95 protein-coding genes, 1 tRNA gene and 1 pseudogene (1 of these 97 only partly in view) are annotated in these 115,343 nt (G+C 41.3%); 39 read left to right on the forward strand and 58 right to left on the reverse strand.

Annotated elements, in window-relative coordinates; genetic code table 11:
* Positions 1 to 131: 131 nt before the first annotated feature.
* Complete coding sequence (gene fdxA / locus C1A47_RS03230) at positions 132 to 455, reverse strand: ferredoxin FdxA (RefSeq protein WP_004938070.1); 324 nt, start codon at positions 453 to 455, stop codon at positions 132 to 134.
* Positions 456 to 623: 168 nt separating this feature from the next.
* On the reverse strand, positions 624 to 3,221 hold the full coding sequence (gene mutS / locus C1A47_RS03235) for a DNA mismatch repair protein MutS (RefSeq protein WP_111893067.1): 2,598 nt from the start codon (positions 3,219 to 3,221) through the stop codon (positions 624 to 626).
* Positions 3,222 to 3,723: 502 nt separating this feature from the next.
* Between mutS and C1A47_RS03240 the strand changes: the two genes are divergently transcribed.
* Positions 3,724 to 4,401 carry a TorF family putative porin gene (locus tag C1A47_RS03240; protein ID WP_111892383.1) on the forward strand — a complete coding sequence of 226 codons (678 nt, stop codon included), beginning with the start codon at positions 3,724 to 3,726 and terminating at the stop codon, positions 4,399 to 4,401.
* Between the two features lie 281 nt (positions 4,402 to 4,682).
* Positions 4,683 to 5,828, forward strand: a complete 1,146-nt coding sequence (locus C1A47_RS03245) for a hypothetical protein (RefSeq protein ID WP_162625916.1) — start codon at positions 4,683 to 4,685, stop codon at positions 5,826 to 5,828.
* Between the two features lie 44 nt (positions 5,829 to 5,872).
* Here C1A47_RS03245 and C1A47_RS03250 read toward each other — a convergent pair whose 3' ends face one another.
* The 3 genes from C1A47_RS03250 to C1A47_RS03260 form a co-directional block, all read right to left on the reverse strand.
* Complete coding sequence (locus C1A47_RS03250) at positions 5,873 to 6,535, reverse strand: response regulator transcription factor (protein ID WP_111892387.1); 663 nt, start codon at positions 6,533 to 6,535, stop codon at positions 5,873 to 5,875.
* Positions 6,536 to 6,601: 66 nt separating this feature from the next.
* Positions 6,602 to 8,011, reverse strand: a complete 1,410-nt coding sequence (locus tag C1A47_RS03255; RefSeq protein ID WP_111892389.1) for an aldehyde dehydrogenase family protein — start codon at positions 8,009 to 8,011, stop codon at positions 6,602 to 6,604.
* A gap of 289 nt (positions 8,012 to 8,300) precedes the next feature.
* Positions 8,301 to 9,650, reverse strand: a complete 1,350-nt coding sequence (locus C1A47_RS03260) for an APC family permease (protein WP_111892391.1) — start codon at positions 9,648 to 9,650, stop codon at positions 8,301 to 8,303.
* Positions 9,651 to 10,220: 570 nt separating this feature from the next.
* On the opposite strand from C1A47_RS03260, the gene C1A47_RS03270 reads away from it, so the two are divergent.
* The 3 genes from C1A47_RS03270 (at position 10,221) to C1A47_RS03280 (ending at position 12,857) form a co-directional block, all read left to right on the forward strand.
* A complete protein-coding gene (locus C1A47_RS03270; RefSeq protein ID WP_111892395.1) occupies positions 10,221 to 11,036 on the forward strand; it encodes a helix-turn-helix domain-containing protein in 816 nt (271 codons plus the stop codon).
* A gap of 205 nt (positions 11,037 to 11,241) precedes the next feature.
* Positions 11,242 to 12,408, forward strand: a complete 1,167-nt coding sequence (locus tag C1A47_RS03275) for a multidrug effflux MFS transporter (protein ID WP_111892397.1) — start codon at positions 11,242 to 11,244, stop codon at positions 12,406 to 12,408.
* Entirely contained in the window at positions 12,405 to 12,857 is a 453-nt protein-coding gene (locus C1A47_RS03280) for a GlcG/HbpS family heme-binding protein (protein ID WP_111892399.1), read from the forward strand. Before C1A47_RS03275 ends, C1A47_RS03280 begins: the two co-directional genes overlap by 4 nt.
* A gap of 347 nt (positions 12,858 to 13,204) precedes the next feature.
* Here the strand turns inward: C1A47_RS03280 and C1A47_RS03285 are convergent, their stop codons facing one another.
* Positions 13,205 to 13,576 carry a cupin domain-containing protein gene (locus C1A47_RS03285; RefSeq protein ID WP_111892401.1) on the reverse strand — a complete coding sequence of 124 codons (372 nt, stop codon included), beginning with the start codon at positions 13,574 to 13,576 and terminating at the stop codon, positions 13,205 to 13,207.
* Between the two features lie 29 nt (positions 13,577 to 13,605).
* Entirely contained in the window at positions 13,606 to 14,907 is a 1,302-nt protein-coding gene (locus C1A47_RS03290) for an NAD(P)/FAD-dependent oxidoreductase (protein WP_111892403.1), read from the reverse strand.
* Positions 14,908 to 15,347: 440 nt separating this feature from the next.
* Between C1A47_RS03290 and C1A47_RS03295 the strand changes: the two genes are divergently transcribed.
* The 3 genes from C1A47_RS03295 to C1A47_RS03305 all read left to right on the forward strand — a co-directional run bounded on the left by C1A47_RS03295 (position 15,348) and on the right by C1A47_RS03305 (position 19,041).
* On the forward strand, positions 15,348 to 16,106 hold the full coding sequence (locus C1A47_RS03295; protein ID WP_111892405.1) for a TorF family putative porin: 759 nt from the start codon (positions 15,348 to 15,350) through the stop codon (positions 16,104 to 16,106).
* Positions 16,107 to 16,322: 216 nt separating this feature from the next.
* A complete protein-coding gene (locus C1A47_RS03300) occupies positions 16,323 to 17,681 on the forward strand; it encodes an MFS transporter (protein WP_111892407.1) in 1,359 nt (452 codons plus the stop codon).
* A 178-nt stretch (positions 17,682 to 17,859) separates the two neighbouring features.
* Positions 17,860 to 19,041 carry an OprD family outer membrane porin gene (locus tag C1A47_RS03305; RefSeq protein ID WP_227539733.1) on the forward strand — a complete coding sequence of 394 codons (1,182 nt, stop codon included), beginning with the start codon at positions 17,860 to 17,862 and terminating at the stop codon, positions 19,039 to 19,041.
* A 507-nt stretch (positions 19,042 to 19,548) separates the two neighbouring features.
* On the opposite strand, the gene C1A47_RS03310 is transcribed toward C1A47_RS03305, so the two are convergent.
* On the reverse strand, positions 19,549 to 21,003 hold the full coding sequence (locus C1A47_RS03310; protein ID WP_111892411.1) for an APC family permease: 1,455 nt from the start codon (positions 21,001 to 21,003) through the stop codon (positions 19,549 to 19,551).
* Between the two features lie 364 nt (positions 21,004 to 21,367).
* Between C1A47_RS03310 and C1A47_RS03315 the strand changes: the two genes are divergently transcribed.
* On the forward strand, positions 21,368 to 22,639 hold the full coding sequence (locus C1A47_RS03315) for a p-hydroxyphenylacetate 3-hydroxylase oxygenase component (RefSeq protein WP_227539725.1): 1,272 nt from the start codon (positions 21,368 to 21,370) through the stop codon (positions 22,637 to 22,639).
* A 19-nt stretch (positions 22,640 to 22,658) separates the two neighbouring features.
* Positions 22,659 to 23,606 carry a p-hydroxyphenylacetate 3-hydroxylase reductase component gene (locus C1A47_RS03320; protein ID WP_111892413.1) on the forward strand — a complete coding sequence of 316 codons (948 nt, stop codon included), beginning with the start codon at positions 22,659 to 22,661 and terminating at the stop codon, positions 23,604 to 23,606.
* A gap of 80 nt (positions 23,607 to 23,686) precedes the next feature.
* Here C1A47_RS03320 and hpaR read toward each other — a convergent pair whose 3' ends face one another.
* Positions 23,687 to 24,121: a homoprotocatechuate degradation operon regulator HpaR gene (hpaR, locus tag C1A47_RS03325; protein ID WP_111892415.1), complete on the reverse strand. Its 435-nt coding sequence runs from the start codon at positions 24,119 to 24,121 to the stop codon at positions 23,687 to 23,689.
* A 160-nt stretch (positions 24,122 to 24,281) separates the two neighbouring features.
* Here hpaR and C1A47_RS03330 point away from each other — a divergent pair, with 160 nt between their 5' ends.
* On the forward strand, positions 24,282 to 25,490 hold the full coding sequence (locus C1A47_RS03330) for an MFS transporter (protein WP_111892417.1): 1,209 nt from the start codon (positions 24,282 to 24,284) through the stop codon (positions 25,488 to 25,490).
* Between the two features lie 26 nt (positions 25,491 to 25,516).
* Here C1A47_RS03330 and C1A47_RS03335 read toward each other — a convergent pair whose 3' ends face one another.
* From C1A47_RS03335 to C1A47_RS03370, 8 genes are read right to left on the reverse strand one after another with little or no spacing between them, the layout of a single operon-like run.
* On the reverse strand, positions 25,517 to 26,962 hold the full coding sequence (locus C1A47_RS03335; protein WP_111892419.1) for an NAD-dependent succinate-semialdehyde dehydrogenase: 1,446 nt from the start codon (positions 26,960 to 26,962) through the stop codon (positions 25,517 to 25,519).
* A gap of 12 nt (positions 26,963 to 26,974) precedes the next feature.
* On the reverse strand, positions 26,975 to 27,775 hold the full coding sequence (hpaI, locus tag C1A47_RS03340; protein ID WP_111892421.1) for a 4-hydroxy-2-oxoheptanedioate aldolase: 801 nt from the start codon (positions 27,773 to 27,775) through the stop codon (positions 26,975 to 26,977).
* Positions 27,776 to 27,787: 12 nt separating this feature from the next.
* On the reverse strand, positions 27,788 to 28,591 hold the full coding sequence (hpaH, locus tag C1A47_RS03345; RefSeq protein WP_111892423.1) for a 2-oxo-hept-4-ene-1,7-dioate hydratase: 804 nt from the start codon (positions 28,589 to 28,591) through the stop codon (positions 27,788 to 27,790).
* Between the two features lie 14 nt (positions 28,592 to 28,605).
* Entirely contained in the window at positions 28,606 to 28,995 is a 390-nt protein-coding gene (locus C1A47_RS03350) for a 5-carboxymethyl-2-hydroxymuconate Delta-isomerase (RefSeq protein WP_111892425.1), read from the reverse strand.
* Positions 28,996 to 29,004: 9 nt separating this feature from the next.
* Positions 29,005 to 29,865 carry a 3,4-dihydroxyphenylacetate 2,3-dioxygenase gene (gene hpaD, locus C1A47_RS03355; RefSeq protein ID WP_111892427.1) on the reverse strand — a complete coding sequence of 287 codons (861 nt, stop codon included), beginning with the start codon at positions 29,863 to 29,865 and terminating at the stop codon, positions 29,005 to 29,007.
* A 29-nt stretch (positions 29,866 to 29,894) separates the two neighbouring features.
* Complete coding sequence (hpaE, locus tag C1A47_RS03360; protein ID WP_111892429.1) at positions 29,895 to 31,355, reverse strand: 5-carboxymethyl-2-hydroxymuconate semialdehyde dehydrogenase; 1,461 nt, start codon at positions 31,353 to 31,355, stop codon at positions 29,895 to 29,897.
* Positions 31,356 to 31,372: 17 nt separating this feature from the next.
* Complete coding sequence (locus tag C1A47_RS03365) at positions 31,373 to 32,134, reverse strand: fumarylacetoacetate hydrolase family protein (RefSeq protein ID WP_111892431.1); 762 nt, start codon at positions 32,132 to 32,134, stop codon at positions 31,373 to 31,375.
* Positions 32,131 to 32,796, reverse strand: a complete 666-nt coding sequence (locus C1A47_RS03370) for a fumarylacetoacetate hydrolase family protein (RefSeq protein WP_111892433.1) — start codon at positions 32,794 to 32,796, stop codon at positions 32,131 to 32,133. Before C1A47_RS03370 ends, C1A47_RS03365 begins: the two co-directional genes overlap by 4 nt.
* A 152-nt stretch (positions 32,797 to 32,948) precedes the next feature.
* On the opposite strand from C1A47_RS03370, the gene hpaA reads away from it, so the two are divergent.
* Positions 32,949 to 33,836 (forward strand): 4-hydroxyphenylacetate catabolism regulatory protein HpaA, encoded by an 888-nt coding sequence (gene hpaA, locus C1A47_RS03375; protein WP_111892435.1) that lies wholly within the window; start codon positions 32,949 to 32,951, stop codon positions 33,834 to 33,836.
* Positions 33,837 to 33,938: 102 nt separating this feature from the next.
* Here hpaA and C1A47_RS03380 read toward each other — a convergent pair whose 3' ends face one another.
* From C1A47_RS03380 to C1A47_RS03390, 4 genes and pseudogenes are all read right to left on the reverse strand, one after another.
* Positions 33,939 to 36,575, reverse strand: a complete 2,637-nt coding sequence (locus tag C1A47_RS03380; protein ID WP_111892437.1) for a PepSY domain-containing protein — start codon at positions 36,573 to 36,575, stop codon at positions 33,939 to 33,941.
* A 219-nt stretch (positions 36,576 to 36,794) separates the two neighbouring features.
* The gene (locus tag C1A47_RS17925; protein ID WP_264756255.1) at positions 36,795 to 36,935 is read right to left on the reverse strand and encodes a hypothetical protein; all 141 of its coding nucleotides are present in this window, start codon (positions 36,933 to 36,935) and stop codon (positions 36,795 to 36,797) included.
* A 62-nt stretch (positions 36,936 to 36,997) separates the two neighbouring features.
* A pseudogene (locus C1A47_RS18010) lies at positions 36,998 to 37,261 on the reverse strand (hypothetical protein); the annotation flags it as partial.
* Positions 37,262 to 37,441: 180 nt separating this feature from the next.
* Complete coding sequence (locus C1A47_RS03390) at positions 37,442 to 38,335, reverse strand: hypothetical protein (protein ID WP_111892439.1); 894 nt, start codon at positions 38,333 to 38,335, stop codon at positions 37,442 to 37,444.
* 217 nt (positions 38,336 to 38,552) lie between these two features.
* Here C1A47_RS03390 and C1A47_RS03395 point away from each other — a divergent pair, with 217 nt between their 5' ends.
* Positions 38,553 to 39,860, forward strand: a complete 1,308-nt coding sequence (locus tag C1A47_RS03395) for an SIP domain-containing protein (RefSeq protein ID WP_111892441.1) — start codon at positions 38,553 to 38,555, stop codon at positions 39,858 to 39,860.
* An 81-nt stretch (positions 39,861 to 39,941) separates the two neighbouring features.
* Positions 39,942 to 41,141 carry a multidrug effflux MFS transporter gene (locus C1A47_RS03400; RefSeq protein WP_111892443.1) on the forward strand — a complete coding sequence of 400 codons (1,200 nt, stop codon included), beginning with the start codon at positions 39,942 to 39,944 and terminating at the stop codon, positions 41,139 to 41,141.
* A 53-nt stretch (positions 41,142 to 41,194) separates the two neighbouring features.
* Here the strand turns inward: C1A47_RS03400 and C1A47_RS03405 are convergent, their stop codons facing one another.
* The 4 genes from C1A47_RS03405 to C1A47_RS03420 are packed head-to-tail and all read right to left on the reverse strand — an operon-like array spanning position 41,195 to position 50,065.
* Positions 41,195 to 42,598 carry an efflux transporter outer membrane subunit gene (locus C1A47_RS03405; RefSeq protein ID WP_111893071.1) on the reverse strand — a complete coding sequence of 468 codons (1,404 nt, stop codon included), beginning with the start codon at positions 42,596 to 42,598 and terminating at the stop codon, positions 41,195 to 41,197.
* A 1-nt stretch (position 42,599) separates the two neighbouring features.
* Positions 42,600 to 45,716: an efflux RND transporter permease subunit gene (locus C1A47_RS03410; RefSeq protein ID WP_111892445.1), complete on the reverse strand. Its 3,117-nt coding sequence runs from the start codon at positions 45,714 to 45,716 to the stop codon at positions 42,600 to 42,602.
* A complete protein-coding gene (locus tag C1A47_RS03415; protein ID WP_111892447.1) occupies positions 45,713 to 48,877 on the reverse strand; it encodes an efflux RND transporter permease subunit in 3,165 nt (1,054 codons plus the stop codon). Before C1A47_RS03415 ends, C1A47_RS03410 begins: the two co-directional genes overlap by 4 nt.
* Positions 48,878 to 48,880: 3 nt before the next feature.
* Positions 48,881 to 50,065, reverse strand: coding sequence for an efflux RND transporter periplasmic adaptor subunit (locus C1A47_RS03420; RefSeq protein WP_111892449.1), 1,185 nt, complete (start codon positions 50,063 to 50,065; stop codon positions 48,881 to 48,883).
* A gap of 669 nt (positions 50,066 to 50,734) precedes the next feature.
* On the opposite strand from C1A47_RS03420, the gene gabP reads away from it, so the two are divergent.
* Positions 50,735 to 52,132, forward strand: coding sequence for a GABA permease (gene gabP, locus C1A47_RS03425; RefSeq protein ID WP_111892451.1), 1,398 nt, complete (start codon positions 50,735 to 50,737; stop codon positions 52,130 to 52,132).
* A 100-nt stretch (positions 52,133 to 52,232) separates the two neighbouring features.
* Here gabP and C1A47_RS03430 read toward each other — a convergent pair whose 3' ends face one another.
* Positions 52,233 to 53,162 carry a LysR family transcriptional regulator gene (locus C1A47_RS03430; protein WP_111892453.1) on the reverse strand — a complete coding sequence of 310 codons (930 nt, stop codon included), beginning with the start codon at positions 53,160 to 53,162 and terminating at the stop codon, positions 52,233 to 52,235.
* 207 nt (positions 53,163 to 53,369) lie between these two features.
* Here C1A47_RS03430 and C1A47_RS03435 point away from each other — a divergent pair, with 207 nt between their 5' ends.
* The 6 genes from C1A47_RS03435 to C1A47_RS03460 all read left to right on the forward strand — a co-directional run bounded on the left by C1A47_RS03435 (position 53,370) and on the right by C1A47_RS03460 (position 59,510).
* Positions 53,370 to 54,674 carry an MFS transporter gene (locus tag C1A47_RS03435; protein WP_111892455.1) on the forward strand — a complete coding sequence of 435 codons (1,305 nt, stop codon included), beginning with the start codon at positions 53,370 to 53,372 and terminating at the stop codon, positions 54,672 to 54,674.
* 34 nt (positions 54,675 to 54,708) lie between these two features.
* A complete protein-coding gene (ttdA, locus tag C1A47_RS03440) occupies positions 54,709 to 55,608 on the forward strand; it encodes a L(+)-tartrate dehydratase subunit alpha (RefSeq protein ID WP_111892457.1) in 900 nt (299 codons plus the stop codon).
* Entirely contained in the window at positions 55,605 to 56,213 is a 609-nt protein-coding gene (gene ttdB / locus C1A47_RS03445) for a L(+)-tartrate dehydratase subunit beta (protein WP_111892459.1), read from the forward strand. Before ttdA ends, ttdB begins: the two co-directional genes overlap by 4 nt.
* Before the next feature lie 271 nt (positions 56,214 to 56,484).
* Positions 56,485 to 57,624 (forward strand): tyramine oxidase subunit B, encoded by a 1,140-nt coding sequence (locus C1A47_RS03450; protein WP_111892461.1) that lies wholly within the window; start codon positions 56,485 to 56,487, stop codon positions 57,622 to 57,624.
* 82 nt (positions 57,625 to 57,706) lie between these two features.
* Entirely contained in the window at positions 57,707 to 58,129 is a 423-nt protein-coding gene (locus C1A47_RS03455) for a RidA family protein (RefSeq protein ID WP_111892463.1), read from the forward strand.
* A gap of 85 nt (positions 58,130 to 58,214) precedes the next feature.
* Positions 58,215 to 59,510: an NAD(P)/FAD-dependent oxidoreductase gene (locus C1A47_RS03460; protein ID WP_111892465.1), complete on the forward strand. Its 1,296-nt coding sequence runs from the start codon at positions 58,215 to 58,217 to the stop codon at positions 59,508 to 59,510.
* Between the two features lie 7 nt (positions 59,511 to 59,517).
* Here the strand turns inward: C1A47_RS03460 and C1A47_RS03465 are convergent, their stop codons facing one another.
* Together C1A47_RS03465 and C1A47_RS03470 are read right to left on the reverse strand one after the other, a co-directional pair.
* Complete coding sequence (locus tag C1A47_RS03465) at positions 59,518 to 59,811, reverse strand: hypothetical protein (RefSeq protein WP_111892467.1); 294 nt, start codon at positions 59,809 to 59,811, stop codon at positions 59,518 to 59,520.
* Between the two features lie 113 nt (positions 59,812 to 59,924).
* Positions 59,925 to 60,878, reverse strand: a complete 954-nt coding sequence (locus C1A47_RS03470; RefSeq protein WP_111892469.1) for a LysR family transcriptional regulator — start codon at positions 60,876 to 60,878, stop codon at positions 59,925 to 59,927.
* An 87-nt stretch (positions 60,879 to 60,965) separates the two neighbouring features.
* On the opposite strand from C1A47_RS03470, the gene C1A47_RS03475 reads away from it, so the two are divergent.
* The 4 genes from C1A47_RS03475 (at position 60,966) to C1A47_RS03490 (ending at position 63,330) form a co-directional block, all read left to right on the forward strand.
* Positions 60,966 to 61,610, forward strand: coding sequence for an alanyl-tRNA editing protein (locus tag C1A47_RS03475; protein ID WP_111892471.1), 645 nt, complete (start codon positions 60,966 to 60,968; stop codon positions 61,608 to 61,610).
* A gap of 186 nt (positions 61,611 to 61,796) precedes the next feature.
* A complete protein-coding gene (locus C1A47_RS03480; RefSeq protein ID WP_111892473.1) occupies positions 61,797 to 62,249 on the forward strand; it encodes a hypothetical protein in 453 nt (150 codons plus the stop codon).
* A gap of 44 nt (positions 62,250 to 62,293) precedes the next feature.
* Positions 62,294 to 62,740 (forward strand): hypothetical protein, encoded by a 447-nt coding sequence (locus C1A47_RS03485; RefSeq protein ID WP_111892475.1) that lies wholly within the window; start codon positions 62,294 to 62,296, stop codon positions 62,738 to 62,740.
* A 131-nt stretch (positions 62,741 to 62,871) separates the two neighbouring features.
* The gene (locus tag C1A47_RS03490) at positions 62,872 to 63,330 is read left to right on the forward strand and encodes a hypothetical protein (RefSeq protein WP_111892477.1); all 459 of its coding nucleotides are present in this window, start codon (positions 62,872 to 62,874) and stop codon (positions 63,328 to 63,330) included.
* A gap of 427 nt (positions 63,331 to 63,757) precedes the next feature.
* Here the strand turns inward: C1A47_RS03490 and C1A47_RS03500 are convergent, their stop codons facing one another.
* The 7 genes from C1A47_RS03500 to C1A47_RS03530 form a co-directional block, all read right to left on the reverse strand.
* Positions 63,758 to 66,700, reverse strand: a complete 2,943-nt coding sequence (locus C1A47_RS03500) for an FAD-binding and (Fe-S)-binding domain-containing protein (protein ID WP_111892481.1) — start codon at positions 66,698 to 66,700, stop codon at positions 63,758 to 63,760.
* Between the two features lie 737 nt (positions 66,701 to 67,437).
* Entirely contained in the window at positions 67,438 to 68,925 is a 1,488-nt protein-coding gene (locus tag C1A47_RS03505) for an aldehyde dehydrogenase family protein (RefSeq protein ID WP_111892483.1), read from the reverse strand.
* Positions 68,926 to 68,967: 42 nt separating this feature from the next.
* Positions 68,968 to 70,617 (reverse strand): GMC family oxidoreductase, encoded by a 1,650-nt coding sequence (locus C1A47_RS03510; protein WP_111892485.1) that lies wholly within the window; start codon positions 70,615 to 70,617, stop codon positions 68,968 to 68,970.
* 171 nt (positions 70,618 to 70,788) lie between these two features.
* Complete coding sequence (feaR, locus tag C1A47_RS03515) at positions 70,789 to 71,700, reverse strand: transcriptional regulator FeaR (protein ID WP_111892487.1); 912 nt, start codon at positions 71,698 to 71,700, stop codon at positions 70,789 to 70,791.
* 663 nt (positions 71,701 to 72,363) lie between these two features.
* Positions 72,364 to 72,846 carry a hypothetical protein gene (locus tag C1A47_RS03520; protein ID WP_227539727.1) on the reverse strand — a complete coding sequence of 161 codons (483 nt, stop codon included), beginning with the start codon at positions 72,844 to 72,846 and terminating at the stop codon, positions 72,364 to 72,366.
* A gap of 219 nt (positions 72,847 to 73,065) precedes the next feature.
* The gene (locus C1A47_RS03525; RefSeq protein ID WP_227539728.1) at positions 73,066 to 73,503 is read right to left on the reverse strand and encodes a hypothetical protein; all 438 of its coding nucleotides are present in this window, start codon (positions 73,501 to 73,503) and stop codon (positions 73,066 to 73,068) included.
* Positions 73,504 to 74,019: 516 nt separating this feature from the next.
* Entirely contained in the window at positions 74,020 to 74,232 is a 213-nt protein-coding gene (locus C1A47_RS03530) for a hypothetical protein (RefSeq protein WP_111892493.1), read from the reverse strand.
* 451 nt (positions 74,233 to 74,683) lie between these two features.
* Here C1A47_RS03530 and C1A47_RS03535 point away from each other — a divergent pair, with 451 nt between their 5' ends.
* The 3 genes from C1A47_RS03535 to C1A47_RS03540 all read left to right on the forward strand — a co-directional run bounded on the left by C1A47_RS03535 (position 74,684) and on the right by C1A47_RS03540 (position 75,773).
* The gene (locus C1A47_RS03535) at positions 74,684 to 75,067 is read left to right on the forward strand and encodes a hypothetical protein (protein ID WP_111893073.1); all 384 of its coding nucleotides are present in this window, start codon (positions 74,684 to 74,686) and stop codon (positions 75,065 to 75,067) included.
* Positions 75,068 to 75,314: 247 nt separating this feature from the next.
* On the forward strand, positions 75,315 to 75,452 hold the full coding sequence (locus C1A47_RS17640) for a hypothetical protein (RefSeq protein WP_162625917.1): 138 nt from the start codon (positions 75,315 to 75,317) through the stop codon (positions 75,450 to 75,452).
* A 72-nt stretch (positions 75,453 to 75,524) separates the two neighbouring features.
* Positions 75,525 to 75,773 (forward strand): hypothetical protein, encoded by a 249-nt coding sequence (locus C1A47_RS03540; RefSeq protein ID WP_111892495.1) that lies wholly within the window; start codon positions 75,525 to 75,527, stop codon positions 75,771 to 75,773.
* A 678-nt stretch (positions 75,774 to 76,451) separates the two neighbouring features.
* Here C1A47_RS03540 and C1A47_RS03550 read toward each other — a convergent pair.
* The 7 genes from C1A47_RS03550 to efp form a co-directional block, all read right to left on the reverse strand.
* Positions 76,452 to 76,528, reverse strand: a tRNA-Val gene (locus C1A47_RS03550).
* A gap of 25 nt (positions 76,529 to 76,553) precedes the next feature.
* Positions 76,554 to 78,566: a transglutaminaseTgpA domain-containing protein gene (locus tag C1A47_RS03555; RefSeq protein ID WP_111892499.1), complete on the reverse strand. Its 2,013-nt coding sequence runs from the start codon at positions 78,564 to 78,566 to the stop codon at positions 76,554 to 76,556.
* Between the two features lie 3 nt (positions 78,567 to 78,569).
* Positions 78,570 to 79,478: a DUF58 domain-containing protein gene (locus C1A47_RS03560; RefSeq protein WP_111892501.1), complete on the reverse strand. Its 909-nt coding sequence runs from the start codon at positions 79,476 to 79,478 to the stop codon at positions 78,570 to 78,572.
* A gap of 25 nt (positions 79,479 to 79,503) precedes the next feature.
* Positions 79,504 to 80,457 (reverse strand): AAA family ATPase, encoded by a 954-nt coding sequence (locus C1A47_RS03565; RefSeq protein WP_111892503.1) that lies wholly within the window; start codon positions 80,455 to 80,457, stop codon positions 79,504 to 79,506.
* Between the two features lie 82 nt (positions 80,458 to 80,539).
* A complete protein-coding gene (locus C1A47_RS03570; protein WP_111892505.1) occupies positions 80,540 to 80,842 on the reverse strand; it encodes a YbdD/YjiX family protein in 303 nt (100 codons plus the stop codon).
* Positions 80,839 to 82,959, reverse strand: a complete 2,121-nt coding sequence (locus C1A47_RS03575) for a carbon starvation CstA family protein (protein ID WP_111892507.1) — start codon at positions 82,957 to 82,959, stop codon at positions 80,839 to 80,841. The genes C1A47_RS03570 and C1A47_RS03575 overlap by 4 nt, the downstream gene beginning before the upstream one ends.
* Before the next feature lie 299 nt (positions 82,960 to 83,258).
* A complete protein-coding gene (gene efp / locus C1A47_RS03580; protein WP_111892509.1) occupies positions 83,259 to 83,828 on the reverse strand; it encodes an elongation factor P in 570 nt (189 codons plus the stop codon).
* A gap of 70 nt (positions 83,829 to 83,898) precedes the next feature.
* Here efp and epmB point away from each other — a divergent pair, with 70 nt between their 5' ends.
* Genes epmB through C1A47_RS03595 form a run of 3 tightly spaced genes read left to right on the forward strand, consistent with a single transcriptional unit; the run spans position 83,899 to position 88,784 of the window.
* Positions 83,899 to 84,915, forward strand: a complete 1,017-nt coding sequence (gene epmB, locus C1A47_RS03585) for an EF-P beta-lysylation protein EpmB (protein WP_111892511.1) — start codon at positions 83,899 to 83,901, stop codon at positions 84,913 to 84,915.
* A gap of 9 nt (positions 84,916 to 84,924) precedes the next feature.
* Positions 84,925 to 86,682 (forward strand): GTPase, encoded by a 1,758-nt coding sequence (locus C1A47_RS03590; RefSeq protein ID WP_111892513.1) that lies wholly within the window; start codon positions 84,925 to 84,927, stop codon positions 86,680 to 86,682.
* The gene (locus C1A47_RS03595) at positions 86,679 to 88,784 is read left to right on the forward strand and encodes an EAL domain-containing protein (RefSeq protein WP_111892515.1); all 2,106 of its coding nucleotides are present in this window, start codon (positions 86,679 to 86,681) and stop codon (positions 88,782 to 88,784) included. Before C1A47_RS03590 ends, C1A47_RS03595 begins: the two co-directional genes overlap by 4 nt.
* Before the next feature lie 70 nt (positions 88,785 to 88,854).
* Here C1A47_RS03595 and rpmE read toward each other — a convergent pair whose 3' ends face one another.
* The 3 genes from rpmE to C1A47_RS03610 all read right to left on the reverse strand — a co-directional run bounded on the left by rpmE (position 88,855) and on the right by C1A47_RS03610 (position 91,864).
* On the reverse strand, positions 88,855 to 89,082 hold the full coding sequence (gene rpmE, locus C1A47_RS03600; RefSeq protein WP_004752972.1) for a 50S ribosomal protein L31: 228 nt from the start codon (positions 89,080 to 89,082) through the stop codon (positions 88,855 to 88,857).
* Between the two features lie 216 nt (positions 89,083 to 89,298).
* Positions 89,299 to 89,700, reverse strand: coding sequence for a lactoylglutathione lyase (gene gloA / locus C1A47_RS03605; protein ID WP_111892517.1), 402 nt, complete (start codon positions 89,698 to 89,700; stop codon positions 89,299 to 89,301).
* 4 nt (positions 89,701 to 89,704) lie between these two features.
* The gene (locus tag C1A47_RS03610) at positions 89,705 to 91,864 is read right to left on the reverse strand and encodes an AmpG family muropeptide MFS transporter (RefSeq protein ID WP_111892519.1); all 2,160 of its coding nucleotides are present in this window, start codon (positions 91,862 to 91,864) and stop codon (positions 89,705 to 89,707) included.
* Positions 91,865 to 92,045: 181 nt separating this feature from the next.
* On the opposite strand from C1A47_RS03610, the gene C1A47_RS03615 reads away from it, so the two are divergent.
* A complete protein-coding gene (locus C1A47_RS03615; protein ID WP_111892521.1) occupies positions 92,046 to 94,676 on the forward strand; it encodes a Lon protease family protein in 2,631 nt (876 codons plus the stop codon).
* A 73-nt stretch (positions 94,677 to 94,749) separates the two neighbouring features.
* On the opposite strand, the gene C1A47_RS03620 is transcribed toward C1A47_RS03615, so the two are convergent.
* Both C1A47_RS03620 and C1A47_RS03625 read right to left on the reverse strand, forming a co-directional pair.
* Positions 94,750 to 95,988, reverse strand: a complete 1,239-nt coding sequence (locus tag C1A47_RS03620; protein ID WP_111892523.1) for a dihydroorotase — start codon at positions 95,986 to 95,988, stop codon at positions 94,750 to 94,752.
* Positions 95,989 to 95,999: 11 nt separating this feature from the next.
* Positions 96,000 to 97,016 carry an aspartate carbamoyltransferase catalytic subunit gene (locus C1A47_RS03625; protein WP_111892525.1) on the reverse strand — a complete coding sequence of 339 codons (1,017 nt, stop codon included), beginning with the start codon at positions 97,014 to 97,016 and terminating at the stop codon, positions 96,000 to 96,002.
* A gap of 317 nt (positions 97,017 to 97,333) precedes the next feature.
* Here C1A47_RS03625 and rlmKL point away from each other — a divergent pair, with 317 nt between their 5' ends.
* Positions 97,334 to 99,535: a bifunctional 23S rRNA (guanine(2069)-N(7))-methyltransferase RlmK/23S rRNA (guanine(2445)-N(2))-methyltransferase RlmL gene (gene rlmKL / locus C1A47_RS03630; protein ID WP_111892527.1), complete on the forward strand. Its 2,202-nt coding sequence runs from the start codon at positions 97,334 to 97,336 to the stop codon at positions 99,533 to 99,535.
* Positions 99,536 to 99,595: 60 nt separating this feature from the next.
* Here the strand turns inward: rlmKL and C1A47_RS03635 are convergent, their stop codons facing one another.
* The 3 genes from C1A47_RS03635 to C1A47_RS03645 form a co-directional block, all read right to left on the reverse strand.
* Positions 99,596 to 100,894: a DUF945 family protein gene (locus C1A47_RS03635; RefSeq protein WP_111892529.1), complete on the reverse strand. Its 1,299-nt coding sequence runs from the start codon at positions 100,892 to 100,894 to the stop codon at positions 99,596 to 99,598.
* A gap of 194 nt (positions 100,895 to 101,088) precedes the next feature.
* Positions 101,089 to 103,671, reverse strand: coding sequence for an ATP-dependent chaperone ClpB (gene clpB / locus C1A47_RS03640; protein WP_111892531.1), 2,583 nt, complete (start codon positions 103,669 to 103,671; stop codon positions 101,089 to 101,091).
* Positions 103,672 to 103,901: 230 nt separating this feature from the next.
* Positions 103,902 to 104,324: an OsmC family protein gene (locus C1A47_RS03645; protein ID WP_111892533.1), complete on the reverse strand. Its 423-nt coding sequence runs from the start codon at positions 104,322 to 104,324 to the stop codon at positions 103,902 to 103,904.
* Between the two features lie 138 nt (positions 104,325 to 104,462).
* On the opposite strand from C1A47_RS03645, the gene crp reads away from it, so the two are divergent.
* Together crp and C1A47_RS03655 are read left to right on the forward strand one after the other, a co-directional pair.
* Entirely contained in the window at positions 104,463 to 105,158 is a 696-nt protein-coding gene (gene crp / locus C1A47_RS03650; protein WP_111892535.1) for a cAMP-activated global transcriptional regulator CRP, read from the forward strand.
* A 74-nt stretch (positions 105,159 to 105,232) separates the two neighbouring features.
* On the forward strand, positions 105,233 to 106,285 hold the full coding sequence (locus C1A47_RS03655) for an NADP(H)-dependent aldo-keto reductase (protein ID WP_111892537.1): 1,053 nt from the start codon (positions 105,233 to 105,235) through the stop codon (positions 106,283 to 106,285).
* A gap of 60 nt (positions 106,286 to 106,345) precedes the next feature.
* On the opposite strand, the gene C1A47_RS03660 is transcribed toward C1A47_RS03655, so the two are convergent.
* The 5 genes from C1A47_RS03660 to C1A47_RS03680 all read right to left on the reverse strand — a co-directional run bounded on the left by C1A47_RS03660 (position 106,346) and on the right by C1A47_RS03680 (position 110,952).
* Positions 106,346 to 107,125, reverse strand: coding sequence for a M48 family metallopeptidase (locus tag C1A47_RS03660; protein WP_111892539.1), 780 nt, complete (start codon positions 107,123 to 107,125; stop codon positions 106,346 to 106,348).
* 122 nt (positions 107,126 to 107,247) lie between these two features.
* The gene (locus C1A47_RS03665; RefSeq protein ID WP_111893075.1) at positions 107,248 to 107,565 is read right to left on the reverse strand and encodes a hypothetical protein; all 318 of its coding nucleotides are present in this window, start codon (positions 107,563 to 107,565) and stop codon (positions 107,248 to 107,250) included.
* Positions 107,566 to 107,708: 143 nt separating this feature from the next.
* The gene (locus C1A47_RS03670; RefSeq protein ID WP_111892541.1) at positions 107,709 to 109,028 is read right to left on the reverse strand and encodes an adenylosuccinate synthase; all 1,320 of its coding nucleotides are present in this window, start codon (positions 109,026 to 109,028) and stop codon (positions 107,709 to 107,711) included.
* Positions 109,029 to 109,098: 70 nt separating this feature from the next.
* Entirely contained in the window at positions 109,099 to 110,265 is a 1,167-nt protein-coding gene (locus C1A47_RS03675) for an ATP phosphoribosyltransferase regulatory subunit (protein WP_111892543.1), read from the reverse strand.
* Positions 110,266 to 110,394: 129 nt separating this feature from the next.
* Positions 110,395 to 110,952: an isochorismatase family protein gene (locus C1A47_RS03680; protein ID WP_171294324.1), complete on the reverse strand. Its 558-nt coding sequence runs from the start codon at positions 110,950 to 110,952 to the stop codon at positions 110,395 to 110,397.
* A 115-nt stretch (positions 110,953 to 111,067) separates the two neighbouring features.
* Here C1A47_RS03680 and C1A47_RS03685 point away from each other — a divergent pair, with 115 nt between their 5' ends.
* Both C1A47_RS03685 and C1A47_RS03690 read left to right on the forward strand, forming a co-directional pair.
* The gene (locus tag C1A47_RS03685; protein ID WP_111892545.1) at positions 111,068 to 111,466 is read left to right on the forward strand and encodes an Lrp/AsnC family transcriptional regulator; all 399 of its coding nucleotides are present in this window, start codon (positions 111,068 to 111,070) and stop codon (positions 111,464 to 111,466) included.
* Between the two features lie 208 nt (positions 111,467 to 111,674).
* Complete coding sequence (locus C1A47_RS03690) at positions 111,675 to 112,277, forward strand: hypothetical protein (protein ID WP_111892547.1); 603 nt, start codon at positions 111,675 to 111,677, stop codon at positions 112,275 to 112,277.
* A gap of 179 nt (positions 112,278 to 112,456) precedes the next feature.
* Here C1A47_RS03690 and C1A47_RS03695 read toward each other — a convergent pair whose 3' ends face one another.
* Entirely contained in the window at positions 112,457 to 112,912 is a 456-nt protein-coding gene (locus C1A47_RS03695; protein WP_111892549.1) for an Lrp/AsnC family transcriptional regulator, read from the reverse strand.
* A 153-nt stretch (positions 112,913 to 113,065) separates the two neighbouring features.
* Here C1A47_RS03695 and C1A47_RS03700 point away from each other — a divergent pair, with 153 nt between their 5' ends.
* Positions 113,066 to 113,812, forward strand: coding sequence for an AzlC family ABC transporter permease (locus C1A47_RS03700; protein ID WP_111892551.1), 747 nt, complete (start codon positions 113,066 to 113,068; stop codon positions 113,810 to 113,812).
* Positions 113,809 to 114,108 carry an AzlD family protein gene (locus C1A47_RS03705; protein ID WP_111892553.1) on the forward strand — a complete coding sequence of 100 codons (300 nt, stop codon included), beginning with the start codon at positions 113,809 to 113,811 and terminating at the stop codon, positions 114,106 to 114,108. The genes C1A47_RS03700 and C1A47_RS03705 overlap by 4 nt, the downstream gene beginning before the upstream one ends.
* Positions 114,109 to 114,131: 23 nt before the next feature.
* Here C1A47_RS03705 and C1A47_RS03710 read toward each other — a convergent pair whose 3' ends face one another.
* Together C1A47_RS03710 and C1A47_RS03715 are read right to left on the reverse strand one after the other, a co-directional pair.
* Complete coding sequence (locus tag C1A47_RS03710) at positions 114,132 to 114,443, reverse strand: hypothetical protein (RefSeq protein WP_111892555.1); 312 nt, start codon at positions 114,441 to 114,443, stop codon at positions 114,132 to 114,134.
* A gap of 12 nt (positions 114,444 to 114,455) precedes the next feature.
* Positions 114,456 to 115,343 carry the 3' portion of a type I glyceraldehyde-3-phosphate dehydrogenase gene (locus C1A47_RS03715; RefSeq protein ID WP_111892557.1) on the reverse strand. The gene runs 141 nt beyond the window's last position, so the window shows 888 of its 1,029 coding nt (coding positions 142-1,029); its start codon lies beyond the right edge, outside the window — the gene reads right to left on this strand; its stop codon occupies positions 114,456 to 114,458.

Raw genomic sequence — 115,343 nt, forward strand, 5'->3', positions numbered from 1 at the left:
CATTGACAACACGATAAAAGAGCGATATTGCAGCTATTGTACTGCAATACTTCGCCACAAAATTGGATTTTTTTTAACGAAATGTGAATCTTTGGTATAAAAAAAGATCAGCATTTGCTGATCTTCCAAACTTACTTTTCTAAGTATTGTAGTTTGTCTGCTTTACCATTCCACTCTTCGCGATCTGCTGGTTGATCCCCGATTTGTGTAATGTTCGGCCATTTTTGAGCAAGTTCAGCATTGAGTTCGATGAACACTTCCTGACCTTCTGGCAATTCATCTTCAGAGAAAATTGCATTGGCTGGACATTCTGGTTCACACAATGCGCAGTCGATACATTCATCTGGATTAATAACGAGGAAATTTGGACCTTCATAGAAGCAGTCTACTGGGCATACTTCAACGCAGTCTTGATATTTACATTTAATACAGTTTTCAGTGACAACAAAGGTCATGGCGACAGCTACCTAAAAAATATGGTTTCGTTCAATTGCGCTATTGTAGGCAAAAAACCAAGCAACAAACAATTCCTTTTATTGATATTAATTATATAAAAGGCTGTTAATTTGAAATAAAACTGATTGATTCTCATTCACAACCAGTTTTACTCAATTTTAACTTATTTATTGCACTGATTTTTTAGCTAATGCTTTTAATTCATACAGTTGCTCAAGCGCCTGACGTGGCGTCAGATCATCAACATCGAGCTTTTGCAGGTAGTCTAATGCAGGTGAAGCCACCTCAACTTCAACCGTTTTTTCGACAATTTCAATCTCGGGTTCAATCTGCATAAACAGGTCATTTTGAACAGAAGCCTGCAAGTGCTGCTGTTGCTGTTTTTCCAAAATCTTCAGACGTTTTTGCGCATCCTTGATTACCCCGACTGGAATTCCTGCAAGTTTTGCCACTTGTAAACCATGACTCTGACTGGCTGGGCCCTGCTGTACTTTATGTAGCAAAATAAGCTGACCATTCAGTTCTTTTGCCGTGACATGATAGTTGTCAATCCCTGCTTCTTGAGCTAGTTCGGTCAGTTCAAAATAATGCGTGGCAAATAGGCACAGACATTTCACACGCTTGGTCAAATCAAGTACACACGCCCATGCCAGCGACAAACCATCATAGGTACTGGTTCCACGCCCAACTTCATCCATAAGCACCAAGGACTGATTGGTCGCATGATGTAGAATTTGCGAAGTTTCAGTCATTTCAACCATAAAGGTCGATTTACCTGTCGACAGGTCATCCGCAGAGCCAATACGGGTAAAGATACGGTCAATCGGCCCAAGTTGTGCAGCCTGCGCAGGCACAAAACTACCGCAATATGCGAGCAGGCTAATCAGGGCTGTCTGACGCATAAAGGTCGACTTACCACCCATGTTTGGCCCTGTAATAATTGCCATACGATGCTGTACATCCAAGAACGTATCGTTAGGTGTATATGGTGCTTTATTGAGCGCTTCTACCACAGGATGGCGACCTGCGCTAATCTTAATGCCAATTTCAGGACTAAAGCTTGGACGTGCCCATGTATATAAACGCGCTTGCTCGGCAAAGTTACTCAAGACATCGACTTGTGCAATGGCTGCACTCATCATCTGCAAATTGGCAATGTTTTGACGTAAAGTTTCCAGTAAAGCTTCAAACAGCATTTTTTCACGCGCCAAGGCACGTGATTCACTTGATAAGACCTTATCTTCAAAACCTTTCAGTTCAGGCGTGATATAGCGTTCTGCATTTTTTAAAGTCTGACGGCGAATATAATCCGCTGGAGCTTGCTCAGCTTGGGCACGCGTCAACTCGATGTAATAACCACTCACACGGTTATAACCAATTTTGAGTGTATTAATCCCTGTACGTTCACGTTCTTTAATTTCTAAATCAATCAGGAATTGTCCTGCATGATCACGAATTTGACGAAGTTCATCCAGTTCTGTGTCGTAGCCTTCTGCAATTACATTGCCATCACGTAGCAATACAGGTGGATGTTCAACAATCGCCGCCATAAGCTCTTGATGGAGTGCTTTAAAATCACCAAGCTGTTGATCTAACTCAGTTAAAAGTACTGATTTTTGTGACTGAATCACGGGTTGTAAGGCATGACGTAACAGTGGAATCTGTGCACAGGCATGGCGTAACTGCACCAGATCACGCGGACGTGCACTGCCCAGAGCTACACGACTTAATACACGTTCAATATCACCAATTTCTTTCAGCACCAAACGTACAGGCGTTTCATGATAGCCCTGCAACAACTGCTCAATCGCATCTAAACGCTGATCGAGTAACACCGTATCACGAATGGGTTGCATGAGAGTACGGCTGAGCAAGCGTCCACCCATTGCGGTTTGACAATGGTTAATCAGTTGAAATAAAGACGTGCCATGTTCAAATAACGGCTCAATAATTTCCAAGTTACGACGCGTCACAGGGTCAAGCGCGATAAAATCACTCGACTGTTCCAGTTGAATCGAACGGATATGCGGCAAAGCCGTTTTTTGAGTTTCTTTGGCGTAGTGAATTAATGCTGCCGCAGCCGCTTTCGCTAGGGGTAAATGGTCAATCCCGAAACCCGACAAGGTTGCCACTGCAAACTGGTCACACAAGGTTTTTTGGGCATTGTTTAAATTGAAGTCAACATTTGGACGTTTGGTTACTGGGCAATCGAGTTGTTTTTTGATGACTTCCAAAATGTTTTGATCAACCAGATCTTCATCAATCACGATTTCACTTGGCATTAAACGCGCCAAATCAATCGGTAACTGTTCAGCCGTGTAGGTTTGTTGTTGAACTTTAAAAATACTGGCACTTAAATCCAGTAAAGCAATCCCGATCTGATTTTGCTGAATGCATAATGCAACCAGATTTGAAGACTGATAGCTGCCAAGTAAGGCATCATCCGTCAAGGTACCAGGCGTTAGAATACGAACCACTTTACGTTCAACAGGCCCTTTACCTGTCACCTCACCGACCTGTTCACAGATCGCAACCGTTTCACCTGCCTTGACCAAACGAGCCAAGTAACCTTCAGCCGCATGATATGGCACACCTGCCATTGGAATCGGCTCACCATTGGTTTTGCCACGATGAGTTAAGGTAATTCCAAGTAATTTTGCAGCTTTACGGGCATCGTTAAAAAATAATTCGTAGAAGTCCCCCATACGGTAAAACACCAAAGCATGCTGATGCGCCATTTTGACTTTTAGATATTGCTGCATCATTGGGGTATGGGAGGAAAGATCAGCTTCTACAAAGTTATGATTTACCAAAACAAATTCCTTTAAAAACAATCAAAAACATCATTAAACTTTTTTCGTATTTGCACTTTATATCCGTCAATCTCAAAAATAAAGACAGCAAAATAAGTTTGTTGATTTAACATTCAATTTTCTAAGACCGATTCAACTCAACGGCTGAATCTATGACAGGCAGGTACAGGCTTAACCTATCAGAAAAAATATTCAGACTGAATTCTAGCAAATAAAGAAACCATCTCCAAAAATACCCTGTCATTTGTATTTCCTATTCTGACTAGAAGCATTGCACCAATCATCAATAACAAAACTAAATGGATTTAAATTTGATGATTAAGGAACATAAGCCGTCAGTTTCAGTAAAGTATCCCATTCCAAAGCAACCGATTCTTAGTCAAATACACATTTCTTTGAGGAATCCTTTAGCCAAATTGAATGGGAAATTTTATGAATAAAACAGGATCCAATAATGTACAAAACCATTCTATGTCTCACTTCAACACTTTCTGTCGTTCAGTTACATGCAGCCACTGTATCAACTACGCTTGGATTAATCAGTGATTATCGTTCAGCAGGTATCTCTCAAACATCTGGCAATCCCGCTGTTCAAGGTCATATTGATGTGACATTTGAAAATGGAATTTATGCTAATGCATGGACAAGTCATGTCGATTGGGGTGATGATGCTAAACTTGAGCTGGACTACTATCTGGGTTATAGCGCTGCGCTAAGCAAAGATATCGGTTATGATTTCAGTGTAGGCTATGTCAGTTATCCCGATTATTCTCTTGATATCAATTATCCTCAAGCCATCGCCAAACTCCACTATAAAAATGCTTCCGTGGCATATAGTTATTCCAGTAATTATTCTAATTCTGGCAAAAATGCTGGATATATTTCTCTGGATTACAGTCAGCCATTACCAAAAAAATTAAGCCTAAATTTGCATGCAGGTCGTAGCATGGGGGCTTACTGGAAAAATATGTATTGTGGTGAATACAATGATTACTCTGTCGGATTCGCTGGAAGCTTCCACGGTTTAGACTTGTCTTTGGCATGGATCAGCACAGATATTCACCCCCATACGCATTCAGGCGCTCTTCAAGATGATAGTACGATCGTGTTTGGTATTTCACATACCTTCTAAGCCTTATTCACTCTCTACTTCACACAAGAAGATTTTTACGAAGAAGCATGATAGCACCAATAGTTTTTAGCGTTGTACAGCCCTTAGAGCCATACTGAAAACTAGGTTTTTAGACGAAAAATCTTCTTGTGATTAGCTATATTTGAGTACACAGGGACAATCGACATTTCAGTTATAGTAAAGTCTATCGAATCTGATAGTGCTTCTATTTTTAATAAAAAACTGATTCTCTAAATTTTGAAATAGGTCACAAAGACATACTAAAATGCCGAAACCTCAGCTTGGATGCCCTGATCTTTTTCGCTAGAATGCCTGCTCCAAAAATAAATCATTTTAAAATAATGAATAAATACAATTTTTTAGTGCTTCTATGTTTAAGTTTGATTACGGCTGCTTGTCAAAAAGCTGAACCTGACTCCACAAAAACAGCTACACCTCAAACGACAACTGAAACTCATGTCACAGTCCCTAAACCTATTGATCCTGCTAAAAAATGTCAGAGTCTTGACCAGCAGCTCAAGCAATACACCCAACAAGGCATCACTCCTAAACAACTGATTACATTTAACACTGAGTTAAAAGCATGTGTTGCTCATGTTCCACTGGAGCAACGTTATGCATGGTTAAATGCAACTAGCAAGCTGTATCAAAAATTTATTGGACGATATGAATCTAAAGAACTCGATGAATATATTGGACAATTAGAATATGAATCGAGTCTAGACAGCAGAGATGAGTCCATTGCTAAACGTAAGGAAATGCGGGAAGAATCTATTGCCGAACGTAAAAAGACTGAAACTAAATTAACCAGACATCAACTATTCATTATCCAGAATTTAAAAAAATTATATTTAGATATTTACTATTTAGGAGAAGGTGAATTTACACTTACTCAGCACCCTCGCTATGATGAGGATATGTTTACAGCACATTTACCAGAAGCAGATCAAGTTTACCTCAAAAAAAATTCAAGCGAATATTATGGAGCAAATTTCGATCTAGATGCTGGCTTATCAATCAGTTTTAAAGATTTAGCAAAACGCTTATTATTTTGGGAAAAATATCAAGTTCAATTCTCCGATAGCCACTTCCATAAGCAGGTAGTGAATAAAATTAAAGAATATCGCCACTTTTTATTGCTTGGTCTAGAAAATACGCCTGTTATTATGGGTGATTACAAATCTGAGCTTGCAGATCCCGAAGCAATCAAAGCCATTACTCAAGTCAGTCAGGCAAACTCAACGTCTAGCCCCATTGCACAACAAGTCTTAGATCTGATTCAACAAGAAACTGAAGCATGGCGTCAACTCCATACGGTAGAGAATATATCTGAAGAAAAGCTAAGTGAGCAAGAGCATGAGTTTGTAATACAAGTCAACAATAAAATGATTGCTCTAGTTGATCAAGCCGACGCCTCAACCAAATAAATAATACAACCTACGAACTGGCGCTTTTCCAGTTTGTCATGTCGTTAAATCAATGACATTGAAGAAAAGCGCATTACTTTAGAAAGCAGTTCTTGTTTACTGCCTACGTCCGCTTTTTGAAAGATGTGACGCACATGAGTTTTAACGGTAGCCAGACTGGAAAAAATGGTATTGGCAATTTTGAGGTTATCAAAACCCTGACAAATATATTTTAAAATTTCCAGTTCCTTACGCGTCAAGCCAAAGGTTTCCTGAATGACCTGATATGGAATTGCCTGATAAGAAAATAAATGATTGGAAAATGCATACAAACTTTCAATCATGGCAAAGTCTTGGGTTGAGAAATCACGCTGTTCACGAATCAGACTGACTCCACGCACAGGACGCTGCTGATCCAGATAAATCAGTTCGATATGATCCTGAATCTGCCATTTATGCATAAACTGGGCATACTCAGCATTAATTTTTCGGGTTTTTAACGCACAACAATGTAATTTGTTTTCAACCAAGACCTGAAAATGCACAGGGTCACAATACTGTTTTTCTGAGACATATTCATCGAGTGAAATCTGTTTTACACCTTGATGATAAAAGTTCTCTGCCTGCTCGCCGCTAATATCATAAGAAATAAAACCATCAATCGGCATGACATGTTGTACCGCTTGAATAAAATGATCTGTAAAACCAATCCAGTTGATTTGATTCATATCCTGTTCCCTCCTAGAACTGACAGCATGTCTATCATGCTGCCAGATAATACTCCACGACTGCGTTTAAGCTTGTGTCACATGTACCGATTGTTTATGGGTAAATTGCAATAAGCCATCTAGACCAAATGAGAAACCTAAACCTGAAAGTTTCCAACCACCAAATGCTGCCGATGGAGACAAGTCACCATGACTGTTGACCCAGACCGTGCCTGTTTCCAGTGCTTCAGCAATGGCTTGTGCCTTGTCCAAGTCCTGCGTCCAGACTGAACCACCTAGACCGTATTCGCCTTGGTTGGCTTTTGCCACGACTGCATCAACATCACTAAATTTAACAATTGGCAGTACAGGGCCAAACTGCTCTTCATCAAGCAAAGCAATACCATCTTTTACGTTGGCAACCAATGTTGGTGCAATAAAATAGCCCTGTTCAGGATGTGTCACGCGCTGATTGAGAATTTGTCCACCATTGGCAATGGCATCATCCAAAATGTTTTTGACTTTTTGATACTGAACGCGGTTTTGCACTGGGCCAAAAGTGGTATTGGCATTGAGTCCATCTCCCACCACTTGCTGATCGGCAATTTCCACCAGTTTTTCAGTTAAGGCATCGTAAACTTTTTCATGCACATACAAACGCTTTAAGCAAGCACAAGTCTGACCCGCATTTAAAAATGCTGACTGGAAAATTTTTCCTGCAACAGCATCGACATCCACATCATCAAGCACAATTCCGACATCATTGCCCCCAAGTTCAAGCACCACACTTTTTAACGATGCAATCGAACCTTGTAAAATGTGCTGACCTGTACGGGTTGAACCTGTAAACACCACTTTATCGACTTGAGGATGTTCACTGAGGGTTTTCCCCACTTCGCCAGTCCCCAGCACCAAATTACATACACCTTTTGGAACGACTTGATTAATAATTTCCACCAAACGAATAGTGCTTAATGGGGTAAATTCTGAGGGTTTATTCACCACACAGTTTTTGGTTTTCAGGGCAGGAATAATGTGCCATACCGCAATCATAAATGGCCAGTTCCACGGCGTAATGGAAGCCACCACACCCAATGGTCGGTTATAAACATTCACCTGTTTGCCTGTTGGCTCAACATAATGTTCAACAGGAATTTCAAGTTGGGCAATGTGTTGAATCCACAATACACTCAAGTCCACTTCGAGTTGAGCCAAAAACAGTGGTTTACCCTGTTCTTGGGTAATGAGCTCAGCAAGGCTGGCTTTTTCTGCCTGAATTTTGTCGGCAATTTGCAATAAAAGCTGTTGAATGTGCTGATCATCGGTCTTTTTCCAGCTTTTAAATGCCTGACGTGCCGCAGCGATTGCCAAGTTGACTTGCTCAACAGTTGCTGAAGCCACTTCTGCCAAGACTTGCTCGTTGGCAGGGTTAAGAACTGCAACTTGTTCACCCTGACCTGTTACCTGTGCACCATCAATAATTAAACTGGTGTTCATAACTTCACATTCCTTTTACTAAGATCAGTCCCCTGACCGAGAGTTGTTGAGCAACCTGTTCCACGGTTACATCAAGCTATTGCATTGAAAGAAAAAATCTTTAGATCAACCGATCTGTGTCTTGGTTGATTGTTCTTGTCAAAACGAGACATCTTTTTCATCAAACCTAATTTTAAATTAATATAAAATCGTAATTTTGTAAATATATTAACTAAAATCAAATTTCCACACTTAATCCAAGTTAATATATTAATTATTTAACTTTTCACACATATTTAAAAGACTCAAATTAACATTCAGATTTTAAATCTAGTGCCAATTCAACTCGCCCTTTACGCTGTAAATACAATCCATAAGCCACGCCTAGTGCTGTCCAAATTACCCCTAAAATCAAGGCGTCATGCTGCATATTGGCAAATACTGCCAGTACAATCACAATACCAAGTACAGGCACACAAACATGTGGTAGGAAACGGCGCTGAGGATTGCGCAATCCCAAATGCACCAATACAGAAACATGCAGCAATAAAAAGCCTGCTAATGCGCCAAAGTTCACAAACAGTGCCAAGGTATCGACATGGTCTTTCATCACCAGTGCCACGGTTAAAGAAAATAAGGTAGAAATAATCATGGCAACATGCGGAATCTGCGTGCGTGGATGAATCTTGGCAAGCACTTCAGGCAGTTGTTGATTTCGCCCCATTGCGAACAATACCCGCGCTACACCGACTTGCATCGGCAAGGCATTGGTAAAACTCACAAAAATTGTGGTCAACCATGCAAAAACCAGTGCTGCCCAAGTTCCAATTTGCTGAGTGAGAATTTCATAGATCGCTGCGGCAGGGTCATGAATGTGTAAACCTGCTGCCAGATTCCCCACAAACCAAGTGGAGACAATAAAGATCGTGGCGCTAATCAACAGCACCAACATAATCGCCTGCCCGACCAGTTTACGACTATCACCTTTCACCTCTTCTGACAGCGTGGTAATCGCATCGAATCCCAAGAAGGCAATAATGCAAATTGAGGTTGCTGCAAAAACTTTTTTCAGGTCAAAAGTGTCTGCCTGATAAATCGGGGCAAGGCTCAAACCGCCTGTCCCTTTGCCATGATGCAAAGCGATGTAAGCGAATACCAGTACACCCACAATAATCACAAACTGGACTGCAACACTGGTCAGACTGACTTTGGTCGATACTTTGACCCCACGCCAATTCACAAAAAAGGCAAATGCCACTAGCAATAAAATCCATACAGCGCGACTAATCGATGGCATTAAGGTTTGCATACCAATTGACATTAAAATGAATACCAATGCAGGAATCAGTAGATAATCCAGTAAAATCAGCCAGCCCGCCAAGAAACCAGCAAAGGGACCAAGTGCCATTTTGGCGTAAGCATAGACTGAGCCTGCCTGCGGCTGTTCACCAGCCATCATGGCGTAACTTTTAGCGGTAAAATAAATGCAGATCGCACCCAAAATATACGCAAGGGTAATTAAACCACCCGAGGCGTCCCAGACAAAACCGAAGGTCGTCAATGCTGCGATCAGTGACAAATAGGCTAAGCCATATGCCACCAAATCGATTAAACCCAATGAGCGTTTCAGCCCTGATGCTGACTCATGCACTTGTGCCATCCACTACTCTCCATATTTTTTGATGCGCTGTGCTGTGACAGCTCAAAATCCTGTGCGCTTAACCCGATACACCAGCATCAAGTTTTTACACCCCTTCCATTCGTCGCTAGACTTTAGCTTTATGTGCATTAACCAATGGCAAGTAAATTGCTAAGATACGGCTCAAATTTAAGTGCTGTGGAATCTCAACAATCACTTATAGGGTCAATAAAGCTAAATTCAGGGTGTGAATTTATTATTGACAGAACGGATTTGGAAAATCTTGTAAAAAAACGACATGGATTCAGAAATGCAAAAACACAAGGATTGTGCTAAACATCAATACTTACCCCCTACTGGGCTTAGTCAATTAAAAATCCTCATAATCAATACCTTTAAGCAGATGAAACAAGCTGAAGGCCTATTGCGAGTACATATACACCTGTGTACTCAGATTCAATTCCACTCTGTAAGTCATAAACTATTCATACTTCATGATAGACATCTTGTCTCTTTGCCTTGCAACGCCTGAGCTGATCGCTTTGGCACTATCTTTGCTTTAACTCCCGCTACTTGGCTGATGGTGAATGGATGATGTCTGTCTTAACCCGCACAATTTTTACTGAACAACCCTTTTTTGTGTTCTGTTCGCGTCTGCATCAACAGCGTCGTCAGGTCAATCATCCTTTGATTTCGGACTATTACGACTTGGAACTTGCTGACACACAAGATCAGGTGATTGCGATTCCAGATGGCTGTGTCGATATTTTATTTGAATGCAATACCAGCCAAAACCATGCATGGATTTGTGGGACAACCTTAAGCGCCAAGACCGTCCAGTTACATGCAGGGGTGCATTATTTCGGGGTACGTTTTCACCCAGGCGTAATTCCACAGTTTCAACAACTTGCAGCACATGAGTTGCTTGATCAAGAATACAAACTACTGGATATTCTTCCTCAAGCCGAAGGTCTAATCGAGCAGATTCTAGAACATACCCAGTTTGAACAACGCATTCGTTGCTTTGAGCAATTCTTAAATCAACATCTGTTACATGCGCTATCCGATATTAGTCTGGCAGTGCTGAAATGTATTTATCGCTCAACTTCACAATTTAAAATCAAGGAATTGGAACAACTGACAGGCTATTCTTCACGACATATTCAGCGGACGTTTAAGCAAGATACGGGTTTATGTCCCAAATCGTTTTTTAATATGATGCGTTTCCAGTCTGCGATTCATCATTTACAGCACTCAGTGCAGCACAGTATTTCAGATTTGGCATATGACTTAGGCTATAACGACCAGTCACATTTCAGCAAAGATTTTAAAAAATATGGCAATACCTCACCACATGCTTTTTTGAGTCAGGTACGTCTGTATGCAGATCAAAGGCTGTACTCTTAATCACAGCCTGAATTCTCATACTTTCTTTTGAGATGTGTTTACACGAGAAAATCATCATGCAAGGCATGATTGTTTTTTCTTGGTGCAAGCTGCTTTATTTTAAGGCACACCTTTTCTAAAAAATTACATCTTTTTATTATTTAATATATTAACTAAATGCTTTTCTTGTCATAATAATCACTCCATAGCCTATCGAGAAATATTCGTGGCAACCTCCTCAAAACGCCTGATTTATTTATTGGGTATGTTGGTGGCATTTGGTCCTTTGTCGATTGATATGTACTTGCCAAGCCTGCCAACCATTGCCCATGATCTGCATGCCAGTGCATCGCAAGTTCAACTGTCGATTACCATTTTCTTTATTGGTTTTAGTTTGGGCATGCTGGTGTATGGCCCACTCTCAGACAGTCTGGGACGAAAACCGCTGTTACTGGTCGGTATCAGTATTTATATTTTGGCATCACTAGGTTGTGTCTTTACCTTTAATATTGAATCGCTGGTATTTTTCCGTCTGCTACAAGCGATTGGGGGCGCATCGGCTTCGGTGATTTCTCGGGCATTGGTGCGTGATTTATTTCCACCACAGGAAACCCCGAAAATCTTGTCGTTTATGCATATCGTCACCATGATTGCGACCTTGATTGCACCGATTTTTGGCAGCATCATCATGCAGCTTTACCATTGGCAGGCGATTTTTATCTTTTTAAGCCTATTTTCCTGCCTGATTTTATATGCCGTGTATCGACAAATTGAGCATAAAAAACCTGTAGGTGTGGCGCATAATTTACTGGCCAATTACTGGCAAGTCATGAAAGTCAAACCAAGTTGGGGCTATATGCTGTGTTTGGGAGGAACTTTTGCAGGAATGTTTGCCTACATTACAGGTTCATCGTTTATTTTTATTCAGCAGTTTCACTTTTCTGCAACTCAGTATGCGCTGGTATTTGCATCCAATATTTTTACCATCATCGTATTTTCTTTTTTAAATACCCGACTGCTCAAGCTTTATAACCCACAGCAGTTACTCAAAGTCTTTGCCAGTCTGACCTGTGCTGCGGGCCTCTTTTTATTGAGTTTAAGCCTAACAGCACATGATCAAGCAATTTGGATCATGCTTGGGCAGTGCTTATTTGTTGGTATGACAGGTGCAATCGGGGCAAACTCGATTGCCAGTTTACTGCATTTATTTCCGAAACTGGCAGGCACAGCCTCAGCACTTGCGGTGTCCTTGCAATTTGGTTTGGGTGCTGTCGCCAGTTATTTAGTGACTTTATTTTATGTTGCCAACTCGACTCTTGCCATGACAGGCGTAATGGCTGCCTGTGGTGTCGTGGCATGTTGTAGTATTTTTTTGTTTCAGGACAAGACATGAACTCCAAAACATCTCCAAATTTATTCTTTAATTTAAAACCTGTGATTAATCTGCACACTGCACAGCAACTCACACAAGCAGCACTGAATACCGCACGTAAACTGCAAATTGATGTGGTGATTTGCGTGGTTGATGCACAAGGAAATATGGTGAGTTATGCACGGATGGATGATGCCCCTGTGGTGAGTTATGCCTTTGCTCAAAAAAAGGCATTTACCGCAGCAGCACTTCGACGTAGCAGTGCAGACTTTGCCGAATTGATGCAACCTGAACAGCGACTGTATGGCATGCAGCATAGTGATGAACGCCTGCTTGGCATGGGTGGTGGCTTGCCGATTTTCTGTCAGGGACAGTTGATTGGCGGGATTGGAGTCAGCGGTGGCTCAATTGCTCAGGATATTGAAATTGCCCAAAGTGCCTTGTTTACCTGTCAGCTTTTAGCTTCTTAATAACATCGATATTTGATGGATGATTCTGCTACGGCTAACTGCAATACTCAGACAAAACCTGACCATGATACACCTTGATAAATTAAGCTTAATATAGCGATATGAGACTTCTTAATTTGAAGGCTCAGGTCATACTTCAATACATTTTATGAAACCTACAACGCTTTAATTCGCTTTGCTTATTCATAACATTGAGCCATAAAAAAACAGATACCTGATGGTATCTGTTTCCTTGGTTATCGCTTGAAGGTCACTACTTCTTCTCGCGCATAACCCTCCCGCTTTGGAGATGGGTCGTTTGTATAAAGGGGAGTTATACAAACCTCCAAATCTGAAGATGGAAGCTGTTACACCGCTGCAAAGTAATGCTTAATAAAGAAGTCACTTTTGACTTCCCAAACGGTTGACGTACCTTTGGCTGCAACAAAGAAATCCCCTGCTTTATAGTTGTGCGTCTCGCCTGTGCTTTCATCAGTAATGCTGAGTTCACCAGCCACAATTACAGCCTGTTCTGAAAATGGGTAAACCAAACGATATTTACCTTGTTTAGTCCCAAAATAACCTGCGCTGATTGCATCAGTCGGTGCACCAAGGGTCATTTTTCCAAAAATATCAACATTATGTTCAGCAAGTAACTCACCGCCCAAGTCGGTAATTTGTCCCCAAGCATCAAGGTCTTCAAGTTGCACTTGCGGGTTGATTGTCACAAATGTAGTCATTGTCATTTCTCCATCAAAAAATCATTCAATTAACGTCTGCCCTGACCATAGCCTTTGATCTGATGCAGGAATTTGCCCAAAGTACACATGGTTGCCCGTAGTGAGTCTTTGTAAGGAATTTCGGGTTTCGACACCGAACTGAGAAGTTGAAAATGCTCACTGCCACCGAGTACACCCTGCGCCAGAATCTTGCAAATAATCTGGCTCGGTGTTACACCAAAACCACAGTAACCTTGCACATAAAACACATTTTTCTGTTCGGTCAATGTGCCAATTTGTGGAAACAAATTCTTCGTAGATGCCATTGGCCCACCCCATGCCAGATCAATTTTGACATCTGTCAAATACGGAAAGATTTTCAGCATCAGTTCACGATTCCACGCTTTTAAATCCTGTGGAATATAGTCAAACAGAGGTGTTGCCGAGCCAAAAAGTAAACGGTTTTCAGGGGTTACGCGGTAGTAGTCAATTACAGGACGAATATCGCTATATGCCCCACGCATAGGGCTAATCCGTTGGATCAGTTCGTCGCTGAGTGGTTCAGTCATGAGCTGAAAGGCATAGGTATTAATGGTGGTTTTATGCAATGTCGGTTCAAGCTTGTTGAGAAAGCTGTCACATGCCCAGACCATTTTGTCCGCAGTTACCGAACCTTTTGCAGTACGCACTTTGATTTTTTTGCCGTACTCAATCTCGATGGCTGGGGTATGTTCAAAGATTTTTACACCGTAAATTTCGGAGCAGGCTTTGGCTTCACCCAGCAACAGATTCAATGAATGAACCTGCCCACCGCCCATGTGTACCAAAGCACTTTGGTAAGCCGTTGAACCGACTACCTGTTGCACCTCAGCGCCTTCAACGTAGTAAATGTCATCTTGACTGTTGGTGGCTTTAAACTGTTTTTCCCAAGCTTTTAAAGTTTTGGACTGGCGTTGGTTAAAGCCCAGATAGGCATAACCATTGACAAAATCCGCATCAATTTTATATTTCGCTATACGTTCACGCATGATCTGTGGGCCAAGTTCACTCAGTTCAAAAATGGTGTTTAAACCCTCTTCACCGACCTCATGCCTTATGTTGTCCAAGTCATGCCCAATACCAGCCATGACCTGACCACCATTTCGACCTGAACCGCCAAATCCCAAATAACGTGCTTCAAGCACTACAATATTTTTAACGCCATGTTCCGCAAGTTCGAGTGCGGTATGAATCCCTGAAAATCCACCACCAATAATCACCACATCCGCCTGAAGGTCAGCTTCAAGTTGAGGAAAGTTCAAATGATATTTTTTAGTCGATGTGTAATAAGTTGCTGTTTCATCTGGATGCATAACCACTCCTTCATTATCTGTGGTATTTGCTCAGACCACTCATATTAATTAATATATTAAATACTTTTAAAAACCACAATATTTAATTTATTAACTTAACACCAAAATCTTTTCAATTTCATCGTTCTTATGAAAATTAAAATAATAAAATATCTTTTAATAACAACATATTGAAACATTATAGTCAGAATTTATCTGGGTTAAAAAAACAATCTATTACTTGAATTTGTTATTAAAAATCATCCTTAAGAGTGATTTTTTTCTTAAATAAAAATCGTTATTTTCGATTTTCAAACATTGATATTAGACTTCTTTCATAATTACCTACACCCTCTTTATTTTTCTCCATGAGCAAAATTGAAATACATTTCAATGCAGCGCAAGAGAAATAAAAAGGACGTATTAAAGAAGTCTATTTATTTTATAAAAGGAATGTTTTTATGAAGTATTTGGGTTCATCTTTTATTTTATTTTCATTTATGGGGCTTGCAACGCAACAGGCTTTCGCAGCAGATGACTGGTTTTCGTCAGATGCCTTTACGGTCACAGGGAATGTCACGCTAGCCACTGACTACCGTTTCCGCGGTTTGTCACAAACCAGTAATAACCCAAGTGTTCAAGGCGGTTTAACGCTGGCTCACAAGTCAGGTTTTTATGTCAACCTATGGGCATCCAATGTTGACCTTGGTTTAGATGGCAACAGTATTGAAGCGGATTATTTCTTAGGCTACCAATGGAAAATTGACGAGAAGTCGACCCTCGATTTTCAATATATTGATGTGAACTATCCAGGTGTATCCGATAAGACTCTTCATCCAGATTTTGGTGAATTTGCAGCGATTTATAGCCGCAGTGGTAATATCAAAGAAGGTGATAACATAACTTTGAGCGGTTATTACTCACCTGAATATGCCATGAAGTCTGGCAATGAAATGTATTTAAATGCCGCTTTTAGCTACCCGATTTATAAGTCGATTAATTTGATTGGCGCTGTCGGATATACCAAACTTGATAGCGTAGAAAAATTTCAGCAAGCCTATGGCTATGGTGACAAAGACCACTACATGGACTACAAAGTTGGCTTTAAAACCAATATCAAAGGCGTCGATACCGAATTGTCCTGGATTGATACTGATGTGAAGAATGGACCAAAAACCACCGATGGTACAGTCTATTTCAGTATCGGAAAATCTTTCTAAGACTAAACTTCCCCCTTTCTTTTCTAGGTGCAATGCCTAGAAAAGAAAGTTCTTGCTCTCTTGCACCATCTCTAAAAGCCATTTGTGAGACCTCCCACTATACCCTGCTCAAAATAAATCCAAAATAATTCTAGACACACCTCACTATAGTTAATATATTAAATATATAGTTAGCATATTAACTATATTCGAAGAATAATTTATGGATAAAATTACATGGATATTACAAATACCGCTCAGCGGACGACCGCAAGTGAAAGACGAGTTGCGCTTGCTACAGTGATCGGAACAACCATTGAATGGTATGACTTTTTTATCTACGCCAGCGCTGCCGCACTCATTTTCAAAAATCTGTTTTTTGCCCCTGCGGGAAATAGCCTCGGCACACTGCTTGTGTTTGCTACAGTTGGTATCAGCTTTCTGTTTCGCCCACTCGGTGCATTTTTGGCAGGTCATTATGGTGATAAATTTGGGCGACGTGCAGTTTTGGTCATTACACTGATTTGTATGGGTTTATCCACCGCACTGATTGGGGTCTTGCCCACCTATGCACAGATTGGGATTGCAGCACCCATTGGCTTACTGATATTACGAATTATTCAAGGACTTTCTGCGGGCGGTGAATGGGGCGGCGCAGTATTGATGGCAGTTGAACATGCACCAAGTCACCAACGTGGACGTTTTGGTGCATTTCCACAAATTGGTGTTCCGCTTGGCTTGCTGCTGGCATCAGGCATGTTGGCACTGATGAGTGGTGTCGTTGCACCAGGTGAAGCTTTTATGGAATGGGGTTGGCGAATTCCATTTTTATTTAGTATTGTCCTGCTGTTTGTCGGTCACTGGATTCGTCGCTCAGTTGAAGAAAGCCCTGTTTTTGAAGAAATTAAACAACGTAAAAGCAACTCCAAAACGCCGATCAAAGATCTATTTAAACACCATGCTTTACTTGTAATTACTGCTGCACTGGTGTTTGCAGGCAATAGCGCGATTGGCTACATGACCACAGGTGGATTCATTCAAAATTACACCACCAACCCTGAAGGTTCGATTCATTTACCGCGTACTGCGATTTTAATGAGCGTTACCTTAGCATCGGCATGCTGGCTGGTATTTACATGGATTTCAGGCTCTCTCTCTGACAAAATCGGGCGTCGCAATACCTATATCTTGGGCTGGATCATTCAACTGGTTGGGGTATTGGCACTGTTTCCTTTAGTGAATGTCGGTAGCATCTGGTCTGTTACTCTGGCACTTTGTCTGCTTTCCATCGGAATTGGCATGACCTATGGTGTGCAGTCGGCATTTTATTCTGAATTATTCCCTGCCTCAGTTCGTTTTTCAGGCGTTTCGATTGCCTATGCTTTAGGTGCAATTATGGGCGGTGCATTTTCACCCATGATTGCCTCTTGGCTCATTGGTGTGACCCATTCAACGCACTCAGTCAGTATTTATCTGGTATTCATGACTTTAATCGGTTTAGTTGCGACCTTGGCACTACGTGACCGCACAGGAATTCCGCTTGGGCCAGATCATGAAGAAGAACAAAAACAACGCCCATTCTCTTGGCAAAAATAAAACCACACTCAAGGTAAGTCTCAGCAGAATGATGCTTGCCTAATCTCATCTCTAAACCTCAAAAATGAACGACACAAGGGGCAATGTCATAGCATTGCGCCTACAAGGAATGTTTATGCGAAAAATGAATAAAAAGAACAGTGTTTTTATATTTTCAGCACTTAGCCTTGCGATTGCTATGCAACATAGCGCATGGGCAGATGATGATAATGATCATTTTAAAGTGGTCTTGAAAAATGCCTATATTGACCGTAACTACGACAGCAATACCGTGAAAGATACAGGCAGTTGGTCACAAGGGGCATCGTTATTTTACGATTCGAATTATCATGCCACACCGATTGATCAGCTTCAGATCGGGGTCGAAGCCACTGCCCAATATGCGGTGCGTCTAAGTCAAGACAAACACGTTGCCGACACTGTTTTACCTTTTGACAGCAGCACTCAAAAGCAAGCCGCTGATTATTTAAAATATGGTGGCACACTCAAACTCAAATACCAAAACACTGAAGTCAAAATGGGGGAACTCTGGCTGGACTTACCTGTGACGACGGTTGACCGCAGTCGCCAGTTATTGACCTCTTATTGGGGTGCAAATCTGCATTCGCAAATCAACGATGACCTGAGTGTTGAAGTTGGTCGCGTCACCAGAGTATCTCCACGCAATCAGGAAAGTTTCCATCATTTTTCCTATACCACAGGTGGTACAACCTATGGTTCTGATGGCCTGAATTATTTAGATGTTCGTTACCGTGTCAGCCCAAATCTGAAAGCTGAATATTACTATGGCAATTTAGAAAACCTGTTCAACAAGCACTATTTAGGGCTAGATCACTCGTGGAAATTGCCAACAACGACCGATTTAATTCTGAATAGTAAACTGAAATATTTTAATTCGAAAGATGACAACTCACATTTCAAAATCGACAGTCAAAACATTGGCTTACTGGAAACCTTAAAATATCAGAACCATGCGGTGAGTCTGGGGTATCAGCAAATCATTGGAGATGCTTACCCGCTGCCTGATGGCTATTTGCCTGAAACCTATTTTATTAACTGGAACGTGACAGGATTTTTTAAAGCCAAAGAAAAGTCATGGCACTTTGTCTATTGTTATGACTTTAAAGATTACGTTCCAGGACTCAGTATGGTACTGAAACATGTCTACGGTTACGGTTTTGAAACCACCGATCATCGTAAAAATAATGAGCAGGAATCCAATGTGATTTTAAATTACAACTTCCAGCAAAAAGCCTTACAAGGTTTGTCGATACAATATTTATATGCACCTTATCGGATTCATTATGGTACTGATTTTGATGAAAATCGCATTTTCCTGACCTATGTGAAGAAATTCTAAACCGAACCAAGTCACCTAATACCCACCTCACAAACCTTATTCATGCATGCCAGTCAGTGAATCAACTGACTGGCTTTTTCTTCTGGAACTTTAAATTAACCTGATGTAAAAACCTCCCCCAAAATCAGGAAATCTGTTTCGACCTGATCTCTTTAATAAGATTCTTTTATCATTCAAAAAGCGCATTAGAGACCATCAAATAAAAATTGAAAGTCTTTTCTTTTTGGAATGAGGAACACTGTTCAGCATAGCGATGAAGATAACTTGATGATGGATGGCTTTAAAACAGACTTATAAAAATAGTCATTGCTAAATAGGATTTTTAAAATGCTTGTTTTATGTTTCTATTCATAAAGCAAAATCGTATTTCTTTTTAACTTAACCCGATCATCTCCTTTTTAATTTCCCACAAAAATACAGTGATTTTCGCAACTGAATTCGCGTATTGACTTGATTATTTTAAGCAAAAAAAGACCCATCCAAAGATGGGTCTGCGCAACATTCAATTTAAATATTTTTAACCATATTGTTAATGTTGGCATATAAGCTTGGTTTCTTCTTCTTCAAGAATAAACCTGCCAATAAACCAAAGAGAATGCATCCCGCTAAAATCAAGGGCAAGCTATACACCACTGGGCTGTTTGAACCACTGAGAATGTCGAGATTTTTCACCACCAGACACAACACCACAAACATACCGATCGAAGAAATTAAAGGTGCAAGCAAACGGCTCCACAGCGATACTGGCAAACCTTTATTTTTCATGAAGTAGGAAATCACCGCCAAAGATACGCCAAACTGTAAAGCGAGAATTGCCATACTGCCAAATGCTGAAGCCCAAGAGAAAATATCAATCATCGGGTCAAGTTTCATGATGGCAAAAACAATTACCGCTGCAATCATCAATACACCTTGCACAATACTGGCAATATATGGCGTTTGATGTTTTGAATGAGTTTGTCCCATTTTTGCCCAAAGCAGACCATCACGGCTAATGGTGTACATGTAGCGAGAAAGCGAGTTATGAAAAGCCTGAGTTGCTGCAAACAAACTGGTGACCAGCAATACAGACATTACCTCAACAGCCCAATGTCCCAAGATTTTTTCTGTGACATTATAAATGTACATGCCTGGATCTTTGGTTGCGATCGCGGCAACGTGATCTACCCCACTGTATAAAACAAATGACCAAGATGTCAGTACAAAGAAGCTGGCAATCAAAATCACGGCAATAAAAGTTGCACGCGACACCACTTTCTGCGGATTTACACATTCTTCAGAATAAATTGCAGCGGCTTCAAAACCAATAAAGGAACAGATGGCAAAGACCATTGAAATCCCAAAATGGTCATTAAAAATATTACTTGGATGAAATGATGCAAAGTTAATATTTAAAGACTGAATTTGTGCATAATCAATTTTGGTCGGCTCATTAAATATTGCAAAATCAGCCACCAAAATAATCCCGACTTCCAGAATCATAAGCAAGCCCAAAACCTTACCACCAATTTCGACTTTGGCAATTCCAAGGAAAATCACCACAACTTGCATCACCACCGCATATAACCACCACGGTAAGTCAATATTTAAATTGGTTTGTACAAGATGCTCAGCAAAGAAACCAAACATGGCTGTGACCGACAACTCCATCGCAGCATAGGCCCAAATCGCGGTACTTAAACCTGCAATGCCAGACCCCACACCTAAGCCTTGCACAATATAAGTATAAAACGCGCCAGCATTGACCACATAACGGCTCATCGCCACAAAGCCAAAACTAAAAATAATCAGCAATGCTGCTGCAACCACAAATGACCCAGGTACACCTGCGCCATTCCCCAACATAAAGTTTAGTGGCAATGCACCTACGACACCTGTTAAAGGTGATGCTGCTGCAACCACAAAAAATACGACAGTCCACAGACCCAAGCTCCCTTTACGGAGATTATTACTACTGGTCATTCCCTGTCCTCCTTGATCAGATATTCACAACAGTTCATAAGATGAGATCTAAGCAAGTGTCTTGTGTTGTGCACATGGTCACTATTTTAAAATATAAAATGAGCATTAGATCACCAATTAAAGTTAATATATTAATTAACTTTTAGACTGTCTATCACAAACTCCGTTTCAGGCTTAAAATCATCCTCGAGGATGAGTTATTAAAATAAAATAAACATATTAATTAATAAAAAATAATCACTTATGAAAAGTACAAGTTAAACAATGAAAAGTGCATTAAAAAAATCCTTTTTATACCGCATCTTAATAGACATCGGAGAGATCACATGATTGACAGACAACAGTAGTTTAAGGATTAGCTATTATGGAAAATACCATTGCTCAACCAACAGCAACCCGAGCAAACTCATCTTTGGCAGAACGTATTCCTGCAACCTTTATTCGCCATAACACCTATTATGCAGATTCGGTGGTGGGTGCAGACATTTTAGAACAAGTAAAAGCCTTGTTACCGCAAATTGCTAAAAATGCAGAACATGCCGAAGCTTTACGCCAGGTTCCCGACGAAAATATTGAACTGTTAAAAGGGATTGGTCTACACAAAGCTTTTCAGCCGAAAGCCTATGGCGGTCTAGAAATTAGCCTGCCTGACTTTGCCAACTGTATCGTTGCCATTGCAGGTGCATGTGCAGGAACGGCTTGGGCATTTAGCTTGCTGTGTACGCATAGCCATCAAATTGCCATGTTCTCAAAACAACTTCAGGATGAAATCTGGCTCAGCAACCCTGATGCAACGGCAAGTAGCTCCATTGCGCCTTTTGGTAAAGTGCAAGAAGTTGAAGGCGGAATCATCTTAAATGGTGAATACGGCTGGAGTTCTGGCTGCGACCATGCCGAATATGCAATTGTCGGGTTTAACCGTTTCGATGCTGAAGGCAACAAAATCTATAGCTTCGGTGTCATTCCGCGTAAAGACTACATGATTCATGACAACTGGTTTGCACAAGCGATTAAAAGCAGTGGCTCAAAACAGCTCGTGCTGAAAGATGTATTCATTCCTGAATACCGCATTGAAAAAGCCAAAGCCATGATGGAAGGTCGCTCTTCAGGTTTTGGTTTGTACCCTGACAGCAAAATTTTCTATACCCCTTACCGCCCATATTTTGCCAGTGGTTTTGCAGCAGTGAGCCTCGGTATTGCAGAGCGCATGTTGGAAGCTTTCAAAGAAAAACAAAAAAGCCGTGTGCGTGCTTATACAGGTGTAAATGTTGGCGCTGCTACCCCTGCTCTCATGCGTTTAGCTGAATCAACCCATCAGGTTGCCGCAGCGCGTGCCTTACTGGAAAAAACCTGGCAAGACCATAAAGTGCATGGTGAAAACAAGCTGTACCCAAATGCCGATACTTTAGCATTTTGGCGTACCAACCAAGCATATGCAGTGAAAATGTGTATTGAAGCGGTTGACCGTTTATTTGCTGCGGCAGGCGCAACCAGTTGGCTCGACCAAAGTGAACTCCAACGTCTGTTCCGTGATTCACACATGACAGGTGCGCATGCCTATACGGACTATGATGTTTGTGCACAAATTTTAGGACGTCAGCTCATGGGCTTAGACCCAGACCCGAGCATGGTTTAATCAAGATAAGGATATCATGATGAATTCTCAAGTAAATGTAACCGTTGACCCACTACAGTTTCGCCGCGCATTGGGCAATTTTGCCACAGGCGTGACCATTGTCACTGCACAAAATGCCGCTGGTGAAAAAGTCGGTGTAACAGCCAACAGCTTTAACTCGGTGTCTTTGGACCCTGCGCTGATTTTATGGAGTATCGACAAAAAATCGTCAAGCTTTCAGGTATTTGAAGAAGCAACGCATTTTACCGTGAATATTTTGTCGGCTGCGCAAATTGATCTATCCAACAAGTTTGCCCGTCGTAATACTGACAAGTTTGCAGGTACAGAATATGAACTCGGCATGGGCAATGCACCTGTACTCAAAAACTGTTCGGCGAATTTTGAATGTGAAAAATATCAGATCGTTGAAGGTGGTGATCACTGGATTCTGATTGGTAAAGTAGTGCGTTTCACCGATGCAGGTCGTTACCCGCTGGTTTACCATCAGGGAGCCTATTCCGCTGTATTGCCACATCCAAGTTTGCACCTGAAAAACAAGCAGGAACATACGCAGTCTGCACAGGATATTTACCCAGGTCGTTTATACCAAAACATGTACTACTTGCTGACTCAAGCAGTGCGTGCTTACCAAAACGACTACCAGCCAAAACAACTGGCTTCAGGTTTCCGTACCAGCGAAGCGCGTTTATTGTTGGTTTTAGAAAGCAAAATGGCGGAGTCAAAAGAAGACTTAGTCCGTGAAGTGGCGATGCCAATGCTGGAAATTGAGCGTGCGACGCAAATTTTGGCCGAAAAAGGCTTGCTGACCGATCAAGGCAATCATTATGAATTGACTCAGGCAGGCATCGACACCGCACATATGCTTTATGAAATTGCTGAAAATCATCAGAAAGAAGTTTTTGCCAAATACAGCGATGAACAACGTGACTTGTTCAAGCAAATGCTCAAAGATCTGATCGGGATTTAATTCAAGAAATACAAAAAAGCCATTGGTCGAACCCAATGGCTTTTTTATTTCAGTCTTATCTTTTTAAATAGACTTCTGGATTAATCAGCAATATTTTCTTTCAGTTCAGAAAGTTCTTTGAGTAATTGCATTAAGGTTTGCATTTTTTCCTCACCATATTCTTTTTGAATTCGCTGGTAAGTTTCTTCCATTTTCACTACTTGGTGCTCAAAACACTTCTTGCCCGCTTCAGTCAAACTAATCAGGTAAATGCGCTGATCCTCAGTACTTTTATTTTTACTGATCAGCTTCATTTCCAGCATACGGTTTAAAATACCCGTCAGGCTCGGCTTTAAAATACATGCTAAATCAGCCAACTGGTTACTTTCCAAGGCATCGTATTGCGACAAAATGCGAATAATACGCCACTGCTGTTCAGTCAAGCCAATTTCATTGAGGGCTGGTCGAAAAAAGCTCATTGTGGTTTCGCGGGCTTGCAGTAGGGCTAGCGTCAATGAAGGGCGAATTTTGCTCATTAATAATCAAAATATAATACTGGGATTTTTTTATTTTCCTTGAAATACATCAGAAAATCAAACGACTTTTACGAAATAATTAATCTATTTATTTTTCAGAATGAATGGAAATACATAATAATGTTAATATATTAATTAAATTATTTTCCGATATATTCTCATGCTCTTTCGTAGTCTGATTTTCCCCAATTTTAGAAATTATTTTATTGGACATACCCTTTCGACACTCGGCACATGGATTCAGCAAGTGGCATTGGCGTGGCTCGTCTATCAACTCACCCATTCCGCAGCTTTACTGGGGCTAAGCAGTTTTTTAGCATTGTTTCCGCAGCTTGTGGTCAGCCCTTTGGTCGGCGCAGTGATTGACACGCTGAATAAACGGATTGCCCTGATAGTGGTACAAGCCTTGTTTCTGATACAGGCGCTTTTATTGGCTTATTTAACCTATTTTAATTTACTCAGTACCAGCAGCATTATTGCACTGGCATTATTCTTAGGGCTTTTAACCGCGATTGATACCCCATTACGCCAGTCGTTTATTAGTGAACTGATTCAAGATCGGCAATATATTGGCAATGCACTGGCGCTGAATGCCATGATTTTTAATTCCTGCCGTTTTATTGGGCCACCAATTGCAGGGCTATTATTGGCAGTCTCCAATCCGTTTACCTGCTTTGTCTTCAATGCCGTGTCCTATTTATTTCTCATGCTGGCACTGCTGCTGATGCGTAACATTCAAGCCACCCAAGCTACAGGCAAACTGCGACAGGTATTTCAGGAAGGTTATGGTTTTATTTTTAAAAACCAAGACTATAAACGTATGATGATTGGGATTGCTTGCCTGAACTTTACCGCTTCCAGTTATGTCGCGCTATTGCCGATTCTGGCAAAAGATTATTTACACGGCGATGCCAAAATTTTGGGTTATTTATGGGGCATGGCAGGCATTGGCTCGCTGCTGTCTTCCTTACTTCTGGCAGGAAGTCAGAATGATGAACAAACTCATCAGCGGATTTTTTATAGCAAATGTCTGTGTGCCTTGGGCTTGGTCTTTTTGTCCACACTGAACCTATTTTCAGGTTATCTATTGGCGTTATTTTTACTGGGTTTTGGCATTTCGACTGCCAACGTCTCGACCAATATTCTCATTCAGAAAAATACCCCAGCCGAATTACGCGGGCGCTCAGTGTCGATTTATACCGCCATCCGTTTTGGTTTCGATGCCTTGGGTGGACTAATTGCGGGTGCGATTGCCAGTCTCTATTCTGCCAAATGGGCGCTACTCTTTTTTACGGTGCTGCTGTGTTTGTATTTACTACGTCAGTTACCTCAGCATTTTTCAGACAAAATAAAAGGTCAGACAAGCTGACCTTTTATTCAAACCTTGATGACGATTTAAATGCCACCCATACACATGTATTTCAGTTCAAGGTAATCTTCGATTCCGTATTTTGAACCTTCACGACCACAGCCCGATTCTTTGATGCCACCAAATGGCGCAACTTCAGTTGAAATCAAGCCTTCGTTAATACCGACCATGCCGTATTCCAAAGCCTCACCGACACGCCAAGCACGACTTAAGGATTGCGTATAAATATACGATGCCAAGCCAAACTCGGTATCGTTTGCCATGGCAATCGCCTGCTGCTCAGTTTCAAATTTGAAGACTGGCGCAAGTGGGCCAAATGTTTCATCTTTAGCAACCAACATTTCAGGCGTTACATCAGACAATACGGTTGGTTCAAAGAAGCTATGACCAAGCGCATGTTTTTGTCCGCCGACAACCACTTTTGCCCCTTTGGCAATTGCGTCTTGAATGTGTTCTTCAACTTTTTCAACCGCTTTCGCGTTGATCAATGGCCCTTGCTGTGCGCCCTGTTCAAAAGCAGGCGCAACTTTTAGTTGAGCAACCGCAGCCGCCAGTTTTTCCACGAAAGTGTCATACACTGCGCTTTGCACCAGTACCCGGTTGGTACACACACAAGTTTGACCACTATTACGGAATTTAGAGGCCAAAGCACCTTCCACCGCCTGATCCAGATCAGCATCATCAAACACGATAAATGGTGCATTACCGCCCAGTTCCATGCTGATTTTTTTCATGGTGGCTGCGCTTTGCTGCATCAACAATTTACCAATTTCTGTTGAACCTGTGAATGACACTTTGCGAACAGCAGGATGCTCAGTCAACACCGCACCAATGTCGCGTGCACTGCCTGTAATGACATTCACCACACCTTTCGGGAAACCTGCCTGTTCTGCCAATGCCACCAATGCCAGTGCTGACAATGGTGTTTCCGATGCAGGTTTAATCACGATAGTACAGCCTGCCGCCAAAGCTGGCCCTGCTTTACGCGTGATCATGGCATTTGGGAAATTCCACGGGGTAATCGCTGCGACCACACCTACGGGCTGCTTGATCACCACCAAACGACGACCTTGTTTGTCATGTGGAATTACATCACCATAAGTACGCTTGGCTTCTTCTGCAAACCATTCAATAAAGCTTGCACCATACAGGATTTCCCCACGGCTTTCTGCCAATGGTTTACCTTGTTCCAGACTTAAAATGGTCGCCAAGTCTTCTTGGTTGTCCAAAATCAGTTGATACCATTTACGCAGCAAGACTGAGCGTTCTTTCGCAGTGGTGAGTTTCCACGTTTCAAATGCCGTTTGTGCAGCATCAACCGCCTGTTTAACTTGCTCACGTGACACAGAAGCTACTTCGCCAAGAACTTCACCTGTTGCAGGATTGGTCACTGCAAAGCTTTTTTCACCTGCAACCCAAGCACCATCAATATAGGCATGTTGTTGCAATAAACTGGAATTATTCAGTTGCATCTATAGCACTCCTCAATAGACGCTAGATTGTGTGTTCGTGGTGATCTCCACGTCTTTATATTTTGCCAGTAGCTGCTTCATCGACTTCATCAGCAATGAGGTATCGACCCCAACAGCAACAAACTCAGTGCCAAGCGCCAAGTAGTGTTTTGCCAGTTTTTCATCGGCAGATAAAATCCCTGCGGCTTTACCTACGGCACGAATTTTCTGAATACTGTCGACAATGGCTTTCTGAACATCAGGATGATTTGGATTGCCCAAGTGACCCAGTGCTGCTGACAAGTCCGCAGGACCAATGAAAACACCATCGATCCCTTCAACTTGTAAAATCTCGTCTAGATTTTGCAAACCACGTTGAGATTCAATTTGCACCAACACACAAATTTGTGCATCGGCTGTTTGCAAATAGTCAGTGATATTGTTCCAGCGAGATGCACGCGCCAAAGCTGCACCGACACCACGAATCCCTTCAGGTGGGTAACGTGTTGCTTTCACCATCAATGCTGCCTGTTCCGCAGTTTCCACCATTGGAATCAGCAGGGTTTGTGCACCAATATCCAATAACTGTTTAATCAGATGCACATCACCTGTCACAGGACGTACCACAGCCTGACTCGGATAAGCCGCCACACTTTGCAATTGCCCTAAAATACTACGGACATCATTGGGCGCATGTTCACCGTCTATCAGCAGCCAGTCATAACCTGCATTGGCTGCAATTTCAGCGCAGTAACTATCTGCCAGACCGACCCACATCCCGATTTGCTGTTCGGTTTTTAACTTTTGTTTAAAGTGATTGACTGTATTGACCACGTACTTTCTCCCTTAAACAAAACGGAATGCAATTGAACCCAATTGATCATAATCAATATGGAAGGTATCGCCTGCGCGCGCAGCCACAGGACGGGTAAATGAACCACCTAAAATAATTTGTCCTGGCTCTAAAGTCACACCATAGGGGTGCAATTTGTTGGCAAGCCATGCCACGCCTTTAGCAGGATGGTTCAAGACCGCCGCAGCCACACCTGATTCTTCAATCACGCCATTGCGATACAACACCGCAGAAATACGACGCAAATCCAAATCCGTCGCTTTGATTGGACGGCCACCGAGTACAATGCCTGCATTGGCAGCATTGTCAGAAATGGTGTCAAACACTTTACGGGTAATTTGAGTTTCAGGGTCAACGTTATGCAAACGTGCATCAATAATTTCAATCGCAGGAATCACATAACGGGTGGCATCGAGCACATCAAAAATAGTGCAGTTCGGCCCTGACAATGGCTTGTCTAAAATAAACGCCAGCTCAACTTCAACCCGCGGCACGATAAAACGTGACATTGGAATATCCGAACCCTCTTCGAACACCATGTCATCGAGCAGTGCACCATAATCAGGTTCGGTAATGTTGGAAGAAACCTGCATGGCACGTGAAGTCAGACCAATCTTGTGTCCAACCAACTTACGCCCTTCCGCGATTTTATGTTTCACCCATGCTTTTTGGATTTCGTAAGCATCTTCAATGGTAATTTCAGGATATTGCAAAGAAAACTGGCGCATCTGCTGCCCTGTTTTTTCAGCCTGATCGAGTTGTAATGCCAACTCCTGTACTTTTGCTTGATCTAACATGTGACTTCCCTGCATTAAGCCTGATTTTTTAAAAACTGGTGAATATTGTTGGATTTGAAATTCAGCACAGGATCGAGTTCGGTCATTTCAAAGGAAATTGCTAACAGGCGCTCAGCTTTCAGTGGCTGAAAAAATTGCTCAATCAAGGCAAATAATTCGCTAGCCACCTTTTGCCGTGTTTCCAGATCCCGCCCCGAACCGACCTTGAGGGTCATATGCACAAAGGCATAATCATGCTTGCCATCTGCCACACGATATTGATTTAAACGGATGGCACGGCTACGAATTCCACCTAAGGGAAACACGCCCGTATTGCCCAAAAAATCATTCACTTGCTGAAACAGGTCTTGAAAATCGACTGAGTCCTGCAAGTTAGCACTGTATTCTGCAATAAAGTGTGGCATGTGTGCTCCTTATTCTGCGGCTGGCATCAGTGGGAAAATCGCATTGATTTGCCCTGTACCTGAACTTGGGAATGCTGGGGTAATAATCTCAACAGGTTGGTTATAGCTGTCCCAACCCATTGCACCGAGTAACATGGCTGTGTCATGCATACCGCCTTCACCGAAACAGTATTCGGCATATTCAGGCAACATGGCACAGAACTCTGCCCACTCGGCGTTTTCCCACATGTTCACCACATGCTTGTCCACTTGGCGATCCCATTCGCGGGTATAAGAGTCCATACCGCGATGTGCTTCCCAGTCCCAAATGAAACGATGTGACAATGAACCGCTGGCAAAAATCGCAACATTGCCCTCGTAACGTTCAATCGCCTTCATCAAGCCTTCACCAAGTTTGCGACTGTCTTGCAATGAATGCGAAGTACAAAATGCCGACACCGACACCACTTTAAAGCGGCGGTCTTGGTTCATATAACGCATTGGCACCAAAGTCCCGTATTCAAGCTCAAGACTTTTAATGTTATGGGCTTGGATACGCACGCCAGTTTTGGCAATTTCTTCTTGCATCAACTGCCCCAAAACTGGGTTGCCATCGTATGCAAATGGCATGTCTTTGATGAAGTGTGGCAATTCATTACTGGTATACACACCTTCAAAGTGTTCACCGCAGTTAATGTGGAATGCGCTATTTACCAACCAGTGACTGTCAAACACCACAATGATGTCAACATCGAGTTCACGGCAGCGTTTACCGATTTCGATATGCCCATCAATGGCTGCCTGACGGCAACCTTGATGAGGCCCTTCAAGTTCAGACAAATACATCGATGGTACGTGTGTAATTTTTGCTGCAAGAACCAACTTACCCATATAATTTCTTCCCTAAATTTTATTTTGGCTTACACGCCCCAACGTGGAATGTGATGTGAACCCATTGAAATACAAACGTTCTTAACTTCAGTAAACACTTCAAAGCTGTACTCGCCGCCTTCACGACCTGTACCCGATGCCTTTACTCCGCCAAATGGCTGACGTAAGTCACGCACGTTCTGACTGTTAATAAACACCATGCCTGACTCGATGCCTGCGGCAATACGATGTGCTTTACCAATGTCTTGTGTCCAAATATACGATGCCAAGCCATATTCCACATCATTCGCAAGGATTAAAGCTTCAGCTTCATCTTTAAATTTCAACAGACACACCACTGGGCCAAAGATTTCTTCTTGGGCAATACGCATACGGTTGTCGACATCAGCAAATACCGTTGGCTGAATGAACTGACCATTTTTCAGATGTTCTGGAAGATTGGCTGGGCGTTCCAAACCACCTGCCACCAAGTTTGCGCCTTCTTCAATGCCGATCTTGATGTAACCCGTCACCTTGTTATAGTGCGCTTGGGTGATCATTGAACCGACTTGGGTATTTGGATCTTGTGGATCACCAACAATCAGATTTTTGGCACGACGTGCAAACTCTTTGACGAATTCGTCATACACCGATTCCTGAATAAAGATACGGCTACCCGCAGTACAACGCTCGCCATTTAACGAGAAGATGGTAAATAAGGCAGCATCTAAAGCACGGTCAAGGTCAGCATCTTCAAAGATAACAACAGGTGATTTACCGCCCAATTCCATTGAGTATTTTTTCAAGCCCGCATTTGCCATGATCTTGCGACCCGTCATCGTACCGCCTGTAAATGAAATGGCACGTACATCTGGGTGTTTCACCAAAGCATCGCCTGCATTTGCACCATAGCCCTGAACCACGTTAAACACGCCTTCAGGAATACCCGCTTCTAGCGCTAAACGACCGAGTTCATTGGCAGTCAACGGTGACAACTCTGACATTTTTAAAACTGCGGTATTTCCGAGTGCTAAACATGGCGCTGTTTTCCATGTAGCCGTCATAAACGGTACGTTCCAAGGCGACACCAAACCACAAACACCCACAGGTTGATGTAGCGTGTAGTTCAACATCTGGTCATCGACTGGGTAGGTATGCCCGTTCATACGGGTACAGACTTCCGCAAAGAAGTTGAAGTTATGCGACGCACGCGGAATCAACACATTTTTAGTTTGGTGAATTGGCAAACCTGTATCTAAAGTTTCCAGTTCGGCAATTTTTCCAACATTCTGGTCGATCAAATCCCCTAAACGACGCATTAAACGTGCGCGTTCTTTCGCTGGAGTTTTTGCCCATTTCGGGAAGGCTTTTTTCGCAGCAGCGACAGCCAGCTCAATTTCTTTTTGTCCGCCACTTGCCACTTCACCAATGGCTTGGTTTGTTGCAGGGTTATAGTTGGTAAAGCTTTCGTCGCTCGCAACTTCTTTACCATCAATCCAGTGCTTAATCATGGGTAAATCCTTTTCTTTTATACGGTCTTAAAAAAATCTGTTTCTGAAACAATGTAGTTTCTTAACTTGCCAATACCTTCGATTTCTACTACCACTTCATCGCCTGGTACTACATCGGATAAACCTTCAGGTGTGCCTGTGGCAATCATGTCACCGGGTTGTAAAGTCATGAATGAAGATAGATATTCGATCAAAAATGGCACATCAAAAATCATGTCTGCGGTAGTGCCTTCCTGACGTAACTCGCCATTGACCCAAGTGCGTAAAGTCAGATTATTTGGCTCAGGAACATCGGCACGATCAACCATGTAAGGGCCAACAGGCGTGGTCGCTAAACGGTTTTTCACGCGTAGATTTGGACGGTAATAATTTTCCAAATAGTCACGGATTGCGTAGTCATTGCACAGCGTATAACCTGCGACATACTCCAGCGCATCTTCACGTTTTACATTTTTCGCAGGCTTGCCAATCACCGCCACCAACTCACACTCATAGTGCATATAGTTGACGTTGTCTGGACGCCATGTGTTGTGGTTATGACCTGTGTAGGTGTTGTTGGCTTTCACAAAAACCAAGGGTTCTTTTGGTGGTTCAAATGCTAGCTCACGCGCATGGTCAGCGTAGTTCAAACCGAGGGCAAACATGGTGCCTTCCGCAGGTGGTAGCCACTCCACGTTTTGTTCTGCCAAAACACTGCCATCTGCCAAAACCACTTGATCTTGATCATTGACCTGAACCGTGAGCACTTGGCCCTGATGACGAATACGTGCGGTTTTCATGCTGCCACTTCCTCTGCTTGAATACGGTTGGTCACTGAACCCAATTGATCGACTTCGATGCGAACTTCATCGCCTGACTGTACTTCAACACGACCCAATGGCGTACCTGTCAAAATCACGTCACCTTCATGCAAAGTCATAAACTGGGAAATCTCTGAAATCAGTTGTGCAGGTGAACGTACCCAGTTGGTAGTTGACCCTGTTTGTTTCAATTCACCATTGATAAATACGCGCAGTTCAAGCTGTTCAGGATGAGTCACTTCAGCTTTTGCTACCACATCACCCATCACACAAAAACCATCTTGGCATTTGGCTTTGACTGCTGGGCGGTAATAGCTTTCTTCTGGCAAGCTGAGTTCATTCACCACAGCAAAACCAGCAATCGACTGCTCGGCTTGTGCGACATCGACACGTGTCGTAGTTTGTCCAATCACCACAGCAACACACGGCCCAGCCTGAACCACATCACCCTGACGTTTAAAAATAGTTTGACCTGAAACACTGCGGGTATTTGGGGTTTTGACAAACAACACCACATTTTTAGGTTCTGCAACATACGGTTTTTCTTGAAAACTTTGCTGCAAAGTTGCATATAGACACTGATAATTTAGCGCCACGCCAAAAATATTTCCTTGGCTATTGATTTTCGCTAGACTGCTCATAGACACTCTCAATGATGTTTTTAGCTAGGGAACAGCTAGACATCATGCACATTAGTTAATATATTAACTTTATAGTTAATTTATTAACTAAAAGCAAGCCGTTTTTTTAGGCTGCTGAATAAAAAAATGCATTTTTATGGACGAAGAAACCGATGAAAACTTTAAATATCCCCGATTTGCGAATCGGTGAGATTTATGACAAAAAATACATAGATGCAGAAATTCATTATGAATCAATCAATAAGATGGCATCTTTTTTTGGTGAGCATGTTGCAGTACATCGCCATGATGCATTCTTTCAACTGCATTTTATTACCAAGGGTAAAGTTCGGGTCTTTTTAGATGATGTGCAGTTTAACTGTACTGCACCTGCCTTTTTTCTAACACCGCCATCGGTACCGCACACCTTTATGACCGATCCTGACTGTGAAGGTCATGTACTCACCATTCAGCAAAGCCTGATTTGGCCACTACTACAGGTACATTTAAAAATTCAGCATCTCAATCCGATCTGTATTCAACACAGTCAGTTACAACAGCCACAGCATCAGTACAGCCTAATGCAAATTCAGGATTATTTAGACAAGATCAAACAGGAATTTGAATCGACACAAGAATTTCGTGACTTTGCCTTAAAGAATTTACTCAATCTGATCTTTATTCATATTGCGCAGCTTTCGCATTTGAATCAGTTTTTTCAAAAAAATATCAGCAGTGATTTGCATGTCTTTCGCAAGTTTAATGAATTGATTGAGCAGCACTTTACCGAACACTGGTCACTCACACATTACGCGGAAATTTTGGCTGTAACGGAAATGCGGCTGAATGAAATCTGCCGTCGGATTGCCAATACCTCATCCAAAAAAATTATTCATGACCGCTTAATGCAGGAAGCCAAACGGTTACTGATTTTTACCGATATCCCGATTAACCATATTTGTTATCAACTCGGGTTTAAAGACCCCGCCTATTTTAGTCGCTTCTTTCAGCGGCATGCGGGTCTGCGCCCTTCGGAACTGCGCCAGTCACATGAAGTCTAAAGATTTTTAGTGATTTTGGTCATGCTGAAAACAAAAAAATTGCCAGAAAGTCGGAACCTTCTGGCAATTTGATGTATGGGTATTTAGTAAGTGGCTTAGTAACTAGTACACGTCACGGCGGTAACGTCCTGCATCACGCAAATGCTGCAATTGCTCTGCCCCTAAAATCTCTTGCAAAGCCTGATCGACATCACTTGCCATACCTTGGATACTGCCGCAAACATAGAGCACTGCACCATCCTCAATCCAGCTTTTTAATACTTCAGCCTGTTCACGTAAGCGGTGATGTACATATTGTTTTTCCACCTGATCACGGGAAAACGCCAAGTCTAGGCGTTGCAACATGCCTTCGGCTTGCCAAGCTTCTAACTGGTTTTGATAGAAATAATCATGCTCACGCTGACGTTCACCAAAAATTAACCAGTTACGTCCACGGTTTTGTTGAACACGCTGTTTCAACAAACTGAGTAAACCTGCAATACCTGTACCATTACCGATACAGATGATTGGTCGATCATCTTCAATCAAATGGAAAGATGGATTATTGCGAATCGCAAGTGCCATCTCTGTCCCCACGTCACTATATTGAGTCAACCAACCTGAACCTAAACCTAAATGCCCCTGTACATCGGACTGCTGACGTACCACCAATTGCAAATACTGCTGTTCGGGAATACTGGCAATCGAGTATTCACGTAATGGCAATTCAGGTAATTGCTCAAGTAACTCATCCAGCGAAGCATAAGCAATAATTTCTCGAGTCAGGTTTTTACTTCTCAAAGCATCAACAATTTTTAAACCTTGACTGGTCATACTTTCAGTTGAAATACCTTGCTGCTTTAAGAACTGCTCAATACGCTCAATAGAATTTTGCGGCTGTATTTCTGCAATATCACCCGCTAGCCATGTCACATTGACAGTGCTTTGCAGTTCCAAATGGAATGCTGGCGCACCTAAACTGTTTGAATTGAGCAATTCACGCTTACTGAGCGTCCACATTTCAAATTGCTTGTGAATCTCAACTTGCTGAACATCACTAGCCGTGACTTCACCTAATTCTTCGTACCACTGCTGGATGTGTTTTTGATTGGCATTATCGACTTCAATAAGTTTGAATAATGGCTTCGCCCCTTGTCGAGTCAGCCATGTATCGACTGCATGACCAAAATGACAGAAACTTTCTGGATATTCTTTTGAGCCTAACGCCAGAACAGCATAATCAAGCTGAGCTAAATCAATAGGCTGCTGCATTAATTGCTTGCTAAAACCCACCGCCAAATCAGGCGCTGAACCTGTACCATAAGTACTGACAATAAACAGAGCTTGCTGCGCTTGTTGCAAATCTTGTGCAGTCAGTTGCTGTACCGACTTCACCACAACGCCAAGTCCTGCTTGTTGCAGGGATTTCCCTGTTGCCCAAGCCAGTTGCTCGGCTGTACCTGTTTGCGTTGCATAGCTAATCAGCCATGTTTGCTCGGTCAATGCTGCTTGCTCTGCACTCAAACCTCCACGCGCTGCCTGAGTCAGACGTTTTTGCTTACGGCGTTTTAAGTACAGCATCCAGCCTGTTACAAAGAATAGCGGCATTGCCAATGCAGCAAGCATCGCAAAGAACTGATAAACAGGGCCAAAGAAGCTGCCACGGTGCACAGGCAACATGCCTGACATAATTTGCTGATTTAGCTTTTTATTAGCATATAAATCAACTTTTTCCAGTTGATTGTTTTGAGTATTAAATTCAGCACTATTACGCGCACGTTCATTTTGTGGAACAGCATCAACAAACGCAATTTTCACACGTCCATCAGCTTGCTGTGGAATATTAAACGTCACTGTAGAATATTCACGGGCAACTTGGGTGGTAAAACCTGTCCATGCTTGGGTGAGTTCTTGCTGAACTAGTGGGTTTGGTAAGGTTAAACCTTGCTGCTCAGAATCTGGGCCACGATTTGGTAGATTTTGTGGATTTTTTCCTTGTGGTGCCCCCCGTTGATGCCCCTCTCCACGCTGTGGCATAGCACCTTGTGGCGGACGACCTTCTGGTTTACCTTTGCCTCCCATACGGGTATTTTCCACGCCCATAACCTTAAACATGCCTGCACGCCACCAGTCATACGACCAGAACAATCCCGTACATGCAAACATCAGGTAAAACACCATGACCCATGTGCCCACAACGGCATGCAAGTCCCAAAGAAAATTACGCCCTTTGAGCTGTGGCTTAATTGCCAACCATTGTTTCAAAGAGTGCTTTTTCGGGAAGCGCAAGTACAAACCACTCAGCACAAAGAAAATCAGTATCAGCGTACTTGCACCTGTCAACTGTTTACCAAATTCGCCAGCAGTCAATGTTCGGTGAAACTGTTCAATAAAGTCAAAAAATGCTTTGCCCTTAACCTCAGGCAAAACTTGTGCAGTATATGGGTTCACCATCATGTCATAACCATGACGCTCACCTTGTTTGGCAATATTGACCACTGACGATGAGGTTGGAGATTCTGCAATCGTGATACTGTTAATTTCGATATTGGGTTGTTGCTGCTTAAAAAACTGAAATAATTCACTTGGCGTCAGCTTTGCACGCGTTTCGGCTTGAACCGTATAACTGTCTGGGTTAATGAGTTTGGTAATTTGTGCTTCGTAGGAAAAAATAGCACCACTGACACCCATAAGGGATAAGATCAGACCAGCGGTTATACCAAAAAACCAATGGATCTGGAAAAGTGTTTTTTTCAACATGGTTGGAAGTTGGTTTATTGAATTATTGAGAATTATACTCAATTACAATGAAGACAGTATGTATTTTCTTTTCAGAATAAAATTTACAAAAAAAATATTTTATTTTTACACATGCGCTTTTTATCAGACGACATGGCATCAGATTAAATTTTTTAAATAACTCTATTCAGAACAAAGTGTTGTATCTATTCTGAGGGTCAGCTATCCACATTCATTTAATTAAAACATCGTATTTTTATTGGCAGAGTCTTTAGGTACATCTTGCACCACATCCCAATGCTCAACGATTTTTCCATGTTCAACACGGAAAATATCCATGACTGCTTGTCCACGATCTTGAACGTTTTCTGTCGAATGCACAGCAAATATACTAAATCACCTTGCGTTGCATGACGAACAATTTTGGCTTTAGATTCAGGGTGCTTTTGAAATTCTTCTTTAAAATAATCTACAAATGGCTGTTTGCCATCAGCTACATACGGATTATGTTGCTTATAGTCTGGCGCAATGACTTGTGCCGCGTTTAGATCATGCTGATTAAAAAATTGATTATAAAAATTTTCAACCAACCGTAAATTCTGTTGCTCCTGTTGTAGATTGCGAGGGGCTATTCGTTCTGCATGCACTGAACTAAAAGCACAGCTAAGTGCCAAAATCATAAGGGGTTTAATAGTCAATCTAATCATATTAGACTTCTTTCATCAGTCCTTTTTATTTCTCCCTAGGGGAGAAAAATAAAGAGGGTGTAAGCAATTATGAAAGAAGTCTATTGTTTTATATTCATTTTAAATCAACCATAAACTTAACATATTCACTATTTTAAAGCAAAGACAGGCTAATTCGGTTGTCTTTGTTGCATAAAGAGATCAATCTTGTTTCTTTAACACATATTTTGCTTTGCTTAGGTTAAAGATGAAGGTTTGAGTTTTATTGACCTTGCTAATTTTTGAAAAATCATCATTTGGCATAGTCCCTGTATAGTGAATTTGGATAGGATAATAAGCCTGTCCATTCGCTGTGATTTTAAAGGTTGAATCATAGTTATAATATTCTGAAGATGTCTGATCTATATTACCTTCATTATCACCAGCAGCATCTGCAACTTTATAAAAATCAATGTAATCATTTTCAGGAAGTAATAATACCCACCATGAAGATTCTGTTTCACCTGTACTGGTGTAACTATCTTTTCCATAACTTCCCAGTACATTTTTTCCAAATGACTGAAGATGCTTCTTAAATTCCGTAGCATCCCAATTTGCACTCCCCCAACTACCACGTGGTTCAATATCAGGATGACTGCGCGTCACCAGTTGATAATGATGATTTGCCAACTTTCTAAAGCTATAAAATTCAAGCTGACTCCCAATAGGATGCCCGTCTGCAAACTCACCCTCCTGAATGACAGAAGTGTCCATCACCACCAAATAACGCGGTTCACCCGAAATGGACTTATACTGAACCATTCCACCCCATTGAATCACACCACCTTCATTTTGTTTGGGTGCGAATAGTCCCCAACCTTTAGACAATTTTACACCTGCGTATTCATCACCTTTTTTCATTACATCTGGGTTTAGATGAACTTTACGCAGTCGATTGGTATCAGCATAAAAAGTTTTGATGATGCTTTTAAAACTTAATTCAGTCAGCTCTACAGGTTTTACCTGTTGCGCAAATTGAACTGGATTGGCAGATGTAGGATTCAAAAACAGGATTGGAGAACATGCGAGCAAAGCCGCACATAATAATTTCTTCATTTTAACCTTTGTTATTTCAATATTTTTTTCATTTAAATAAGTGCTTGTAACGGCACGAGCGCAGTGTGTCAGTTCAACACTTAAAAATCTAGCCTCATGTTCGGCTACATCTTGTCACATTTTTATCACCTATTTTTTGCGCAGATTCTAAAAATTAAATAGATATATCTTTTTTATTATGTAGAATAGATATATCTTTTTTACTTCTAATCTTCCTATGCGTGGTAAATCTAATCACAAAGGTTTTGGGCATGGCGGTTTGCGTTGGGTGGTACTCCATCTGATTGCTCAAAAACCTCGACATGGCTATGAACTGATCAAAGCCATCCAAGAAATGACCAATGGAAACTACAGCCCAAGTGCAGGCATGGTTTATCCCTTACTGACTGAATTACAAGAGAAACAACTGATTCGCAGTCAAGCTTGTGCAGAAGATGCGCGGAAGCAAAGTTATCAAATCACTGAACTGGGCAATGAAGTGATTGATTCGTATAAAGAGCATATTCAGGAAATCTTGAACCGAATCAATATTCGTTCGCAGCAGCCAACTCTGGTTCTCGATACTTTGCATGAGTTTAAGAAAGAAGTACGTGAGGTATTGGCAGGTCGCCCACTGAATGCCGAAGAAGCTGAGATTTTTATACAGACACTCAAAACTGCCGCAGCGACATTACAACAACTGAAACTGGATTCAACAATGACTACAAGCACAGCAACACTCGATAAAAAACCATACCGCGTCCGTCATCAACTTAAATTCCGAATTGTGACGGTACAAGAAGTTCTTCAGATTAGCCCAAGCCTGATTCGCATTGTGTTTCAAGGTGATGATCTTTCTGACTTTAAAAGTGATAGCTTCGATGACCATGCCAAACTGTTTTTCCCAGATGCAGCAACAGGGCGTTTAATCAAACCTGAAATGACTGAGCAAGGTCTAAAGTTTGCCGATGACATCAAGCCAATTTCACGTGACTATACGCCTCGTTTGTTTGATCTTGACGCTAAAACACTGGCGATTGATTTTGTGATTCACGATGCTGGCCCTGCCACAGAATGGGCACAACATGCTAAAATTGGTGATCAAATCGCCATTGGTGGCCCTCGCGGTTCAATGGTGATTCCAATGGTCTATCAACATTATGTCTTGATTGGTGATGACACCGCATTACCTGCAATTGCTCGACGCTTAGAAGAACTTCCTGCATCGGCGCAAGCAACTGTCGTTGTTGAAGTTAATTCATCAGTCGATGAGATTACATTCAAATCAGCCGCAAAAACTCAGATCACTTGGCTACACCGTGAAGGTCAAGCCAGTGGTCAAACAACTTTATTTAAACAAGCTTTAGAAAGTCTGTCTTTGCCTCAACACGATTACTTTATCTGGATTGCGGCAGAAACACAGGTCGCACGCCAGTTGCGTAAAACACTGGTTGAACAGTATCAGGTGGCGAAGGATGCCATTAAAGCAGCGGGTTACTGGCAACACGGTACATCCAATGCACATACGGTCATTGATGACGAATAAGCTTTTCCATCATTAACCCGATTCGATGACTTTAGTTTCTAAGGTGAGAAATTAAAGTCATCTTTTATTTTGGTATCTCCTATGCAACAAAAGCCATACTCCCTGTCGTGGATTGCTGCGCTTGCTGTACTGACAGCATTAGGTCCTTTCTCAATTGATATGTACCTTTCAGCACTCCCGACAATGGCAAAAGATTTATCGGTCAGCACTGCTCAAATCGCCAATACTTTACCCGCTTATTTTATGGGGCTGGCATTTGGACAGCTACTCTATGGTCCAATCAGCGACCATTTTGGCCGCCGTAAACCCTTATTTTTCGGTTTAACCCTTTATGTTTTGGCCAGTGCAATTTGTATCTTTGCCATGCATCTTGAAGTTCTACTCATCGCACGTATCGCCCAAGCCTTCGGTGGCTGTGTCGGTGTCGTGGTTGCACGTTCTGCCATTCGTGACCGCATGAGCGGCCCAGAAGCAGCACATGCCTTTTCCCTACTCATGATTGTGCAAGGGGTTGCCCCGATTATTGCACCGCTCAGTGGTAGCTTGATGCTATGGGCGTTTAACTGGCGCTCGATTTTTGTGGTGCTATTCCTGTTAGGCATCATGGCGATGGTGGTTTCATATTTCAAATTTCCTGAAACACTCCCTGTTGAACGTCGTCAAAAACATACCGTTGGTTCAGCCCTAAAAAGTTATGTCGATCTGTTCCAAGACCGCAGTTTTATTGTGCCTGCGGTGGCAAGCGGCATTTTAATGGGCATGATGTTTACTTACATCAACAGCGCTTCAGAAATCTTTATTGATCATCTTGGCGTAGGCTCAGGCACATTTGCCCTATTGTTTGGTGTGAACTCATGCGGAATTATTGCTGTATCCAACCTCAACCGTTTTCTGATTAAACGCTATGATTCATTAGATCTGTTGAAGTTTGGTTCAAGCATGCAATTCTTGGGTGCAATTATTTTCAGTGCTTTTGTATTTAGCCAGCATATTGCCATTTGGAGCATGATGCTCGGTCTATTTATGATTGTTGCCTGTGTGGGTTTTATTGGGCCAAACGCAACAGTGTTGGCTCTATCCAAACAGGGTCATCGTGCAGGTCAAGCCAGTGCCTTGCTCGGTGCATTGCAATTTACCTTTGGTCTGGTTTCAGGCGCGATTTTGTATATTTTGCCAATGAAACTGGAAATGTCAGTCAGCACTGTGATGATTTTATACAGCGTGGTAGGTGGTGTATTGGTGCGAATGATTCAACCCATCAAATCACATCGTTATGCTTAAATTATCCCCATAAAAAAAGACCTTGCTTAATGCAAGGTCTTTTTTTAATCACATTACTTCGGTAAATCACTGCTTTGCCAACCACCACCCAATGCAGTAATCAACGCAACACTGTTTTGTAGCTGAGTTGATTGAAGCTGCAATAAACTTTGCTCACTCGACAAACGCGTTGCTTCCGTTGAAGCGACATCAGTATAGTCAATCATGCCTGCATTGTACTGGTTACGCATAATTCGTGCAGTTTCCGTTGCCGCAGCCAAAGACTGACTGGTATGTTGCACTTCCTTGCCTAAACTGGTGCCTTCTGCCAAGTAATCTTCAATATTTTGCATGGCTTCAAGTACAGTCTGTTTGTAGTTCGCAACAGACTCATCATAGGCTGCACGTGCCTGTTTGACTTTAGCTTTGTTCGCGCCAAAATCAAATACAGTTTGTGTCGCAGATGCACCCAAAGACCACAACAGGTTTTGTGCGCTAATCAGGTTTGACAAACCACTTGCAGAGTATCCACCCGAACCTGATAAAGTAATGTCAGGAAAATAACCCGCAATTGCGATCCCGATTTCTTCATTGGCAGCAGCCAAACTCCGCTCAGCAGATGCAATATCTGGACGGCGTTCTAGTAAACGGCTTGGTAAAGTCAGCGGGACATTTGGAGTTTTAGGTAAAGCCGCCTGACTGACAGGCAGATCAAACTGGGCAGGCATTTTCCCAATCAACATCGCAATCGCATGTTCATATTGGGCACGTTGCCAAACCAAATCTTCACGGGAAGATTTAGCACTATATAACGATGACTCTGCTTGGGTCAGATCAGATTTAGCGATTACACCTTCTTTATATTTGGCAGCCAAAACCTTGCGGTAACGGGTATAAGTGTCGATGGTTTTGTCATACAGAGCAATGCGTTTATCAAGTACGCGCAGGGCAAAGTAATCCTGTGCCAGTGTGGTTTGCGCACTTAGAGTTGCGTTGGCAAGATCTGCTGCACTGGCTTGAGCCGAAGCTTTGTCTTCCCGTACAGTACGTTTCAACTTGCCCCACAGGTCAAGTTCCCAGCTTAAACTGGCTTCAGCAGTATAACTGTTACTTGGTTTTGCCTGACTTTGTGCGCTGCGTGTGCCACTACCTGTTGCACTCACGGTTGGGGCGCGTTCTGCTTTGGCTTGTGAAACCAGTGCTGCCGCTTGTTCATACTTCGCGACATACTGCGCAACGTTTTGATTCGACACCACGACTTGTTGCTGCAAGTTATTCAAAATCGGATCTTGGTAAATTTCCCACCAAGCACCACGACTTTGCTGATCTTGTGGCTGTGCCACTTTCCAACCCTGTGCTGCTTCTTTATAAGTCACAGGCATTGAAATTTCAGGCTTTTTGTAGTTTGGCCCCACAGTACATCCCGAGAAAATCGGCAGTGCACAACACAGGGCTAGGCATAATTTATTTTTCAACATATCAATGCTCATCATTTAGGGGAACATGCGATGAATTTGGACGTTTCCAAAATGACTTCACCCATGAACCAAAACGATCTAAATACACATACACCACAGGCGTTGTATACAAGGTTAATAACTGGCTAAACACCAAACCGCCACAAATGGCAATCCCGAGTGGGCGATGCAAGGCTGCATTTGAACCTGTCTGAATAATTAACGGTAGTGCACCAAAAAATGCTGCCAATGTAGTCATAAGGATTGGACGAAAACGCTTGTCACACGCCTTCATAATGGCTTGTTCTGGCGAAAGGTTCTGCTCTTTTTCTGCGGTTAAGGCAAAATCAATCATCAAAATGGCATTTTTCTTCACGATCCCGATCAGCAGCAAAATACCAATCAAGGCAATGACGGTCAACTGTGTCCCTGTCAGCATCATCAGCACCAAAGCTCCAACACCTGCCGAAGGTAAGGTCGATAAAATCGTAATCGGATGAATCCAGCTTTCATACAGCATCCCCAGCAAAATATAAATGGTTGCCAATGCTGCAAAAATCAGCCAAGGCATTTGTTTCACCAGTGTTTCATAGACTTGTGCTGTCCCTGCCAAACTGCCATGTACTGTATCTGGCATACCAATTTTCACCATCGCCTGATCAATTGCGGCTTTAGCCTGCTCTAATGACACACCATCGGCCAAGTTAAAGGCAATTGTGGTGGTGGCCATTTGACCTTGGTGAGCGACTGACAATGGTGCAGTGGTATATTCCAAATGGGCAAAAGCTGAGATTGGGATCGACTGATTATCACTGGTCAACACATACAATTGCTTCAAGACTTCAGGGTTTTGGGTGTAGTTGTTGTTAAGCCCAATAATGGTGTAATACTGGTTCAGCATTTGATATTGCGTCGCAATTTGACGCTGACTAAACGCATTATTCAGGAAAGTATCAATGTCCTCGACATTTAAACCATAACGTTTCGCAGCAACACGGTCGATTACCACTTTCACTTCAGAACCACCTGACTGTGCATCACTATCGACACTGGTCAGTTCAGGTAACTGTTTCAACGTGGCATAGACCTTAGGACTCCATTCACGTAAAGTTTCCAAACTATCACTTTGTACACTGTACTGGTAAGTGGCATTGGCACTACGTCCACCGACACGTAAGTCTTGTGCAGGCATTAGAAACAAGGACATTCCAGGCATTTTGCTATTTTGCTTGGTAATGCGGTTAGCAATTTGCATGGCTGATTCTTTACGTTCACTCTCATCCTTCAAACGGATAAAGAAATTAGCACTATTTCGAGAACCAAAACCACCACTCCCTGTCGATGCAATCACATATTGAATGTCTTTATCTTTCTGTAATTTTTGGCTAATGGCTTTGAGTTGTGGCTCAATTGACTGGAAGCTGGTTGCCTGATCAGCTCTTAATTGTCCCATTAACAAGCCATTATCCTGATCTGGGAATAAGCCTTTTTGTACCACTTTGTACAAGTACACATTACCCACCACAGTGATCAACAGTGTCAACATCGTCAGACGTTTATGGCGCATGATGACCGAAAGACTTTTTACATAGCCATTGTGTAATTTACTTAAAACTACGCCAACTCCCGCCATAAAGCGGTTTTCTTTTTCATTGCCAGTTTCTTTCTTTAACAAGCGTGAACACAACATTGGGGTCAGCGTTAAAGACACAAACATGGAAATCAGCAATGAAACCGACAAAGTGACAGCAAACTCTCGGAACAAACGTCCCAAGACACCACTCATTAACAGCAATGGAATGAACACGGCAATCAATGAAGCGGTCATCGACAAAACCGTAAAACCGACTTCCTTACTCCCCTTCAGGGCAGCATCCATCGGCGTCATACCATCTTCTATATGTCGACTGATATTTTCCAAAACTACAATCGCATCATCGACCACGAAACCTGTCGCTACAATCAAGGCCATCATCGACAAGGCATCGAGACTATAACCAAGTGCATACATTGCAGCAAATGTACTGATGATGGAAATCGGAAGCGTAATCGCAGGAATCAGTAATGCATGACCTTTTCTCAAGAAGAAAAATACCACTGAAATCACTAGCAAGACAGCGAGTATCAAAGTTCTCTCAGTTTCGTGTAAGGCACCACGAATGGTTAATGAACGGTCAATGGCCAAAGTGATTTGCGTACCTTTTGGCAACATTTCATTTAGGACAGGAATCTCAGCTTTAATCGCATCAATCGTTTTCAGCATGTTGGCCCCTGCTTGACGAGTGACCGCAATAGAGACTGACTGCTGATTGTTAAAATAACCTGCCGAGTAAATATCCTGAACGGAATCGGTCACAGACGCGATATCGTGCAAACGCACTGCTGCACCGTTTCGATAAGCCACAATCAAATCTTGATAGTCTTTGGCTTTGGTCAACTGACCATTGGCATCAATCCACCATGTATAGTGACTGCCACTAATTAATCCACGCGGTGAATTGGTGGTTGCATTGTCAACGGCTGCACGAACCGTATCTAAACTAATGCCATAACTGGTGAGCTGCTTCGGATCAAGACTTACCCTCACCGCAGGTAAAGCACCACCACGCAAGGAAACCTGACCGACCCCCTGCACCTGTGCAATTTTCTGCTGGAGCTTACTGGAAGCCAAGTCATATAACTGACCACGATTGAGGTTGTCAGAGGTTAATGCCAACATCAAAATCGGTGCATCAGATGGGTTTGCCTTACGATACGTTGGTAAGGTTTTCATGCTGCTTGGAAGCAAACTCCGCGCTGCATTAATCGCTGCCTGTACATCACGTGCTGCGCCATCAATATCGCGATTAAGATCAAACTGAATAATGACATTGGTCGAGCCCTGACTACTCGAAGACGTCATTTCCGTAATGCCTGCAATTTGACCCATGGCACGCTCAAGTGGTGTCGCCACAGTTGCTGCCATGGTTTCAGGGCTGGCTCCAGCAAGACTTGCCTGTACCATAATGGTTGGCGTATCAATTTGCGGTAACGGTGCTACAGGCAACAGGCGAAATGCCAGAATGCCCAACAAGGTCAGTGCAAGACTGACCAAAATGGTGGCAATCGGTCTTAAAATAAAGACTTTCGACACATTCATGACGTTGCCCCTGATTTTTTCCGATGCGCTAATTTTTCAAAAGCCAGATAAATCACAGGTGTGGTAAATAAAGTCAGTAATTGACTAAAGATCAGACCACCGACAATCACCAAACCGAGTGGCTGACGTAGTTCTGCGCCAGAACCCGATGCCAACATAAGCGGCACAGCACCAAGCAATGCCGCACAGGTCGTCATCAAAATTGGGCGGAAACGCAGTAGACAGGCCTGATAAATTGCATCGTGGGCATTTTTTCCTTGTCGCTGTTCATCGAGTGCAAAGTCAATCAGCATGATGGCATTTTTCTTTACAATCCCGATTAGCAAGATAATCCCGATCAATGCAATCAGTGTGAATTCTGTGCCTGTCAGTTTAAGTGCCAACAATGCACCAATCGCTGCCGATGGTAAGGTTGAAAGTACGGTAATCGGGTGAATCCAGCTTTCATACAAAATACCCAGAACGATGTACATTGTCATTACAGCAGCAAGAATCAACCACAAGGTATTTTGGCTCGATGAGCTAAATGCTTCGAGTGAACCTTGATACTGGAGATTGACTGTATCTGGCATCTGGATTTTTTGCTTAATGTCATCAATTGCCTGACGTGCCTGTTCAATTGAATAACCATCGGCAAGGTTAAATGACACTGTTGCTGCTGGAGTCTGATCACGACGTGCATAGGTCAAGTAACCTTCTTTTTCAGTCACAGTGATCAGGTTACTGAGCGGTACCATACTGCTACTTGCAGTCGTACTGGAACTGGTTGAACTGCTTGTCGTTGATGTCGATGTTGTTGTGCTACTTGAGCTTGTTGAGCTGCTCGAATCCGTCGATGCTTTCAGATAAATATGAGAGAAAGCCGACAAATCCTGTTTGTACTCAGGCGGCACTTCAAGAACTACACGGTATTGGTTGGCTTGCGTATAAATCGTAGAAATCAGATGTTGACCAAATGCATTATACAAAGCGGTATCAATATCACTGGCGGTCAAACCATAACGACTCGCTTCATCACGGTTAATTTGCACATAGGCCACTTTCGCGCGATTTTGTAAGTTGCTATTCACATCCTTAAATTCAGGACGATCTTTCATCGCCTCGACAAATTGCGGTACCCAATTTTCCAGTTCGGATTGATCTGGAGTATCCAGCGTCAACTGGTACTGGCTTGGTGTGACCTGATCATCGACATTTAAGTCTTGGCTCTTGATCGCATAAAGCTGAATGTCCGCAATTTTCGCAGCACGCTCTTTCAAACGTGCTATCACGACATCGGCTTTATCGCGTTCACCAAAGTCTTTTAGGCTGATCTGCAAACGCCCCATATTTAAAGCAGTATTATTGGTCGCATCCACCCCGACAATCGAAGCAATTGAATCTACCGCAGGGTCTTTTTGCAATGCCGTAGCCAAAGCCTGTTGGCGTTTGACCATTTCACTATAAGATACATCTTGCGATGCGAGTGTAATCCCTTGAATCTTGCCAGTATCTTGAGCTGGGAAGAAACCTTTAGGAATCCAGAGATACAAGCCAGCCGTCACTGCCAGTGACAAGACAGCGACACATAAGGTTAAAGGCTGATGATCCAGTACCCAAAGCAGGCATTTTTCATAACCATGCAAAAGTTTGTCAAAACCTCGCCCGAAACTTCGTGCCAGTCTATTGTGCTTTTCTTCAGGGATATTTTTCAGCAAATATGCGCTGAGCATTGGTGTCAAGGTCAAAGACACAAACATGGACACCAAAATCGACACTGCGAGTGTGATAGAAAACTCGCGGAACAAACGCCCAATGACATCCCCCATAAACAGCAAGGGAATCAGAACTGCAATCAGGGAAATGGTCAGGGAAATAATGGTAAAACCAATTTCTTGCGAGCCTTTCAGCGCGGCAATCAACGGTTTTTCACCTTCTTCAATATGCCGCTGAATATTCTCCACCACCACAATCGCATCATCAATTACGAAACCTGTGGCAATGGTCAGTGCCATTAAGGTCAGGTTGTTAATCGAGAAGCCTGCCAGATACATCACGCCAAATGTCCCAACAATCGACAAAGGCACGGCCAAACTTGGAATCAACGTGGTAGCAAATGTCCGTAAGAACAGGAATGACACCATCACTACCAAGGCGATTGCTAAAATCAGTTCAAACTGTACATCTGAAATTGAAGCACGAATGGTATCGGTACGATCCGCCAACGTCGTGATTTTTACTGAACCTGGCAAACTGGCTTGGATTGCAGGTAACTTGGCTTTGATGTTATCGACAATCGAGACGACGTTCGTTCCTGGTTGGCGCTGAATATTAATAATAATGGCAGGTTTACCATTTGCCCACGCTTGTTGATACTCGTCTTGTGGGGCTTGTTCAACAGTCGCAACATCGTGTAAATATAGCGCCTGACCATTTTCATATTTCAAGATCAGATTGCTGTATTCATCTGCACTTTGTAACTGGTCATTGGCATCAATCGTGACTGAACGCTCAGGCCCATCAAAACCACCTTTTGAACCATTCACATTGGCATTATTAATGACCGTATCGACATCTGCTAATGTTAAACCATGACTCGCTAAAGCAGCAGGGTTGGCACGTATACGAACCGCCTGTTGTTGTCCACCCGCCAAGCTCACCAAACCCACCCCTGAAATTTGCGACAATTTAAGTGCAACACGGGTATTAATCAAATCTTGAACTTTGGTCAGCGGCAAGGTATCTGAGGTCGCAGCCAATGTAAGAATTGGGGTATCGGCTGGGTTAACTTTTTTATAGGTAGGCTTGTTTGGTAGATCACTTGGCAATAAAGAGTCGGCAGTGTTAATTGCCGCTTGCACTTCCTGCTCGGCAACATCCAAAGAAGTGTCGAGATTAAATTTCAGGGTAATGACCGATGCCCCACCCGAACTGGTGGAATACATCTGGTTCAAGCCTGCCATTTGCCCAAGCTGCCGTTCCAGTGGTGCAGTAACACCACTGGTCATGACTTCTGGACCTGCGCCTGGAAACTGTGTTGTCACCTGAATCACAGGATAATCGACCTCAGGCAAAGCCGAAATCGATAAACTGCGATATGCCAATAGACCGCTTAAGATCACCGCAATCATCATAAGCATTGTGGCGATCGGTCTTTCAATAAATATGCGAGATGGATTCATAAGTTATCTAGGGAAATGTCTGCCTTTGCTTGAAGCGTTATCTAAAATGCTGGTATCGACTTTTTGTGCAGTCACGATATTCACTTTAGAGCCATTACCTAACGAATCCACCCCTGCCGTAACGACTTTTTCGCCTGTTTTCACGCCAGAAAGAATCGCTGTTTTACCATCTTCAGTTTGTGGGCCAACTTTCACCATGACTTTATGCGCAACCGATTTTTGGTCAATCACAAAGACATATTGTCCTGCTGTACCTGATTGCACTGCAGCACTTGGTACCACAATTGCGTTATTCAATTCGCCTGTTTGCAGTTTGATATTGACGAACTGATTCGGGAAAAGTTTGTTGTCATCATTATTGAAAATGGCTTTTAGTTTCACTGTTCCTGTCGTTGAGTCAATTTCATTACTAATCACGCCAACTTCACCTTCAGCCAACACTGTTTTACCTTGCTGGTCATAGGCTTTCACGATCAGTTTTCCACCATTACGAATCGGTTGAACCACATCATCTAACTTTGTTTGTGGAATGCTAAACACCACAGCAATTGGTTTGGTTTGAGTAATTGTTGCAATTGCAGTGCTTGAGTCCGTGCTCACCAAGTTACCCACGTCAACATTACGAATCCCGATATAACCTGAAATTGGTGCTACGATTCGTCCATATTCGATGTTGAGTTTGGCTGAGGCAATCTGCCCAAGGTCAGATTTGATCGCACCTTCATATTGTGCTGTCGTTGCAGTTTGAGTATCTAAATCTTGTTTGGCAATTGAGTCTTGCGCATACAAGCGCTTGTAACGTGCCAAAGTCAATTTCGCATTGACAAGCTGGGCTTGGTTTTCAGCCAATTGTCCTTGATATTGCTGTAAAGTCGCCTCATAAGCACGAGTATCTACTTTTGCAAGCAGATCACCTTTATTCACGTACTGACCTTCTTTAAAATATACCTCTTGCAAATGCCCCTGAATCAGACTGGTCACAGAAACCGTCTGGCTAGCTGTTACCGTCCCGAGTGCCGATAAAATCACTGGAACATTGGTTTGACCTGAAGTTGCCACTTGTACTGAAGTCGCACTCTCTGGTGGGCCATTTCGTTTCTGACTGCTTTTATTTTTGACAAAATAGGCGACTGTACCAATCACCAGTACTGACAGGCAGACCAATATCAAGAGTTTTTTGCGTTGCATATGACACTCAGCTTAAATTTAAAAATTAGTGGCACTAAAGAGGTTAAAGCAGATCGTACTGTTTTATGGATTTGCAATGGAATATAAGCACATTGTATTTCATCAAAATCGGCCAGCTGCCTTAATAAAATATCAAATATGTTTAAATAAGATCATATCTCATTTGTATGCTTCAAAAACATACATAACAATTATTTACACGATGCGACTATGCACTAGAAATATGAATCAACGATGTAGAATAATTTTCGATTTACGACAATACTCTGCCGAGTTTCATCAAATTTCACATGAATAACTGACAATTATTGACAAAATTTTATCTTTTCATTTTCATTTTTTTGAAATTGATATCTTGAATTGTCTTTTCAGTTGTGGTTTATTGATGTCTGCTATTTCACTGGGTGATCCCCAGTGTCAGCAAACGCCAAGGATTGGTGTTGATTGAAACAAGGAAGTATTCTTATCCGGGATTCTTTTTTAGCAAACCCAAATCAATCAGATTTGGTTATACATGGAATGCTGTTTGCTCTCCCCTCATATCGAATTGTCTTTTCCTTTCTAGATCAAAAACCAAACTTTCGTTTATAGCTACCCCCAAACTGGTATGTTTTATGCATTAGCCACGGGGCGGTAATTATATTTTTCGTTTTTGTAGGTTTTTCTCTCATGGCACATAATAATCAAGCCACTCTCTCTCAAGGATTAAAAAACCGCCATGTCACCATGCTGTCTATTGCTGGTGCGATTGGTGCAGGTTTATTTGTCGGTTCTGGACACGCGATTGCTTCTGCGGGACCAGCCGTTCTTCTCTCCTACCTCATGGCAGGTACACTGGTGGTTTTAGTGATGCGTATGCTCGCTGAAATGGCGGTGTCTCAACCTGACAGCGGTTCATTCTCAACTTATGCTGACCGCTCTATTGGTAAATGGGCAGGTTTTACTATTGGCTGGCTTTACTGGTGGTTCTGGGTACTGGTCATTCCATTTGAAGCCAATGCAGCAGCAGCAATTATTAACTCATGGATTCCAGGTGCACCAATTTGGCTCCTTTCATTCCTGATTACAGCAGCGCTAACTGTCACCAACTTGTTTAGTGTGAAAAACTATGGTGAATTTGAGTTTTGGCTTGCTACCATCAAAGTGGGTTCCATCATTGTCTTCATTGTATTGGGCTGTGCCGCCATTTTTGGTTTCTCACCTGCTCCAGAAGTCAACGGTGTCAAACACTTGTGGGATCACGGTGGATTTATGCCAAATGGCTGGGGTACTGTCATTGCGGCACTACTGACCACCATGTTCTCATTCATGGGTTCTGAAATTGTCACCATTGCAGCAAGTGAATCGAAAGATCCTGAGCGTCAAATTACTAAAGCGACAAACTCAGTGATCTGGCGTATTGGTCTATTCTACCTAGTCTCTATTTTCATTGTGGTGAGCTTGGTGTCTTGGAATGACCCTCGTTTAGCGGAAATGGGTTCATATCAAACTGTTTTACAAGTACTACATATTCCACATGCGAAATTGATCGTTGATATTGTGGTATTGACTGCGGTAACCAGCTGCTTGAACTCCGCACTCTATACCGCTTCACGTATGTTGTACTCTCTAGGCAAACGTGGCGATGCACCTGCAATTACCCGTCAAGTCAACAAGAGCCAAACACCTGTTTACGCAGTATTAATGTCAACTGCAATTGCATTCTTATGTACGTTTGCAAACTATGCTGCGCCAAAAGCCGTGTTTAACTTTTTACTTGATAGCTCTGGCGCGATTGCACTTTTGGTTTACTTGGTCATCGCCTGCTCTCAGCTCAGAATGCGTAAAAAACTCATGGCCGAAGGCAAACCTTTAACAATGAAAATGTGGTTATTCCCATACCTAACTTGGGCAGTGATCGTATTTATTATTGCAGCACTTGGCATTATGGCATTCGATCCAAACCACGTGCATGAAATTACCTCAACAGGGATCTTATGTATCTTTGTGGTGGTTTCAGGTCTGATTGTGACTAAACGTCGTCAAGCAAACCTAAACGCAGGTATTGCTCAAGCTGAAACTAACTAAATCTCCCGATTAAAAAAACCCAGCTTATGCTGGGTTTTTTACTGTTGTTATCGTTATCAACAAATTTTGTTGAATTACTGATAAAAATTTTATTTCAAATTCATCTGTCTTCTTTTAAATGTTCAAACCGTAATTGCTCAATACAGTTTTCCAGATATCCATGTAAGTAATCAATAAAACACGCCACCTTAGGAAGATATTGTAAACGATCTAAATAAACTGCATAGACATCTGCTGGTGCTGTTGGATATTGAGATAAAATTTGCACCAAACGACCACTTTTTAAATATTTTGCGACATCCCACTCCGCACGCATTAAGATGCCATGCCCTTCCAATGCCCAGTTGAGTGCGACGGCACCATCATTAGTACTCAGTTTACCGTGAACTTTGACTGTCTCAAGCTGATCTTCACTTCCTAAACGCCAATTGCCATAGGCTGTATCATTTTGTCGAAGCACAATACACTGGTGCTGAGTCAAATCATGTGGAACTTGTGGCACACCATTTTTCTTTAGATAAATGGGTGAAGCACACAGCAAGCGTCGATGAGCAATCAGTTTTTTGGCAATCACCCGTGAATCTGGCAGGTCACCAAACCGAATCACCACATCAAATGTTTCGTCAGGCAATGTCACAGGACGATCACTCAGGTGTAATTGCACTTCAACATCAGGGTAAATTTTAGCGAATTGGCTAATCGCTGGCGCAATATAAGACCGACCAAAACCTAAAGGCGCATTCACGCGTAATAAACCTTTCGGTGCAACACGACTACTGGCAACCAGTCGCTCCATCTCATCTATTTCATTCAAAATCCGTAGCGCATTTTCATAATAAAGTTCACCTTCATGAGTCAGGCTGATACGGCGCGTTGTCCTGTTCAGCAGGCGCACCCCCAAACGCTGTTCTAGCTGGGTTAAACGTCGTGAAACTGCAGGCGGCGTCAGGTTCAGCTCCCTTGCTGTTGCCACCAAACTTCCTTGTTTTATTAGTAAACAAAAAAAACCTAATTCTGTATCCGTACTCATGATTATTCAGTTTTTTGCAATAGTGATTTAACTTTAGCGCGATTTTTCTATTTTTCAAAGCCATTACTATAGCTTCAGGTTACCTCCTTGTACTCATCACAACAATAAAAGTCGCAGAGGAATGCGGCTTGGTACAAGGAAGCCATTCGTCAAATTCGATCATGAAGTATCGATTGGTAATCTTTAGGAAAATGGAGAATTCTTCTCATGGATATGGATTTAGAGAAACGAGTGCTACGTAAAATTACGTGGAGAATTGTACCGTTTATCATGTTGTTATATCTGATTGCGTATATTGATCGCGTCAATCTTGGTTTTGCTGCACTGACCATGAAACAAGACCTTGGCTTTAGCTCCTCAGTGCTTGGCTTTGGCGCAGGAATTTTCTTCTTAGGCTATTTCCTGTTTGAAGTGCCATCCAACATTATTTTGCATAAAGTCGGCGCTCGTCTTTGGATTGCCCGCGTCATGCTGACATGGGGGCTAATTGCAGGCGGTATGGCTTTTGTGCATAGCACCACCAGTTTTTATGTCATGCGCTTTTTGCTTGGTGTTGCGGAAGCAGGCTTTTTCCCTGGCATTATTTTGTATTTAAGCTACTGGTTTCCCGCACGTCACCGCGCAGGTGTGATTGCCTTGTTTATGGCAGCAGCCCCGATTGCAACGGCGATTGGTTCACCGATCTCTGCTGCCTTACTGGAAATGCACGGTCTTCTCAATTTAGCGGGTTGGCAGTGGATGTTCCTGCTTGAAGCCGTTCCTGCACTGATTTTAGGTGTGGTGGTGTTCTTCTATATGACTGACCACCCAGAAAAAGCCACATGGCTTGCAGCCGATGAAAAAGCTTGGCTGATTCAGACCATGCAGCAAGAGCATCAGCAAAAACAAACGCATCAACACCACAGCATTATTCGTGGGTTAACTAACCCGAAAGTTCTAGCGCTTGCCTGTGTCTATTTTGGAACGTCTGCAGGGCTATATACCCTTGGGATTTGGGCACCACAAATAATTAAAGACTTGGGTGTATCGGCAATGACCGTCGGTTTCTTAAATGCCATTCCGCCAATTTTGTCGGTCATTGCCATGATTTTATGGTCACGTCATTCGGATCGTACAGGTGAACGCACATGGCATGTTGCACTTGCCTGCCTGATTGCGGTTGCAGGGTTAGTGATTGCTACCCAAACCCACAACGCGCTTGGTCTGATTGCTGCGCTCAGTATTGTCAATATCGGCATTAGCTGCTCCAAACCACCACTTTGGAGTATGCCAACCATGTTTCTTTCTGGAACAGCCGCAGCCACAGGCATCGCCACCATCAACTCAATTGGTAACCTCGGCGGCTTTGCAGGCCCTGCCATGATCGGCTGGATTAAAGATCAGACAGGCAGTTTCAATGGTGGTTTGTATTTTGTGGCAGGTCTACTGGTTCTCTCAACCGTGCTGACCCTGATTCTCAGTGCCACCCATAGAACCAAGCCCCATGCCAACAATGCTTCAAACGAAGCCTAGCAACCCATTTTTAGATTTGTCAAAGGAGTATCTCATGGACAAACAGCTGGCCATCCAGTCCCTTACGGACACTATGGCGAAATTCACAGCCTATATTGGCAAACGCTTACCGAAAGATGTCAACAAAAAATTGATTGAGCTACGTACACTGGAAACCAATCCGCTCGCCAAATCAATTTATGACTCGATGGATGCCAACCAACAAGCCGCAGACAAACTGGATCGACCAAGCTGCCAAGACACAGGCGTGATTCAGTACTTTGTAGAAGCAGGCGCACATTTCCCATTACTGGGTGAATTACAGGAAATTTTGCAGGAAGCGACGGCTGAAGCCACCCGCAAAGGTCCTTTACGCCACAATGCCGTCGAAACCTTCGATGAAAAAAATACAGGAACCAACACAGGCACTCAAATTCCGTGGTTGGACTGGCGTATTGTTCCAGAAGTCGACACCTGCACCATTGATGTCTACATGGCAGGCGGCGGTTGCACTCTTCCGGGTGCTGCCAAAGTTCTGATGCCAGGACAAGGCTATGAAGGTGTTGCTGAATTTGTAATGGATGTGATTACGGAACGCGGTGTGAATGCCTGCCCACCACTTTTGGTTGGGGTTGGCGTATCAACCTCGGTGGAAACAGCAGCTCGTCTGTCTAAACTTGCAATCATGCGTCCAGTCGATTCAAAAAGTGATAACCCGCGTGCTGCACTTATGGAAGAGTTACTAGAACAAGGTCTCAATGAAATCGGCATTGGACCACAAGGCTTAACAGGCAACAATAGCGTGATGGGCGTCAATATTGAATCTTCTGCCCGTCATCCATCCACCATTGGGGTGGCAGTCAATACAGGTTGCTGGGCGCACCGTCGTGGCAAAATCCGCATTAACCCTGACATGTCTTATGAAATCCTGTCACATGAAGGAGTTGTACTATGAAAAAAATCCTGACAACCCCAATTCGTGATGAAGATTTAGCGGATCTTAAAGTCGGTGATGTGGTGTACCTAACTGGTCGTTTGGTCACCTGCCGTGACGTTGCCCATCGTCGTCTGATTGAACAAGGGCGTGAACTGCCAGTGAACTTGGAAGGTGGCGCAATTTTCCATGCTGGCCCAATTGTCCGTAAAATAGATGATGATCGTTTTGAAATGGTCTCCATTGGCCCAACCACCAGTATGCGTATGGAAAAATTCGAGCGCGAATTTATTGCCAAAACTGGAGTCAAACTGATTGTTGGTAAGGGTGGCATGGGGCCTGAAACTGCCGCAGGCTGTCAGGAACATAAAGCTGTACATGCCATTTTCCCAGGGGGTTGCGCGGTACTTGCTGCTACACTGGTAGAAGAAATTGAAGGCGCTGAATGGCAAGATCTAGGCATGCCTGAAACTTTATGGATTAACCGTGTCAAAGTCTTTGGCCCACTGATCATTTCGATTGATACCCATGGTAACAACCTGATTCAGGACAATAAAACTGTGTTCCAAGCCAAGAAAAAACCTGTTTTGGACAGAATCAGTAAACAGCTTGGTTTTATTCAATAATCTGCTTTTCTCGGTATCTGCTGCCCATTTAGCAGATACCGCTTTGCTCTTTCTAGCCGCCTAATCCCCTCCAAAAATCATCCTCGCGAACGATAGGCGTCAGCCGATGTTTCACCTATATTACATCTCACAATGTATTTGAAAATTAACAAAATTTTTAATAATTCTTGTTAATACAAAAGGATGCCAAAGTATTTGTCTTAAAAATCTTGCAATCACAGAGGTGAATTCAACGGTTTAGCGCAAATACTTGTTTTAGAGGTGAGGCGACATGGTCTACGACACAAAAATTGATTTTCTTTATCTTTCCGAACAGGACATGATCCAAGCGGGGGTAACCAATATGCCTGCTTGTGTGGACACGATGGAGGAAATGTTTGGTCTATTGTACAAAGGCGATTATCGCATGGCAGGTCCAAATAGCGACTCACATGGTGCTATGGTGACATTCCCAGAAAACTCGCCTTTTTCGACCATGCCAAAACCAACTGCAGACCGCCGTTTAATGGCCATGCCTGCTTACTTGGGTGGCAGTTTTGGTACGGCTGGGGTGAAATGGTACTGCTCCAACATCGAAAACCGCCAAAAAGGCTTACCCCGCTCAATTTTAATGTTCACTCTGAATGATGTAGTGACGGGTGCACCTTTAGCACACATGTCTGCCAACTTGCTCTCAGCATACCGTACAGGTGCGATTCCGGGCGTTGGTGCACGTTACTTGGCACGTAAAGATTCTAAAGTGATTGGTTTACTTGGCCCTGGCGTGATGGGTCGTACTTCCGTTGCGGCATTTATTGCCGTGTGCCCACAAATCGACACCATCAAAATTAAAGGTCGCGGTCAAAAAAGTATTAATGAATTTGTGAATTGGGTCAAAGCCAACTATCCACAAATTACCAACATTGAAGTGGTCGACAGCATCGAAGCCTTGGTACGTGATTCAGACATCGTCAGTTACTGCAACTCAGGCGAAGTGGGCGATCCAGACACTTACCCAATCGTGAAACGTGAATGGGTTAAAGCAGGTGCATTCCTTGCGATGCCTGCACTCTGTAATATTGATGAAGGTATGGAACAAGCTGACGTGCGTAAAGTGGTCGACAATCTTGGCATGTACGAAGCATGGTACGAAGAAGTGCCGAAACCTGCCCACAAAACTATTCCTCTCATTGGCGTGCGTTTCATGGACATGATTGCTGAAGGCAAAATGCAGCATGAGCAGCTTGAAGATATCGGCAAGATGATTGTCGGTGAAGCTCGAGGACGTAAAAATGATGACGAAATTATCATTATGTCGGTCGGTGGTATGCCAGTTGAAGATGTGGCATGGGCAACTGTGGTGTATCGCAATGCCGTTGAACAAGGCATTGGTGTCAAATTAAACCTTTGGGACACCCCAACTTTACGTTAATTCCTCTTGCGAGAAGATGCTGCCCTTGCCCTTCTCGCCAAGCATCTTTTTGTCTTCCCATATTTTTAAAATAGGTAATCCCATGACCAAGATTGTCAAACTCAAAACAGGTTCAAAATTTGAAGAAAAAGCCAGTTATTCGCGTTTAGTTTCGGTAGATAACTGGATATTTGTATCAAATACGGCAGGACGTAATCCTCAGACCAAAGAAATTCCTGAAGATTTAACTGAGCAAACTTTGCAGGTCTTTGCCAATGTTGAACAGGCGTTGGCTGCGGTGAACTCAAGCCTTGCCGATGTGGTGTTCTCGCGCGTTTTTATCCAAGACCCTGCTGATACTGAAACTGTGATGGGAATTGTCGGTGAGAAATTCCGTGGCATTAACCCTGCCACGACGGTGACTTGCCCGCCACTCGGTTCTACCGTTTATAAAATGGAACTGGAAGTCACTGCATTTCGCGGTGCTGCACAAGCCGAAGTAGAAGAGCTGACTGTCGCGCTATAAGCCTACATCTGATTGATTGTTTTATTTTTTTATTGTTTAGTTTTCAGATTCAAGGTCAGAATATTGACCTGTTAAGGATGTAGTGATGGCTCCAGCGATTATGCCTGTGCAAACTTCAGCAAATTTTCCATCTGCAACCACGGTTGTGATTATTGGTGGCGGCATCGTAGGTTTAACTGCGGCACTGACCTTGGCTGAACGCAATATTCCTGTGGTGGTCTTGGAAAAAGGACGCATTGCAGGTGAACAATCTTCACGCAACTTGGGCTGGGTACGCAAAACCAGTCGCTTGGCAGATGATATTCCACTGGCACAAGCCTCTGACCGACTGTGGAAAGAAATGCCTGAGCGTGTCGGGGCGGATGTTGGCTATCGTCAGGCGGGCATCATGTTTATTGCACGCAATGAAACCCAAATGGCAATGCATGAAAACTGGCTCAAGTCAGTACAACACCTTGAACTGGATTCACGTTTACTCAGCGCCAAAGAAATCCAGCAGATGGTGCCCCATGGTCAGGGCAACTGGGCAGGCGGTATTTTTACTCAGTCCGATGGTCGCGCTGAACCAACCTTAGCCTCTAGTGCAATTGCCAAAGCAGCCATGGCAAAAGGTGCAATCATTATCGAAAATTGTGCCGTTCGTGGCTTAGTGACCCAAGCGGGTAAAGTCAGCGGTGTGATGACAGAAAAAGGTGAAATTGCTTGTGAGCAAGTGCTGTTGGCGGGTGGTTTATGGTCACGTCGTTTCTTGGGTAATCTCGGCATTACTCTACCAACGCTGCCATTGATCTGTTCAGTACTACGAACCAAACCGATGCAAGGCCCAACTGATATTGCAGTCGGTGCGCCTGACTTTTCATTCCGTAAACACAAAGATGGCGGATTTATTATTACCCAACGTGGTGCGCTAGATGCGCCTTTGACCCTAGATCATCTGCTGATCGGCACACGCTACATGTCACAGCTTCGTGGTCAGCGCAGTTTCTTACGCATTTCACTGGGTAAATATTTCTTTCAGGATTTGGCGCTATCTCGCCGTTGGAACAATCAAAGTGTTTCTCCGTTTGAACGTATTCGCACCATGGATCCCCACGCCAATCCTGCTTTAAACAGTGAAGCGATGCACAATTTAACAACAGCTTGGCCAGCTTTTAAGCATGCAGAAATCGACGATGCTTGGGCAGGTATCATTGATGTCACGCCAGATTCCAACCCTGTAATTGGCCCTGTCACACAAATTCCTGGGCTGCATGTTGCCACAGGTTTTTCTGGTCATGGCTTTGGTACATCACCTGCGGCAGGGCAACTGGCAGCAGACCTGATTTCTGGGCATTCCCCAATTATTGACCCAAGCCCATATCGTTTCGAGCGTTTTAGCTAGGTCTTGATTAAGAATAATCGGACTGAATTTCCACAATCTGCCCACCTGAAATGAAGACCTTGTAAATCATCATTTCCAGTTTAAAGCTATAAACCAAAGCATAATGTGTCCGCCCACGCCGATCCCGAAAGGTGGTCTGTGTGGGATGCGTTAATCTACCTTCCATTTTATTTAAAAATTCACTTTGAGTATCGCCAATACGCACAATCGCACCCGATGGTGCATAGAATGAATCTGTTCCCTCTATCGCGAACGCTGCACTCGATAGACAAAGCAAAAAAGCTGCACATAATTTTCGCATATCTCATTTCCCCGATGATGTCTTTTTATTAGTTAGAATCACTCCATTTTATACAAATCAATAGTTTAATTTTATATAATCTATACAGTATTTTTCAGAAAGTTCTCCTTTTGCTATTCATCAAACGAAGCTGGATTCTTACGATATAAAGTCGGTTCTTGTGACAGTTTTTCTGCCAAAAACTGAATCAATACACTGAGTTTTGGCGGAACATGCCGTGTGGTGGAATACAGCAACCATGCTGCCCCACTATAGTAAGTTTTAAACTGCCACTCGGCTAAAACCTGTTGTAATGCTCCACGATCAAGTGCTTGCCGTGCCACAAAATACGGCAGACTGGCAATTCCCAAATGCTGCAAAGCAGCATCTAGACGAATCCCCGTATGATTGGCAGCATAACGCCCCTGTACTGCAACGATGACCGTTTGCTGCCCGCGCTGAAATTTCCATTTAGAGTCACTGGGCTGTTCACCCAAATAAATACACTGATGCTGTTTTAAATCGCGTGGATGTTGAGGTGTGCCATGTTGCTGTAAATATTCAGGTGTGGCACAAATCAAATGATCAATCTCAATCAGTTTTCGCCCCATCAAACCCAGTGGTGGTTGATTGGTAATTCGAATTGCCAGATCAATGTCATCATCAATCAAATCGACATAGCGATCTTCAAGCAGCATTTCGATATTAATTTTGGGATAACGCTGCAAAAACTCAGGCATATACGGATGCAGCAAAAAATGCCCGACCGCTTTCGGCACACTCATACGAACCGTGCCTTGTGGTTCGGCATCAAACTGCCCAGAACTTTGCATGACTGCTTGTGCGGCATTCAGCATTTCTTGGCAATGCAGATAAACCTGCTCCCCACTCTCGCTTAAACGCAGTTTACGCGTGGTGCGCTGTAACAGACGTGTCGCCAAGGCTTTTTCCAGACGTGAAATTGCCCGACTAATCGCCGAAGGTGTTGTTCCGAGTTGTCGCGCGGTTTCCGAGAAGCTGCCTGTTTCCACGACTTTAACGAAAGTCGCCATTTCTTGCAGTAAATATAGGCTTTGATTTGTGCTCATCAGGCAAAAGTCATTTGGTTTTAAACCGAATTATCAACATTCAAAGCCTATAATACAATGCCAGTTCGATTTTTCTTGGAGATGAAGATGACTGAAGCATTGTACTTATCTGGAGCAACTCAGGGTTACGTTGAAGTATTAAGTTGTGAAGCAGATGACCATGGCAACTATCAGGTGCGTCTGTCAGCTACACCTTTTCATCCTCAAGGGGGTGGACAACCGAGTGATGTTGGTTCGATTAACCAAGTTGCAGTGACGCATGTTGCGCTGCAAGATGGCGAAATTGTGCATACTTGTGCGGAAGCGATTGCATTGGGTCAGGCACAAGCATGTGTCGATGTAGAGAAACGTCAACTCTATAGTCGACTGCATTCGGCTGGTCATTTGATCGGGCATATCTTGCAACAAAAAGGCTGGCGGCCAGTTAAGGCACAACACTGGGTCGATGATGCAAAAGTCCAGTTTGTCCCACTCGAACAGGCACAAACGATTGAACTGCCAGAACTGGAAAAATGGTGTAATGAGCATGTGTCAGCAGGTCTCATCACCACTGTAAAACAAAATGCAGATGGTTTTCGTGAAGTGAATTTTGGTGAATTCCCTGCTTTTCCTTGTGGTGGCACACACGTCAGCAATTTAGCAGAAATTGAACAGATTCAGATTGAAAAGGTTCAACTTAAAAAAGGAAAATTAACCGTCAATTATACGGTTACGCAGAAAGTAGTTGCATAAAAGAATCATCCCTAACAGACGCTTAGGGATTTTGAGTTTTGAATACCCGTGTTATTCATTGCTCCACTTTATTTTAAAAATTTCTTATAAATTACAACATTGATTTTTCTAAAATCCAACTCACCCATGTATAATCCTTCAAACAATATAAAATATAACACTTGATAAAATTTGAGCTCAAAATTAATGAAATTCAACACAAGTCGTATCGGCTATACCCTCATTTTTTTGATTATATTATTGATTTTATTTCAATGTAGCCAACCTTATTTGCGCATCAAGCCGACAATCACACAAGAAAATGGATTAGTTTTTCATTTTTCTAGACACAATGAGACCATCACGAACTATACAATCCGAGACTTAGAAGATAAAACTTCTCCGCAACGTATTATTTTTGCGTCTGGTGAATTATCAAAATCACCTACAGAAATTCGTATAGAACCTCAGATCAAGAAACAATTACAAAAACAACATGCCTATTTTTTATCAGTTTCTTTAAGTGGTTATGGTGATCGGGCATCAGTGACGATCAACAGTCCAAGCTTCTGCCGTACTCAAACATCTTGGCTAAAAACATTTCCTTTAGAAGATGCAACCTCGTTTATTGAACGGTGCCATCGTTCATCTGATTTATAACAATTGAAAAGTATTAACAATAGTAAAATTTGAGTTCTAGTCCAATGAGATTCAACATCAGCTTTATTAGCTATACAGCCATTTTATTGATTATTTTATTGCTGCTTTTCCAATGCAGCGAACCTCATCTATATGTAAAATCGAATACATCCAATCAGACACTGATCTTTCTATCATCAGAAAATCAAGAGATTAGTTATTACCAAATTCAAGACTTAGAGAATAAACAACACCCTCAACGGACTGTATACTTCTCTGGCTATAATCAAATCGTGCCTTCAGAGATTCGTATTACACCTAAAATGCAGAAACAGATGAAAATGCATCATGCTTATTTTTTATCTGCTGTTATAGACGGCTATGGTGACCATGCATCTACCACCATCCGTAGCCTAGGATTTTGTCAAGTCGGAAACAAATGGCTGACGCCCTCTGCACTTGAAGATGAAGGCGTATTTATTGAGCGATGCCATCGTTACGTTGATCCCTAAATAATCGAACCAATCTAAAGATTTAAATGGTTAAAATTTGATGAGAAATTTACAACTGATCAAATTCATTCTTTAAAAAATCTAAGCGAATAAATCATTAAATACAAACAATTGATAAACTCTGAATCACAATGAAATTAAAGAAAAGACAGATTGGTTATAGCGTCATTTTGATAATGATTGTTCTAACTCTTATCCAATGTCATCAGCCTAATGTGTCTATAAAATCCAAAATTAACAATAATTATCTGATTTTTCAGATATTCCCTAAAAATATAAACATAGACATGTATGAAATACAAGATTTAGAAAATAAAGCATATCCACAATATCTAATACTAGATTCAAGTCAGCTATTAAATAATCCTAAACAAGTCATTCTTGGTGCTCATATTCAGAAATATTTAAAAATGCACCATGCTTATTTTTTATCTATTTCACTGCTAGGTTATGGTGATCGAGCACCAAGAACCGTCAATAGTCAGGGATTTTGCTGGATTCAAGATCAATGGCTCATTCCTGCTAAATATGAAGATGAAACTTCATTTATTGAACGATGTCACAGAGTAAAAACTAGGAAAATAACATGAATATAAACTTATTATTTGGCTATGATCTTTCAATAAAAACATATCATTATCTAAAGAAATTCAAAATGATTGCTTACAGGCATAAAGAATACTGTGGAACGGGTTTCTTTTATGATGATCAAGCGATATTTTATACCCATTTTTCACGATGGAGATCCTGACCTAAACCATGAATCGATTATCAAATACTTTAACAATCCTGAAGATTTTATTGAATGGTTATCTAAACAAAATGATGATTCACTGAGCGGGAAAGAATCAAATAATGAATGGTATACAAATAATCAAAGAATAACGAAAAATCGATTAACCATCTTAATTGAAAATTTCCTTAAATCTAATAAAAATTGAATCAACCCTTAAGACGCCCATCATATACATCAGCCATAACTAAAACCAATGTATATGATGATCTTGATCTACAACATTAAGAAGACAGCATTGCATTTAAAACCTGAACTGGATGTTTTGCTGTTTCTTGCTCAATTCGTTTAATCTGTGTTCGGCACGAATAACCTGTCACCAAGAATTGTGCACCATGCTGCTTTTGTTTCTCCTGCCAAGACTGACTGTAGATTTGCTGTGAAAGCTCACGATGCTCAGCTTCATGTCCATAAGTACCCGCCATACCGCAGCAGCCCAAAGCCAAAGTTTCAAGTTTTAGATCAAAAGCTTTAAACACGTTTTGCCACTGTGCTGTTGATGCTGGAACTTGGGTGCGTTCAGTACAATGCCCTGCCAAGTAATAAGTTTGTGCTGTAACTGACTTTAGATTTTGCACAGGATAATTTTGCAAATGAGCAACCAGCCATTCCTGCAACATCAATACTTTAAAGCTTGCTGCTGCAACAGGCTGTTGATATTGCACCTGATATTCTTGACGATAGACCAGTGTCATTGCAGGGTCGATACCGACCAAAGCTAAACCTGAATCTGCTGCTTTACTCAGTAATCCACTACTCTTGGCACGTAGTTCCTCAAACTCTTGAATAAATCCATGCACATGCAATGGTTTACCATTTGGGAAGTACGGCAAAATGTAGACTTGAACCCCTAATTTTTTCAGCAATTCAATGCTGTCCAAGAACACAGGCGTATCGAAATAGCGGGTAAATGCATCCTGCACCAAAATCACTGCCTGCTCCGAGGCTTGAGGCAGATTTGAGCAATCTTGCTTGAGCAGAATTGCTCCCATTTTAGAAAGATCAACATTGGCTTGTGGATGGAACAATGGAATATCCACGACTTTGAGCAAATCACGTTGCAGGCTTTGCACCAGTTTTTGTTTTTGCACAAAGTTATACAACGATGCAAAATTTGCCATCATTGGAATAAAACGTTCTAAGTTACTGATCAAATAGTCTCTTAAAGAACGTGAATTGCGCTGATGGAATTTTTCCAAGAAGCGCGCTTTGCTGTCTGGGATATCAACCTTGACAGGACATTGCCCTGCACAAGATTTACACGACAAACAACCATGTAAAGCATCGTAAACTTCACGGTCAAAGGCTTGAGTTTGTTCACCTTGGTTTTCACGTCTTAGCCATTCTTTCACCAAGGTTGCACGACCTTTTGGCGAGTGAATCCGATCTCGGGTCACTTTGTACGACGGGCACATTGGATCATCTAGGTCAAAGTTAAAACATGCACCATTCCCATTACAGTGCATGGTGGTACCAAAGTTTTCCCAGTCATTTTTAGCAATTTGCTTGTCTGATTCACCACGTAGCGGCACTTCAAGCAATTTGATCAAACTGGCTTGTGGCTGCGTGTCTGGTGTTGAAATTTTCCCTGGGTTGAGCTGGTTATTTGGATCAAACAAGCCTTTAACTTTTTGAATCAATGGATAAGACTTGCCAAAGAACACAGGTGCATACTCTGAACGCAAGCCTTTACCATGTTCTCCCCAAATCACACCACCATATTTATGGGTTAACTCAACAATTTTGTCGCTGATCAACTGCACCATTTTCGCAGATTCAGGATCTTTCATGTCTAACAGTGGACGCACATGCAATACACCTGCATCGACATGCCCGAACATGCCGTAAGCTAAACCTTGACCATCCAGTAATGCTCTAAATTCAGCAATATAATCTGCCAAATGTTCAGGTGGCACAGCCGTATCTTCAACAAACGGTTGTGGGCGTTTTTCACCTGTTACATTACCGAGCAAGCCCACCGAACGTTTACGCATACTATAAACATCGGTGATTTGCTGGTTGCCATTGGCGAGCGTTAAACTGAGACGTTTAACACTTTCATCCTGCTGTAAATGCTGAATAAATTTCTGTTTTAATGCTTCAAGTGCTTCAGGCGTTTCAGCATCAATCTCAACCAAGTTAATCCCTTGAATCACATAAGGTGCTTCAGGCTCAGGAAAATACGGCGAAACTTTCTGCCAGACAATATCATTCTTAGCCAAGTTCAACACTTTAGAGTCAACTGTTTCAATCGACAATGGATCAAGTGCCATCAAAGCTTTGGCATCTTTTAATGCATTTTGGAAATTGTCATAACCAATATTAATTAAAGCACGATGCTTCGGAATCGGTAAAACACTGACAGTCGCTTCAGCAATAAAGCCCAGTGTTCCTTCACTACCACATAAAATATTATTGATATTAAAAGTTTGCTCGTCATACAGCGCAGGCAAATCATAACCTGTCAGCGAACGGTTTAATTTTGGAAAACTCTGCTCAATCAGTTCTTGATTATTTTCAACGATCTCTAAAAGCTGCTGATAGAGTTTTTTCTGAAACTCAGATTTATCGGCAATGCCTTGGCTAAATTCTTGTAGATTCAACGGCTTTGAATCCAGAATTTCAGCATTAATCAGTACTGTTTTTAATGCGAGAACATGATGATGGGTTTTACCATAACGACAACTGCCCTGCCCGCTGGCATCGGTATTGATCATACCGCCAATGGTTGCGCGGTTTGACGTTGACAACTCTGGCGCAAAAAATAGACCATGTTTTTTCAGTTCGACATTCAACTGATCTTTGACCACACCTGCCTGCACGGTTGCAGTACGGCGCACTGGGTCAATATCCAAAATTTTATTCATGTGTCGAGACAGATCGACCACAATACCATTGGTCAATGACTGACCATTGGTGCCTGTACCACCCCCGCGTGGTGTAATCACCAATGACTTAAACTCATCCTGACTTGCCAAATGCATAATGCTTTGTAAGTCCTGAATATGTTTCGGATAAATCACCACTTGTGGAATAAACTGATAAATCGAATTATCGGTTGAAAACACTTGTCTGGCTGCATCTGAACCATCAATATCACCTTCAAAAACTGGTGCTAACTGTTGGATAAAGGCTTGAGTGGCTGAATTCAGTGTTGGATTAGTCATAACTCGGGTCTAATAAACAGGCTTAAAATTAAAATGATTGTGGTGAATCACTCATGATGGTTTGAGTCAGCAATAAGATAGAGATTGTCTCTCTTCAACCTACTCAAGCGGTGCTTAATGATTCATCCTGTCACAAGGCATAATAAGGTATCGGATCATACACTGAACACCCTAAAGCTGCCTCAAAGATTTCCTTATTTTGCTCAAATATTGGGTTTTTCATCTCAATAACATCAGGCTGGACAAGATCTTCAGACATGATTGAGATCAGTATGATGTACCGAAAAACACTTAAACGATCTGACCATGATCTACCTCAAGATTAAAATGCAACACCTTGAATGGTCTAAATTCGACATGAATATTCATTAAATAGTGCATGAGGATTTGGCTCAAGCGAAGAAAAATAATAGGGTTATTCCTTTTTTTCTCACTTATCTAAAAGATTTATCTGTTTGTTTTCTTGTGATTTTGATTGTTGCAATTTTTAAAATTCAAATAATTGTGATGTGATTCAAATATTTTTACCAAAGATTTTCACTGAATTAATGACATTAAAAACCTATTTGAGTTAACTCAACCAATTCCGCGAATTTAACAATAGAATTAAAAGCCAAGGACCATGCTTGTTAAATATCTATTTTCTAACACCAATAAAAAATAAAGGGAAAACCCATAAATGCTGATTATGCTTAAAGCGAGCCATCATTAGATAATGGCTCGCTTTATTTTTTTAACTAGTAGCACATCATCACAGACTTGGTTTCGGTGTAATCTGCAATAAATTCATCTGCAAATTCTCGTCCCATACCAGAAGCGTGCACACCACCAAAAGGCACAGCAGGATCAAGAAAAGTATGCATATTAATCCATACTGTTCCCACCTCAAGTTTAGGAATCAGGCGTAAAGCTCGGGATAAATTGTTGGTCCATAAACTTGCTGTTAAGCCAAAGCGAGCATGATTCATTTGTTCGACCAATCTATCTTCATTCTCAAACGGAATGATACAAATCACGGGGCCAAAACATTCTTCATTCAACAAAGGATCTTCTGCATCATTCACAGCCAGCAAAGTCGGTTCGACATAATAACCAAGCCGATCACAGACCTCACCACCTACAATAATCTGATGGCGCTGTTTGACCTGCTCCAAATAATTTTTCACCTTATTGAAATGCGGTAGATTTGATAAAGGTCCAAAAGCACTGCTTTCATCCATCGCAGCACCAATGTTCATGCCTCGTAATGCTCCAGCAAGTTTCGTCACTAGCTCCTCATATTTAGATGCATGCACAAAAAACTTTTCAGGGGCTGCACAGACTTGCCCTTGATGCACAAATGTCGCCATCAGCAATCTAGGTAAAATTTCATCAATATTGGTATCTTCAAAAATCGCCAGTGCATTTTTCCCGCCAAGTTCAAGACTCACCCGCGTCAAATCACTGCTCATAGCCAATTTACCAATTGCAATCCCTGTCGGTACCGAACCCGTAAAGGACACCTTCTTAACTAAAGGTGATTCGATCAGACATTGCCCCGTTGTGCCATCCCCCGTCACAACATTGATGACCCCTTCAGGTATTCCAGCCTCTACACTTAATTCAGCCAGTCTCAGTAACGATAAACTGGCAAACTCACTGGGCTTCAGCACAATTGTACAGCCTGTGCATAAAGCCGATGCCAATTTCCACACCCCGATCATGAGCGAAAAATTCCACGGCACGATCCCTGCAACCACACCAACAGGTTGTCTGAGGGTAAAGGCGGTATATAACTCGCCCTGCATTGAAGGCAGCGAAGGTTGCATGGTTTTCCCTGTGATTTTGGTTGCCCAGCCTGCAAAATAGCGCATAAAAATCACGGATTGCTGCACTTCCAACTGACGAGCCAAATTGATGAGTTTTCCTGTGCTTAGACTCTCAAGCTGCGCCAATTCTTCGCCATACTTCTCCATCAAGTCAGCCAGTTTTAAAAGTTTTTGTCCTCTTTCATAAGGGGTAGTTACCGCCCATGAAGTTTTGAATGCCTGATGTGCACTAGTGACCGCTTTATCAACATCAATATGATTGCCCAGACTAATCTGACTAATCACAGCTTCAGTTGCTGGGTTCACAACATCGATTTTCGTTGGATCATCTGCCTGAAGCATTTTCCCATTGATAAAATGCCCATGATCACGTTGTAAAAATGCAGTGACTGCTGGCAAGACCTGTACTTGACTCATAATTTTCATATTCATTGATATACCCGATTTTTCTTATGTGGCTTAGGCTAAAACTGGTTCTGACTGTTTAAGTTTAATTGGCTGCTTTTGTGCAGAGAGAATAAAATCTGCTCCGCGCTCACCAATCATGACTGCCACTGCATTGGTATTTGCACTCGGCACTTGTGGGCAAATAGAACAGTCAATAACACGTAGATTTTGCATGCCATGCACTTTCAAATTCAGATCGGTGACCGAATCTTCTGGGGATGCTCCCATACGGCAAGTGCCGACAGGGTGATAGACCGTTTTGATATTCTGCTTAAGCCAGCGATGTAATCCTTCCGTATCCTCTATCGCTATATTTGCAGGCTCAATCACATCTTGAATCAGGTCTTTGAGTGCAGGTTGCTGCAACATTTTCAGACCTGCCTGTACCCCACGTATTTGCCCATCAATATCCTGTTGATCTCCCAAATAGTTTGGATCAAGTATTGGAAAATCCTTCGGATTACGACTGCGTAACGTAATGCGACCGCGCGCTTTAGGCTGAAGATGACAAGTTTTAATGGTAATACCATGCTCAAATGTTGCCGCTTTTTCACCTGGTGTATTGTCAAAATTATCGAGTACAGGCAAGAACATAAACTGCACATCGGCACTGCCCTGATTCTGCGAATCTACAAAGCCCGCACCTTCCAAAATATTCGAGGTTAATAAACCTGAACGGGTAAATAACCACTGCAAACCATGCTTAATCGATTTCAGACCTTTATCTTCCTCAATAATGCTGGTCGGTTCTTTAATGGTGGCGTTAATCGACACATGCAGATGATCATGAAAATTTTCACCCACTGGGAGATCTAACACACAAGGAATTTGATGCGTCTCTAGCTGTGCTTTAGGACCAATACCCGAAAGCATAAGCACTTTCGGACTACCAATTGCACCTGCACATACAACGACTTCCTTGTTTGCCCGAATGGTTTGGACTGCTTGATCTGCAACACTAAAACTAACCGCTTCAGCCACAGAATTTTGAATCTCAATTTTATGCACCAAAGCGTGAGTCACCACAGTCAGATTCGGATTGTCCGCAATCGATTTCAAATAGGTTTGCGAGGTGCTGGCACGCTCGCCATTTTTAGTCGTGGTTTGATAAAACCCGATACCCACTTGTGATTTACCATTAAAATCGTTGACGTAATTCAGCCCCATCTGTTGCCCAGCACGCACGAAAGCCTGTGTCAGTGGATGTCGATAGCGATTTTCACTGACTGAAAGATGCCCACCCTGCCCATGATAAGCATCACTTAAACTTTCGTTATTTTCGGCTCTTACGAAATACGGTAAGACATCTTCATAAGCCCATCCCGCACAGCCCCAATCTTGAGCCCAACGGTCATAATCCTCTGGCTGACCACGTGTATAAATCATCCCATTTACGGAGCTGCCGCCACCCATCACTTTGCCTTGAGCCAAGATCATTTCCCGATCATTACAATGTGGCTGAGGCACTGTCATATAGGGCCATGATTTCTGCTGAAAAACTTTGACCACTGTGGCTGGAATTTTATGGAAAATGCTGTTGTCCTTGTCACCTGCTTCAAGCAGTAAAACCGTACCTGCGCCAGCTTCAAGCAATCGCGTTGCGACCACACATCCTGCCGTACCTGCACCAATGACAATATAATCGTAGCTTGGTTTTAACATTAACTTTCCCTGCAAAAATCTGGATAACCTCCATTCAACACGGAAATGTTTTTGTGTTCTTGTTTATACAGGACATAGATAATGTCTATCAGTGACATCGAATTAATTGGTTTCAATTCTGCTTATATCTGAATATAAAAATTGAAATCCATTGAAAGTACAGTAATAACGCTATGCAGCTTGGCGACATTCTTTTGGAGAAATTCCATAAGTTTTTTTGAAAATTTTAGAGAAATGCGCACTGTCTCCAAATCCCCACTTCAGCGCCAGTTCTGTAATCGAAGTCTGTCTAAAACATGCATCGAGTAAGTCTATCTTGACGCGCTCTAAGCGTTTTTGTTGGATATATTTATTCAGTGAAAGCTGCTCTTCATTAAATAAGCGATATAAATGTCGTAATGAAATTCCTAAAGCATCCGCAATTTTTCTGGGGCTCAATTCAGGCTTTGCTAAATGTTCAATAATGTACCGCTCAGCCTGATCTTTCAGATTTTCCTGAGCAAAATAATTGTTTTTATAGTGGATCGTTGGTTTTAATAAGGCAATCAAAGCATCCTCAAAGGCATTTCCATCTTCTTCAGCATACCATAACTGAATATTCTCAATAGAAAGGTTCTGCACGATATTCTTGAGTAGAAATCCACTCATATTTTTAGTGATCAGCTTCCCAAAATACGCTTCATGGATTTTTTCTTGTGCCAGTTTGTCCCGAGATAGATGCACTGAGATATGAGAGAACAGACCTTGCGGATACATTTCAATATTTTCACTTGGGTCAAGCAAAATCATGTCACCCTCATTGAGAATAATTCGACCTCCCTTATAGTTCATCTGCATTTTTCCCGAATACTGCAACACCAAAAAACACAAGTTATTGGCGGCCCGATCAGGTGAATCAGCCGTACGCATGATGTAATCGGCATTACTTTTGATAAAGGCAATTTCAGTTTTCCCCAATTGATAAGCTTGGATTTCCCCAATAAACAGGCTTCTATGACTGGTAAAACTCGCATTAAAGTTGCCACATACTTCTTGGATATGTGATGACCATTGAGTAATGTCATTATCTCGAAACTGAATCATGATTGACCTCTATCACAGAGTAATTTCAATACTGAATTTACAAATTACGATAAATAAATCCTGTTAGCCTATAAATCTGTAACTTTGGTGACCATAAATGCCTCTATGCAACATGCTAAATACACTTCAAATATCTATTGATTTAATTGAATTGTCAAAATGAATCCATGCACTAAAATTAAACAAAAGAACCTCCATGCAGCCTCTAAAACCATAAATACACTGTATTGGTGCATATCCTTTTATTCAATTGAATACATTGGTAAGATGGCATGGTTTAGCTTCAATAATTGGTTGAAAGTTCAATTTTTCTAATCTTCTAGAAATAAGTTGTTTCAAACATTGACGTAATATTTTTAAAATGCACCAAAACATCCCTGAAATAAAATATGGCTGATTAATCAAAATCAAATAAGTGATTCAAGCCAAATATCCGTTTCAAAAAGTAAACCTCCTATATAACCCGCTTGGCTCAAACAGTCTTTCATTTATGTGGCAGCAGCTCTTCGATATCTTTCATTTTATGTGCTGTCTATAGCTGTCTTAAAATCCATAAATAGATGTCCACTTATTTGTTAGTGGACATTACATAGCGATTTAAATTATAGAAAATACACTGAATTAACAAGTACTTAAATTTAATCCAATTAAAAATCCATACAACTAATCAATCATGATTTGAGTAACCTTTGGTTGCTCGCGATTTGGCTTTTCTAGTGTATTTATTTCAACATATGGTTTTATACCATGCTCTTTAAAGTCATAGTCCATGCCAAAACGATAGTAACTTCCTTGCCCAGCAACCGTGCCTAAAACACTGTGATTAATGAATGAATAACCAACACCATAATTACCAACAAAGTCGCGCTTTCCATCGACATAGGCTAAACGAGTACTATCTAACATAAATCCATGATTATATTTTACACGAAGGTTGATATCTCCACCTTGTACTGAATTATCAGATTCAACATGTAACGATCTGAATCCAACAACATAGTCTGGCATCAGTCCCTGTTTGCTTCCCCAGCTCCATACCAAGCCAGCATAGACACGGTTATCTGTGCGTGAACTATCACTATACGTAGTGGTAGGAGAGACCATTGCATAGCTACCTGCACTTACAACGCCTAAGCATCCCGCCAATAAAATACTTCTGATTTTTCCGTTCATAACAACTCTTGTAAAGTGAAATCGTAATTATTCTTTTGGATCAAATTAGACACAAAAGTATTAATACATCAATTATTTATAATTTGATGTGACTTAATGAGCATAGTTAAAATGTGATTCGAGCTCAACAGAACTAAAAGAAGACCTCGCTAACATGAGATTTTCTTTTAGTTAGCAGAACTCATATACAAATTAAGTGTAGTTATATGGAATGAGCTTAGGTGCTTCACGATTTGGCTTTTCAAGCGTATTAATTTCAACATATGGTTTTAAACCATGCTCTTTAAAGTCATAGTCCATGCCAAAACGATAATAACTTCCTTGCCCGGCAACCGTACCTAAAACACTGTGATTAACGAATGAATAACCAACACCATAATTACCAACAAAGTCGCGCTTTCCATCGACATAAGCTAAACGAGTACTATCTAACATAAATCCATGATTATATTTTACACGAAGGTTGATATCTCCACCTTGTACTGAATTATCAGATTCAACATGTAACGATCTGAACCCAACAACATAGTCTGGCATTAGTCCCTGTTTGCTTCCCCAGCTCCATACCAAGCCAGCATAGACACGGTTATCTGTACGTGAACTATCACTCGTTTGGTATAGTGCTGGCACTGCATAACTGTTAGCACTTAAAATTCCCAAACACCCTGCTAATAAAACACCGCTAATTTTTCTCTTCATAAAAACCACTCTAAATTAAGTGAAATCTTAATTATTCTTTTGGATCAAATTAGACACAAAAGTATTAATACATCAATTATTTATGATCTGATGTAATAAAGATAAGAGTAGTTAAAATGCGTTAAAAATACAATGGGATAAAAATAGATCAAATTACATAAGCGATTATTAAATTTTTATATAAAATCAATACCTTATTTATCTAAAAATAAATTAAAACATCCTACCAATAAAACATATTGAGTAAGATGTAGATTTCCACATACGATTACTCAAGATTAACTTAACCATTGATTTATAAATAAAAATTACAAGATTTCAACTCATAGCCTAGTAGATAAACATCAATCCCAAATAATCACTTCAAAAATCAAAGAGTTTTCTATTCACTTCAACTGAAAAATCCCACTTTTTCGTGAGATTTTTCATAAAATTTGAGAGTGAATATTATTTACTTAGAATCTCATTTATCCAGCTAAGTACCTCTTCTGCTTCTTCAAAGTCTGATGAACTCTCCCTGAACGTATACTGGTGACTTTCTATTTCCTGTAAGAAGTCCACTTTAAATCCAGGATGATGTTTATCAAAAGCTTTAGCAAAACTAGCAGACACCGCTGCGATAATGAGATGTGTTTGATTGATTTTGTTTTTATCTGTCATGACATTTCGTCCTAATTACAGACATCGTATATATATTTATATCCCTACTCTTAAAGCACCACAATAAGCAATAAAAAAAACCAACAAAAAACATGTCAGGCTTAAAATCTAACCCTCTTAGAACCACCTAATCATATATTTTCACTATATAAACAATAAGATAATCATTAAATATAAAATCTATGCACTTAGCTGCATTCAGTAATCCAAATATTCTTGTGAATAAGTTGTATTAGCCCCGAATTAAAACAGACACGTCAAAATTAAGACCGAGTCATAGCACTAAGGGTAAGGAGTGTCTTCTGGAACGCATCAACGTTATTCAGGTCAACAAAAAGCCCAACTCTTTACTGAAAATCCTTATAGCGTTATAAAAAGAGAGGCAACATAACCATTTAAAATTAAAAAATGCGTGAGTATTTCAAGAGAAATAAAGTATAAGGAGCAGGTCTTGAGTGCAAGTAAGTTTGTGAAGAAATTTGGTTGGGATGAAGCGAAATATATTGTCGTTCATGACCGTGTCGAAAGTACTGTAAACCTTGATGATCTAAAACGATTAGTCGAGTCTCACGAATTAATTGAACACTATGAAGGTTTAGAGGCTTGCAAAGATATGATCTTATCTGTGTACAGCGACCAGTCTGAATATGGAAACCAACTCGGGGTTGAGTACAAAAAATCCTCTGAAAATCCTAAAGATAAGTCTTTAATGCTTTGTGATGATGGGGCGTGGATTGGTAGCGCTTATTTAAATCATGAACTAGATAACCCTGAGAGTTTTATCAACCTTAAACGACTAAAACAAGCAATTGAAGATGAGGAATCTTGTCAATGATTGATAAAGAACAATTCAAACTAGAAATATTCCAAATGACCTACTTCTTCAAACTACAATTACATAATATTTACAACAATAGCCCAAAAATTTAAAACATACACCCAGTAAAAAAATTTGGAAAATTCTTAAAAATCTTTTACCGTAGAGTTAGAACAAAATAAAAACGAATGGTGGTCATATGATTACACAATACAAATGCCTCAAAGAATGCTTCATATTTAACTCAGCAAATGAAGACCTAAACATGATGCTCATCAAAGGTGCAATTTATGATCTTCATCGTGTTGATGATGGCTATACCATCTCACATCTTGGTGGTTCTCAAATATGGATCAGCACTTCAAACTTTGATCTTTTACTGAAACATCAAATCTTCGCTTAATCATTCATGTCTGCAAATTAACTTGGCCGAAGAACTTCGACTTAACAATAATAAAATCAGGAGTAAAGAGATATGGATATAGATTTACACCTATCTCTGAAAGCAGAAGTATATAAAAGAATTTCTCCATTCATCGAAGATGGCTATTCTTTAATTGGGGATGTCTTCATAACAATCAATGAAGATACTGGCATTGCCACTGTTGATCTATTTCTTAAAAATAAAAAACCATCAAAATCTCCTTTAGAAAAGTATTACCGCTATCAATTAATCATTAATGAAATGCAGTACTTTTGGGTCTACCTAGATGGTTATGGTTGATATATTATTGCTATTTATATTCAACTTTATAATTTTAAAATACTTTTTATTGGATTTTTTAAGTTAGTATTCTAAATTTACAATAAACCATTCAAGAAAGGACTGCTTGTTTCTGTAGTCACATGGCCAATATCTTACTTCTTTATAAACATAACCATCTGACAAAATGATCAATGGATCATCAAGTTCCACACGTGGTACCAAATATAATATTCGATTATGACTCGTCGTGAGCAAATTAAAATTCATTATAAAAGTTTCCAGATCTCTCAATATATGATCTGAAAACATATTCCGTTCTAATGTAAAATCATAGATAAGACCCAAGTCTCTTTTAAAGTTTTTGAAACCCATATTTATCTTTGAGAACTCATGGAGACTTCTCATTAAATTAATATTTTTTATAATTTAAGATCAAGAAAAATTAAATATATATCTCAAAAAATCAAAAAAACCATGTTAAGACTCCCTACATCTGAATCAATCGCTGCACCTCAATCACATACTAGGTACAACATACAATCTTATCAATAACTCATTTTATTGAATTGGGTAGATATATGCTGTCTACAGTGGTAGTCGAATTTCCATAAAAGTTTTGGAAGCATGTTATGTTTAAGCAATAAAAAAGCCCACTGTTTAAAGTGGGCTTTTTTATGTTGATTTCTCAACTAATTTTGGTAGGCATATCCAGACTCGAACTGGAGACCTCTACGATGTCAACGTAGCGCTCTAACCAACTGAGCTATACGCCTAAAGTGCTTGTATCATATTCAGATTTCATTTGCTTGACAAGATTTTTCTCTGATTTTTCAACACAATCGCACACTCTTTAAGCAACGCAGAAAATTTCAACCATATTTCAGACTTATGCTGCTGTTTTTTCTGAAAAATTAACTGTTGCTGGATCAAAATCAATTGATGAAATACGATCTGCTGCTCAGGCTGTACTTTTAGACTTAAACGTAAAATCCACTTTTGAAAAGTCTCGTCAGGTAATTTTTTCAACGGCTCATCAAGCTGTGAGTTAAACTGATAAATCATTTTCTCATACGGTGTTTGTTTTAATCGATTTCGCCATACAATCACACCAACATATAGCAGCAACATTCCTAAAATAGTGGCCATCAATACCCATAACAACTTGGCTTGTGAGTTGATGCCCCACTGTTTTAGCCAACTACGTTGTTGTTCTACATCATAGCCAACCACTTTGCTTTGCCACTGATAACTCGCATAATCACTCCAAACCCGCAACTTATTCAACAAAGAAAAATGTGAGTTCCCCAAGAAAGTGGTATTAGTTTGCTGCTGACTTTCATTTAGAAAGTTCTGCATTCCATCATCAATACGCTGTGGTGCAACCAGTGCAGTTGGGTCTATACGCTGCCAGTGATGATTAATCCAGACCTCTGCCCATGCATGTGCATCGAGTTGACGGACTTCCCAGCTCTGGTCATCTGGTGCTGGTTGACCTCCCTGATAACCAACAACCACACGTGCAGGAATTCCAGCTGCACGCATCAATACTACAAAGCTTGAAGCAAAATGCTCACAAAATCCAACTCTCGTCTGAAACAAAAACTGATCGACACGATTTCCTTCTAAAGTTCCAGGACTAAGGCTATAACGAAATTTATTCTGCCGATACCAGTTTAAAACGGTTTGAATATACCGTTCAGGCTGCTCACCACTCTCAGCATATAATTGTTCTGCAAGTGCTTTACTCCGAGGATCTGTCTCAGGTAATTGCAAATTAATCTGCCGAATATAATTTGGTAAATCTGTTTCTGGCGAGGCAGATGAAATCCAGATTAAATGAATGGGCTGAGTTGCCTGAACTGGACGGCGAGATACAATACTGCCATCCTGCCGCAAAATATAACGACCATTGGCAGGTATCGAATGCTCTAAACCCATCACCCAACGCTGCTCAGGATCAGCTTGTAAATAGGTATAATTCAGTTGCTTGGCATTTGGTGAAACTCTAAGATCGTTTAACATCCATTGTTGATTGACCTCACTGCTTTGCCACGTTTTTCCATCAAAATGATCTAAGACCATCGCTCGCCAATACAACTCTGAACGTGGTGGCAGGCTTGCAACAGGTAACACAATCCGAAATGCCAGAGCATTTGACTGTGACAGCTCAGCAATATCGCCCAACGATAAGTGATCACTTACCCCTGTCACGGCCTTATTCTGATCAGGTAGTGGAATATACCAAAGCGGTGGAAACCGCGGAAAAAATAAAAATAACGCAATAAAAAATGGAAGTGCGAATAAAATCGCTTTAAAAATATGCAGTGTATCTATCCAAAGCTCTTTTTTATCGGGCAATGTCTGCTCACTAAAATCCGCTTTTTGTATGGCATATAATCCGAGTAATGAAATCACTACCCCAACAAATACCAAGCCCGCCATATAAAAGGCTTGGGTATACAGAAATAGACTGGCACACACAAAGAGTGCAAAGTTAAAACTGACCAACGCATCTCGTTTATCTTTACTTTCTAAAGCCTTGCCATATAAGCATAAGCTCAGAAAAGAAACACCCGCTTCAACACCCAGCAATGTCCGATATTGCAAATAGATACATGCGATTCCCACAACAAAGAAAATGGCTCTCGCCATGACGGGCAAAACCAATGAACGCTTTTTTAAAAATGTCCGTAGTGCAACGAGCCAAATCACAGCAAATACAATTAGCAAACTGATTGGTGCAAAAGCAATTTGAGCCACCAAAACAACCAGTAGAATGCCCAAAACTAAAACCTGAATTTGTTTATTCATGACTTATGCCTGTGCCAAAAGTTTTTTAGCTTGCTGATACTGTCGAATGCCAGAACCTACACCAAGCTCAGCTTTGGGTAATAACATGCTGTAGGCACGTTTCTCCTGTTCACATTGATCAACCATTGCCATCATCATGGATAAACGCACTTCATGCATTGCACTTGGCATTTTGACATAGTCAATCATTTGAATTTGGGTATTCGGTTCCTGTTCAAATCGTTTTACAAACCAGCCCTGATCTCTCGCGACGTGCTTCCATGAAACACGCTGAAGCGTATCTCCATCTACATAATTGCGAAGATCATGAAACTCATCTAAATTTTGCTGCTGATGTTGATGACTCAATTTACTTTCGCTGGAAATACTGACAGGTTGCGGTGCAACCCAGACCTGATGCTGAAAATACAGATACGTCCACGCCCTCACCACACCAAAGGGATAAGTCGCCTGAATACGACAGCGTGGTAATGGATAAAGACCACGGTTTTTCGGATGCAGACTGATGTGTATGTCTTGGCTTTGCTCTTTCATCAAGATACACAACGTTTGCTCTGCAATCTGAATTCTTAAAAATCTTGGGCTGGCTTTATTTTGCTGTAACCTCAACCGCAGAACAAAAGGCTGATCGACTTGCCCAACGTCATCATCATTCAGCAATTCAATCTTCAATCCATGCAGTTGCTTAAATGCCAAATAAAAACTCATGGCAAGTATCGCACTCACCAAGAAACACAAACTTAAAACCAAGTTATTAGCATAATTCACCCCTGCAACAAAAGTGAGTAAAATCAACACGCCATATAAAACGCCATCACGGTGTAAAAACACCAAAATATCGCGTTGCTTAATTTTCTTTTCAGCCTGCATTTCAAAGCGTCGACTCATCCACGCTACTATTCTCTGACGCACGCGTTATCCTATTTTAATTTTGTTATTAATAATTGACTGGTACGCGTTGCATGAGCTGCTGAGTCTCCAACTCGCTTAGTCCAATGCGATGGGCAGCTACAGCAACAAAAACAGCCTGTACATCATCCGTTGTTGCAAATGTCCGTTGCTGTACCAGTGCATAAGCCTGTGTGGCATTTTTCAAGGCAATCACACCACGCGTTGACAAGCCCTGTAAACCTGATCGGGTTTTCTCTGCTAAATCCAGAATATAGTCGAGTACCACATCACTCACCTCAACCTGCTGACGCAACTGCTGCAATACAATTAAATCCTGAGCAGAAAAAACTTCTGGCAATTCGGACAACAAACTTTGACGACTTGGATCAGTCAATAAGGCCCGCTCAGCCGAACGCGATGGATACCCCAATGATAAACGCATGAGAAAACGATCCAGTTGCGACTCTGGCAAGGCATAAGTTCCACTTTGAAAAAGCGGGTTTTGAGTCGCAACCACCCAAAAAGGCTGGGGTAAACGATAACGTACAGCATCCAGAGTAACACCACTCTCTTCCATCGCTTCAAGCAAAGCACTCTGTGTTTTTGGACTGCTACGGTTAATTTCATCTGCCAGTAAAATCTGAGTAAAAATTGGGCCTTGTTTAAATTCGAATTGCTGACTTTTTTGATTGAATAAATTAATGCCAATCACATCACTAGCAAGCATGTCATTGGTGAACTGAATACGATTAAAACTTAAGCCAGCAAGCTTGGCTAATGCATGTGATAACGTTGTCTTGCCTAATCCAGGTAAATCTTCAAATAAGACGTGACCACCAGCCAATAAAGCGGTCAATGCCAGTTCAGTTTGCTGAGATTTATCTAGAATAATTTGATTAATTTCATGTAAAAATTGCTTAATTTGAGGAAAAAAAATAGAGATCTGATCTTCAATATTACGTGTAGGTGCAATTATTTGTTTTTTATTCATTTCCCACATAAATTATGCCTAAAAAAGTAAAAACGGTGCATGTTGTAACATACACCGTTTCATTCGTCATTCAAAGAATAACACTACCCAATTAGCAAGGACATTTTTTCATGCCTGTTTTCGCGGATGGATAACGAACATCAACACAATAACGATAAAAAGTTTTGACATCCATTGGCGTCAAATCTGGATGATGCTGACGCATGTGCTCTAAATAGGTTGCATAATCTGGTACGCCAACCATTAGACGAAAACTTTGTTGTAATCGCTGCCAAAGTAATGCAATTTTTGACCAGTTTTTAGGTGAAAGAACCAAGTGCTTTTGCGACAAAATTGTCATCTTGATAATTTTCGCAACAACAGTTGTTCCCTGTTTAGCAAATTTCAGATTCATACCGATTCTCCTGAAACTCGTGCGGCTACTGGAGCAGCTTCTGTATCTGCATACTCTGCTGGCGCTTCATTTACCGTTGGTTTGTTGCTTGCTAATGCACGGCGAACCACACCAATTGAAGCAAAAATCATCACCACGAGTACAACCATAAAAAACGCACACAATGCAGCATTAATATGATTAGACAACACAATGGTATGCATTTCTGCGAGTGATTTTGCAGGTTTAAGTACTTCACCACGCGCAATTGCATCAGAAAATCTGTTCGCTTGTGCCAAAAAGCCAATTTTTGGATTGGTATGGAAGATCTTTTGCCAGCCTGCAACCATTGAGGTTACAACCAAGAAAACTGTTGGCAAAATGGTGACCCAAACATATTTCTCTTTTTTCATTTTAAAGAGAATAACCGTACCTAAAATCAATGCCATTGCTGCAAGCATCTGGTTTCCGATACCAAACAATGGCCAAAGTGAATTAATCCCACCCAAAGGATCAACCACACCTTGATACACATAGTAACCCCAGCCAGCAACCGCAACGAATGTTCCAACCAAGTTACCTAGAAAAGAACGAGTTGCTTTAACTGCTGGGATCAAAATTCCTACAGTATCTTGCACCATAAATCGGCATGCACGTGTACCAGCATCAACAGCCGTTAAAATAAACAACGCTTCAAACAAAATTGCAAAGTGATACCAAAATGCCATCATCGAACGGTTATTGAAGATATCGGACAGAATATGGGCCATACCAATCGCAAAAGTAGGTGCACCACCAGCGCGAGAAAGAACTGTTTTTTCACCTACTTCTTGTGCAAGTAAAGTTAATGATTCTGGTGTCACTACAAATCCTAGCGAACGAACTGCTTCGGATGCACTTTGAGCGTCAATACCCAGTAAAGCTGCTGGTGAGTTCACTGCAAAATACACACCCGGATCAATTACTGTTGCGCAAATCAGTGCCATAATCGCCACAAAAGATTCCATCAACATACCACCATAACCAATCATACGAATATGACTTTCGTTTTCAATCAGTTTAGGTGTTGTCCCACTCGAGACTAAAGCGTGGAAACCTGAGATTGCACCGCAGGCAATTGTAATAAATAGAAATGGGAATAAACTTCCAGCAAAGACTGGCCCTGTACCATCAACAAAGTGAGTGATCGCTGGCATTTTTAAATCAGGCATTGCAATCATAATCGCAACAGCTAAACCCGCAATTACACCAACTTTTAAAAATGTAGATAAATAGTCACGCGGCGCAAGCAACAACCACACTGGCAAAACAGATGCAATAAATCCATAAATGACCAAACACCAAGTCAATTCTGTTCCAGACAAGGTAAATACAGGTCCCCAATATGGATGTTGGGCAACATCACCACCGTAGATAATGGCCATCATCATTAAAATGAAGCCAATAATAGACACTTCAGCAATTTTTCCAGGACGGATAAAACGCATGTAAATGCCCATAAACAGCGCGATTGGAATCGTCATGGCAATACTGAATAATCCCCATGGACTATTCGTCAGTGCTTTCACTACAACCAGTGCCAAAACCGCCAAGATGATAATCATCACGCCCAAAGTACCAAGCATGACGATAATGCCTGCAAAAGAGCCCAACTCTTGTTTTGCCATTTCACCCAGTGAACGACCATCACGACGAACTGAGATAAATAGTATCAAGAAATCTTGTACAGCTCCCGCAAGAACCACGCCAACTAACAACCAAATTGTGCCAGGTAAATATCCCATTTGGGCCGCGAGAATTGGACCCACGAGTGGGCCTGCGCCTGCAATAGCTGCAAAATGGTGTCCAAACAATACATACTTATTGGTGGGAACATAATCCAGACCATCTGATAAACGATAGGCAGGTGTTAAACGCTTAGGATTAAGTTCAAAAATATTGGTTGCGATATAAAGACTATAAAAGCGATATGCAATGCTATAAACACACAGGGCTGCTAGAACCAGCCATACGGCATTGACATTTTCTCCACGATTAAGCGCTAACATTCCGAAGGATACTGCGCCGATAATCGCCACTAATATCCACATGATTTTTGAAGTAAAAGACATTTTACTTTTATATTGATAACTGTCCATGCTATTCCTCGCCTGCTCTACGATCAACAGTGCTTGCATTAGGACTTAATTTATATTTCCATAAAAATTAAAAATCTAAAAACCATAAATAAGCATTATTTTCTATGATTCATACTGAAACTTATGCCATTTTTTTATTTTAAGATTTTCCTTATATATGAAATATCCATTAATTCCAGTCGAAGTAATTACAATTCCTTGTGACTGTACACCCCATATTATTATTTTGATCTACGACTTTGGCATAAAAAAAGGGATGAACATGTTCACCCCTTCAATCATAGCGGATTGTTTCGCTATTATGCACGCTCTAAATAATCGCCAGTACGAGTATCTACACGAATGCTTTCTTCTTGCTGAACGAATAATGGAACACGTACAACTGCACCTGTTTCAAGTTTCGCTGGTTTACCACCTGTACCCGCAGTGTCACCTTTAACACCTGGATCAGTTTCAACAATTTTCAATACAACGAAGTTCGGTGCACTTACTGTTAATGGAACACCATTAAACAACATTACTGAACATTTTTCGTTTGAATCGTCTTTTAACCATTTTGCAGCATCGCCCATTGCAGTTTTATCTGCAGCGATCTGTTCAAAAGATTCTGGATCCATGAAGTGCCACATTTCACCATCGTTGTACAAGTAGTCCATTTCTACTTCTACGATGTCAGCAGCTTCTAAAGAATCACCCGATTTAAATGTTTTTTCTAATACTTTACCAGTTTTCAGGTTACGTAATTTAACACGGTTAAATGCCTGACCTTTACCTGGTTTTACATATTCGTTTTCCATGATTGAACATGGGTTACTATCAAGCATGACTTTTAAGCCTTGCTTAAACTCATTTGTAGAATAATTGGCCATGACTGGCACACTCCAAACTTACTAACTTAAACTGATTAATGCTAGACTAGCATTATTTTTGACACGTAGCATGATAAACTATTTGTACCAAGAGCAAAACTGGAAAACGCAACTCAGTGAGTTAATCACTGATCCCAAAGAGTTGCTCGACACTCTACAGCTCTCAACAGATCAATTATTATCAGGGGCAATCCTAGCTTCTGAAAAGTTTAAATTGCGTGTTCCTCGTGCGTTCGTCGGAAAAATGAACGTTGGCGATCCTTTTGATCCACTTTTATTACAAGTTCTCCCCCATCATCTCGAATTAGAAGAACACGAAGGTTTTGTCACTGACCCACTGGGTGAAGAGCAAGCAAACCAGTTACCTGGTGTTTTACATAAATATCAATCCCGTTTTTTACTCACATTGACTGGTGCGTGTGCAGTTCACTGTCGCTACTGTTTCCGTCGGCACTTTCCGTATCAAGAAAACCTACCTAAAAATGATGACTGGGTTCAAATCAAACAATATTTACTTAATCACCCAGATATTAATGAAGTCATTTTGAGTGGTGGAGATCCACTGACACTCACCAACCAGAAACTGGCGCTTTGGCTTGAACGCTTTGAGAGTTTACCTCAATTAAAAATTCTGAGAATTCATTCTCGAGTGCCTATTGTTATTCCTAGTCGGATTGATAATGAATTTATTTCCTTATTAGAAAACAGTAGGCTACATACTGTACTGGTGCTACACTCTAACCACGCTTCGGAAATTGATGACTACACCATACGCCAGTTACATAGATTAACTGAAAAACAAGTCACGGTTCTCAATCAAGCTGTATTATTAAAAGGAGTTAATGATTCTGTCGAAAAACTAGAGGCATTAAGCTATCGCTTGTTAGATGCGAGAGTAATGCCTTATTACTTACATGTCTTAGATAAAGTCAAAGGGGCTCATCATTTTGATTTAGCAACTGACTCAATTGATCAGCTTTACATAGAATTACTCGCAAGATTGCCTGGGTATTTAGTACCGAAACTGGTTAGGGAAATTGCGGGAGAAAAAAATAAAACACCTTTGTATGGAATGCCTATTGTTTAATGGTGACGTATGACAACAATAAATCAGAGTGACTTTTTTACAGCTCCGATTGAACAATATCGGACTGAATTAAGTTTTTGCGCAGCAAATGTTAAAGGCATTCAAGAATGGCTTTTACGTTTACCTTCAATTCATTTAGGAGATTCATCAAAATCTCTGCTGAATGCTGTCATTGAAATTCTAGAACTTAAATGTGAAGAGCCTCTACGCTTTGAGTTAATCCAAAGCTTACATTTGTCATTAGAGCAAGTTCTTGGAACTTTAGAAAAATATTTCCTTAGTGATGTTGCATCCGTCATGAATCACAATGAATCGATTGTAGAGCTTGCTCAGCAATTTCGCTGTTACATGGCACGTACTTATATCCATATTGCATTTGAATCCCACGCTCAACTCATTTCCAAACAATTTTCACTTTTCGCTTTTCGTCAGAAAAAACAGCTTCAAGATATTCGCAGTTTAAGCACTTACTATGCTTTACAACAATTAAGCTTATTAAAATTTCAACAACAGGTGCTTTACAAGAGTAGTCTGGTTGGTCAATGGCGTATTGGTCACCAGCTCTTTATTTTGGCTGAATATAATGATTTTCATCTTGAAGATATTAACTATTTACATGGATCAATTAATCAGCTCACGAATATTTACCAAGTTTACAATCAAATCAATCTGTTAGACATTCTAAATACACATCAAATTCGCCCGATAGAAATTCAATCCTTATATCAATGTACATATCAATGGGTTCAACTGCTTGAACTGACCAAAAAAGAATCTACAACATCTCGCTATATTATTGATCCAAATAAAGACTTCCCTCCTGTCCTCAACAACATGGAAATAAAAAAAGGAAGTGACTGTTATTTTATTGAAACGCAAGCTTTACTCGATCATATTAATCTTGCCAACCTGCCACAAAACAGGAATATTTCCCCTACAGAAAAGCATTACTTAAGTTCATCCTTAATTTTCCACGTACAAAATGTACTGAACAACATCCCCGAACGTCGTTACGAACGATATGACTATATATCGACCATTCAATTAGCGTTCGGATTACAAAGTGCGCACTACTATCTTTCTCACGCAACACATTTTGAGGATACACTTCAATTAAACAGCAGAGTTCATTTACAGCAGAACAATTCTAAATTTTTATCTGGCTGGAATGATGAACCTTCATCAAGTAACCATAAATCACTATATTCGGTACTTGATCAGGAAACTAAGCAAATTCATACATGTACAGTCATGGATATCAGTATTAATGGATATCGTATTCGCTGGACGGGCGATGTCCCCAAACAGCTTCGTGCTGGAGAATTTATTCTAGTCCAAGAAAATGCTCAAAGCCCTTGGCGTGGCGGGGTGATTCGCTGGTTAAAACAAGCTTCTACCAAGCATCTCGAATTCGGTATCGAAATTTTATCTCAAGACCTGACGCCATGCGCTGTACAATTAAGTGGTGACCGCAATACTGTGCTCTATCACCATGCTATTTTACTGAGCAATCAAGTACTAAACAAAACTCATCTTTCTATTGTTGTGCCTGGTCATCAGACCTTTAAACCTCAACAAGGGATTAATCTGCGGCTAGATAATCAGCAGATTAAAATTTATCTAAACGATATAAAGCTCATTAGTCAAAGCTTTTCACAATTTGATTTCGAGCTATTAAATGACAATGAACAGGTTATACTTGAACAGTATATCCAGCAGCATGCTGAAACCATTAAAAAACAAGACGTGTGGGAAAGTCTAAAATGAGAAATGCTTTTTTATCCAACAAGCTAAAACAAATTAAAACTCGCTTGCTCATTATAGATGACAATCAAATTCGTTATAATCAAATTGTTGATCTGTTAACAGCGAAAGGGCATCAAGTCGATGCATTCTTACTGGATGATATTAAGAGCTTCGAGAAACAACTGCATACACATTGGGATGTAGTACTTTTCGGACGTGCCTATGATTTAAAAGTTGAACAAGCTTTGGCTCTCATTCATGCCTCTAATCAGCCGCATTTACCCTTACTGCTACTCAATCCTGAAGACTATAACCCATCACATTATCTAAACTATATCAATAAAGGCGTATACGATCTCTTTAATCTTGATTATCCAGATCGTTTTTATATTGGACTGGTTAGAACCCTTTCTTACAGTCGGGCTTTGCAAGCACAGCAACATTTAGCGAAAGAACTCGAAATTGCTGAAACACACATTCAGACCTATGCACATGACACACATAAAGCCTTAGCTGTCATCCAAGAAGGCATTCACATTAAAGCCAATGCAGAATATTTAGCATTATTTGGCTTTCAAAAAGAAGAAGATATTTTTGGTTTACCGCTCCTAGATGTTCTACAACCCGATCAACTGCAAGACTTTAAACAACGCTTCAAGCGTGTTACTCAACGCAACTTCGATCAAGCACGTTTTGAGATTAAATCACTCAATCCAGATGCCCAATCAAAAGACAACACGCTTCGAATTGAGTTCCTACCAGATAACACGCAATCTGATGCAGTACAGATCTCAATTGAAACCACAAATGCTCAGATAAGCCCAGCTAAAACCAACAATGAAATAAACAGTGCTCCTCTTCGTCTTTATGAGCAACTCAATCGAAAAATGCTGAATGAACCAGCTAACCAAAATGCAATGGTCTTATTTCGATTAGCTGATTTTAATGAACAATTTGCAAACTTTAATCAGTTACAAACTACAGACTACCTCAAGGCAGTACAAACATTTCTTCAAGAGCAGCTACACAACACTGTTATCAAAGTCTCACCTGCATTATTTATTGGCTTATGTCAGGCTGCGAGTGACGAGCTTTTAAACTCTAAATTACAGGGTCTTACTCCGCTTCTTAAACCTCAGTTACTTGAAGTCAATTCAGAGAATCACTCTGTCGAATTTGCAATTGGATATAGCGAGATTGTAGGCTCAATTGAAAATCAAGATCAATTTGACTACTTAATTACTCAAGGCCTATCTCATCCAATTCAGCAGAAAACAACAGATCATGTAAATGAAATTAAATTCTCTGGTTTTGAAAGTGATGATTTGCCACCTGTTATGGCACTCGGTGCTGAAATTGATCGCGAACTCTCCTTACTCAATGAGTTGCATCGTGTTCTTGAACAAAATGCAGTTCACTTAAAATATCAACAACTTTATGACAAACAAGACACTGAACTTTATACTTATGAAGTCACTAGTGGTGTGATTTATAATAAACAATGGTTAGCACTTGAAGATCTTAATGAGCTTAGCAAAGATGTAGAGCTTGCAATAAAATTAGATCGCTGGGTTTTGGTAGAATCTTGCAAGCAACTGTATAATTTTATTACTCAATATCCAAATGCAAAACTCGTGATTAATTTAAATATTCACGTACTGTTGCATGACTCACAAATTGTGAGTTTGATTGAAAAATTATTCTCGATTATTCGCCATACTAAAAACCATCCTCTGATTTTACAATTTTCAGCGCAGGATATTATTCAATATACAGATCAAGTTACCCCTGTATTACAACAATTGCGTATGCAAGGCGCGTTGATTTCCGTTCGTCACTTCGGTCTAGATGAACATATCAGTACAACTTTACTTGCTCGAAATGATATCGATCTTTATCGTTTAGATTCTGAGTTAACCAATCATCTTAGCAATGATAAACAGATGGAAGAATTCCAGCAACAAATTCAAGACTATCAAGAAATTCGTGAAATCGATATGATTTTACCGATGTTGAATAATATGAACACCTTTGCCAATGCATGGAATATTGATGCACGTTATCTGCAAGGTGATTATTTCCAAAAGAAACTCGATCACTTAATTGATGGACAAGACCACTAAGGTCTTGTCTTTTAGAAACAAGCAGGCATAAAAAAACGGGCGAATCGCCCGTTTTTTACATCCTGATGGATTAGTCGCGTTTGATAGAACGAGACATACCAGCAAAACGTTGTTTGAATTTGTCGATACGACCACCAGTGTCTACATTCTTTTGTTTACCAGTGTAGAATGGGTGGCAAGCTGAACATACGTCAAGATAAAGAGTTTCTTTACCAACAGCAGAACGTGTTTCGATTACGTTACCGCAAGAGCAAGTTGCAACTAATTTTTCGTATTTTGGGTGAATATCGGCGCGCATGGTCGATTCTCCTAGGTTAAGAAAGGTTATGCTGTCATCGCAATTGACCACTCTCATAACGAATAATATCGCCATGAGGAATGCAAAAAAGCAGGTCAACACCATCACAGACCATTCTTTTGGCTCACCGAAACTCTAAGTTAGGGCTAAGCTCAACAAGTCGGCATATTATACAGGAAAAATCCTACAGATACGACTGCTTTATAGGAATCACTATTAATTATTACGCGCGTTCTGATCTTGCTGGATCAACTCAATTTTATAACCATCTGGATCTTCAACGAATGCAATGACCGTAACACCACCTTTCATTGGACCTGCTTCACGTACCACATTACCACCACGTGCTTTCATCTGTTCACAGGCTTGGTAAGCATCTTCAACAGCTATGGCAATATGTCCGTAAGCATTGCCCAAATCATAGCTTTGGGTATCCCAGTTATGGGTCAGCTCTAAGACTGTATTATTTTCTTCATCACCATAGCCAACAAAAGCCAGTGTGAAACGCCCTTCTTCATAGTCACGGCGACGAAGTAAAGTCATACCGAGTACTTCGGTGTAGAATGCCAATGAGCGCTCTAAATTGCCTACGCGTAACATGGTATGTAACATACGCATACGATTAATCCTCTTGTGAAGTTTGTATCGATTGATGATCTCTTAATAATTTGGCCACCCAAATTACTAACACCAAAATTGGAATTCCGATCAAGGTGGTCATCAGGAAAAATTTTGGATAACCAATATGAGTCACGATCGTGCCAGAATAGCCACCTAAAATTTTAGGGGTGAGTGTCATCAGTGAACTAAAAATTGCATACTGAACCGCGGTAAAAGAGACACTGGTCAAACTGGACAAGAATGCAATAAATGCAGCTCCCGCCAAACCTGAAGCCAAATTGTCTACAACAATCGCAAAGTACAACCACAATTTACTATAAGGTTTAATCACTTTACCTTTAACTTCTGTTGTACCTTGATCTTGTGGCACTACACTTAAAGGTTGCAAATCAATATCTAGTGGTGCAGCAGAACTGCCCAGTGTAAAACGCTGCTCTGCCTGAATCGCAGGAGTAGAAATCTGATTAAAATTTAGCTGTGCAACAAGGTGTTTAGAAGCAGATTTAGACAAAACCATACCATCTATTGCGACACTAAATAGACCTTTATCATCCAGTTTTGCTGGGTATTTTTGTCCATCAAGTAAAATCGTGACAGGTGTATCTGTTTGCAGCTGATCATTCTTCACCCCAGAAACTTGACCTTTCACCACGATACTTTCTTGTTGTTCTTTACTCGAAAGTACACCATCGCTCGTTACAGGTAAAAACTGAATTTGTGGCTTGGAACTGGCCTGTAAGTAAGGCAAGCTCAAATCAATTTTTGAATTGGCCTGATCTGCAAACTGCGTTTGGATTTGAATTTGATGCGATTGGGCTAAAACTTGATTGGGTACTTTCACCGACCAATATCCAACATCATCAGGTTGAACTTGATAATGCTGCTGCCCAACTTGCAGTTCAACTTGTCCCAATGGCTGTCCCGAATTGACTAAGCCAATAAAGATCAGATTGGTACTACTGGCAAACACCGCACCAACAAACATTAATTTCATAATGTTCATACGCTGTGCCAACAAGCCACCACAAAACCCACCAAATAATGAGAAAATCACACCATAGACTTTCACAGCTTCAGCGATCTGCTCTTTGGTAAAGTTCAGGTCTTGATAGAACACATTGGAAATCACCCCTGCAATAATGTCAGAAATGCGATAAAAACCAATGAGAAGCAATAAAAACAGCGCAAGTTTTACACCATAGCGCTGAAAGAAATCTTGAATTGGACTGACCCATGTATCGACCGCCATTTGGCGATTGACCACACCTGCTTTGACCAGAACAGTCCCAACCAGTAAAGCAACTGCACCCGAACCAAGAAAACGGATTGCCTCAAAACAGAACAGTAAAAAACTATCCTGAATTTGCAAACTTTTTTCAAATGCAACGACAAGATCATCTGAGAAAACATAGCTCAAAACAAAACTAATGACGGCTAAAAAGAAGACGCAGACCAGACGGAAATAATCCTGACGCTGATAATTTTTAGACACCCGATTTACTTGGGGTTCTCGAATCAACAATGTCGTGATAATCCCGATCAGCATCACAGCAGCCATTGCCAGATAGGTATATTTCCAAGCGCTATAAATATAGTTACCTTTGGATGTCCCTAAAGATGCCGCCAGAAATAAAGCACCCGCACCCGCAACAATCATCCCGATGCGGTAGCCTGCATTATAAGTCGAAGCCAAAACGGTTTGCATTTCCGTGTTAGCCAACTCAATCCGATAAGCATCAATGACAATATCTTGCGTTGCTGCAGAAAATCCCAGAAGCACAGCACCAACAGCCATTTGAATGAGATAGCTTTGCCCTAAAGAAGGATCTGAAAAAGCCATGATACAAATGGCACAGATGATTAGACATTGAGCCACAAATAACCAGCCACGGCGATGTCCTAAGGCTTTAGTTAATAGAGGTACAGGTAACTCATCAATCAGTGGTGCCCACACGAACTTGAAGGAATATCCTAAAGCAGCCCAACTGAAAAAAGTGACTGCACTTTTGTCGATACCAGCCTCGCCCAACCATAAGGATAAGCTCGAAAAAATCAGAAGAATAGGAATACCCGCAGAAAACCCCAGAAACAGCATAATCAAGGCACGGCGATCTAAAAAAGCACGAAAGGCAGTGATCCAGTCTTGGCTTTGCGAAGTCATTGTGCTGAGGGTTTCCATGCGATTTAAAGCTGCTATTTGAAACCTTTAGCTTCAATGTTGCAACCTGATTCCATAAGAATATTGCTTTTTTCATGTTAATTTTTATATGTCGCTTGATCTTTGAGGGTAAAACTGTATACCTTTAAATTGCCAATCAACTTTTGTTGTGGATTTAAAAACCGTGACCCAAAGACTCGATCAAATGAATTCAGTACTCTCTGCCAATCAACTAACTAAAAGCAAACAACTCCATCAGGACAACCCTATCTCTGCGTTTGATCAACCTGAAATACAACAAACACTACAAAAAACGGAGTTAAAACCAGAACAACTTACACATATTCCCGATCTGGAAAAAATCCCTGCATCAACCAAACGTATCAAGCCATTAAACAACTTTTTAGGCCAAGACCGTGCGCGAGCGTCTGTAGAAGCAGGGATTGCCCTACCTTATGCAGGCTATAATATTTTTGCGGTAGGTACGGCAGGACTAGGTAAACGCACCATGATTAAACGTTTACTACAGCAACATGCCAAATCTATGCCTACGCCTAATGACTGGGTTTATGTCAATAACTTCCAAGTTGCTCGTCAGCCACTGGCACTGTGCTTCCCCGCTGGTCAAGGTAACAAGTTCCAAAATGCCCTTCATCAAGCATGGCAAACCATTTTAAAACAGCTTGAACGCCGCTTTAGTGCGGAGACATATCACAACCGCATTGAACGCATTCGTCAGGAAACTGGACAGGAACAACAAGAAGCCCTTGTCGAACTCACCAAAGAAGGTGCTGGTTTAGATCTTAAGCTGATTTCTCGCAACGAAGAACATTGTTTTGTGCCTGTTCATTTAAAAGATAATGAGCTGCAAGAAATATCTCAGGATGAGCTTAATGCGCTTAACAGCAAGCAACGCGCTGAAATTGCTGCCAATATCCGCTATATGGACAAAAAGTTAGAACGCCTAGGTTTACATTTGGGTGATCTAGAAGATGATGCCCGTGATCAGGTTTCCGATTTAAACCGTGAAATTGCACAACAGGTCGTCATGCCACGTGTCGATCTGATTCTCAACAAATTCCAAAATATTCAAGGTTTAGAGCCATTTCTCAAACTTTATGCCAAAGATATCATTGAAAATGTTGAACTAATTCTCGATCAGGACGAAGAAGACTTCTCACCTGCGCTCTTTAGCCGAGTTCCTGCACGCTATCAAGCCAATGTGATTGTCAGCAATACGCCAAACAGTGGTGCGCCTGTAATTTTTGAAGATTTCCCAACCCATTACAATTTATTGGGTCATGTCGAACAGCTCACTCAAAATGGGACGATCACAACCGATTTTACCTTAATTCGTGCTGGGGCTTTACACCGTGCCAATGGTGGCTTCTTGATGCTCGAAGCTGAGCAACTTCTTGAGCAACCCTACGCATGGCAAGGTTTAAAACGTGCTTTAAAATCTGGACAACTCAAACTATCTTCTTTAGAGCACATGCTGACGCTCACAGGCAGTATTTCAATCGAACCTGCATCCATTCCGATTCAGCTGAAAGTTGTGCTTATGGCTGAGCCTGAAATTTATTATGAAATTTTAGAACTTGAACCAGAGCTTGGCAGTGTCTTTAAAATTCGTGCTGACTTTACCGATACGTTACAACGTAATGAAAGTAACGAACAAGCGTATATGCACCTCATCGCTGATTATGTGCAAGCAGATAAATTGTTACCCTTTGATCGTAGTGCGCTTGCCGCATTACTGACTGACTCAAGTCGCCAAGCTGAAGATCAAAGCTCATTATCTTTGCATGCATCAACGTTAGGTGATTTGATTCGTGAATCACACCATCACGCCTTCCAAGCAGGCGATAAAATGGTGACGGATGCCCATATCAATACTGCCTTACAACATCGCCAATATCGCTTAGGTTATCTCAGAGAATTGTACTGGCAAGACCTGTCTCGCGGTACGCAATTAATTGAAACTCAAGGCTATCGCTTTGGTCAGATCAATGCCCTGTCTGTGATTCACTATGCCGATGTCGAGTTTGGCTTACCTTCTCGTCTGACTGCTTCAGTGTATCAAGGTGGTGGTGATATTCTTGATATTGAACGTAGTGTTGAACTCGGTGGCTCATTGCATGCCAAAGGCGTATTGCTCATGTCGAGCTTCTTAAAAGCGCATTTTGGTCGTGAACAGATTCTTCACTTCTCGGCTGCGCTTGCTTTTGAGCAAAGCTACGGTCAAGTCGATGGCGATAGTGCGACTGTTGCTGAACTGTCTGCGCTCATCTCTGCGATTAGCCAATTACCGATTGATCAGTCTTGGGCCATTACAGGTTCGATGAACCAGTTGGGTCAAGTGCAACCGATTGGTGGTGTGAATGCCAAAATCGAAGGCTTCTATGATGCATGTAAACTGCAAGGTTTAACTGGCAAACAAGGGGTGATTATTCCTCGTCAGAACATGCAGCATCTCATGCTGCGTCAAGATGTGATTGATGCCGTTGCTGAGGGTCAGTTCCATATCCATGCGATTAATACCATTGATCAGGCACTCGAAATTCTGATGGGACGTCCTGTCGGTCAACTTGATAAAAAAGGCAATTACAGCAAGCATTCAATTTATGCAGCCGTCATGGAGCAACTTGAGTATTGGCAAGCCATTGAAGATGGCACAATTGAAGAAGAGGAAGAAAAAGCCAAGAAAAAGAAAAAAAAGAAAGTGAAAAAAGACGACAAAAAAGCCAAAATAGATGAGCTAGACATTGTCGTTGAAGAAGCCCAAGAAGTTGAAATGGCATTAAAGAATAAATAATTCTTTACGCCTGAAAACAATAAAGCCAGTCAAATGACTGGCTTTATTATTATCTGAATCGAGACAGACTGAATTATTTTACATAGAAAGTTTCAAGCACTTTGCCCTGTAAAGTCTGCCCGATCAGTGGTGTATTTTTACCTTGAGAAAGAATCGTGTCTTTAGACACTTGCCATTCTAGCTCAGGGTCAACCAGTACCCAGCCCGCTTCTGCTTGCCAACGCTCTAGCATTTTCGCAACACGTGCAGGTGCAGTCGTGACTTTTTCAACCCATTCAAGTGGAGTGAACACGCCTTCACGAACCAACTGCGTACCTAAAGCGACATAAGTATCGAAAGCCGTGATGCCTGGTTCAGTTTCTGCAAATGGCATCATTTTCGCTGAGCTGCTCAATGGCTCATGATGGGTACAAATTGCATCAATCACACCCGATTTTACCGCGTCACGAAGCTGAGCTTTGTCTTGTTCTGCACGAAGTGGTGGACGCACATGAGCAAGCGAGTTAAAGCCATCTATCAAAGCATCGGTTAAATGCAACTGGTGCATGGCAACGTCTGCTGTCACAGGTAAACCTTTGGCTTTTGCAGCAGCGATCAATTCGACTGAAGCACCACTTGAAAGCAAGCTAAAGTGAGCACGAACGCCTGTCACTTCAATCATCAACAAGTATTTAGCAATCGCAACAGTTTCCGCGATAGTCGGAATCATGGGCAAACCTTGACGTGATGCCACAAAACCTTCGTGTACACAACCATCTTTCGCCAATTGTGGTTCTTCAGGATAGAACACCACGGTTAAACCTAAACCTGCTGCATACTCTAAGGTACGAATCACGACATCATCGTCTTGGAAAGCTGCATTGGCATTAGTCACCGCAGTACAACCACCCTTTTTCAAGGCTGCCATGTTGGCAGGCTGTTTACCATTAAGACCTTGAGTTTGAGCACCAATGATATGCAAATGAATTTTGCCATCTTGCCATGCTTTTTCCACCAAACCCTGAATCAAAGCACCATTGTCTTGTACGATTGGCTTTGAATCTGGCGGGGTAATGACATGCAAAATCCCATTTTCACGTGCAGCCTGACCTTCAGATTTTAATGTCCCGTGTTGCTGCTGACCGGGTTCACGCAAACGTGCACACAAATCCACCATACTTGGCATGAGCCATTTGTCTTGACCATCAATCACCTGATCGACTTCTGTCAATTCGGCAACACGTTTACCCTGATCTAAATAAATTGTTTCGACGCGGTCTGTTTGTTGAACTGGATCTAACACACGTACATTTTCAATTTTTACACGACTCATGTGTCTCGCCCTTATGCCGAAATTGCTTCAATTAAACCCTTGTCTTGCAACTGACCTTGCATCGCCAATGCCAGTACAGCCATACGTACGGCAATCCCGTTGGTCACCTGATGCAAAATCACTGACTGTGGACCATCGGCAATGCTCGATGCAATTTCAACACCACGGTTCATTGGACCTGGGTGCATGACGATACAATCAGGTTTTGCCATCGCAAGGCGAGTTTCATTCAAGCCATACATTTTGTGGAATTCAGATTGTGATGCCAAAGCAGGCGAATCAATACGTTCATTCTGGATACGCAAAGTAATGATCACATCACAGTCTTTAACACCTTCGTCCATGTTATTGAACAGACGAACTTCACTGCCATATTCTTCAAAACCCACTGGCAGCAAGGTGTTTGGACCAATCACACGAATATCTTTACAGCCTAAAGTCTGCAAAGCAGCCACGTCAGAACGCGCCACACGTGAGTGTTTAATATCACCAATAATCGCCACACTTAAAGCTTCAAATGGCTTTTTGGTTTCACGGCGAATGGTGAGCATGTCAAGCATGGCTTGGGTTGGATGTGCATGACGACCATCACCCGCATTAATAATCGCAACATGTGGACAAACATCTTTGGCAATAAAATGCGCTGCACCTGAAGATGAATGACGAACCACAAAAATATCGGCTGCCATGGCTTCAAGATTCCACAACGTATCGCGCAGCGTTTCACCTTTTGAAGTACTTGAACGTGCAATATCAATATTCAACACGTTAGCAGAAAGACGTTTTGCTGCCGCTTCAAAAGTAGTACGGGTACGAGTCGAGTTCTCGAAGAAAAGATTCATGACCGTGCGCCCTTCTAAAAGTGGCGAGGTAATCAATTGATTATTTTCGTTGATAAAGGTCTGTGCTGTATCAAGAATTTTGGTAAGGGTCTGTTTGGAAAGACCTTCGATGGTCAAGAAATGCTTAAGATTGCCATGTTCATTGAGTTGAATCTGACTCGGACTATGCAATGCAGCCAAATGCATGAGAGATTCCTTGTACATTAAGTTAACGCATTATACAGATAATTTTATCTCGCGGGCAGTTGAAGTTTTCAACAATTAAATTTTTATCACCAAGATCAAGGGCTTCAATGCTAAATTCTAATTCACATCGAAAAAATGATCCTTTTAACGGCGTATTTTTGACGACTGATTTTTGAGAAAATACAGCTTTAAAGCCGAATTATTCAGCCAAGATTCACCTCATTTTTAAAAAATCGGTTCTGTCATTTTAATCCACAAGTTTTCCTGTAAAAAATACGTTAAAATAGCCGTTTGCTTTGCTGCTTTTGGAAATTTACATGACTTCGAAACCTCGTCTTTCTACATATTGGGTTACCTGTGCAGATGGACTTGAAACCTTACTCCAAGAAGAATTACAAGAGTTGGGGATTCAAAATATTGAGCGCCTAGCTGGACGTTTAATTTTCAAAGGCACATTGGAACACGCCTATCGCATTTGCATGTGGTCACGTTTGGCTTCTCGTGTCCTCTTGCCTATTCATACCTATGAACTTGAACATACTCACGATGCGCGTGATGTTGCAGAAGAACTGTATGAAGGTGCGATGAGCTTTGACTGGTCTTTAATTTTTGCACCACAAAGCACGTTTGCCATTCGTTTACACGCTGAACGTGAAATTAAGGTCAACACGCAGTTTGCGACTTTGCGCGTGAAAGATGGTGTCGTTGACAGCTTCATGGAAGCAGTCGGTCGTCGTCCAAGTATTGATACCAAACAGCCAGAAATTACCTTGTATGTTTTGGCAGGTAAAACGGAACATACTTATTGCCTAGATTTGTCGGGTGATTCACTGCACAGACGTGGCTACCGTCGTTATATGACCGATGCCCCGATTAAAGAAAACTTGGCAGCAGCAATTTTAAATAAAGCCAAACTGGCACAGCGTCGCCCTGAAATTTTCCTTGATCCAATGTGTGGTTCAGGCACGTTTATTATTGAAGCATTGATGATTTTAACCGATCGCGCACCGGGTTTGGTTCGTCGTTTTGGTTTCAACGGTTGGCATGGTCATGACCATGAATTGTGGATGGGCATTAAAGCTGAAGCAGCAGAGCGCCATGAAGCTGCACTCGAACAGCCTTTACCGCAGTTCTATGCGTATGATGCAGACTGGGAAGCAGTGAAAGCAACACGTCAAAACATCATGGCGGCAGGTTTTGAAAAACTGCTTGATGCGATTCAAATTGAAGAACGTACCCTTGCAGACTGGCCAGAGTTTGACAGCAGCAAATCTGCCATGATTGTCACCAACCCACCATATGGTGAGCGTTTGGGGGATAAAGCATCTAACCGTGCTTTATATCTTGGTTTGTCTGCAAAATTACAGGAAACTTTCCCGAATCAATACGCAGCCGTGATTGCTTCTCAGGTTGAACAAGCCGATGTATTGGCATTTAGCCAGCCTGAAACCTTGCGTTTAATGAATGGTAAACTTCCAATTTACATTCGTTTAGATCAAATCAAGCCACAAGTTCACACGCAACCTTTCCTTGCAACGTGGCAACCTCAACAATTCGAGGAAATTGAAGGCGCACAAGATTTTGCCAATCGTCTGCAAAAGAATATGCAAGCCTTGAAAAAATGGGCAACCAACGAAAATGTCTATTGCTTACGTCTGTATGATGCAGATCTGCCAGATTTTAACGTGGCAATTGACGTTTATGGCGACCGCTTGCATGTTCAAGAATATGCACCACCGAAAAAAATTGATCCTGAAAAAGCAAAAAAACGCTTTAACCTTGCGCTTACTGCGATTCGTGCAGTGACAGGTCTTGGTCGTGATGCGATTTTCATTAAAACCCGCGCCCGCCAAGAAGGTAAGACTCAGTACACCAAACAAAGTACTGCGTCTAAACGCTTTATTGTAAAAGAAGGCAAAGCCAAGATTTTAGTCAACATGACTGACTATCTGGATACAGGTCTGTTCCTCGATCACCGTCAAATTCGTTTACGTATTGCTCAAGAAGCCAAAGGCAAACATTTCTTGAACTTGTACAGTTACACCTCTACCGCAAGCCTGCATGCAGCCCTTGGCGGTGCGGCAAGTACAACCAGCGTCGACTTGTCGAACACATACATCAACTGGTCAAAAGAAAACTTTGTATTAAATGGTCTTACTGTTGATCATGCCGATGAACAACATGCATTCTTTATCAGTGACTGTTTCGAGTGGCTCAAAGAAGGTCATGAGCAATATGACCTGATCTTTATTGATCCTCCAACCTTCTCAAACTCAAAGAAATTCTATGGCACATTCGATGTACAACGTGACCATGTTTCTTTGATTAAACGTGCCATGAACCGTTTAAGCTCAGATGGAACATTGTACTTCTCGAACAACTATCGTGGCTTTGAGCTTGATGAAGAAATAGAAGCGATGTTTGATATCCAAGAAATCACCAATGAAACCATTGGCCCTGACTTCAAACGTAATCAGAAAATTCACCGTGCTTGGAAAATCCAGCATTTAGTAAACTAAATCATCTCCATAAAAAAATGCCAAGCAATTGCTTGGCATTTTTTATTTCACCTTCAAAATTTAAGGATAGGTCGTCTGACCATTTTCATATTTGATAGCAAAATCAATATTGTCACCATTGACCTTGCCATGCATCGCTTGAGCCATTTGTGTTAAAGCACGATCATAATCTTGTTCAGATACTCCCGAAGGCATTTTTCCAGTCATGTTTAACACATTACGTAAAAACTGCTTATCAACTTGAGTATGCGCTTCGAACTGTGCCGACTGAGGTGCTTTTAAACGGAAGTCTTGTATATCTGAATATTGATTTGCAGAAAATTTTCCTTGCAAATCTGCGGTCATTTTAGACTGACCTAGTTCAATCTGATTACCTTTAGACTCGAAACTAAAGCCATGACTTATAACCTTCAGCATTTGTTCAGTTAATTGTTTCTGCTGCGCTTGCTGCGTCTCGACACTACACGTCTTTTTAGTTGTATTCATGACTTGCATAAATGCTTGTAAAGCCGCTGTATCCAAGCCAGAAACATTAAAATTCAACTTCAGATTATTCAGTTTTTTATCATCCACTTGTATCTGTTCAATTGACCAGCTGGATTTGACATTGGTTTCTTTTACTTGAACATCTGCACTTGTGGAGAGTTGCAGTTTTTGCATCTCAATATTTTTTTTCAGTCGAGAGCTTTGATCCAAAATAATCATTTTCTGAATCGAAAACTCAGATTTTCCAGAACGTAACATTTGTCCCAATAAAGCCTGATCAGATTTAAGCTGCATTCCTTGCAAACTAAAATAATTATTACCGTCTCGTACTGTAAAACCAGGCATTTGAAGCTCAAATTTCGTCACTTCATATTTCTGCTGTTTCTTTTTCAGTTTAATTGTACCTTCAATCCCGTTCCAAACGGCTTGGAAATTGTCCTTGGTTTTACTCAACGAAGGACTATGAACCTTCATATCTATTGAACCAAACCAGTTTAATCGTGAATCTAGTGTCAATAATGCTTTATTCTGAAAGAGGTCTTGGTATTTTTTGGCATCTTCACCTTTTAAAACCAAGTTCACTTCAGATTTAATGTGATAACCATTCCAAGATCGCTGAATATGATCAACACCTTGTAATTCAATAACATCTTGAGGCTTACACGGATTTGGAGAAATTTTGTATGTCCAGCGTGCATCACCTGAAAACAGCCCCATATTAATCTGGGTGCTTTCTTTTTGAATTAATGAATTGGCTTCCGCTTGATTTTGAGCGTAATACTCATTTAAACGATGATCAGAATAAAAGTGAGCACCGACAATACTACTTGCGAAAATGCCTGCAACCGCAACGGCAATAACTTTCTTTTGCATAAAATTCTTCTCTAAAAAGAAATTAAAGTTTTATTTGATTATGTTTGTGTAGACAGAATACGGGATTCTATAAAAAACACAATTTTTATCACAAAATTCTTATTTTATTCATATTTAAAATACGACTTATAAAAAATCTCACGCCCATATCCAGACGTGAGATGTATCTAAACTTTATTTTGAAAAATCAGTCATTAACTGAGTTTTAGCTTGCTAAATTGTAAATGTCCATTTTCAGAGCCAATCAGAATATTGTCACCTGGCAAAAATTCGCCTGACAAGATCTTTTGCGCCAAGCTATTTTCAACTTGCTGCTGAATAGCACGTTTCAGTGGACGTGCACCATAAATTGGGTCAAAACCTGCATCAATGAGCGCATCAAATGCACTGTCTTCAACCGTTAAGCTCATATCTTTATCCGCCAAACGACTGCGTAAACGACTAAGCTGAATATCCGCAATACCACGAATTTGCGCTTTTTTGAGTGAATGGAAGATCACCAATTCATCAATACGGTTAATAAATTCTGGACGGAAATGCTGACTGACCGCATTCATGACTACCGTACGAATTTCATCGTCTTTCGCATGCTCACCTAACTCACGGACATCTTGTGAGCCTAAGTTTGATGTCATTACAATGACAGTATTTTTAAAGTCCACTACTCGGCCTTGCGAATCAGTTAAGCGGCCATCATCCAAAACTTGCAATAAAATATTGAAAACATCTGGATGGGCTTTTTCAACTTCATCAAACAGCACCACACTATACGGTTTACGACGCACAGCTTCTGTTAACACACCACCCTCTTCATAACCGACATATCCTGGAGGTGCACCGACCAAACGGCTCACAGAGTGTTTCTCCATGAACTCACTCATATCAATACGAATCATGGCATCGTCGCTATCAAACAGGAAGTTTGCCAATGCTTTGGTTAATTCTGTTTTACCGACCCCTGTTGGCCCTAAGAACAAGAACGAACCACTTGGTCGGTTTGGATCGGACAATCCAGCACGTGAACGACGTACCGCATTCGATACTGCGACCACAGCTTCATCTTGTCCAACCACACGGTTATGCAAAAACTCTTCCATATGCAGAAGTTTTTCACGTTCACCCTGTAGCATTTTAGACACAGGAATACCTGTTGCAGCACTGACTACTTCCGCAATTTCATTTTCAGTGACTTTATTACGCAACAGTTTTGGCTCTTCGGCTTCTTCTTCAACCGCTTCGTCTTGTGCCAACTGTTTTTGTAACTCTGGAATCACGCCATACTGTAAACGGCTTGCTTCTGCCAAATCACCATCACGAATGGCTTTTTCTAAAGCAACACGCGCTTTATCTAACTCAACCTGTGCTTTTTTATCACCTTCTGCTAAAGTTTTTTCAGCTTTCCAGATTTCTTCCAAATCATTGTATTCTTTTTGAACTTCAATAATTTGTTTCTCTAAATGAGCAACTTCTGCTTTGCTGCCAGAGTCCTCATCTTTTTTCACAGCTTCAAGCTGCATTTTGAGCTGAATTAAACGGCGATCGAGTTTATCCAAAGCTTCAGGCTTAGAATCGAGTTCCATTTTAATCCGTGATGCTGCTTCATCAATCAGATCAATCGCTTTATCAGGTAATTGACGATCGGTGATATAACGATGTGACATTTTCGCTGCTGCAATAATCGCAGAGTCAAGAATTTTCACACCGTGATGCACTTCATAGCGTTCTTTTAAACCACGTAAAATCGCAATGGTATCTTCAACGCTCGGCTCATCGACTAGAACTTTTTGGAAACGACGCTCAAGTGCTGCATCTTTTTCAATATATTGGCGATATTCATCAAGTGTGGTTGCACCGACGCAACGTAATTCACCACGCGCCAACGCAGGTTTCAACATGTTACCTGCATCCATCGCGCCATCGGTTTTACCCGCACCAACCAAAGTATGCAATTCATCAATAAATAGAATGACTTGCCCTTCTTGTTTGGCCAAATCGTTTAAAACAGCTTTTAACCGCTCTTCAAATTCACCACGATATTTCGCACCTGCCAACAGTGAACCTAAATCTAAAGATAAAACACGCTTACCTTTCAAACTTTCGGGTACTTCACCATTAATAATGCGCTGTGCCAAACCTTCAACAATGGCAGTTTTACCTACACCTGGCTCACCAATCAACACAGGGTTATTTTTCGTACGGCGTGACAACACCTGAATGGTTCGGCGAATTTCATCATCACGACCAATTACAGGGTCAAGCTTACCTGACGCTGCACGTTCAGTCAGGTCAATAGTGTATTTATTTAAAGAGTCACGTTGATCTTCGTGATTATTGCTCATGACTTTTTCATTGCCTCGAATCGATTCGATTACTTTGCGCAATCCGTCAACGGTTACGCCTACACTCGTTAAAATGGTTTTGGTAGAACCTACTTCGGCTAAGGCCAGCATCACCCAATCCGTTGAAATAAACTCATCCCCTGCTTTTTGTGCATATCGATCTGCCAAATTCAGCATTTTGACCGCATCGGGATTGAGATTCACATCGCCTGTGGGATTGGAGATCGTGGCAGCATTGCTTAAAGCTTGCTCCAACTTCTGTTTCAGTTCTGGTATACGTGCACCTGCTTGCTGTAACAGGCTGAGATTCGAAGCCTCTTCAAGCAGTGTCACCAAAATATGGATATTATCGATTGCAGTATGATCTTTGCCCATTGCTAGAGATTGTGCATCGGATAGAGCCTGTTGCAATCGATTGGTAAATTTTTCAAATCTCATTATTGTTATGCCTCATCATCAATTTACTATTGAATTAATACATGGGTTCGTTTATTTGTATTTCAACTATTTTTCTATGATTTTTCAATTATTTATTAAAAAATCATGATCTGGAATTTAGTAATAATATGTGGCTAGTCCTCATTTTTTTCAAGTCAAAAATTCTTTTTTCTATGCAAAAATAAAAAAACCAGTTCATTTTGAACTGGCTCTTTTTAACGATTCATATCTTATGCGGCTTCAACAATTTCAAAGTCGTGAGTAATTTCTACACCACCACTTGAAAGCATTTTGCTGGCTGAACAGTATTTTTCAGCAGATAATTCCACTGCTTTTGATACCTGTTTTTCTTTCAATGCCTTACCTGTCACTACAAAGTGCAAGTGAATTTTAGTAAATACTGCAGGAACTTCATCTGCACGTTCTGCTTGCAACTGACATTGTACGCCTTCAATATCCTGACGGGCTTTTTTTAAAATGGTTACAATATCAAATGATGCGCAGCCACCAAGTCCCATTAAAATCAGTTCCATAGGGCGTGGACCACGATTTTCACCCCCATATGCTGGAGCTCCATCCATGATTACACTATGACCACTCTCAGAATTTGCTTCAAATGCAACATTCTCGAGCCATTGAACTGTTGATCGCATTGCAACTACCTAAAAAAAAATATAGATTACTGTGTGCTATTACACTAACACAATTTATTTTGAGAAGGAATTTCCCTACATATATAAACAGAAACCAAAAACTTATCTTTTACTTATTATTTTGCGGAACTAGAAATCATGTCGGCTAATCTCTTTCCTTTTGCGAACGATGCATTATCTCCTAACCAATTGCCTGAATCAGTTAAGGCCTTATTAAAACGCGCATATATCAACCGCTACCCGAAGCGCATGAGCATCGTTGAGGTAGGTAGCGAATCAAAATCTCTATATTTAATATTAAAAGGTTCTGTTTCTATTTTACTTAAAGAAGATGATGACCGAGAAATTGTTGTTGCTTATTTAAATGCAGGTGATTTCTTTGGCGAAATGGGGCTATTTGAAGCTGAGCCTCTACGCACCGCGGAAGTTCGTACTCGCGAAGTCTGTGAAATTGCAGAAATCTCTTATGAAAACTTTATTGAACTGAGCAAACAATACCCTGACTTAAGTTATGCTATTTTTGCACAGCTTGCACGTCGCCTTAAAAACACGACACGTAAAATGACTGATTTGGCATTTATTGATGTGACAGGTCGTATTGCACGTTGTCTGATTGAACTTGCCAATCAGCCTGAAGCGATGCTACTGCCAAATGGTCGTCAAATCCGCATTACACGTCAGGAAATTGGACGCATTGTCGGATGTTCTCGTGAAATGGTTGGCCGCGTCCTTAAATCTCTTGAAGATCAAGGGATGATCCAAACAGAAGGTAAAGCTATTCTGATTTACGATAGTGCACTAGAAAATTCTGAACAATCCTCCCATTCTATATAAAGAAAAGGATGTTAAAGCAAATCTTCGGATTTGCTTTTTTATTGAGCCCAATAATCACAATTAGAGGTATTTTCATGAAATTCAATCCCCTTGCCCATACAGGTATCCAGCTTCCCGAAATTTGCTTAGGCACCATGACTTTTGGTGAGCAAAATACCCAAGCCGAAGCTTTTGAACAGCTCAATTATGCGCTTGATCAAGGGTTGTATTTTTGGGATACCGCAGAAATGTATCCAGTGCCGCCAAAACCAGAAACACAAGGCGCAACAGAACAGATTATTGGCAATTGGATTGGACAACATGGGAAACGCGACCAACTATTTCTTGCGTCAAAAATTGCTGGGCCAAGCTTTGGTGGCAGCTCAATTCGCCAAGGCCTAACCCGCTTTAACCAAAAAGATATTCAACAAGCTTTAGATGGCTCACTCAAGCGCTTACAAACAGATTATATTGACCTCTATCAGTTGCACTGGCCAGAACGTCATACTAACTTCTTTGGACATTTAGGCTTTGGCAATCAGCTTGCAGCCCAACATGAACATGATTTCACAGCGCTTGAGGACACTCTAGGTGCCTTGCATCAGGAAATTCAAAAAGGCCGTATTCGTTTTATTGGTTTGTCGAATGAAACCCCTTGGGGTACCATGAAATTTCTGCACTTGGCAGAGAAAATGAATCTCAGCAAATTTGTTACTGTACAAAACCCATATAGCTTATTGAATCGAACCTATGAAGTGGGTATGTCTGAAATTGCCAAATATGAAGGTGTAGGTTTACTTGCTTATTCTCCACTTGCCTTTGGTATGCTCACAGGAAAATACCGTCATGGTGCCAAACCTGCAAATGGCCGTATTACCTTATTCTCACGCTTTAGCCGTTACACTAACCCAGAGTGTGAATGGGCGACCGAACAATATGCACAAATCGCAGAAAAACATGGTTTAACGCTAACCCAACTCGCACTTGCATTTATCAAGCAACAGTTTTTTGTGACCAGTACCATTATTGGTGCAACCTCTATGTCACAACTCAAAGAAAATATTGCTGCGTTTGATCTCGAACTCAATGAAGAAATTTTGCTGGAGATTGAGGCAATTCATAAACAGCAACCGAACCCTGCACCATAAAATAAACTTGTCTTAATAAAAAAGGATGCTTCTGCATCCTTTTTTAGTTTTATAGCACTCTTATCGACGGCTATTATATACAGCCATTGCAGCAGGCAAGTTCTTATGCATCGCATCAATACGTTGTGAATTTGAAGGGTGCGTCGACATAAATGCTGGGCCGCCTGTACCTTCTAACTTATTCATTTTTTCCCACAATGTAATCGCTGCTTGTGGATTATAGCCTGCTTTAGCCATCAGCATTAAACCACCATAATCGGCACGACTTTCTAAGTTACGAGAATAGGGTAAACCAACGCCCACCTGACTCCCTAGATCAATTGCTGCAGATCCCATACCACCTGCGGTATCACCAACATAAGCTTTGCCGACATTCACAGCCAGATTAGTCAACACTTGTGCACCCAGTTTATTTTTAGAGTGCTCTTCTAATGCGTGGGTCATTTCATGCCCCATCACTGCTGCAATTTCAGCATCAGTCAAGTTAAGTTTATTGACGATTCCCGTGTAAAACACCACTTTGCCGCCTGGCGCAACATAAGCATTAATCTCATCGGATTTTAAAACTGCAAGTTGCCACTGGAAAGCCTGCCCTGTTTGGTTGGCCTGATTGGCATACGGTTCCATTCGTAACAGTACTGCATTAATCCGTTTATACGTACTTGAAGATGTATCTAACTGACCTTTTTGCTGTGCTTCAGTTCTCATTTTTGAAAAGCTAGAAGCCGCATTTGCATTTAAAGTCGCTGAATCTGCACCGCTCATGTCTGCGATTGTGGTACATCCAGAAAAACTGACGATTGTGATTAACCCTAAGCTCAAAATGAGTTTATTGTTCATTTTAAGAAAACTCCGATTTTAAAATTTTTATACTCAATTATCTGAATATTGAAACATTATATGGGATGCACCTAATTGGCAGAATATTAGCTTCTCAAATAAAATATTATATTTATGTAAACTCAAATTATTTTAAACATAAATAGAATCCAAAATAGTAAGCAGCTTACATTCAGCAAAAAATACGTTGTAGATAGCGGTTTGATTTTTTCTTCTAATTCAATACTACGTCGCTTAATCAATAAAAAGGTATTTTGTATCAGGACAATCGGCACAAAAACACAAACTAGCACCACACTGAGTCCAATGAAGGCAGACATTAAAAGCTGCTGATTTTGGGTCTGTTGTGAAGCAATTAACATCGCAAGCGTTGGCGCACCACCCAAAGCAAATAAAAATGAGTAAAAAATCGTTTTAGAAATATTCGGTTGTAACTGCATTGGCATCCCTATCCAATTGATACGGTTTTATTGGAGTGTTATACAGAATGATCACTAGATAAAGTAAACTTTGGTCGAGCCAAAAATAAACGGTATAAAAAAACCGCGACTCTAGATCGCGGTTTTTAGTCAACATCTATGCATTATGCAGAGAATGGATGACGTAAAACAATTGTTTCTGCACGGTCTGGACCCGTTGAAATGATGTCGATTGGGCATTCAATTAACTGCTCGATACGTTTGATATAAGCAACCGCATTTGCAGGAAGCTGTTCGAAGCTTGTAGCGCCTACAGTTGACTCAGACCAACCTGGAAGTGTTTCATAAATTGGTTTTAAAGTTTCGTATGCAAGAGCATCAGAAGAACCAACACAACCAGAATCTGCTGCTTCATAGCCCACACAGATCTTCACTTCTTCCAAGCCATCTAGAACGTCAAGCTTCGTCAAGCAAATACCAGAAAGCGAGTTCACATCGACTGAACGGCGTAGGATTTCAGCATCGAACCAGCCACAACGACGTTGACGACCAGTTGAAGCACCAAATTCATGACCTACAGTACCCAAATGTTTACCGATTGCATCGCCTTCATCTGCAGCTGCATTGTAAACAAGTTCTGTTGGGAATGGACCTGCACCCACACGTGTTGTGTAAGCTTTGGTAATACCCAAAACATAGTCTAAATGTAATGGACCAAGACCTGAACCTGAGCTTACGCCGCCAGCAGTTGTATTTGAAGACGTTACATACGGATATGTACCATGGTCAACATCAAGAAGTGAGCCTTGAGCACCTTCAAACATGATGTTTTGACCATTTTTACGGTAGTTATGCAATTCAGTTGTTACGTCCATGACTAATGGAGCAACCACTTCACGCCATTGATCACAAAGTGCAAGCACATCTTCAAGATTAACTGCTTCTACACCGTAGAATTGAGTAAGCTGGAAGTTATGGTATTCAAGTACTTCTGTTAGAAGTGCTGTTAAATGCTCACCACCACGAACCAAGTCAGCAACACGGACAGCACGACGAGCAACTTTATCTTCGTATGCAGGACCGATACCACGACCTGTTGTACCGATTTTCGCATTACCACGTTTTTTCTCACGTGCTTGGTCTAATGCAATATGGTTTGGAAGAATCAGTGGACAGTTTGGAGAAATACGTAGACGTTCTTTAACAGGCACGCCTTCTTTTTCCAAAATGCTCATTTCTTCAATCAATGCAGCAGGCGAAAGCACAACACCGTTGCCAATTAAGCACAATACGTTTTCACGTAAAATACCTGATGGAATGAGGTGCAATACAGTTTTTTTACCACCAACGACAAGTGTATGTCCTGCATTGTGTCCGCCTTGATAACGAACGACCGCAGCCGCTTGATCTGTGAGCAGGTCAACGATTTTACCTTTACCTTCGTCGCCCCATTGGGTACCGAGTACCACAACATTCTTGCCCATAATAGCCTCATTACATCATGCTGTTAAAATTGAAAACTGAATCAAGTGACATGAACACCTGATTGAGCGATTAAATTTTCTCGATGGTCCACTGACCTGCAACCTGCACCAACTGGTGAGTTGCGTATGGCACCGAGTTTAAATCATCATTACCCAACAATTGAATTACACTTAAGCCTTGTGCTCGAGCCTGTCCAATTGCTTCTACCAAATCTGCATCAATCCCTTTCGGTGCAACCACAGTGGTCACCTGCTGAAACTGACCTGCACATAGTGCATACAAGTCACAACTAAAACCAGTTGCAGGACGCGCACGACCGAAGTGCTCACCAATTCCGTCATAACGTCCACCTTGAGCCAGTGGTGCAGCACGGTTTGGTGCATAAACTGCATACATTAAACCTGTATGATAATGATACGAACGTAACTCAACGACATCGATACCAATATTCAGGTTTTTCCAGCGTGCACGAATTTGTGCATGCGTGGTAATGACAGCTTCTAGTGCCTGTTTAAACGCTACATCAGCCAAGATTGCAGGGCTTAAATTCGCTTGCAATGCATCTAAATCACTTGAATAACGTCCAAGTGCATAAAAATCTGAGCCAAAGCTGATTGACTGGGTAAATTCTGCCAACTCAGGCAGTGCTTTACGCTGATAAAGATCAGACAAATGTCGTTCTGTTTCTTTATTCAATCCAGCGAGTTTCACCAAACTACGGAATAATCCAACATGCCCTAAATCTAGATGCACGCTTTCAATCAGTCCAGCAGTTTCGATCAAACTCAACATGACATCAACCATTTCTACATCGGCATCGATACTGTCATGTCCAAACAATTCTGCACCTAGCTGTAAAGGTGCGCGGGAGGTATTAAACCCTTGTGGTTTTGTATGTAATACCGTACCTGCGTAGCAATAACGCGCTACACCTTGAACTGGACGCACATGCGCATCGATACGTGCCACTTGTGGTGTCATATCGGCACGAACACCCAGTAATCGACCAGAAAGCTGATCAATCACTTTAAATGTGGCTAAGTCTAAATCTTGATTCGATTCGGAAAGGGAAGATAAAGATTCGATGTATTCGATAAATGGCGTGTACACCAGCTGATAACCACGCGATGCGAGGAAATCTAATGCTTTACGACGCAAAGCTTCTACGACTTGCGCTTGTTCCGGTAATACATCAGCTACACCATCAGGTAATAACCATGTCTCTGAAATGGGCATGTTGTAAACCTAAATTTTGTCTGCGCGGAAATGATCCGCATAAAAAAATCGGGAACACACCCGATTTCTCCTAGTCTAGCACGTAAGATACACACATGCACTGAGATTTTTATCTTTTGATTATTTTAATCACACTGTGTGACTCAAATATTTCTGTGTCGTTTCAATTTTTGCAAACATTTGAAAAGATGACAAATATGCAGTTTGCACATCATCAGCAATCACCGTTCGCCCTGCATATTGTAAATCTTTTGTCGCCGTTGCATCGGCAATTACAATCGGCTGATAACCATATTCAGCCGCAGCACGCGAGGTCGCATCAACACACATATGGGTCATCATACCTGTAACGATCACCTGTTCAACCCCCAATTGATCCAAGATTTCTTTTAAATCCGTCTGAAAAAAGCTATTTGGAAACTGTTTTTCGACAATGATGGATGCTGAATTGATTGCCAAATCCTTATGCAATTTGACGCCTTGAGTGCCCGCAACAAAAAATGGGGCTTCAGGAGAAGCTGCAATATGTTGAATATAAATAATCGGCGCTTGTGCCTGATGAAATGCTTTTTCTAAACGCTGAATATTTTCCAAGGCGTGTTCAGGCGCAAAAAGTGCCATTTTACCTGTTGGGAAATAATCATTTTGAACATCAATCACCAATAATGCAGTCTTTTTCACATTCATTTCCTCAATCTGTTGAATCTACCTGTAGATTAAGGAAATGCGCTAGCGAAACGCAGATCAGCATGAAAGAATGTATGACTCATTTCTTTCATCTTGAAAATTATCAGGCTTTCACATGTCTTTAGATCCAATTGACACCAAAATCTTGACCATTTTAAAAAATGACTCTCGCCTGTCACATAAAGAAATTGGAGAAATGGTACACCGAACAGGACAAGCCGTTGGGCAACGCATAGCCAAAATGCAAGATGAAGGTTTGATTCAAAAATACAGTATTGTGATTCAACACCATGCGACCCAGTTTATCCGTGTGATGATGCAAAATAATCGATTTGCTGAATTTGAAGCTTTTACTCAGCAATTTGAACAGATTGAAAGCTGTTTTAAAGTTTCAGGCTCAGCGTGTTATATGCTAGTTGCACATTTCGACCATTCAGCACTCAATCATTTTATTGAACAGCTTTCAGACTGGGGGCAGTATTCTGTGGATAGCGTTGTCCGTCAAATCGAGTAAATTTAGTAAATCAGTAATACTACTATTCTCTAGACCATTCATCTTTCAGAATTGATCAGCAATTTATCCATATTCATCACAAAATTATATAACTTTAAAATCATTTCACATTTGGTGTTTTCAATTTATGAAACTAGCTGACAAGTGATGTTGCAATCTAATTTAGAAAAAACCTATCCTTGCTTGGTAATAAATACAGGTAACTTTGATGCAAAAAAAACAATATATTCTCTATTTAATTCTAGGCTTTAGCCATAATGTTTTTTCACAGAGTACTGATCAAATTTGGAAAAATGATAAACTTGTTTATACACAGATTTTTCAACGTGAATATACACAAAAACATTTGAATACTCATCCATCACAGCGTGTAACTAATATTTTTGTTCAATTAGATTTTATTCCTAAAGAGGCTAAACGAGCACGTAAAGATTTAGGAGCAGATTTTGATGATGATCGTGATAAAATATTAATGTCTATTTATTTGAAATATTTAGATCGTAGTAATTGGTATCAACAAGAAGCTATCTGTAGCCAAATTAAAAATAAGGATGATTATATCTGCCATGCAAATATCACTGATGGAGGTAATTTTCTATTACATTTCAATTCAAAAAACCAAATATTGATGGATTTTAGTGAAGAACAAAATATTCCATTAGAAGAATGTGTTAAAGGTGCTTGGGAAGATTCACAAGGGAAAGTGAGTAGTTTGACCAATAGAAATGGTAGTGGTGAGAAATTAATTTTATATAAAATTAATAATATTTCACTTGATCAAAAAATATCTAAGAATTGTTTTGATTTTTAAAGATAATGAACCTTTCAATACCCCTGAACAAGATCAAGGAATTAAAAGCAGTATTTATACATGGTGGCATGCTGACCTATCTGAAGATATTCAGGTAGGCTTTTTAAACCGAGAATAATTTCATCAATGCTTGAAGACTATGCCCCCTTCAAGCATCAATCTACAGATCATCATTTAACTTAATAAATCGGCAACTCAGTCGTTAATTTCACTTTTTGTAAGGGAATCTCGGTTTTCACATTTTGAATGCCCGTAATTTTATTTAAACGCTGAATCTGAAATTGACGATAAGCCTCTAAATCTGAGACCACAATTCTCAAGAAAAAATCACAATCTCCCGCCATGAGCTGACATTCAACCACTTCAGGCAAATCACTAATCGCTTCAACAAAATGGTTTACCGTATAAGCTGACTGCTCTTTTAACCAGATACGGGCGAAAACTGTTAAACCCAAATTGACTTTGGCTGGATCAATCAACGCTACATATTTCTCAATCACACCATCATCTTCAAGCTGCTTCACACGTCGCAAACACGGAGAAGCCGATAAGCCAACGCGCTGTGCCAACTCGTTGTTTTGCAACTTTCCATCATGCTGCAAGGCTTGCAAAATTCGTCTATCAATTTGATCCATAATTTTCTCAGCATTTAAATTCTAAATTTTATTATTTAATTAGCATAATATACCAAAATAGATAAAATCAACGCTAATTTTAGCGCCAAATGCTGCCAGCATTGCCATAAACTATTTTTCTGATTTTATGATCACCCAATTAGGTATATGGACATGTTGACGCTTAAAAATACTGCACAAAGCTTGAATGATTCGAGTGAATTTGTTGACTTTAAACGTGGCTTGAAAGCGTCAATTCCGATCCTGATTGGCATGGTTCCCTTTGCAATGGTTCTCGGTACACAAGCCACTCAAAAGGGCTTTAGCTTACTGGAAATCCCATTACTCACAGGTTTGAATTTCGCGGGAGGTTCAGAGTTTGCTATTTTGGAAATGTGGACCAATCCACCGCAAATTTTCATGCTAATGTTTGTCACCCTTCTAGTGAACAGCCGTCATCTACTGATGGGGGCGAGCCTTGTTCCTTATCTAAAGCATTTACCCAATAAAAAAGTCTTACCTGCTTTATTTTTCATGTGCGATGAAAGTTGGGCGATGGGAATGGCCAATGCTCAGCAAAACTCACAATACCAACTCAGCCAACGATTCAATATGGCATTTTACTCAGGAATCTGTTTTGCCTTATATGCCATGTGGATTTCCTGTACAGCACTTGGTGGCGCAGTTGGCCCTGTCATTGGAGACATTACGCGCTGGGGCTTTGATATGGCATTCCCTGCGGTGTTTTTAGTGCTCATTCGTGGCATGTGGCAAGGCGTTGCAGCAGCTCGACCATGGTTAGTCAGTTTAATTGCAGCCGTCATCGCTTATCTGTATTTGCCAGAAGGCTGGTATGTGCCAATTGGTGCAATTTTCGGGATTGCTTCAGCATTCTTTTTTGTAGGAGATGGTGCAGAATGATTCATGGTATGACGTTATTAGCCATCATTTGTGTCGCATTAACCACTTATTCCACACGTGTTCTAGGCTACATCTTACTTAAAAACAGAACTTTGAGTGCTCGTCAAAAACGGATTTTGGAAGTTGTTCCAGGCTGCGTACTGATTTCGGTCATTGCCCCTTATTTTGTCCGAGACAATATTGTAGATGTGATCGCCATGGCAATCACACTACTTGCAGCATCGCGTTTTTCACTGCTACCAACCGTTATTGTGAGCATGCTCTCTGCTGCAGCACTACGTATGGTTTTGTTATAGTGATTAGAATAAAAACCGCCTACTCACTTTTGAGTAGGCTGGATTGCTTTACTAATAACATGCACCATGTCGATATGCTGTTGCTCTAACTGCTGTAACTTAGCATTGGTATGATCTAGTGCTTCTTGTTGCACATGCATCTTCTTTGCTAGATCCTGCATAATTTCCAATGTCTTTTTCAGGTGATCTTCTAAATGGGTCACCTGCTGTTTCAAATGATGATTTTCAGAAAGTCCTGTTAAATCCTGACGCTGATTTTTAACATACATCCATCCCAAAACCGCAACCACAATCGTCAATAGACTGGTTAATCCCCAAAGCCAAATCAGCATCATTGCATTATCCTATTATTGTTCAGTAAATGACTCGCACAAATCCAATAAGCGATTTGCATAACCCCATTCATTATCATACCATGCAAATACTTTTGCCTGACGTCCAACCACCATAGTCTGAGTAAAATCAACAATTAATGACTCTGGTGAATGATTAAAATCGCTCGACACCAAGACCTCGTCGGTGACTGACATAATCTCAGCATAATATGTATCGGCAGCATGTTTTAAGACATTGTGAAGCTGCTCAATGCTCACAGCTTTTTGAGCGACAAAACTTAAATCTATCGCAGCCACATTAATGGTCGGTACACGAATTGAATAACCATCAATTCGATCGGCCATTTTCGGCATAACCCGTTTTAACGCACCTAAAGCACTCGATGTTGTTGGAATAATATTGTGCCCTGCTGCGCGTGCACGGCGCAAATCTCGGTGAGCGTGATCCAGTACCGACTGATCGGCTGTCACCGCATGAATTTCGGTCATCAACGCAGTTTCAATACCAAAATGATCATCCAAAATTTTGACTAACGGCACTAAAGCCTGAGTGGTACAGGAAACACTCGAAATAATTTGATCGCTGACTTTGACATCCAGATGGTTCACCCCATACACCACTGCAATATCAACACTATCAAACGGTGCAGCCCCAATAATCACGCGCTTCGCACCTGCGTTTAAATGTCGAGTTGCTGCCTCACGGGAACGGAATAAACCTGTACACTCCAGTACAACATCAATATTGAGTTGATCCCATGGTAATTGTTCTGGCTGTGAACCACGGAAGACCTGAATTTTTAAGGATTGTCCTGCGCTCTGTACAGCTAAAAAGCTATCACCCTGCTCAGTGACAATTTCCGCTTTCCCTTTAAAACGTCCATGTGTTGAATCGTATTT

This window comes from Acinetobacter sp. MB5, assembly GCF_003261585.1.
Taxonomy (GTDB): Bacteria; Pseudomonadota; Gammaproteobacteria; order Pseudomonadales; family Moraxellaceae; genus Acinetobacter.

Bases quoted from the DNA above. Each gene is read 5' to 3' on its own strand.
- C1A47_RS03570 (WP_111892505.1), bottom strand. From the start codon at position 80,842: ATGAATCTGAAATTTGCTAAACAGGGAACAACTGTTGTTGCGAAAATT.
- C1A47_RS03625 (WP_111892525.1), bottom strand. From the start codon at position 97,016: ATGCATTTGGCTGCATTGCATAGTCCGAGTCAGATTCAACTCAATGAA.
- hpaE (WP_111892429.1), bottom strand. From the start codon at position 31,355: ATGATTAAGCACTGGATTGATGGTAAAGAAGTTGCGAGCGACGAAAGC.
- C1A47_RS03285 (WP_111892401.1), bottom strand. From the start codon at position 13,576: ATGACTACATTTGTGACAATCAACCCGCAAGTGCAACTTGAAGACCTT.
- C1A47_RS03455 (WP_111892463.1), top strand. From the start codon at position 57,707: ATGACCAAGATTGTCAAACTCAAAACAGGTTCAAAATTTGAAGAAAAA.
- C1A47_RS03590 (WP_111892513.1), top strand. From the start codon at position 84,925: ATGACAACAATAAATCAGAGTGACTTTTTTACAGCTCCGATTGAACAA.
- C1A47_RS03695 (WP_111892549.1), bottom strand. From the start codon at position 112,912: ATGGATCAAATTGATAGACGAATTTTGCAAGCCTTGCAGCATGATGGA.
- rpmE (WP_004752972.1), bottom strand. From the start codon at position 89,082: ATGCGCGCCGATATTCACCCAAAATACGAAAAATTAGTTGCAACTTGC.
- C1A47_RS03315 (WP_227539725.1), top strand. From the start codon at position 21,368: ATGGAAAATACCATTGCTCAACCAACAGCAACCCGAGCAAACTCATCT.
- C1A47_RS03350 (WP_111892425.1), bottom strand. From the start codon at position 28,995: ATGCCACACTTTATTGCAGAATACAGTGCTAACTTGCAGGACTCAGTC.
- C1A47_RS03240 (WP_111892383.1), top strand. From the start codon at position 3,724: ATGTACAAAACCATTCTATGTCTCACTTCAACACTTTCTGTCGTTCAG.
- fdxA (WP_004938070.1), bottom strand. From the start codon at position 455: ATGACCTTTGTTGTCACTGAAAACTGTATTAAATGTAAATATCAAGAC.
- C1A47_RS03665 (WP_111893075.1), bottom strand. From the start codon at position 107,565: ATGCAGTTACAACCGAATATTTCTAAAACGATTTTTTACTCATTTTTA.
- ttdB (WP_111892459.1), top strand. From the start codon at position 55,605: ATGAAAAAAATCCTGACAACCCCAATTCGTGATGAAGATTTAGCGGAT.
- C1A47_RS03620 (WP_111892523.1), bottom strand. From the start codon at position 95,988: ATGAGTCGTGTAAAAATTGAAAATGTACGTGTGTTAGATCCAGTTCAA.
- C1A47_RS03685 (WP_111892545.1), top strand. From the start codon at position 111,068: ATGTCTTTAGATCCAATTGACACCAAAATCTTGACCATTTTAAAAAAT.
- C1A47_RS03475 (WP_111892471.1), top strand. From the start codon at position 60,966: ATGACTGAAGCATTGTACTTATCTGGAGCAACTCAGGGTTACGTTGAA.
- C1A47_RS03255 (WP_111892389.1), bottom strand. From the start codon at position 8,011: ATGAACACCAGTTTAATTATTGATGGTGCACAGGTAACAGGTCAGGGT.
- C1A47_RS03400 (WP_111892443.1), top strand. From the start codon at position 39,942: ATGCAACAAAAGCCATACTCCCTGTCGTGGATTGCTGCGCTTGCTGTA.
- feaR (WP_111892487.1), bottom strand. From the start codon at position 71,700: ATGATTCAGTTTCGAGATAATGACATTACTCAATGGTCATCACATATC.
- C1A47_RS03270 (WP_111892395.1), top strand. From the start codon at position 10,221: ATGATGTCTGTCTTAACCCGCACAATTTTTACTGAACAACCCTTTTTT.
- C1A47_RS03530 (WP_111892493.1), bottom strand. From the start codon at position 74,232: ATGACAGATAAAAACAAAATCAATCAAACACATCTCATTATCGCAGCG.
- C1A47_RS03595 (WP_111892515.1), top strand. From the start codon at position 86,679: ATGAGAAATGCTTTTTTATCCAACAAGCTAAAACAAATTAAAACTCGC.
- C1A47_RS03690 (WP_111892547.1), top strand. From the start codon at position 111,675: ATGCAAAAAAAACAATATATTCTCTATTTAATTCTAGGCTTTAGCCAT.
- hpaH (WP_111892423.1), bottom strand. From the start codon at position 28,591: ATGTTAGATCAAGCAAAAGTACAGGAGTTGGCATTACAACTCGATCAG.
- C1A47_RS03330 (WP_111892417.1), top strand. From the start codon at position 24,282: ATGCTCTTTCGTAGTCTGATTTTCCCCAATTTTAGAAATTATTTTATT.
- C1A47_RS03610 (WP_111892519.1), bottom strand. From the start codon at position 91,864: ATGACTTCGCAAAGCCAAGACTGGATCACTGCCTTTCGTGCTTTTTTA.
- C1A47_RS03540 (WP_111892495.1), top strand. From the start codon at position 75,525: ATGGATATAGATTTACACCTATCTCTGAAAGCAGAAGTATATAAAAGA.
- C1A47_RS03365 (WP_111892431.1), bottom strand. From the start codon at position 32,134: ATGAAAACCGCACGTATTCGTCATCAGGGCCAAGTGCTCACGGTTCAG.
- C1A47_RS03320 (WP_111892413.1), top strand. From the start codon at position 22,659: ATGAATTCTCAAGTAAATGTAACCGTTGACCCACTACAGTTTCGCCGC.
- C1A47_RS03300 (WP_111892407.1), top strand. From the start codon at position 16,323: ATGGATATTACAAATACCGCTCAGCGGACGACCGCAAGTGAAAGACGA.
- C1A47_RS03480 (WP_111892473.1), top strand. From the start codon at position 61,797: ATGAAATTCAACACAAGTCGTATCGGCTATACCCTCATTTTTTTGATT.
- hpaR (WP_111892415.1), bottom strand. From the start codon at position 24,121: ATGAGCAAAATTCGCCCTTCATTGACGCTAGCCCTACTGCAAGCCCGC.
- C1A47_RS03470 (WP_111892469.1), bottom strand. From the start codon at position 60,878: ATGAGCACAAATCAAAGCCTATATTTACTGCAAGAAATGGCGACTTTC.
- C1A47_RS03310 (WP_111892411.1), bottom strand. From the start codon at position 21,003: ATGACCAGTAGTAATAATCTCCGTAAAGGGAGCTTGGGTCTGTGGACT.
- gabP (WP_111892451.1), top strand. From the start codon at position 50,735: ATGGCACATAATAATCAAGCCACTCTCTCTCAAGGATTAAAAAACCGC.
- C1A47_RS03670 (WP_111892541.1), bottom strand. From the start codon at position 109,028: ATGGGCAAGAATGTTGTGGTACTCGGTACCCAATGGGGCGACGAAGGT.
- rlmKL (WP_111892527.1), top strand. From the start codon at position 97,334: ATGACTTCGAAACCTCGTCTTTCTACATATTGGGTTACCTGTGCAGAT.
- efp (WP_111892509.1), bottom strand. From the start codon at position 83,828: ATGGCCAATTATTCTACAAATGAGTTTAAGCAAGGCTTAAAAGTCATG.
- C1A47_RS03555 (WP_111892499.1), bottom strand. From the start codon at position 78,566: ATGAATAAACAAATTCAGGTTTTAGTTTTGGGCATTCTACTGGTTGTT.
- C1A47_RS03635 (WP_111892529.1), bottom strand. From the start codon at position 100,894: ATGCAAAAGAAAGTTATTGCCGTTGCGGTTGCAGGCATTTTCGCAAGT.
- C1A47_RS03705 (WP_111892553.1), top strand. From the start codon at position 113,809: ATGATTCATGGTATGACGTTATTAGCCATCATTTGTGTCGCATTAACC.
- C1A47_RS03675 (WP_111892543.1), bottom strand. From the start codon at position 110,265: ATGCCCATTTCAGAGACATGGTTATTACCTGATGGTGTAGCTGATGTA.
- gloA (WP_111892517.1), bottom strand. From the start codon at position 89,700: ATGCGTATGTTACATACCATGTTACGCGTAGGCAATTTAGAGCGCTCA.
- C1A47_RS03290 (WP_111892403.1), bottom strand. From the start codon at position 14,907: ATGCATCCAGATGAAACAGCAACTTATTACACATCGACTAAAAAATAT.
- C1A47_RS03460 (WP_111892465.1), top strand. From the start codon at position 58,215: ATGGCTCCAGCGATTATGCCTGTGCAAACTTCAGCAAATTTTCCATCT.
- C1A47_RS03420 (WP_111892449.1), bottom strand. From the start codon at position 50,065: ATGCAACGCAAAAAACTCTTGATATTGGTCTGCCTGTCAGTACTGGTG.
- hpaD (WP_111892427.1), bottom strand. From the start codon at position 29,865: ATGGGTAAGTTGGTTCTTGCAGCAAAAATTACACACGTACCATCGATG.
- C1A47_RS03380 (WP_111892437.1), bottom strand. From the start codon at position 36,575: ATGTTGAAAAAAACACTTTTCCAGATCCATTGGTTTTTTGGTATAACC.
- C1A47_RS03390 (WP_111892439.1), bottom strand. From the start codon at position 38,335: ATGAAGAAATTATTATGTGCGGCTTTGCTCGCATGTTCTCCAATCCTG.
- C1A47_RS03700 (WP_111892551.1), top strand. From the start codon at position 113,066: ATGTTGACGCTTAAAAATACTGCACAAAGCTTGAATGATTCGAGTGAA.
- epmB (WP_111892511.1), top strand. From the start codon at position 83,899: ATGATAAACTATTTGTACCAAGAGCAAAACTGGAAAACGCAACTCAGT.
- clpB (WP_111892531.1), bottom strand. From the start codon at position 103,671: ATGAGATTTGAAAAATTTACCAATCGATTGCAACAGGCTCTATCCGAT.
- C1A47_RS03575 (WP_111892507.1), bottom strand. From the start codon at position 82,959: ATGGACAGTTATCAATATAAAAGTAAAATGTCTTTTACTTCAAAAATC.
- C1A47_RS03465 (WP_111892467.1), bottom strand. From the start codon at position 59,811: ATGCGAAAATTATGTGCAGCTTTTTTGCTTTGTCTATCGAGTGCAGCG.
- C1A47_RS03505 (WP_111892483.1), bottom strand. From the start codon at position 68,925: ATGAGTCAAGTACAGGTCTTGCCAGCAGTCACTGCATTTTTACAACGT.
- C1A47_RS03260 (WP_111892391.1), bottom strand. From the start codon at position 9,650: ATGGCACAAGTGCATGAGTCAGCATCAGGGCTGAAACGCTCATTGGGT.
- C1A47_RS03305 (WP_227539733.1), top strand. From the start codon at position 17,860: ATGCAACATAGCGCATGGGCAGATGATGATAATGATCATTTTAAAGTG.
- C1A47_RS03405 (WP_111893071.1), bottom strand. From the start codon at position 42,598: ATGTTGAAAAATAAATTATGCCTAGCCCTGTGTTGTGCACTGCCGATT.
- C1A47_RS03435 (WP_111892455.1), top strand. From the start codon at position 53,370: ATGGATATGGATTTAGAGAAACGAGTGCTACGTAAAATTACGTGGAGA.
- C1A47_RS03370 (WP_111892433.1), bottom strand. From the start codon at position 32,796: ATGAGCAGTCTAGCGAAAATCAATAGCCAAGGAAATATTTTTGGCGTG.
- C1A47_RS03680 (WP_171294324.1), bottom strand. From the start codon at position 110,952: ATGAATGTGAAAAAGACTGCATTATTGGTGATTGATGTTCAAAATGAT.
- C1A47_RS03660 (WP_111892539.1), bottom strand. From the start codon at position 107,125: ATGAACAATAAACTCATTTTGAGCTTAGGGTTAATCACAATCGTCAGT.
- C1A47_RS03510 (WP_111892485.1), bottom strand. From the start codon at position 70,617: ATGTTAAAACCAAGCTACGATTATATTGTCATTGGTGCAGGTACGGCA.
- C1A47_RS03335 (WP_111892419.1), bottom strand. From the start codon at position 26,962: ATGCAACTGAATAATTCCAGTTTATTGCAACAACATGCCTATATTGAT.
- C1A47_RS03430 (WP_111892453.1), bottom strand. From the start codon at position 53,162: ATGAGTACGGATACAGAATTAGGTTTTTTTTGTTTACTAATAAAACAA.
- C1A47_RS03655 (WP_111892537.1), top strand. From the start codon at position 105,233: ATGAAATTCAATCCCCTTGCCCATACAGGTATCCAGCTTCCCGAAATT.
- C1A47_RS03500 (WP_111892481.1), bottom strand. From the start codon at position 66,700: ATGACTAATCCAACACTGAATTCAGCCACTCAAGCCTTTATCCAACAG.
- C1A47_RS03485 (WP_111892475.1), top strand. From the start codon at position 62,294: ATGAGATTCAACATCAGCTTTATTAGCTATACAGCCATTTTATTGATT.
- C1A47_RS03415 (WP_111892447.1), bottom strand. From the start codon at position 48,877: ATGAATCCATCTCGCATATTTATTGAAAGACCGATCGCCACAATGCTT.
- ttdA (WP_111892457.1), top strand. From the start codon at position 54,709: ATGGACAAACAGCTGGCCATCCAGTCCCTTACGGACACTATGGCGAAA.
- C1A47_RS03250 (WP_111892387.1), bottom strand. From the start codon at position 6,535: ATGAATCAAATCAACTGGATTGGTTTTACAGATCATTTTATTCAAGCG.
- C1A47_RS17640 (WP_162625917.1), top strand. From the start codon at position 75,315: ATGATGCTCATCAAAGGTGCAATTTATGATCTTCATCGTGTTGATGAT.
- crp (WP_111892535.1), top strand. From the start codon at position 104,463: ATGTCGGCTAATCTCTTTCCTTTTGCGAACGATGCATTATCTCCTAAC.
- mutS (WP_111893067.1), bottom strand. From the start codon at position 3,221: ATGATGCAGCAATATCTAAAAGTCAAAATGGCGCATCAGCATGCTTTG.
- C1A47_RS03395 (WP_111892441.1), top strand. From the start codon at position 38,553: ATGCGTGGTAAATCTAATCACAAAGGTTTTGGGCATGGCGGTTTGCGT.
- C1A47_RS03295 (WP_111892405.1), top strand. From the start codon at position 15,348: ATGAAGTATTTGGGTTCATCTTTTATTTTATTTTCATTTATGGGGCTT.
- C1A47_RS03710 (WP_111892555.1), bottom strand. From the start codon at position 114,443: ATGATGCTGATTTGGCTTTGGGGATTAACCAGTCTATTGACGATTGTG.
- C1A47_RS03410 (WP_111892445.1), bottom strand. From the start codon at position 45,716: ATGAATGTGTCGAAAGTCTTTATTTTAAGACCGATTGCCACCATTTTG.
- C1A47_RS03450 (WP_111892461.1), top strand. From the start codon at position 56,485: ATGGTCTACGACACAAAAATTGATTTTCTTTATCTTTCCGAACAGGAC.
- C1A47_RS03280 (WP_111892399.1), top strand. From the start codon at position 12,405: ATGAACTCCAAAACATCTCCAAATTTATTCTTTAATTTAAAACCTGTG.
- C1A47_RS03565 (WP_111892503.1), bottom strand. From the start codon at position 80,457: ATGTGGGAAATGAATAAAAAACAAATAATTGCACCTACACGTAATATT.
- C1A47_RS03490 (WP_111892477.1), top strand. From the start codon at position 62,872: ATGAAATTAAAGAAAAGACAGATTGGTTATAGCGTCATTTTGATAATG.
- C1A47_RS03645 (WP_111892533.1), bottom strand. From the start codon at position 104,324: ATGCGATCAACAGTTCAATGGCTCGAGAATGTTGCATTTGAAGCAAAT.
- hpaA (WP_111892435.1), top strand. From the start codon at position 32,949: ATGAAAACTTTAAATATCCCCGATTTGCGAATCGGTGAGATTTATGAC.